Annotated in this window: 107 protein-coding genes, 1 pseudogene and 2 riboswitches (1 of these 110 cut by a window edge); of the genes and pseudogenes, 82 read left to right on the forward strand and 26 right to left on the reverse strand. The window is 37.2% G+C overall.

Annotation, left to right across the window (positions count from 1 at the left end; genetic code table 11):
• The 11 genes from hisC to MKY08_RS07270 form a co-directional block, all read left to right on the forward strand.
• On the forward strand, positions 1-554 hold the 3' portion of the coding sequence (gene hisC, locus MKY08_RS07220) for a histidinol-phosphate transaminase (RefSeq protein WP_069511768.1). The gene continues 547 nt to the left of window position 1, outside the view; 554 of the gene's 1,101 nt are visible here — the last part of the coding sequence; its start codon lies beyond the left edge, outside the window; it ends in the stop codon at positions 552-554.
• On the forward strand, positions 551-1,648 hold the full coding sequence (locus MKY08_RS07225) for a prephenate dehydrogenase (RefSeq protein ID WP_069511766.1): 1,098 nt from the start codon (positions 551-553) through the stop codon (positions 1,646-1,648). Before hisC ends, MKY08_RS07225 begins: the two co-directional genes overlap by 4 nt.
• Before the next feature lie 99 nt (positions 1,649-1,747).
• Positions 1,748-3,037 (forward strand): 3-phosphoshikimate 1-carboxyvinyltransferase, encoded by a 1,290-nt coding sequence (gene aroA, locus MKY08_RS07230; protein ID WP_069511764.1) that lies wholly within the window; start codon positions 1,748-1,750, stop codon positions 3,035-3,037.
• Positions 3,038-3,323: 286 nt separating this feature from the next.
• Entirely contained in the window at positions 3,324-4,592 is a 1,269-nt protein-coding gene (locus MKY08_RS07235) for a tetratricopeptide repeat protein (RefSeq protein ID WP_081327941.1), read from the forward strand.
• Positions 4,593-4,606: 14 nt separating this feature from the next.
• Positions 4,607-5,164: a ReoY family proteolytic degradation factor gene (locus tag MKY08_RS07240; protein WP_024364265.1), complete on the forward strand. Its 558-nt coding sequence runs from the start codon at positions 4,607-4,609 to the stop codon at positions 5,162-5,164.
• Positions 5,165-5,315: 151 nt separating this feature from the next.
• The gene (locus tag MKY08_RS07245; protein WP_024364264.1) at positions 5,316-5,765 is read left to right on the forward strand and encodes a DUF2487 family protein; all 450 of its coding nucleotides are present in this window, start codon (positions 5,316-5,318) and stop codon (positions 5,763-5,765) included.
• Positions 5,766-5,920: 155 nt separating this feature from the next.
• Positions 5,921-6,424 (forward strand): ubiquinol-cytochrome c reductase iron-sulfur subunit, encoded by a 504-nt coding sequence (locus tag MKY08_RS07250; RefSeq protein ID WP_069511762.1) that lies wholly within the window; start codon positions 5,921-5,923, stop codon positions 6,422-6,424.
• Positions 6,425-6,446: 22 nt separating this feature from the next.
• A complete protein-coding gene (locus MKY08_RS07255) occupies positions 6,447-7,121 on the forward strand; it encodes a cytochrome b6 (protein ID WP_024364262.1) in 675 nt (224 codons plus the stop codon).
• A 42-nt stretch (positions 7,122-7,163) separates the two neighbouring features.
• The gene (locus MKY08_RS07260; protein ID WP_025219080.1) at positions 7,164-7,937 is read left to right on the forward strand and encodes a menaquinol-cytochrome c reductase cytochrome b/c subunit; all 774 of its coding nucleotides are present in this window, start codon (positions 7,164-7,166) and stop codon (positions 7,935-7,937) included.
• A gap of 204 nt (positions 7,938-8,141) precedes the next feature.
• Positions 8,142-8,738, forward strand: coding sequence for a DUF1405 domain-containing protein (locus MKY08_RS07265; RefSeq protein WP_069511760.1), 597 nt, complete (start codon positions 8,142-8,144; stop codon positions 8,736-8,738).
• A gap of 60 nt (positions 8,739-8,798) precedes the next feature.
• Positions 8,799-9,473 carry a zinc metallopeptidase gene (locus tag MKY08_RS07270; RefSeq protein ID WP_024364259.1) on the forward strand — a complete coding sequence of 225 codons (675 nt, stop codon included), beginning with the start codon at positions 8,799-8,801 and terminating at the stop codon, positions 9,471-9,473.
• 110 nt (positions 9,474-9,583) lie between these two features.
• Here MKY08_RS07270 and MKY08_RS07275 read toward each other — a convergent pair whose 3' ends face one another.
• The gene (locus tag MKY08_RS07275; RefSeq protein ID WP_069511758.1) at positions 9,584-10,453 is read right to left on the reverse strand and encodes a YitT family protein; all 870 of its coding nucleotides are present in this window, start codon (positions 10,451-10,453) and stop codon (positions 9,584-9,586) included.
• A gap of 115 nt (positions 10,454-10,568) precedes the next feature.
• On the opposite strand from MKY08_RS07275, the gene MKY08_RS07280 reads away from it, so the two are divergent.
• The 6 genes from MKY08_RS07280 (at position 10,569) to MKY08_RS07305 (ending at position 16,045) form a co-directional block, all read left to right on the forward strand.
• Positions 10,569-10,904: a nucleotide pyrophosphohydrolase gene (locus MKY08_RS07280; protein WP_024364257.1), complete on the forward strand. Its 336-nt coding sequence runs from the start codon at positions 10,569-10,571 to the stop codon at positions 10,902-10,904.
• Complete coding sequence (gene dapB / locus MKY08_RS07285; RefSeq protein ID WP_069511756.1) at positions 10,904-11,701, forward strand: 4-hydroxy-tetrahydrodipicolinate reductase; 798 nt, start codon at positions 10,904-10,906, stop codon at positions 11,699-11,701. Before MKY08_RS07280 ends, dapB begins: the two co-directional genes overlap by 1 nt.
• An 18-nt stretch (positions 11,702-11,719) precedes the next feature.
• Positions 11,720-12,124 carry a methylglyoxal synthase gene (gene mgsA / locus MKY08_RS07290; RefSeq protein ID WP_069511754.1) on the forward strand — a complete coding sequence of 135 codons (405 nt, stop codon included), beginning with the start codon at positions 11,720-11,722 and terminating at the stop codon, positions 12,122-12,124.
• Positions 12,125-12,155: 31 nt separating this feature from the next.
• Entirely contained in the window at positions 12,156-13,301 is a 1,146-nt protein-coding gene (gene bshA / locus MKY08_RS07295) for an N-acetyl-alpha-D-glucosaminyl L-malate synthase BshA (protein ID WP_024364254.1), read from the forward strand.
• On the forward strand, positions 13,288-14,463 hold the full coding sequence (locus MKY08_RS07300) for a CCA tRNA nucleotidyltransferase (protein ID WP_069511752.1): 1,176 nt from the start codon (positions 13,288-13,290) through the stop codon (positions 14,461-14,463). Before bshA ends, MKY08_RS07300 begins: the two co-directional genes overlap by 14 nt.
• 598 nt (positions 14,464-15,061) lie before the next feature.
• The gene (locus tag MKY08_RS07305; protein WP_069511748.1) at positions 15,062-16,045 is read left to right on the forward strand and encodes a biotin--[acetyl-CoA-carboxylase] ligase; all 984 of its coding nucleotides are present in this window, start codon (positions 15,062-15,064) and stop codon (positions 16,043-16,045) included.
• A gap of 374 nt (positions 16,046-16,419) precedes the next feature.
• Here MKY08_RS07305 and MKY08_RS07310 read toward each other — a convergent pair whose 3' ends face one another.
• The 3 genes from MKY08_RS07310 to MKY08_RS07320 are packed head-to-tail and all read right to left on the reverse strand — an operon-like array spanning position 16,420 to position 18,166.
• A complete protein-coding gene (locus tag MKY08_RS07310) occupies positions 16,420-17,253 on the reverse strand; it encodes a DUF4097 family beta strand repeat-containing protein (protein WP_069511746.1) in 834 nt (277 codons plus the stop codon).
• Positions 17,254-17,853: a DUF1700 domain-containing protein gene (locus tag MKY08_RS07315; RefSeq protein WP_069511745.1), complete on the reverse strand. Its 600-nt coding sequence runs from the start codon at positions 17,851-17,853 to the stop codon at positions 17,254-17,256. It abuts the gene before it with no gap.
• Positions 17,846-18,166 (reverse strand): PadR family transcriptional regulator, encoded by a 321-nt coding sequence (locus MKY08_RS07320; RefSeq protein ID WP_024364248.1) that lies wholly within the window; start codon positions 18,164-18,166, stop codon positions 17,846-17,848. The genes MKY08_RS07315 and MKY08_RS07320 overlap by 8 nt, the downstream gene beginning before the upstream one ends.
• A 556-nt stretch (positions 18,167-18,722) precedes the next feature.
• Between MKY08_RS07320 and panB the strand changes: the two genes are divergently transcribed.
• The 4 genes from panB (at position 18,723) to dinG (ending at position 23,796) form a co-directional block, all read left to right on the forward strand.
• Positions 18,723-19,559 carry a 3-methyl-2-oxobutanoate hydroxymethyltransferase gene (panB, locus tag MKY08_RS07325; RefSeq protein WP_069511743.1) on the forward strand — a complete coding sequence of 279 codons (837 nt, stop codon included), beginning with the start codon at positions 18,723-18,725 and terminating at the stop codon, positions 19,557-19,559.
• Positions 19,560-20,414, forward strand: coding sequence for a pantoate--beta-alanine ligase (gene panC / locus MKY08_RS07330; RefSeq protein ID WP_069511741.1), 855 nt, complete (start codon positions 19,560-19,562; stop codon positions 20,412-20,414).
• Between the two features lies 1 nt (position 20,415).
• Positions 20,416-20,799 (forward strand): aspartate 1-decarboxylase, encoded by a 384-nt coding sequence (panD, locus tag MKY08_RS07335; RefSeq protein ID WP_069511740.1) that lies wholly within the window; start codon positions 20,416-20,418, stop codon positions 20,797-20,799.
• Positions 20,800-21,024: 225 nt separating this feature from the next.
• Positions 21,025-23,796, forward strand: coding sequence for an ATP-dependent DNA helicase DinG (dinG, locus tag MKY08_RS07340; RefSeq protein ID WP_069511738.1), 2,772 nt, complete (start codon positions 21,025-21,027; stop codon positions 23,794-23,796).
• 71 nt (positions 23,797-23,867) lie between these two features.
• Here the strand turns inward: dinG and MKY08_RS07345 are convergent, their stop codons facing one another.
• Complete coding sequence (locus MKY08_RS07345) at positions 23,868-25,676, reverse strand: diguanylate cyclase (RefSeq protein ID WP_256093167.1); 1,809 nt, start codon at positions 25,674-25,676, stop codon at positions 23,868-23,870.
• A gap of 761 nt (positions 25,677-26,437) precedes the next feature.
• On the opposite strand from MKY08_RS07345, the gene MKY08_RS07350 reads away from it, so the two are divergent.
• Positions 26,438-26,764 (forward strand): DUF378 domain-containing protein, encoded by a 327-nt coding sequence (locus MKY08_RS07350; RefSeq protein ID WP_069511736.1) that lies wholly within the window; start codon positions 26,438-26,440, stop codon positions 26,762-26,764.
• Positions 26,765-26,848: 84 nt separating this feature from the next.
• Here the strand turns inward: MKY08_RS07350 and MKY08_RS07355 are convergent, their stop codons facing one another.
• Together MKY08_RS07355 and MKY08_RS07360 are read right to left on the reverse strand one after the other, a co-directional pair.
• A complete protein-coding gene (locus tag MKY08_RS07355; RefSeq protein WP_069511734.1) occupies positions 26,849-28,369 on the reverse strand; it encodes a CoA-acylating methylmalonate-semialdehyde dehydrogenase in 1,521 nt (506 codons plus the stop codon).
• A 288-nt stretch (positions 28,370-28,657) separates the two neighbouring features.
• A complete protein-coding gene (locus tag MKY08_RS07360; RefSeq protein ID WP_069511732.1) occupies positions 28,658-29,827 on the reverse strand; it encodes a PucR family transcriptional regulator in 1,170 nt (389 codons plus the stop codon).
• Positions 29,828-29,966: 139 nt separating this feature from the next.
• On the opposite strand from MKY08_RS07360, the gene MKY08_RS07365 reads away from it, so the two are divergent.
• The 6 genes from MKY08_RS07365 to MKY08_RS07390 all read left to right on the forward strand — a co-directional run bounded on the left by MKY08_RS07365 (position 29,967) and on the right by MKY08_RS07390 (position 37,626).
• Positions 29,967-31,211, forward strand: a complete 1,245-nt coding sequence (locus tag MKY08_RS07365; RefSeq protein WP_069511730.1) for a Zn-dependent hydrolase — start codon at positions 29,967-29,969, stop codon at positions 31,209-31,211.
• Between the two features lie 135 nt (positions 31,212-31,346).
• Complete coding sequence (gene hydA / locus MKY08_RS07370; protein ID WP_069511728.1) at positions 31,347-32,747, forward strand: dihydropyrimidinase; 1,401 nt, start codon at positions 31,347-31,349, stop codon at positions 32,745-32,747.
• Between the two features lie 197 nt (positions 32,748-32,944).
• A complete protein-coding gene (locus tag MKY08_RS07375; RefSeq protein ID WP_081327940.1) occupies positions 32,945-34,312 on the forward strand; it encodes an NAD(P)-dependent oxidoreductase in 1,368 nt (455 codons plus the stop codon).
• Between the two features lie 13 nt (positions 34,313-34,325).
• On the forward strand, positions 34,326-35,588 hold the full coding sequence (gene preA, locus MKY08_RS07380; RefSeq protein ID WP_069511725.1) for an NAD-dependent dihydropyrimidine dehydrogenase subunit PreA: 1,263 nt from the start codon (positions 34,326-34,328) through the stop codon (positions 35,586-35,588).
• A gap of 287 nt (positions 35,589-35,875) precedes the next feature.
• Positions 35,876-37,396 carry an NCS1 family transporter gene (locus MKY08_RS07385; RefSeq protein ID WP_069511723.1) on the forward strand — a complete coding sequence of 507 codons (1,521 nt, stop codon included), beginning with the start codon at positions 35,876-35,878 and terminating at the stop codon, positions 37,394-37,396.
• Between the two features lie 20 nt (positions 37,397-37,416).
• On the forward strand, positions 37,417-37,626 hold the full coding sequence (locus tag MKY08_RS07390) for a hypothetical protein (protein WP_069511721.1): 210 nt from the start codon (positions 37,417-37,419) through the stop codon (positions 37,624-37,626).
• A 122-nt stretch (positions 37,627-37,748) separates the two neighbouring features.
• On the opposite strand, the gene MKY08_RS07395 is transcribed toward MKY08_RS07390, so the two are convergent.
• The gene (locus MKY08_RS07395; RefSeq protein WP_069511720.1) at positions 37,749-39,134 is read right to left on the reverse strand and encodes an amino acid permease; all 1,386 of its coding nucleotides are present in this window, start codon (positions 39,132-39,134) and stop codon (positions 37,749-37,751) included.
• A 519-nt stretch (positions 39,135-39,653) separates the two neighbouring features.
• Here MKY08_RS07395 and MKY08_RS07400 point away from each other — a divergent pair.
• The 4 genes from MKY08_RS07400 (at position 39,654) to MKY08_RS07415 (ending at position 44,828) form a co-directional block, all read left to right on the forward strand.
• The gene (locus tag MKY08_RS07400; protein ID WP_069511718.1) at positions 39,654-41,027 is read left to right on the forward strand and encodes an amino acid permease; all 1,374 of its coding nucleotides are present in this window, start codon (positions 39,654-39,656) and stop codon (positions 41,025-41,027) included.
• Positions 41,028-41,202: 175 nt separating this feature from the next.
• The gene (locus MKY08_RS07405) at positions 41,203-42,597 is read left to right on the forward strand and encodes a spore germination protein (RefSeq protein ID WP_069511716.1); all 1,395 of its coding nucleotides are present in this window, start codon (positions 41,203-41,205) and stop codon (positions 42,595-42,597) included.
• 30 nt (positions 42,598-42,627) lie between these two features.
• A complete protein-coding gene (locus MKY08_RS07410) occupies positions 42,628-43,719 on the forward strand; it encodes a GerAB/ArcD/ProY family transporter (RefSeq protein WP_069511713.1) in 1,092 nt (363 codons plus the stop codon).
• Positions 43,716-44,828, forward strand: a complete 1,113-nt coding sequence (locus MKY08_RS07415; protein ID WP_069511712.1) for a Ger(x)C family spore germination protein — start codon at positions 43,716-43,718, stop codon at positions 44,826-44,828. Before MKY08_RS07410 ends, MKY08_RS07415 begins: the two co-directional genes overlap by 4 nt.
• A 121-nt stretch (positions 44,829-44,949) precedes the next feature.
• On the opposite strand, the gene pgeF is transcribed toward MKY08_RS07415, so the two are convergent.
• Positions 44,950-45,714: a peptidoglycan editing factor PgeF gene (gene pgeF, locus MKY08_RS07420; RefSeq protein ID WP_069511710.1), complete on the reverse strand. Its 765-nt coding sequence runs from the start codon at positions 45,712-45,714 to the stop codon at positions 44,950-44,952.
• A gap of 206 nt (positions 45,715-45,920) precedes the next feature.
• Here pgeF and MKY08_RS07425 point away from each other — a divergent pair, with 206 nt between their 5' ends.
• Together MKY08_RS07425 and MKY08_RS07430 are read left to right on the forward strand one after the other, a co-directional pair.
• The gene (locus MKY08_RS07425) at positions 45,921-46,541 is read left to right on the forward strand and encodes a hypothetical protein (RefSeq protein ID WP_069511707.1); all 621 of its coding nucleotides are present in this window, start codon (positions 45,921-45,923) and stop codon (positions 46,539-46,541) included.
• 258 nt (positions 46,542-46,799) lie between these two features.
• Positions 46,800-47,408 (forward strand): CAP domain-containing protein, encoded by a 609-nt coding sequence (locus tag MKY08_RS07430; protein ID WP_069511704.1) that lies wholly within the window; start codon positions 46,800-46,802, stop codon positions 47,406-47,408.
• A gap of 156 nt (positions 47,409-47,564) precedes the next feature.
• Here the strand turns inward: MKY08_RS07430 and MKY08_RS07435 are convergent, their stop codons facing one another.
• The 3 genes from MKY08_RS07435 to MKY08_RS07445 form a co-directional block, all read right to left on the reverse strand.
• A complete protein-coding gene (locus MKY08_RS07435; RefSeq protein WP_069511701.1) occupies positions 47,565-50,060 on the reverse strand; it encodes a LuxR C-terminal-related transcriptional regulator in 2,496 nt (831 codons plus the stop codon).
• Between the two features lie 869 nt (positions 50,061-50,929).
• Positions 50,930-51,727, reverse strand: a complete 798-nt coding sequence (locus tag MKY08_RS07440) for a dihydrodipicolinate synthase family protein (RefSeq protein WP_069511699.1) — start codon at positions 51,725-51,727, stop codon at positions 50,930-50,932.
• A 204-nt stretch (positions 51,728-51,931) separates the two neighbouring features.
• The gene (locus MKY08_RS07445) at positions 51,932-52,480 is read right to left on the reverse strand and encodes a cupin domain-containing protein (RefSeq protein WP_069511697.1); all 549 of its coding nucleotides are present in this window, start codon (positions 52,478-52,480) and stop codon (positions 51,932-51,934) included.
• Between the two features lie 284 nt (positions 52,481-52,764).
• Between MKY08_RS07445 and MKY08_RS07450 the strand changes: the two genes are divergently transcribed.
• A complete protein-coding gene (locus MKY08_RS07450) occupies positions 52,765-53,679 on the forward strand; it encodes a LysR substrate-binding domain-containing protein (RefSeq protein ID WP_069511695.1) in 915 nt (304 codons plus the stop codon).
• Between the two features lie 593 nt (positions 53,680-54,272).
• On the opposite strand, the gene MKY08_RS07455 is transcribed toward MKY08_RS07450, so the two are convergent.
• Positions 54,273-55,511: an MFS transporter gene (locus MKY08_RS07455; protein ID WP_069511693.1), complete on the reverse strand. Its 1,239-nt coding sequence runs from the start codon at positions 55,509-55,511 to the stop codon at positions 54,273-54,275.
• Between the two features lie 71 nt (positions 55,512-55,582).
• Positions 55,583-56,212, reverse strand: coding sequence for a LysE family transporter (locus MKY08_RS07460; RefSeq protein WP_069511691.1), 630 nt, complete (start codon positions 56,210-56,212; stop codon positions 55,583-55,585).
• An 819-nt stretch (positions 56,213-57,031) separates the two neighbouring features.
• Between MKY08_RS07460 and MKY08_RS07465 the strand changes: the two genes are divergently transcribed.
• From MKY08_RS07465 to MKY08_RS07475, 3 genes are all read left to right on the forward strand, one after another.
• A complete protein-coding gene (locus tag MKY08_RS07465; RefSeq protein WP_069511689.1) occupies positions 57,032-58,480 on the forward strand; it encodes a PLP-dependent aminotransferase family protein in 1,449 nt (482 codons plus the stop codon).
• Between the two features lie 4 nt (positions 58,481-58,484).
• Entirely contained in the window at positions 58,485-59,396 is a 912-nt protein-coding gene (locus MKY08_RS07470; RefSeq protein WP_069511687.1) for a D-alanine--D-alanine ligase, read from the forward strand.
• A gap of 99 nt (positions 59,397-59,495) precedes the next feature.
• A complete protein-coding gene (locus MKY08_RS07475; RefSeq protein ID WP_069511685.1) occupies positions 59,496-60,683 on the forward strand; it encodes an aminotransferase in 1,188 nt (395 codons plus the stop codon).
• Between the two features lie 300 nt (positions 60,684-60,983).
• Here MKY08_RS07475 and MKY08_RS07480 read toward each other — a convergent pair whose 3' ends face one another.
• Positions 60,984-61,862, reverse strand: a complete 879-nt coding sequence (locus MKY08_RS07480; protein WP_069511683.1) for an AraC family transcriptional regulator — start codon at positions 61,860-61,862, stop codon at positions 60,984-60,986.
• A gap of 218 nt (positions 61,863-62,080) precedes the next feature.
• On the opposite strand from MKY08_RS07480, the gene MKY08_RS07485 reads away from it, so the two are divergent.
• The 7 genes from MKY08_RS07485 (at position 62,081) to MKY08_RS07515 (ending at position 70,009) form a co-directional block, all read left to right on the forward strand.
• Positions 62,081-62,863 carry an ABC transporter ATP-binding protein gene (locus MKY08_RS07485; RefSeq protein WP_069511681.1) on the forward strand — a complete coding sequence of 261 codons (783 nt, stop codon included), beginning with the start codon at positions 62,081-62,083 and terminating at the stop codon, positions 62,861-62,863.
• The gene (locus tag MKY08_RS07490; protein WP_069511679.1) at positions 62,853-64,907 is read left to right on the forward strand and encodes an ABC transporter permease; all 2,055 of its coding nucleotides are present in this window, start codon (positions 62,853-62,855) and stop codon (positions 64,905-64,907) included. The genes MKY08_RS07485 and MKY08_RS07490 overlap by 11 nt, the downstream gene beginning before the upstream one ends.
• Positions 64,908-64,917: 10 nt before the next feature.
• Positions 64,918-65,595: a response regulator transcription factor gene (locus tag MKY08_RS07495; RefSeq protein ID WP_069511677.1), complete on the forward strand. Its 678-nt coding sequence runs from the start codon at positions 64,918-64,920 to the stop codon at positions 65,593-65,595.
• Entirely contained in the window at positions 65,592-66,614 is a 1,023-nt protein-coding gene (locus MKY08_RS07500) for a HAMP domain-containing sensor histidine kinase (protein WP_069511675.1), read from the forward strand. Before MKY08_RS07495 ends, MKY08_RS07500 begins: the two co-directional genes overlap by 4 nt.
• A gap of 864 nt (positions 66,615-67,478) precedes the next feature.
• On the forward strand, positions 67,479-68,363 hold the full coding sequence (locus tag MKY08_RS07505; RefSeq protein ID WP_069511671.1) for an ABC transporter ATP-binding protein: 885 nt from the start codon (positions 67,479-67,481) through the stop codon (positions 68,361-68,363).
• Positions 68,364-68,368: 5 nt separating this feature from the next.
• Positions 68,369-69,166 (forward strand): ABC transporter permease subunit, encoded by a 798-nt coding sequence (locus tag MKY08_RS07510; protein WP_069511669.1) that lies wholly within the window; start codon positions 68,369-68,371, stop codon positions 69,164-69,166.
• Between the two features lie 45 nt (positions 69,167-69,211).
• On the forward strand, positions 69,212-70,009 hold the full coding sequence (locus tag MKY08_RS07515) for an ABC transporter permease subunit (protein ID WP_069511667.1): 798 nt from the start codon (positions 69,212-69,214) through the stop codon (positions 70,007-70,009).
• A gap of 333 nt (positions 70,010-70,342) precedes the next feature.
• Here the strand turns inward: MKY08_RS07515 and MKY08_RS07520 are convergent, their stop codons facing one another.
• The 4 genes from MKY08_RS07520 to MKY08_RS07535 form a co-directional block, all read right to left on the reverse strand.
• Complete coding sequence (locus MKY08_RS07520; protein ID WP_052599563.1) at positions 70,343-70,585, reverse strand: hypothetical protein; 243 nt, start codon at positions 70,583-70,585, stop codon at positions 70,343-70,345.
• A 427-nt stretch (positions 70,586-71,012) separates the two neighbouring features.
• Positions 71,013-71,912, reverse strand: a complete 900-nt coding sequence (locus tag MKY08_RS07525; protein ID WP_069511665.1) for a hypothetical protein — start codon at positions 71,910-71,912, stop codon at positions 71,013-71,015.
• A 162-nt stretch (positions 71,913-72,074) separates the two neighbouring features.
• Positions 72,075-72,269, reverse strand: coding sequence for a hypothetical protein (locus tag MKY08_RS07530; protein ID WP_069511663.1), 195 nt, complete (start codon positions 72,267-72,269; stop codon positions 72,075-72,077).
• 83 nt (positions 72,270-72,352) lie between these two features.
• Positions 72,353-72,550: a hypothetical protein gene (locus tag MKY08_RS07535; protein WP_069511661.1), complete on the reverse strand. Its 198-nt coding sequence runs from the start codon at positions 72,548-72,550 to the stop codon at positions 72,353-72,355.
• Between the two features lie 334 nt (positions 72,551-72,884).
• Here MKY08_RS07535 and MKY08_RS07540 point away from each other — a divergent pair, with 334 nt between their 5' ends.
• The 4 genes from MKY08_RS07540 to MKY08_RS07555 all read left to right on the forward strand — a co-directional run bounded on the left by MKY08_RS07540 (position 72,885) and on the right by MKY08_RS07555 (position 77,887).
• Complete coding sequence (locus tag MKY08_RS07540) at positions 72,885-73,571, forward strand: response regulator transcription factor (RefSeq protein WP_069511659.1); 687 nt, start codon at positions 72,885-72,887, stop codon at positions 73,569-73,571.
• Complete coding sequence (locus MKY08_RS07545; protein ID WP_069511657.1) at positions 73,558-74,547, forward strand: HAMP domain-containing sensor histidine kinase; 990 nt, start codon at positions 73,558-73,560, stop codon at positions 74,545-74,547. The genes MKY08_RS07540 and MKY08_RS07545 overlap by 14 nt, the downstream gene beginning before the upstream one ends.
• Positions 74,548-74,627: 80 nt before the next feature.
• A complete protein-coding gene (locus MKY08_RS07550) occupies positions 74,628-75,314 on the forward strand; it encodes an ABC transporter ATP-binding protein (protein WP_069511655.1) in 687 nt (228 codons plus the stop codon).
• A complete protein-coding gene (locus MKY08_RS07555; RefSeq protein WP_069511653.1) occupies positions 75,314-77,887 on the forward strand; it encodes an ABC transporter permease in 2,574 nt (857 codons plus the stop codon). The genes MKY08_RS07550 and MKY08_RS07555 overlap by 1 nt, the downstream gene beginning before the upstream one ends.
• Positions 77,888-78,068: 181 nt before the next feature.
• Here the strand turns inward: MKY08_RS07555 and MKY08_RS07560 are convergent, their stop codons facing one another.
• The gene (locus MKY08_RS07560) at positions 78,069-79,244 is read right to left on the reverse strand and encodes a crosslink repair DNA glycosylase YcaQ family protein (RefSeq protein WP_069511651.1); all 1,176 of its coding nucleotides are present in this window, start codon (positions 79,242-79,244) and stop codon (positions 78,069-78,071) included.
• Between the two features lie 436 nt (positions 79,245-79,680).
• On the opposite strand from MKY08_RS07560, the gene MKY08_RS07565 reads away from it, so the two are divergent.
• Positions 79,681-80,061 (forward strand): DUF3997 domain-containing protein, encoded by a 381-nt coding sequence (locus MKY08_RS07565; RefSeq protein ID WP_069511649.1) that lies wholly within the window; start codon positions 79,681-79,683, stop codon positions 80,059-80,061.
• A gap of 411 nt (positions 80,062-80,472) precedes the next feature.
• A complete protein-coding gene (locus tag MKY08_RS07570) occupies positions 80,473-81,438 on the forward strand; it encodes a VanW family protein (protein WP_069511647.1) in 966 nt (321 codons plus the stop codon).
• 102 nt (positions 81,439-81,540) lie between these two features.
• Here the strand turns inward: MKY08_RS07570 and MKY08_RS07575 are convergent, their stop codons facing one another.
• Positions 81,541-82,167, reverse strand: coding sequence for an HAD-IA family hydrolase (locus tag MKY08_RS07575; protein ID WP_069511645.1), 627 nt, complete (start codon positions 82,165-82,167; stop codon positions 81,541-81,543).
• A 177-nt stretch (positions 82,168-82,344) separates the two neighbouring features.
• Positions 82,345-82,725: a GntR family transcriptional regulator gene (locus tag MKY08_RS07580; protein WP_069511643.1), complete on the reverse strand. Its 381-nt coding sequence runs from the start codon at positions 82,723-82,725 to the stop codon at positions 82,345-82,347.
• Positions 82,726-83,013: 288 nt separating this feature from the next.
• On the opposite strand from MKY08_RS07580, the gene MKY08_RS07585 reads away from it, so the two are divergent.
• From MKY08_RS07585 to MKY08_RS07665, 17 genes and pseudogenes are all read left to right on the forward strand, one after another.
• Positions 83,014-83,265, forward strand: a complete 252-nt coding sequence (locus MKY08_RS07585; RefSeq protein WP_069511641.1) for a PLD nuclease N-terminal domain-containing protein — start codon at positions 83,014-83,016, stop codon at positions 83,263-83,265.
• The gene (locus MKY08_RS07590; RefSeq protein ID WP_069511639.1) at positions 83,249-84,154 is read left to right on the forward strand and encodes an ABC transporter ATP-binding protein; all 906 of its coding nucleotides are present in this window, start codon (positions 83,249-83,251) and stop codon (positions 84,152-84,154) included. Before MKY08_RS07585 ends, MKY08_RS07590 begins: the two co-directional genes overlap by 17 nt.
• On the forward strand, positions 84,151-84,939 hold the full coding sequence (locus MKY08_RS07595) for a hypothetical protein (RefSeq protein WP_069511637.1): 789 nt from the start codon (positions 84,151-84,153) through the stop codon (positions 84,937-84,939). Before MKY08_RS07590 ends, MKY08_RS07595 begins: the two co-directional genes overlap by 4 nt.
• Before the next feature lie 108 nt (positions 84,940-85,047).
• Positions 85,048-85,173, forward strand: a riboswitch (FMN riboswitch).
• A 121-nt stretch (positions 85,174-85,294) separates the two neighbouring features.
• Positions 85,295-85,420, forward strand: a riboswitch (FMN riboswitch).
• A gap of 187 nt (positions 85,421-85,607) precedes the next feature.
• Positions 85,608-86,246 carry a riboflavin synthase gene (gene ribE / locus MKY08_RS07600; protein ID WP_069511636.1) on the forward strand — a complete coding sequence of 213 codons (639 nt, stop codon included), beginning with the start codon at positions 85,608-85,610 and terminating at the stop codon, positions 86,244-86,246.
• Between the two features lie 56 nt (positions 86,247-86,302).
• A complete protein-coding gene (gene ribB / locus MKY08_RS07605; RefSeq protein WP_305143792.1) occupies positions 86,303-86,935 on the forward strand; it encodes a 3,4-dihydroxy-2-butanone-4-phosphate synthase in 633 nt (210 codons plus the stop codon).
• Between the two features lie 17 nt (positions 86,936-86,952).
• Positions 86,953-87,420, forward strand: coding sequence for a 6,7-dimethyl-8-ribityllumazine synthase (gene ribE / locus MKY08_RS07610; RefSeq protein ID WP_069511635.1), 468 nt, complete (start codon positions 86,953-86,955; stop codon positions 87,418-87,420).
• A 134-nt stretch (positions 87,421-87,554) separates the two neighbouring features.
• A complete protein-coding gene (locus MKY08_RS07615) occupies positions 87,555-89,015 on the forward strand; it encodes a spore germination protein (protein ID WP_069511632.1) in 1,461 nt (486 codons plus the stop codon).
• A 174-nt stretch (positions 89,016-89,189) separates the two neighbouring features.
• On the forward strand, positions 89,190-89,423 hold the full coding sequence (locus MKY08_RS07620) for a DUF1540 domain-containing protein (protein WP_069511630.1): 234 nt from the start codon (positions 89,190-89,192) through the stop codon (positions 89,421-89,423).
• Positions 89,424-89,642: 219 nt separating this feature from the next.
• Positions 89,643-89,996 carry a hypothetical protein gene (locus tag MKY08_RS07625; RefSeq protein WP_081327938.1) on the forward strand — a complete coding sequence of 118 codons (354 nt, stop codon included), beginning with the start codon at positions 89,643-89,645 and terminating at the stop codon, positions 89,994-89,996.
• A 21-nt stretch (positions 89,997-90,017) separates the two neighbouring features.
• Positions 90,018-90,674, forward strand: a pseudogene (locus MKY08_RS07630) (C45 family peptidase); the annotation flags it as partial.
• Between the two features lie 320 nt (positions 90,675-90,994).
• Complete coding sequence (locus MKY08_RS07635; RefSeq protein WP_069512130.1) at positions 90,995-92,302, forward strand: Spo0B domain-containing protein; 1,308 nt, start codon at positions 90,995-90,997, stop codon at positions 92,300-92,302.
• A gap of 213 nt (positions 92,303-92,515) precedes the next feature.
• Positions 92,516-93,070 carry a histidine phosphatase family protein gene (locus MKY08_RS07640; RefSeq protein WP_069511628.1) on the forward strand — a complete coding sequence of 185 codons (555 nt, stop codon included), beginning with the start codon at positions 92,516-92,518 and terminating at the stop codon, positions 93,068-93,070.
• A gap of 15 nt (positions 93,071-93,085) precedes the next feature.
• Positions 93,086-93,331, forward strand: a complete 246-nt coding sequence (locus MKY08_RS07645; protein ID WP_069511626.1) for a cold shock domain-containing protein — start codon at positions 93,086-93,088, stop codon at positions 93,329-93,331.
• Positions 93,332-94,474: 1,143 nt separating this feature from the next.
• A complete protein-coding gene (locus MKY08_RS07650; RefSeq protein ID WP_069511624.1) occupies positions 94,475-95,962 on the forward strand; it encodes a malate:quinone oxidoreductase in 1,488 nt (495 codons plus the stop codon).
• 277 nt (positions 95,963-96,239) lie between these two features.
• Positions 96,240-96,461, forward strand: coding sequence for a DUF2829 domain-containing protein (locus MKY08_RS07655; protein WP_069511622.1), 222 nt, complete (start codon positions 96,240-96,242; stop codon positions 96,459-96,461).
• A 203-nt stretch (positions 96,462-96,664) separates the two neighbouring features.
• Positions 96,665-97,420, forward strand: a complete 756-nt coding sequence (locus MKY08_RS07660) for a 3-oxoacyl-ACP reductase (RefSeq protein ID WP_069511620.1) — start codon at positions 96,665-96,667, stop codon at positions 97,418-97,420.
• A gap of 152 nt (positions 97,421-97,572) precedes the next feature.
• Positions 97,573-98,082, forward strand: a complete 510-nt coding sequence (locus MKY08_RS07665; RefSeq protein WP_069511618.1) for a QueT transporter family protein — start codon at positions 97,573-97,575, stop codon at positions 98,080-98,082.
• Between the two features lie 117 nt (positions 98,083-98,199).
• Here MKY08_RS07665 and MKY08_RS07670 read toward each other — a convergent pair whose 3' ends face one another.
• A complete protein-coding gene (locus MKY08_RS07670) occupies positions 98,200-98,736 on the reverse strand; it encodes an ECF transporter S component (RefSeq protein ID WP_069511616.1) in 537 nt (178 codons plus the stop codon).
• 400 nt (positions 98,737-99,136) lie between these two features.
• On the opposite strand from MKY08_RS07670, the gene MKY08_RS07675 reads away from it, so the two are divergent.
• From MKY08_RS07675 to MKY08_RS07690, 4 genes are all read left to right on the forward strand, one after another.
• Positions 99,137-99,364 carry a transcriptional regulator SplA domain-containing protein gene (locus MKY08_RS07675; RefSeq protein ID WP_069511614.1) on the forward strand — a complete coding sequence of 76 codons (228 nt, stop codon included), beginning with the start codon at positions 99,137-99,139 and terminating at the stop codon, positions 99,362-99,364.
• A 12-nt stretch (positions 99,365-99,376) separates the two neighbouring features.
• Positions 99,377-100,405, forward strand: a complete 1,029-nt coding sequence (gene splB / locus MKY08_RS07680; protein ID WP_069511612.1) for a spore photoproduct lyase — start codon at positions 99,377-99,379, stop codon at positions 100,403-100,405.
• 338 nt (positions 100,406-100,743) lie between these two features.
• The gene (locus tag MKY08_RS07685; RefSeq protein ID WP_069511610.1) at positions 100,744-101,679 is read left to right on the forward strand and encodes an arginine deiminase family protein; all 936 of its coding nucleotides are present in this window, start codon (positions 100,744-100,746) and stop codon (positions 101,677-101,679) included.
• A 17-nt stretch (positions 101,680-101,696) separates the two neighbouring features.
• The gene (locus MKY08_RS07690; RefSeq protein ID WP_069511608.1) at positions 101,697-103,022 is read left to right on the forward strand and encodes an amino acid permease; all 1,326 of its coding nucleotides are present in this window, start codon (positions 101,697-101,699) and stop codon (positions 103,020-103,022) included.
• Here MKY08_RS07690 and MKY08_RS07695 read toward each other — a convergent pair.
• Positions 103,019-103,789 carry a YqcI/YcgG family protein gene (locus tag MKY08_RS07695; protein WP_069511606.1) on the reverse strand — a complete coding sequence of 257 codons (771 nt, stop codon included), beginning with the start codon at positions 103,787-103,789 and terminating at the stop codon, positions 103,019-103,021. The genes MKY08_RS07690 and MKY08_RS07695 overlap by 4 nt on opposite strands.
• A gap of 268 nt (positions 103,790-104,057) precedes the next feature.
• Between MKY08_RS07695 and MKY08_RS07700 the strand changes: the two genes are divergently transcribed.
• On the forward strand, positions 104,058-104,594 hold the full coding sequence (locus MKY08_RS07700) for a hypothetical protein (protein ID WP_141705579.1): 537 nt from the start codon (positions 104,058-104,060) through the stop codon (positions 104,592-104,594).
• Positions 104,595-104,907: 313 nt separating this feature from the next.
• Positions 104,908-105,036: a hypothetical protein gene (locus tag MKY08_RS07705; RefSeq protein WP_256093166.1), complete on the forward strand. Its 129-nt coding sequence runs from the start codon at positions 104,908-104,910 to the stop codon at positions 105,034-105,036.
• A gap of 35 nt (positions 105,037-105,071) precedes the next feature.
• Here MKY08_RS07705 and MKY08_RS07710 read toward each other — a convergent pair whose 3' ends face one another.
• A complete protein-coding gene (locus MKY08_RS07710; protein WP_069511602.1) occupies positions 105,072-105,515 on the reverse strand; it encodes a MarR family transcriptional regulator in 444 nt (147 codons plus the stop codon).
• 118 nt (positions 105,516-105,633) lie between these two features.
• On the opposite strand from MKY08_RS07710, the gene MKY08_RS07715 reads away from it, so the two are divergent.
• Positions 105,634-106,233 carry an NAD(P)H-dependent oxidoreductase gene (locus tag MKY08_RS07715; protein ID WP_069511600.1) on the forward strand — a complete coding sequence of 200 codons (600 nt, stop codon included), beginning with the start codon at positions 105,634-105,636 and terminating at the stop codon, positions 106,231-106,233.
• Between the two features lie 97 nt (positions 106,234-106,330).
• Here the strand turns inward: MKY08_RS07715 and MKY08_RS07720 are convergent, their stop codons facing one another.
• Entirely contained in the window at positions 106,331-108,196 is a 1,866-nt protein-coding gene (locus MKY08_RS07720; protein WP_069511598.1) for a multicopper oxidase, read from the reverse strand.
• Between the two features lie 443 nt (positions 108,197-108,639).
• Between MKY08_RS07720 and MKY08_RS07725 the strand changes: the two genes are divergently transcribed.
• From MKY08_RS07725 to MKY08_RS07755, 7 genes are all read left to right on the forward strand, one after another.
• Positions 108,640-110,061, forward strand: a complete 1,422-nt coding sequence (locus MKY08_RS07725; protein ID WP_069511596.1) for a tetratricopeptide repeat-containing diguanylate cyclase — start codon at positions 108,640-108,642, stop codon at positions 110,059-110,061.
• Between the two features lie 445 nt (positions 110,062-110,506).
• Complete coding sequence (locus MKY08_RS07730; protein ID WP_069511594.1) at positions 110,507-110,989, forward strand: DUF5590 domain-containing protein; 483 nt, start codon at positions 110,507-110,509, stop codon at positions 110,987-110,989.
• A gap of 16 nt (positions 110,990-111,005) precedes the next feature.
• Entirely contained in the window at positions 111,006-112,199 is a 1,194-nt protein-coding gene (locus MKY08_RS07735; RefSeq protein ID WP_069511592.1) for a pyridoxal phosphate-dependent aminotransferase, read from the forward strand.
• Between the two features lie 28 nt (positions 112,200-112,227).
• A complete protein-coding gene (gene asnS, locus MKY08_RS07740) occupies positions 112,228-113,523 on the forward strand; it encodes an asparagine--tRNA ligase (RefSeq protein ID WP_024363361.1) in 1,296 nt (431 codons plus the stop codon).
• Positions 113,524-113,616: 93 nt separating this feature from the next.
• Positions 113,617-114,348: a DnaD domain-containing protein gene (locus tag MKY08_RS07745; protein WP_069511590.1), complete on the forward strand. Its 732-nt coding sequence runs from the start codon at positions 113,617-113,619 to the stop codon at positions 114,346-114,348.
• Positions 114,349-114,362: 14 nt separating this feature from the next.
• On the forward strand, positions 114,363-115,025 hold the full coding sequence (nth, locus tag MKY08_RS07750; protein WP_069511588.1) for an endonuclease III: 663 nt from the start codon (positions 114,363-114,365) through the stop codon (positions 115,023-115,025).
• A complete protein-coding gene (locus MKY08_RS07755; protein WP_069511586.1) occupies positions 115,022-115,336 on the forward strand; it encodes a YpoC family protein in 315 nt (104 codons plus the stop codon). The genes nth and MKY08_RS07755 overlap by 4 nt, the downstream gene beginning before the upstream one ends.
• Positions 115,337-115,343: the final 7 nt, after the last annotated feature.

Genomic DNA, 115,343 nt, shown 5'->3' on the forward strand with positions numbered 1-115,343 from the left:
ATGTACTGGTCGTGTTAGATGAAGCGTATATCGAATATGTGACACACCCTGGTCATAAAGAAACACTACCATTAATTAACGAGTATCCCAATGTACTATTAATGCGCACATTCTCAAAAGCATACGGTCTTGCTTCCTTCCGAGTAGGGTACGCAATTGGTCAACCAGAAGTCATTGCTAAACTGGATCCAGTGCGTGCACCGTTTAACAATACGATTTTAAGTCAAGCAGTCGCGGCAATTGCAATAAGTGACCAAGACTATATTAAAAATTGCTGTAAAGCAAATGAAATTGGTAAAAAGCAATATGTTGATTTTTGTGAAAAGCATAATTTGAAATACTACCCATCTGATACGAACTTTATTTTATTTGACACGAAAGCTAATAGTGATGTTGTTTTTCAGGAACTTATGAAGCGCGGGTTTATTATTCGCAGTGGGAATGCTTTAGGTGCCCCTGGTTTTATTCGTGTAACAATTGGAACTGAAGCGCAAAATGCGGCATTGTTACAGCATCTAGAAGCGGTGTTAAAAGAACAAGGAGTTTTTGCATGACACGCAAAGTACTCGTAATTGGTTTAGGCTTAATTGGGGGCTCGATTGCTCTTGCTTTACAAAAAGCACCTGACACAAAAATTATAGGCTATGATATGGACGAAACAACACGTGAACATGCTAAAACCTTAAATATTGTTCATGATATTGTGACAAATCCACAAGATGTTGCAGCAGAGGTTGATATCATTATTTTTGGGACACCTGTTAACGCTACACTTGAGTGGATGGAACAATTAAAAACATGGCCGTTAAAAAATAAAGTGATTGTAACAGATACAGGTAGCACGAAAAAAATGATTATGCAAAAAGCTGGAGAGTTACGTGAATTAGGCATTACCTTTATCGGTGGACACCCGATGGCAGGGTCTCATAAAAGTGGTGTTTTAGCGGCAAAGGCTCATCTTTTTGAAAATGCGTACTATATGTTAACACCACTAGCGGGTGAAGAAATTATTAATATGGCCCAACTTGAAAGTCTATTGAAATTCACACATGCCAAAGTTGTTAGTGTATCTGCACGTGAGCACGATCATATGACAGCCGTAGTTAGCCATTTCCCGCATGTTATTGCAGCATCTCTTGTGCATCAATTAGGCGGAGAAAATGGTGAATATCCGATGACACGCTCACTGGCAGCAGGGGGCTTCCGTGATGTCACGCGTATTGCATCATCTAATCCGATACTATGGCGTGATATTACACTACAAAATCGTGATGAATTAGTAGCCCAGCTTGAGGGGTGGCAATCCGAAATGAATCGTGTGAAGGAGCTTCTACTAAATGGAAGCTCTGCTGATATTGAAAACTATTTTGCAATTGCTAAGGAGCTCCGTGATGAATTACCAATAAGTGCTGGAGCAATGTTCACGTCGTTTGATTTGTATGTCGATGTTCCTGACTACCCAGGGGTAATTTCTGAAGTAACAGGCTTACTAGCGGATGAAAAAATTAGTATTACTAATTTACGTATCGTAGAATCTCGCGAGGATGTCTTCGGTATACTTGTCATTAGCCTGCAAAGTGAAAGTGATCGTGAGCGCGCAGCTGCATGTATTCAACAGCGTGCCAAATTTGAAACATATATTTCATAGGAAAGTGCATTCGCGTTAAGAGAGACGTTGAATTACTAATTAAAAGAAAGCGTCGATATATCGGCGCTTTCTATCTTCATATGGAGGCGGGAGATAACGATGAGTGAAAAAGTATTACAGTATCATAAACCATCATTACAAGGGCACTTAACAATCCCAGGTGATAAATCAGTGTCACATCGTTCAGTTATGTTTGGCGCTATCGCAACAGGGAAAACAACGGTGGACGGCTTTTTACTTGGAGAGGATTGTTTAAGCACAATAGATTGCTTCCGCAAGCTTGGTGTCAAGATTGATGTGGACGGTACAAATGTAACAATTGAAAGCGCAGGAATGGAAGCATGGCAAGAGCCTAGCGAAGTGCTATATACAGGGAACTCCGGTACAACGACTCGCTTAATGCTTGGCATTTTAGCAGGCTCCAACGTACATTCTGTAATGACAGGGGATGCATCAATTGGGAAGCGTCCGATGCGACGTGTCATCGATCCACTACGTCAAATGGGTGCTCATATTACGGGACGTGCAGATGGACAATATACACCGCTTGCCATACAGGGTACAACGCTACAAGCAATAGACTACCAAATGCCTGTGGCGAGTGCACAAGTGAAATCTGCTATTTTACTAGCAGGTTTACGTGCGCAAGGTACAACAGTAGTGCGTGAAACGGAAATTTCTCGCGATCATACAGAGCGCATGTTACGTCAATTTGGGGCACAAATAAATGTGGAGGAAGGCGTTATCTCATTTGAAGGTGGACAAAAACTATTAGGAACACATGTGTCAGTGCCAGGAGATATTTCATCCGCAGCATTTTTCTTAGTGGCGGGTGCTATTTGCCAAAATAGTAAAGTTGTTTTAGAAAATGTGGGCATTAACCCAACGCGTGATGGGGTTATTGAAGTGCTTCGAAATATGGGGGCGTCAATGACGGTAGTGCCAAATGAAGACGATCAATCTGAGCCAACAGCAACTATTACAATTGAAACGTCTACGTTAAAAGGCACAATTATTGAAGGCGATATAATTCCACGACTAATCGATGAAATTCCGATTCTTGCACTTTTAGCAACACAAGCACATGGTACAACCATTATTAAAGATGCTGAGGAGCTTAAAGTGAAGGAGACAGATCGGATTACAGCTGTGGTCGATGAATTACAAAAACTTGGTGCACGTATTGAAGCAACTGAGGATGGCATGGTGATTGAAGGACCAACGCCATTACAAGGGGCTAGCTTAAAAACATACGGAGACCACCGTATCGGTATGATGGGCGCTGTGGCAGCGTTAATTACGAATGGTGCAGTGACATTAGATGATGCGGAATGCATCGCTGTATCCTACCCATCGTTTTTCGAGCATGTTGAGGCTGTAAAGAAATAGTCTGCAAATGAATGATTTCATCTATTGTCATTCTTTATTATCTAGATTTCTTACATGACAGTTTAGTTGATGTAGCAGTTGGCTGTAATTCCACCAGTTTGTAGTGGGTTGTCGAATAATACAGGCAGTAATATGTACAAGTATTTTTAATCAAACAAGACAATAGACAAATGCGTCATTCTTTGGGTTGTCTAAAGTCTGGACTCCCCAATCCTTTTGGGGAGTTTTTTCTTGTTTCGAAAGAAAATATTTTGTAGCATAAAGATATACAAGAAAGAATAGGTGAATGACTGTGAATAATGCGATGACTGAAATGATGCAAGCACTTGAGCAAGGGGATTTAGCTTTAATAGACCAGCTACTCGAATCTTTTTTAATGAAGGAGTTACCTGAGGAAATTTACGCACTGGCGGAAGTTTTTATGCAATATGGGTATATGAAAGAAGCGGACCGTGTACTGGAGCATTTGCAATTTTTATTCCCTGAAGAGGCACAATTAAAAATTGATCGTGCCAATGTCTTAATGGAGCTTGGTGATGAGGACGAGGCGTTAGACATGTTGTTAGCAGTCGAAGATACAGCTCCAGAGTACCCGCAAGCATTACTAGTGCTAGCTGATTATTATCAAATGCAAGGGTTATTTGAGGTAGCAGAAAAGCGCATTAATGAAGCGCTAGCCATCTTACCTGATGAACCACTACTACAATTTGCTAAAGCCGAGCTTTTATTTGAGACAGGGCGTTTTCTAGAGGCCGCACGCCTTTATGAAGAATTACATGAACAACAGGAAGACTTTGCAGGTATCAGTCTCGTTGAACGATTAGCTGAAGTATATCGTGCAGGCGCTGCCTATGAAACAGCTTTAGACTATTATTTAGCAGCACTTGAGGACGAAGTGAAGCCAGATATTTTATTTGGCGCAGCATACGCTGCATTCCAATCACAAAAATATGAAATGGCGATTAAACAATTAGAGGACTTAAAGGAATTGGATCCGGATTATTTTTCTGCTTATTTATTGCTTGCGGAAAGCTATGCTATGACGGAAGACAATAAAAAAGCATATGCTGCCATTAAAGAAGGTTTAAAGCGTGATGAGTACGATAAATCATTATTCTTATTCGCGGGTAAAATGGCATTAAAAAATGCCTTGCCAAATGAAGCTGAAAGTTATTTACGTGAAGCGATTGCTTTAGATCCTGAATATATGGAGGCAGTATTAACACTCATCTCTATATTGACACAGCAAGAACGTTTTGAAGATGTTGTTGAATTATTTGAGACATTGCAAAAAAATGATTTTGAGTGGAACACTTTATACCCTTACGCTGCCGACGCATATGCAAATTTAGAATTGTACGACCGTGCATACGAATTTTACCGTTTGGCATATACTGATTTTAAGGAAGACGCAGCATTTTTAGAAAAATATGTTTATTTCTTATTAGAAGAAGGCAAGCGTTCAGAGGTTAAAGAGGTAATCGGTTATTTAATCAAGCTTCAGCCAGGTGAACCACAATGGCAAGAGATGTTAGAAGGCTTAGAATTAGAGTAAAGGAGGGAGTGGGTATGACTGCTTCTGTATCAGTTGTCGATAAAAAAGCATTTGTTCGCTGGTTTTTGAAAAATTACCAATTAAAACGTCGTGAGTGTGTATGGATTTTAAATTACTTATTAAGTAATGATGAGTTGTTAAAACGAATACGGTTTGTAGAAGAAGCACACTATTGTCCTAGAGCAATGGTGATGTCTACAGTAGACTCAACAGGTGTACCATTTCGTTTTTATAAAGGCAATGTGATGACAGCCGATGCCGAGAAATCTTTCCATGACTTACGTTTACATGAGCAAGAAGATATGTATATACAATTGAACTTCCCAAATATACCGCCAAGTGCCCAATACTTAGCAGTTCTTGAAGAAAACCCTTATATGCCAGAAACATTGATTGTTAGTGAAAAAGATCGTTTACTGGCTGAAGAGTTACTTTCCAATAGTTTACTCGTATTCCAAGAAGAAAAATTACTTGCACAAATTGATGAAGCTCTAGATAAGGGCGATGAAGAACGATTTTATGAATTGTCTAATTTGTTACAAGTTTTAAAGGAAACTGCTAATTTACAATAATCTCAAGCCGAATAGGTAAAAATTGAATGCCCTTTCTCCACCTCTATATGGTAACATGACTAGTGAATGATTGTTTTCACTTTTTATTGGTTATCCTATTAAAGAGTGGAAAAGGGCATTTTTATTTTGTAATCGTAAGGAGGGTTGTTGGATGTATTTTAATGCAAACGATGTAACATCTTTTTTAGCGCAGAAGGATTTTATCGATACAGCGATTGTACCACTCGTAGGGATCGATTTTGCTGCTGAAAAGTTGAAGCAAAGTGGCGCAGAAGCAGATTACTTATTATCGTTAACGGCTTTTATTGAACAACAGTTTAAAGGACGTTTACTAGTGATGCCACCATTTTCATATAGTACGACCTTGAAAAACGAAGAATTGCCAGCGCAATTAGAAGCACAATTACATACTGCTGGTTTTAAGCATGTGTTCTTCATTACTTGTGACCATTTTTGGACAAATATTGGAGATGTAGTAAATATAATTTGGTTGCCAGCTATTCCGTTAGAATCCATGGATAAAGGCGTGAAAAACACCATTCTCGAAGATCAGTTACGGCAAGTAATCCCTGTATTTTCGACTAAATGGTCACAAATTTAGCAATTTGTTTCAATAAATGTTCACATTCTCCAGGTTTCCACAGAATGCTATATTGACCAAGCTATGGACTTGATATATCATAGATATGTCCTAGTATTACTATTTGTAAAAGTATGTCCGTTGGACTGACCTTTAAAGTTAGAGGGGGGAAAAGGATGAGTAACAATCGAGTTTCACGTCGTCAATTTCTAAGCTACACACTTACTGGTGTTGGCGGATTTATGGCGGCAGGTATGTTGATGCCAATGGTTCGTTTTGCAATTGACCCAGTCTTACAAAAGCATGAAGGTGGGGATTTTATCAAAACCGAACATAAAGTCGCCGACATCACAGAAGAGCCAATTAAAGTTGACTTTACTTTTGAACAAGTTGACGCATGGTACAAATCTAACGTTACAAACGTAGCTTGGGTTTACAAAAGTGGCGACCAAATAATTGCTCTATCACCAGTTTGTAAGCATTTAGGTTGTATGGTGGACTGGGGTGGCGATAAAGCACACCCAGATCAATTCTTCTGTCCTTGTCATGCAGGGCGTTACGAGAAAAACGGGGCAAACATTGCAGGTACACCACCTCTAGGTCCGTTGGATGAATTTGAAGTACAAGAAAAAGATGGTTATTTAATGATTGGTCCAGCAAGAGCAAATACTCTAGTTTAATTTGTAAGGGGGTACGAATTCAGTGCTAAATAAAATTTATGATTGGGTCGATGAACGATTAGATATTACACCAATTTGGCGTGATATTGCCGACCACGAAGTGCCAGAGCACGTGAACCCTGCACACCATTTTTCAGCATTCGTTTACTGCTTTGGTGGATTAACATTTTTCATCACAGTAATTCAAATTCTTTCTGGTATGTTCTTAACAATGTACTACGTACCAGACGTCGTGAATGCCTGGAAGTCAGTTTATTATTTACAAAACGAAGTAGCATTTGGTGAAATCGTACGCGGTATGCACCACTGGGGAGCTTCATTAGTAATCGTAATGATGTTCTTACATACGCTTCGTGTATTCTTCACAGGGTCTTATAAGAAACCTCGTGAGTTAAACTGGATGGTTGGTGTAGGTATTTTTGGAGTAATGATGGGTCTTGGTTTTACAGGATACCTATTACCATGGGATATGAAAGCATTATTCGCTACTAAAGTAGGTATCGAAATTGCAGCATCTGTACCGTTTATCGGTTCGATGATTAAAGTATTATTAGCGGGTGACAGTACTATTCTTGGTGCTCAAACGTTAACACGATTCTTTGCGATTCATGTATTCTTCTTGCCTGCAGTATTGTTTGGGTTACTTGCAGCACACTTTATCATGATTCGTCGTCAAGGAATTTCAGGGCCGTTGTAATACTTCTTGACGGTTCGATGATTTTTTAAAGGAGGGGACACTATGCATCGCGGAAAAGGAATGAAATTTGTCGGCGATTCTCGTATCAAAGCGAATCACAGAATGCCGAACGTTCCAAAGGATTATTCCGAATATCCAGGTAAAACTGAAGCTTTCTGGCCGAACTTCTTACTAAAAGAATGGATGGTAGGTGCTGTTTTCTTAATCGGTTATTTACTGTTAACAGTCGCTCACCCATCTCCACTTGAAGGGCCAGCTGATCCAACAAGAGCATACACGCCATTACCGGACTGGTACTTCTTATTCATGTACCAACTCTTAAAATACTCATTTGCTTCTGGTCCATATAATGTTATCGGAGCAATTGTCATTCCAGGTCTAGCATTTGGAGCGCTATTATTAATGCCATTTTTAGATAAGAGTCCAGAACGCCGTCCGTCTAAACGTCCGTTACCAACTGCGTTTATGTTATTAACATTGGCTGCTATGTTCTATTTAACTTGGGAGTCAGTTGTTAATCATGACTGGGAAGCTCAAAAAATTCAAGGTGCTATCGTGGAAACTGTAGAGTTCGATAAAGGCTCAGAAGGTTACCAAATCTATGCCGGCTCTGCATGTATTACATGTCACGGTGAAGGCTTAGAAGGTGGTGCTGGTGCGCCAACACTTATGAACACTGGCTTAACAGCTGATGAAATTAAGGATATCGCACACAATGGTACGCCTAGCGGTAAAATGCCAGCAGGTCTATGGACAGGATCTGATGAAGATCTTCAAAAGCTTGCTGAGTTTATCGAAAGCTTAAAAGCTGAATAATTTCAAAAAGAGTCAGGAAACTGACTCTTTTTTTCTAGTTTTTATCAAAATTATATGGATGTTTACGATATACTTATTAAGGCAAAGCTTTGAAAGGAAACTACGATAGGAATAGTGGACTAAGAAGCGCAGCCGTCACATCATACATAAAAATCGAGGAAAAAAGACATCTTAGAATAGACGGATAGTAAAGGAGTTTTAATCATGCAAATAACGCGTGCAAATATTTGGTATCTCCTTACGCATAAAACATTTTTAATCATTTTACTGCTTATTAACTTGTTAGGAACCATTTACGGCTATTACTGGTATGGTTGGCAACTTGCGATAACGAAGCCGATTTTTTATATTTTTGTACCAGATAGTCCCACTGCTAGTTTATTTTTTTGTTTTGTGTTGCTGGCATGGATTCTAGGAAAAAGATGGCCATTGATGGAAGTATTAGCGCTTGTAACATTGGTTAAATATGGTATTTGGGCGGATGTGATGAATCTTTGGACGCTAGTTGAAACGGGCTATATAGGCTGGCAAGGTTGGATGCTGATTGCTTCACATTTTGCGATGGCTGTCCAAGGTGTTCTTTATATCGGTAAATATGTATTTTCATATTGGCATGTTGCTTTTGCTGCAGTATGGACTTTGCATAATGATGTCATTGACTATGTATTTGGACAAATGCCAATGTACCGTGATTTAGCAGACTATACAAGTGTCATTGGCTATTTTACATTTTGGTTATCAATTGCTTGTATTTTTATCGCCATTTTCTCAATTAGGTGGCGCAAATATTTGCCCAATTAGGGAAATCTCTATAGAATTATAGTATCGAGATAGAAAGGGGTTAGAAAATTGTCAACAAGCATGTATATTGTTTATTTTGCGATTATTATGCTGCTGCCATTGTACGCACAGATGAAGGTAAAAGGTACGTATAAAAAGTTTGCAAAGGAACGTACCATGAAGGGACAAACTGGTGCTGAGGTAGCTAGGGCGATCTTAGATGCGAACGGCTTGTACGATGTGCGAGTTGTGCCAACCCAAGGTGTGTTATCTGATCACTACAATCCTGCGACAAAAACAGTCGCATTATCAGAAAGCAATTTCTATGAAGCAAGTGTTGCTGGCGCAGCAGTTGCTGCCCATGAAGTAGGCCATGCTATTCAGCATAAAGAGGCATATTCAATGCTTACTTTACGCAGTAAGCTTGTACCAGTTGCAAATATTTCATCGAACGCATCTTGGATATTCGTTATGATTGGTATTTTTTCTGGGTTATCAAACATGTTATTACTAGGTATTGTCCTATTAGCAGCAGGCGTAGTGTTCCAATTAGTTACGCTACCAGTTGAATTCGATGCATCGAAACGTGCATTAGTGCAAATGAATTCGCTTGGTATTATTACGAATGAAGAGGAACGCCCAGCACGTAAAGTGTTAAGTGCCGCTGCGTTAACTTATGTGGCAGCTGCAGCAGTAGCTGTATTAGAATTATTACGTTTAATATTAATATTTACAAATATGCGTAGTGACGACTAAAAAACTTGTTATAGTGGGTTAACCACTATAACAAGTTTTTTTAATTGATTTACATAGCTAGTATTTTAGAATCTATTTAATCTACGCTACTGCAATAGGTGCGAACCTACTTAATGTAAAGGTTGCTTTTGATCGTCTAGCGTAAAACCTTCTCCCGCAACATCCCGAACTTCTGAAATAGAGACAAAGGCATGTGGATCGACCTCATGGATAATGGATTTTAAGCGTACAACTTCATTGCGTCCGACAACGCAGTAAATCACTTCTTTTGCTTGTTTTGTAAAGTGACCATGACCTTCTAAAATCGTGACACCTCGTTCCATGCGCAAAGCGATCATATCCGCTATCGCACTAGACTTTTCTGAAATAATGAGTGCGCCACGCCCTGAATAGGCACCATCCTGTACAAAATCAATAACACGAGCACCTACGAATACAGCGACAAGCGTGTACATCATCGAACGTGCATCTAAAAATGTTAACCAAGATAATAAAATAACAATGGCATCAAATATAAACATTGTTTTCCCCATACTCCAGCCTAGATATTTATGTCCGAGACGTGCTAATATATCCACACCACCAGTTGTACCACCGAAGCGGAACACAATGCCTAGTCCAAGTCCAACAAAGATACCTGCAAACAATGCCACAAGAAATAAATCATCCTCTAAGTGAATGGTGAATTGATATTTCTGGAATATTTTCAGGAAAATTGATACTGAAATTGTACCAATTAATGTGTAAATAAAAGATTTTTTACCTAGTAAGCGCCAACCTAAAATAAACATTGGAATATTCAATAGTAAATTAAGTAATGCGGGGTCCCAACCTAGTGTAAAATAGAGAACAAGGGTAATTCCGCTAAAACCGCCTTCACCTAAATGATTTTGCATATTAAAGTGTACAAAACCAAAGCTAAAAATGGCTGCTCCGAGCATTATTGCGATAATATTACGTATTTTAATCTGTTTAAACATAAGACCTCCTGTAGTTCTTAACAATGAAGTAGTGGATTCTATTATCTGTCATTTTATTGTTTTTGACAACAATGGTGTAAATTTTATACGATGGTAATTAGGAGTGTGATATTGGATGACAGAACAAATAACGATGCAAGCCTTGCAAAAACGTGTGGATGATTATATTGGGCAATTTAAGGAAGGCTATTTCCCACCTTTTGAACTACTCGCACGTTTAACGGAGGAGCTTGGAGAACTGTCGCGCGAAGTGCAGGACGTTTACGGTCAAAAAAAGAAAAAGAGCACAGAAGAAACGAATAGTATCGAAGAAGAATTAGGTGACTTTTTCTTTGTTTTAGTATGCTTTGCGAATGCACAAGGTATAAAATTAGATGAGGCACTGTTGCGTGTCATACATAAATTTGAGACGAGAGATAAGGATCGCTGGACAAGAAAGGAAGAGGAATAATGTCGATTCGTGTAGCCATTGCAGGGCCAAGAGGAAAAATGGGAGCAGAAGCTGTACATACAGTTATGAAACATGCCAAAATGGAGTTAGTAGCTGTACTAGATTATAAAGAGGTTGGTCATACATTAGCGGATTTAGAAATGTTCCCAGCAAGCTATACAGCACCAATATTTACAGATATGCATGAACTAGTAGAGGCAACGGCCCCTGATGTTTTAGTCGATTTAACGAATCCACATGCAGTATATCATCATACAAAAGAAGCTTTAAATTTAAATGTACGACCAGTGGTTGGTACAACAGGTTTTACAGATGCACAACTAGAAGAATTATCAGCACTTGCGAATGAAAAGGAGTTAGGTTGTATAATTGCACCAAACTTTGCGATTGGCGCGATTCTGATGATGAAATTTGCTAAAGAAGCAGCAAAATATTTACCTGATGTAGAAATCATTGAGATGCACCATGATCAGAAGTTAGATGCACCATCTGGTACAGGGGTTAAAACAGCACAAATGATCCAAGAGGTGCGTGCACAAAAAATGCAAGGTCATCCAGAGGAAAAAGAAACGATTGAAGGAGCAAGAGGAGCAGATTTTGATGGCATGCGCATTCATTCTGTTCGCTTACCTGGTTTAGTGGCACACCAGCAAGTATTATTTGGAGGAGACGGGCAACTGTTAACCATCCGTCATGACTCATTAAATCGTAATTCCTTTATGTCTGGCGTTGCTTTTTGTGTAGAAGAAGTTATGAAAATGGATCAGCTCGTTTATGGTTTAGAAAACATCATCTAAAGAACGGATGGAATACTTATGAAAATTGCATTGATTGCACATGATCGCAAAAAAGATAATCTAGTACAGTTTGCTATTGCTTACCGCAATATTTTAAATGAGCATACGCTTTATGCTACAGGTACAACAGGGCAACGTGTGATGGAAGCTACGAGCTTAGAAATTACACGTTTTCGCTCAGGTCCTCTTGGAGGAGACCAACAAATTGGCGCTATGATTGCCAATAATGATATGGACATGGTAATTTTCTTCCGTGATCCATTAACAGCACAACCACATGAGCCAGATGTTTCTGCACTTATCCGTCTTTGTGATGTTTACCAAGTGCCACTGGCAACAAATATGGGAACTGCAGAAATATTACTAAAAGGCCTACAAGAAGGCTTTGTGGATTGGAGACTGATTCAAGAAAGACGAGACTAAAAGACGTGATTTTAGAAAGGATGATCATCGAATGAGAAAGCTAAAAATCGGCATTACCTGTTATCCAACTGTTGGAGGCTCTGGTGTGATTGCAACAGAATTAGGAAAAATGCTTGCAGAGAGAGGACACGAAATACATTTCATCACCTCCAGCGTACCATTTCGATTGAATAAAATTTATCCGACCGTCTTTTTCCATGAAGTAGAAGTAAACAATTATTCAGTATTTCAGTATTCGCCGTATGATATTGCATTAGCGAGTAAAATGGCGGACGTGATTAAAGATGAAGGGCTAGACGTACTCCATGTACATTATGCCATCCCACATGCCGTATGTGCGGTGTTAGCCCGAGAAATGAGTGGGCAAAATATAGGTATTGTGACAACGCTACACGGCACAGATATTTCCGTGCTTGGACAGGATTCAACGCTTTCACAAGCTATTAAATACGGCATTGATAAATCTGATATTGTCACAGCAGTATCACAGTCACTCAAAGAACAAACTTACAAACTAATTGATACAGTAAAACCAATTGAAACAATTTATAACTTTGTAGATGAGCGTGAATATCGTCCACTTGACGCTGGTAACTTAAAAGAACAGTTTGGTATTCAAGCTGATGAAAAAGTTATCATTCATGTGTCAAATTTCCGTAAAATTAAAAACCTGCCTCATATTGTCGATGCCTTTATGAAAATCCGTGCTAATATGAAAGCGAAACTATTGTTAGTAGGAGATGGACCTGAAAAGCATCGTGTGATGGATCAAGTAAAGGAAAGTCCATATGTTAAGGATGTTTTATTTTTAGGTAAGCAAGAAAATTTAGCTGAATTATACGCTATTAGTGACTTAAAGCTATTACTGTCCCAACAGGAATCTTTTGGCCTTGTACTGCTAGAAGCAATGGCTTGTGGTGTGCCATGTATCGGTTCGAACGTTGGTGGAATACCAGAAGTCATTGATCATGGTGTCGATGGCTACTTAGTAGAATTAGGCGATACAGATGCTGTAGCTGAGTATGCTGTAGAATTATTAAATGATGAAGATAAATTACTTCGTTTCCGTGAAGCAGCAATGCGCGCAGTCAATGAAAAATTCCATTCATCTAAAATTGTCGAGCAGTATGAACAACTGTATGAAAAGGTAGCGGAAATAAACCATGCAAAACACTAAAGAATGGCAAGCAGCCTTCACAGTTATTGAGCAATTGGAGGAGGCTGGCTTTGAGGCAGTTGTCGTAGGTGGCGCTGTGCGAGATGCAATTTTACATCGTCCTGCACATGATGTTGACGTAGCGACAAATGCATTGCCGCAAGAAGTTAAAACTGTTTTTAATCGTACTGTAGATATCGGTATTCAACATGGTACTGTACTTGTCATTGTGCCAGAAGGGCCTGTCGAAGTAACGACTTATCGCACAGATGGAGAGTATACAGATCATCGAAGACCAGAGGAAGTTCATTTTGTACGTTCCTTAAAAGAAGATTTACAGCGCCGTGATTTTACGATGAATGCTATAGCCATGCGTAGAGATGGCTCGTTTGTTGATTTTTATGGTGGACAACGTGATATTAAGGCTGGCGTAATTCGAGCTGTAGGCGAGGCGAAGGTTCGCTTTGCCGAGGATGCCTTACGAATGCTAAGAGCTGTGCGATTTTCAGCACAGCTTGGCTTTTCGATTGAAGCGGCTACCCTCCAGGCAATGCAGGAGAAGGCTCCCGATATTGCATGGGTTGCCAAAGAGCGCATGAAGGCTGAACTTGATAAGTTATGGATAGGGAAAGATGTATATAATGGCATTAAAAAGCTTGAAGAAAGTGGACTGGTGTCTTATTTACAAGGGGATTTCCAAGTAGACCATTGGCGTGGCTTTACTGCAGAAAATACAACTTGTGGTTGGGCGTATTTTGCTCTTGGACAAAAAGAAAATTGGCAGGAAGTGTTGCGTACCTATCGTTTATCGAATAAGGAAATGGCATTTGTGAAGGCTGTTTTAAGTGCATTCCATGCCTTACAGAATGGCTGGACGAGTATGGACTATTTTACGTATTCGCTAGAGGAGCTCGAAACAGCACAATACTTTGCACAATTGAAAGATCTAGTTACCATTTCGCAGCACAGTATACGTGAGGTGCAGGCAAGATTACCAATACGAAATCGCCAAGAGCTTGTAGTGAATGGAATGGATTTACTACAATGGTCTGAACAAAAACGTGGTCCATGGCTAAAAGAAGCGTTGCAAATGATTTTAACGGCTGTTGTTAACGGGGAGATAATGAATGAGCGAAACCACATAAAGGATTGGTTTGAGCGTGCGTATGTCCATAAAGGATGAATCATTGATTATATAAAAAGTAAATCAAGCAAGTGACAATAAGTGACCATTGAAAATACGTCATTAAAAGGTCACTTGCTTTATCTTTTTTGAGACATGGACACACTTGATACATAAACAACGTGTAGTAACTTTCAACCAAGGGGTGTTTTGGTGATGAGTGACATGAACCATTTAAAAGCGAGAGGGTTATACTGAGAGAACTGGAACAAGAAGATTGGAGCCCTGTGCATGCATATGTATCACAACCAATTGTTTGCCGATATCAACCTTTGGGTCCGGATTTCGAGAAAGAGTCACAAGGTTTTGTAACACAAGTGGTTTTGGTGGTGGCTAACGTTCCGAGAAGTCGCTTCGTTTTTGCTGTTATGGAAAAGAATCGAGTCATTCTAAGCGCGGCAAAAGTGTTGGAAAAAAGTGGCGTGACGTACGCAGATAGAATACGGCAAGATTTGCTATAAAAAGATGGCTGGCGAGATTCTTTTTTATTCAGTATTTTAAAGCATGAATGCTAAATCTTATACGCATTTCGTGCTAATGAGATAGGTTATGGGTTAAGGTTTGCAATGAAGAAAAATACTAAAGGAATGGTTTGAGTATGAGTATGTCCATGAAAGATGAAATTTTAAAAAGATTATTAGCATCTAGCGGTGAGGCGGTTTCAGGACAGGAGCTGGCAGATTCACTAGGAGTATCACGTACTGCTATTTGGAAGCATATGCAGACGTTGCAGGAGGAAGGCTACACTTTTGAAACCGTTAAGAAAAAAGGTTATGTGTTGACTGGTGTACCGAATAGCTTAAGTCCAACACAAATAGAATTATTTTTAAATACAGAACGTTTAGGGCGAAAAATTCACTATTTTGATGTAGTCGATTCCACACAAACCATTGCCCATAAACTTGCACAGGAAGGAGCTCCAGATGGCACAATTGTGATTAGTGAAGAACAAACAGCGGGGCGTGGACGTATGGCAAGACCATGGGAATCAGCAAATGGCACGGGCATTTGGATGACTATCATTTTACGACCAGACGTCTCACCACAGCAAGCATCTTCGTTCACACTTGTCGTAGCGGTTGCAGTTACAATGGCGATTAAAACATTGTATAAACAGGTAGAGCCTGCTATTAAATGGCCAAATGATTTACTGATAAACGGAAAGAAATGCACAGGTATTTTAACAGAGATGCAGGCAGAGGCAGACCTTGTACAAGCATTGCTTGTAGGAATCGGCATCAATGCCAACCAGCTAGAGAGTGACTTCTCACCAGACATCGCAGATATTGCGACATCGTTACGTATTGCGGCAGGGGAGGAAATTAACCGTGCTGCACTTGTCGCAACAATTTTGCAATATTTGGAGCAGTTTACTGCATTATACGTAAAAGAGGGCTTCTCTAGTATTAAAGCGCTTTGGGAGCAGATGTCGTGCACGATTGGTCAACGCATCGAAGTGACGACTTTAAGAGAACGCTTTGAAGGAATTGCCAGCGGTATTACAGATGAAGGCGTGCTTCAGCTAACGCAAAACGATGGGACAATACGAACGATTTATTCGGGCGATGTTAAAATTTTATAAAAAATAAAGAGGCTGGGACATAAGAGAAAAAGTGTTAGATTGAACCCAATCAATCTAACACTTTTTTGCTATGCCGTTGTTGTCCGCTACTGCGGTGCTTTCCGCTCAGCACAGTAAGCCGCAACCCTCGCTACGCGCGGAATGCCCGCGTCTTACATTATGTGCTGTTCCCGCTGGAGTCACCACCTCCGCTACCAACAACTAGTGAACACTTCTAATTTTTTAATTGCAAAAGCAAGAATAGCTAAGGTCCCCATAAAGCAAAAATTTATGAACAGCTTTCCTCTGTTCCTTAAATTTTTTTAGTTTTGTCCTAGCCTCTTTGTTTTTAAGTAAGATAACGTTTCATTATTAGCGCTTAGGCTATGTGACGTTTAGTTTAAAGATAAATCTAAATCCCCATGTGACAGAGACACATTGAGCTGATTGTTTCCTTCAAGAAGTTGTGAAGCCTTACCATTGTGCTCACGATCATTCACTGTAATCTCCCCAAAACTTGTGTTTAACTCAAAGCCTAGTTCACTTTTTTTATTTTGCAAGTCTAACGTTGTGTCCCCAAAGTTAGAGGTGATTTGTGATTGACCGTTAAGTGTTCCTTCTATATCAATTTCTCCATGCTCGCTTTCAACAACAACGCCATTACTGATAAATTGTTCGAGTGTCAAATCCCCAAACGCCTGTGTAATCTCCGTTTTCTCACCAGTAATATTTTGGAGTAGGATATCCCCATAATCCCCTTTGATAGTTAGCTGTTGGTAATGTAGCCCTGTAAGCATCGTATCGCCAAAATCACTGTCTACTATAAGCGAATTTAACTTTGCATCTTTTGGCACAGTAATGATGATCGAAGGTGTTTGAAAATTTCCAATGCCAAATGTGACGCCAGTTTTTCCTTTACTTTTTGTTTCAACTGTTAATGTACCATTGTCCATGCTATAAGATACATCCGTGTTTTTAACGACATTTGTTTCTAATGTGTAGGCATCACCCTGAAGAATTTCGACATCTCCATAGTTATTTACTACATGAATATCTGAAAATGCTTTAAGTGAATGGGCATTTTTTTCGAGCCCATTATTACTTGGTACTGTGAAGCCGTTATCCCCTTTTACAATAACCCATTTACCACCAGAGGTAAAACCAATGACGGCAAGTAAAATCCCTAAAGTAATCATACTAAAAGCGATGAGCTTATGTCGTGAAGTCATCTATAGTCCCCCCTTGTGCTTTTTCGTCATTTTATGGAACAAGTTTGCCAGTACTTCCACGCAAACCATACCAATTTTCTTCAGTAAGCGGGCCACAATCGGGAAAAGCAGGACGCCTAAACCTGTTACCACTAATCCTATCCCTATAAAGAGTAATGCGGTTGGCCAGTGTTCGGTTAATACGAGCACTCCTGAAATAAGTGCTATAATACCGCCAAAGAAAATACTTAATACCATTGCCACGATTGCAATAACAAAACTAAAAATAACTGCTCCAACCGAAATAATAAGTGCTACCGCTACAGCAAGTAATGGTAAAGATAGTGGTGCCGATAAAATTGCAAGAATAATAAGCCAAATAGCCGTCATATTTTTCTTTGTAGAAGCGGGTGTTGCATCTAAATCCTTTAAGGCAAAGTCAGCCATTATTTGTGAGGCCACAACAGAAGGAGAGCCTAGTTGTTGTATCACTTGCTGCTCATTTTCTACGCCTGCTTCATCAAAATACTCTTCATAATAGACAAGCGCTGCATTTAGTTCATGCGCGGGAAGACGACGTAATTTCCCTCGTAGCTTTTTTAAATAGCTTTCTCTATCCATCTAATTTCCCTCCTAAAAGTACACAATCAACTTTTTGTTTATACATTTGCCATTCCTGTAAAAGCTCTAGCAATCGTTTACGCCCTTGCTCGGTAATCTGATAATACCGTCTATTTCGTCCTTGATAGGGTTGGTCATACGTTGTTAGATAGTTAGCTTTTTGTAAACGACGTAATACCGGATACAGCGTTGATTCGGATATATCCATCACAGATTGTACTTGCTGTGTTAACGAGTAACCGTATGCATCCTCTTTATCGACAATCGCAAGTACACAAGCGTCAAGTAATGCGGAGCCAAGCTGAAATGTCATCTTTCCACCTCACATTCTATTACCTATACAAGGTTTTATATTATATGTTGTATAGTATGTGGATAGTATATGACGTATAGTATATATTTGTCAATTTTTTTTACCATTATCTTTACAAATAAATGCTCCTTGTAGTGAATTGCTAGAAAAAACTATTTGAAGATTAGCTAGTGAATCTGTTATAGTAATGGCTGAAGGGCAGTATCCTTGTGAACGGCACCTTCAATAGCGTTTGACAATTTACAACAAATATCTGCCTTGATCTTTTATAGACAGGGACGGAAGAAAACGATACGTTCAAAATTTAACTTAATTGAGTGGGAAACCTAATCGCAAATGATAAGTCGCGACTAGTTTTTATCTGCCTAATTAACGTTAAAACCTCTTCATGCATCACTTCAATACGATTTTGTTTTATCCAGATAACAAAATTCAGATGATGTGTTGGCAAAAGTGAGGAAAAAACGATACTGAACGAACTCATGACCTTTCTGTCCAAATTTAGGAATAGAAAGGTCTTTTTTGTTTTCTTTCCTTAAAAAAGGAGGACTACACAATGAAGACAACATCAGATTTTTTAAAGATGAAAGCAAATGGGGAGAAAATTGTGATGCTAACAGCCTACGATTATCCTTCCGCAACATTTGCCGAGCAAGCCGGCGTTGATATGATTCTAGTGGGAGATTCACTTGGAATGGTTGTACTCGGTTATTCTTCTACGATGCCAGTGACAGTAGCTGATATGGTTCATCATGCAAAAGCTGTCCGTCGTGGGGCAAAAAATACGTTTGTTGTCGTGGACATGCCATTTGGTTCTTATCACGGGGATGTCAATGACACGTTAAAAACTGCGGTATCTATGATGCAAGAAACTGGTGCAGATGCCCTTAAGGTTGAAGGTGCAGGAGATGTGCTGCCAGTGATTAGTAAATTAACATCAGCAGGTATTCCAGTCGTTGCACATTTAGGTTTGCAACCGCAATTAGCAGGCGTACTTGGAGGCTATAAGGTACAAGGAAAAACAGCCGAACAGGCAGCACAACTTATTGAAAATGCCAAACAATGTGAAGCAGCAGGCGCATGTGCAGTTGTATTAGAATGTATTCCACATCAACTAACGGATTTAGTATCCGCAGCACTTATGATTCCGACGATTGGTATTGGGGCGGGTATTGAGGCTGATGGACAAGTGTTAGTGTTCCATGACATGCTGAGTTATGGTTCGCATCACGTGCCAAAATTTGTAGAACAATTTGCTGATATGGGAAGTGAAGCAAGCAGCGGCATTACCAATTATGTCAATGCTGTGAAGATGGGGACATTTCCAACAATAAACCACTCTTTTACGATGAAAGAAGAAGCATTGGATCAGCTATACGGAGGCGTAAAGTAAATGAAAGTCATTACTACAATTAAAGCACTGACATCAGAAATTCAAGCAGCTAAACGAGCGCAAAAAACAATTGGACTAGTGCCAACAATGGGTTTTTTACATGAAGGTCACTTAACATTAGCATCAAAAGCTCGTGCAGAAAATGACCTTGTTGTGATGAGCATTTTTGTTAACCCAACACAATTTGGTCCAAATGAGGATTTTGAAAGTTACCCTCGTGATTTGGCAAGGGACACTGCTTTAGCACAATCTGTCGGTGTAGACATAATCTTTGCACCAAGTGTGGAAGAAATATATCCGCATGATGGTGGTATTCGTATCCGCGCAGGTGAGCAGGCAACGCTGCTATGCGGGGCAAGCCGTCCGGGGCATTTTGATGGTGTTTTACAGGTGGTATCAATATTATTTCATTTAACACAGCCAACACGTGCTTATTTCGGACAAAAGGATGCCCAACAAGTGGCACTTATCTCTACGATGGTGCGAGATTACCATTTTCCTTTAGAGATTCGTGTCGTACCAATTGTCCGAGAGGAGGATGGTTTAGCGAAGTCATCACGCAATGTATATTTAAACGAGGTAGATCGCAAAGAAGCACCAGCTATATATGAGGCTTTGCAACTGGCTCAACATAGCTTTTTAGCGAATGGTGATGTAACAGCAGCCCTTGCAAAGGCAAAAGCTCATATCGCAGCACGCACACATGGCAAAATTGACTATATTGAATTATTGGCTTATCCGGACCTACTGCCTGTAACAGCCCAAACGGCACAAGTTCTTTTGGCGGCAGCCGTCTACATCGGCCAAACGCGTTTAATTGATAATTGTATCTTTAATGTGAAAGAAGGAAAATAACATGTTACGAATGATGATGAATAGTAAAATCCACCGTGCTACTGTCACGGAAGCGGATTTAAATTATGTAGGCTCAATTACAATTGATGAGGATATTTTAGACGCGGTTGGAATGTTGCCAAATGAAAAAGTGCATATTGTGAATAATAATAATGGGGCGCGCTTTGAAACGTATATTATTGCAGGTGAGCGCGGATCAGGCGTGATTTGTGTTAATGGGGCAGCAGCGCGTCTCGTTCAACGTGGAGATATTGTGATTATTATTGCTTATGTTTATGTGGATAATGCTGAGGCCAAGGATCATAAACCGACAGTAGCCATTATGGGAGAAGGCAATACCATTAAAGAAATGATTGCCTACGAACCAGAAGCAACTATATTGTAGTGCCAGTCACCCACACAATTCTTTTAGTAAAATCCACTTCGCTTACGGTATGTCCGCAGAAAGCGAAGTGGAATTTTTTTGGTGCCAGTCACCAGAACAATTCGTAAAATTCACATAATTCATACGATTCTCGCGCTTTTTTTTATTGAAATGGCGCAAGGATGACCTGCGAGATGTATTTATGATAAAATTCATCTATCTAATGTGAACTGTGAGTTGAGATGTATGATGGAAAGTCAAAAGTATGCAATAGTTGATTTGGAGACGACGGGTCATTCTCCAGCAAATGGTGACCGAATGATTCAAATTGCCATTGTCATTATGAAGGATTGGAAAATTGAACGCACCTATACGAAATTTATTCATCCAGGTAAATCAATTCCGTCCTTTATTCAAGATTTAACGCATATAACGGACGAGGATGTGAAAGATGCCTTGCCGTTCGAGGCACATGCCGACTACATATACGAATTAATTTCCGATTGTGTTTTTGTCGCGCATAATACGGATTTTGACTTATCCTTTTTACAAGCAGAATTTAAACGAGCGGGATTACCAAAATGGCATGGTAAGAAAATGGATACAGTTGAATTAGCGAAAATATTATTTCCAATGTCACTTAGCTTTAAGCTAGGTGATTTAGCCGCAGATTTAAATATTGAACTTGAAAATGCACATAGAGCGGATGATGATGCGCTTGCAACAGCTGAGCTTTTTAAACGTAGTTGGAAAGAGCTTCTAAACCTTCCACAACTAACGCTCGAACAAATGCATAAACGCTCATTCCGTTTAAAATCTAATTTGTCTCAGCTTTTCTTTGAAGCATTACAAATTAAACGTCATCATAGAACAACGGATGAAAATATTACGTACAATCGAAATTTTGCAATTTGTGATGGGCGGCAAAAACAGGTGCTAAAATCCGAGCTAGCACCTTATCCAAAAACAACACATGCTAAAGAAGCATTGATGACAAAGGCTATGCCAAATTTCGAGCAACGACCTGCCCAATTTACGATGATGGATACGATTTGGCAAGCATTAAATGACAAAGAAGAATGTGTGATTGAGGCTTCCACGGGGATCGGTAAAACAGTTGGCTATCTTTTACCTAGTATTTTATATGCACGGGCGAACAATAAAAAAATTGCGATTAGTACGTATACAGCACATTTACAGGAGCAACTTGTAGAAGAAGAACTACCAAAAATCGAAAAAATTCTTAATACAAAAGTAAACGTTGCTGTACTGAAAGGCATGCAACATTATATCGACCTTGCTCGTTTTGAACAGTGTATGGCATATGCGGATGAATCATATGATGATACTTTTACCATTTTACAGTTGCTTGTGTGGCTGACAAAAACGCAGACAGGCGTATTAAGTGAACTTAATGTTTCTGGTGGAGGACAGCTTTTTTTAGAAAAAATTCGCAAATTACCCGAGGAGAAACCGACAAAGGGCTTTGATTTTTATGAGCAAGCATTAAAAAATAGTACGACAGCAGATTGCATCGTGACAAATCATTCGATGGTCATTAGTGATTTAGTTCGTCAAACACCAATTTTTACACAAATTGATGGGTGGATTATTGATGAAGCGCATCAGGTTATTCAAGCAGCTATGCAACAAGATGAAACCATCTTTTCCTACACACAATGGAAGTATATTTTTGGTCAAATTGGTACATTGGAAGATACAGCGCTCTTTCAACAATTCAGTAAGGCTGCCAAAAAGAAACAGCGCATAGCGATGCAAAGTTTACAGCAACTTGACAAACAATTTATCCGCTTACAGCGCGTTTTCGATGAAACTATTGGGCATGCTGTACAAAAAATGCAACAGCAAGTTCGAGGCAAACAGGCTAGTAGCAAATGTACCCTGTTCTTAGAGGATATATCACTAGCAAAAGAGCCGCTCTTACAAGTCAGTAAACTATTACAGCATTGGCTTGATCTCGCGGTGGAAGCCGGTAAAGCTTTTGAAAATAACATTGAACAGTTAGATAAAAATGAGGTTTTTATTTTATCTGAGTGGCACTATTGGATTCGAGAGATGAAGCTAAGAATTGCAGAATGGGAGGAAATCTTCCTTTTACATCAGGACGATCATTCTGTTTGGTTTGAATTTGATTTACGCAGTGTCCCTGGCAGTCTACACGTTTATAAAAAGCCAGTGAATGTTACGCCAATTATTGAAAAAGTAATGGCGCCACTTCGTAAACAAGCCAGTATCGTTTGGACTTCTGGCACTTTAACCGTACCAGGCAATGAACGCTTTATTACGCGTCAGCTTGGCATTTCAGATTGTGTGCAAGTTATGCAGTTACAAGCACCAGCATCATATTATTCCGGTGCAAAGGCGTTTATTGTCACAGATATGCCAGATATTCAACAAGTGACGCAGGCAGAGTATATTGAAGCTGTGGCGCATGCGATTACACGCACGGTTCGCATGACGGAAGGACGTTGCTTTGTATTATTCACTGCCCAAGATATGTTAAGAAAAACGGTCGAGCTGATACAAGATAGTGAGCTTCTCGATGACTATATGCTCTTTGCACAAGGTGTCACAGGCGGTAGTCGCATGCGCATTCTTAAATCATTTCAGAAGTTCAACCAAGCAGTGCTATTTGGCACAAACAGCTTCTGGGAAGGGGTAGACGTTCCTGGTGATGCACTTTCTTCTGTTATTGTTGTACGACTACCGTTTTCTTCACCAGAGGAGCCAGTGTTCAAGGCACGAGCCAAACATTTAACATTACAAGGGCGCAACTCCTTTACAGAGCTATCATTGCCGGAAGCGATTATGCGCTTTAAGCAAGGATTTGGCCGTTTAATTCGATCATCCCAAGACAAGGGCGCATTTATTGTGCTAGATCGCCGTATTAGCACAAAATCTTATGGGAAAGAATTTATTCATGCATTACCACCTATAGATGTCAAGAAGCTACAATTGCCGGAATTGCTGAAGGAATTAAGTAATTGGCAGAAATAAAAAGAATCCCTTTTAGCTTGATGCTAGAAGGGATTTTAATTTTAAATGGCCATTCGGTTTTAGCGTTGATACTAATTACTAAAAAGAAGAGAGGTGGCGTCTTCCTTATTTAAATACGCGACACAGTTACGTCCTTTATTTTTAGCTTGATACAATGCTTGATCGCACCTTGTTAATAATGTTGTAAGCGTATCGCCTTGTACATATGTGGTTACACCAAAACTACTCGTTTTTTGATTAACAATTGGAAACTGATAATTTTCTAGTTGAAGTCGGAGCTCCTCAGCAAGTTGAAGTGCTTCATTTAATGTGGTTTGAGGACAAATAACTAAAAATTCCTCACCACCCCATCGACCGATTGTATCCTGTTCCCTAATGGATTTTTTAAATAACTCTGCTGCATTGATCAATACAATATCTCCAACTTGATGACCGAATGTATCATTTACTGCTTTAAAATAATCGATATCAAGCAAAATAATGGAAAGAGGCATTGCCTGATTTTGTGCCTGTTTTAATGCCTCATCCAATACATAATCCAAGCGAACTCGATTCGGTATTTGCGTTAATTTATCAGTATTAGCGATATTTTCAAGTTCCTGCCTTGCCTTCTCCAATTCTTGCGTCCGTTCCTGTACTTTATATTCAAGCGTTTCATTTATCATTTGCTGCATTTTTTGATGCTCTTTTTTTATAAGATTAATTTTATCCCCGAGTGCTAGTGATAAAAAGATTGCTTCAAAAGTAGCTCCAATTGCTGGTATATCCTCGAATATTCTTGGATGAAATGGGATGATGCTTAAAAAAGCTAACGCTTGAACAATGACAGACCCTAGTAATACTGACCAACCAATCAAATAAAAACGAGCCATTTTTTGTCCTTTAAGCCAAACAAGTAGTCCAGATAACCAAAGAAAGGAGAGTACCACAACTGCAAAAATGGTTGTGAAATTATTGACAATAGAAATATCTGGAATAATAAATACGGCGATTAGTGATGAAATAGAAAGCCATAATAAGACAGTTGCAAGTAAGTGAAACTTCGGTAAATATGTTTTTAGCTCCAGAAACTCTTTGGAAAATAAAATCATGAAAATAAGTAATAAATTCCCACTAATCACTAACGAGCGCATAAAAAACCATTCAGGTAAGAAATGGCCTGCTATTTCTAAGTCTAAGGAGTTCATCGTCGCTTGATAAAAAATAAAACTTAGCATATACAAGACATAATAAAAATACGCTTTTTCTTTTAAAGAAAAAAACAAAAATAAATTATATATTAATAAGGCAAACATAAAGCCATAAAACATACCCGAGAAAAATTTATATGAAATGATTTTTTCTAAAAAACCCTCTGTTGTATACAAATAGGACATAAAACTTTTTGGAAGAACGCCATCTAACTTTACATAAATTGCTGTAGTAGATGGGTCTGTTATAGTAAAGACATTCGAACGGTAGTCAATCTTTTGCTCGTTTATATGGGAAATGCCGCTTTTTTGTTGTTCATAAGAACCATTTTCTTTTATTAAAAACAATTCAACATTGTCTAGTTTATCAATAGATTCTAACCAATAGGGCCCTTGTTTATTATCCATGATTTCTGCGGTATGGAGCCTTAGCCAAATCGTATCGTTTGTATGCCAAAAAAACAAATAATTTTGGTTACTTGTCTCAAAGGATTGATCATAATCACCAGATAAGATGTCCTCAATTGTAATGGATTTTGAAGGATCACGAAAAATATCAAAGTATTGCCCTAATACAATAGGCTCTGAAAGTTCTGTGGCATTACTTTTTAAAGGAAAGAACATTACCGTACTTAATGTCACGAGCATTGCAATCATAACCATAACATTTATTACAATTTTCTTTTTCATATTTTTCTTTCACCTACGTTTCATAAATAAGTCATTTAATTAATCGTATCTAGAATTATACGTAATACATAGCAACTTAGGGAATTAGCTCCTTAAGAAGAATTACCTTAAGTAATATACCATATTTTCTTTGCTATTTTCTGAATTTACCAATAAAATACATGGTTTTTATATTATCGAATGTTACCTTAGACCATATGAGAAGCATGAGGGAAATTAATTTGGAAAACAAGATGATATTTAAGATGAGCGTTTAGCGTTTTAGCATTGGGAATGCATTATCCGATACAACCATGGCCTATAAAGAAAGCAAGACGATTTGTAGAGACAGAGGATACGTATCTTTTATAGTTGAAAAAATGAAGGTATTTTATGGTCAGTAACGTAAATTTTTCGTTTGATAAAATGTGGGAGATAATCATCGTAATTAACACCATTCTAGATGGAATTGGGGCACTAATGCATGCTTATATGTAGTATTTATTCGTGCATTTTTTGTATTTCAAAATTCCTTATGAAAACAATTTCTTCTTCACGAGCTGAAGTGGCTCATTGTATAAAAAAACGGTTATTGCAAAAAATAAGACCGTCATCATGAGTGTTGTAAAAAATTTACATGACACATTCATCTAAATGGCACGTATTTTTTTGGCTTTATCGCCAAGACAGTTATAACAGCGTTGCCTTTGAGAATGGTAAAGGTTTGTCTTTGCCATACAATGAGTGCTTCGCCCAACAATAGAAGGAAGGAGGTGCTACAAATGGGTGTAGTCTATAGGATTGCCTTAGTTCTTGTAATTATCGGTGCAATTAACTGGGGACTAATAGGATTTTTTAGATTTGATTTAGTCGCATATTTATTTGGTGGTCAAACAGCGGTATTGTCGAGATGGATTTATGCACTTGTCGGAATTGCTGGGCTTATTTCAATCCCAATCCTTATGAAGCGTTTAGATGAGGAAGAGGACTTCGATGCACATACTCGTATTCACAACAATCCGAGTTATGGTATGGAAGCTGGGGAAGAAGCAGATTTCACAGACGTTCCAAAAACGAAGAAAAAGGATTCAGGTAATAAAAAAATGTAAGCTTTTTAAAACTGATGGCCCTTTGGGTGCGTCAGTTTTTTAATAACAAGAAGCCGCCTCAAAAAAATGAAACGGCTCCTCCTATTAGTCGTTGTTACTTGGGAAGGCAAAGGAGGATGCTGACTCGTTCGTATCCTCAAACCATTTTTCGGAAATGGTTTTAGCCTTTGTAAAGAAGCGTACTTGGTCTGGCCCAAACATATGACCTTCGCCAAACTTTGAACGTTTCCAGCCGCCAAAATTATGATAGCCAACGGGAATTGGAATAGGTACGTTAACGCCTACCATCCCAACTTCTATTTCAGAAGTGAATTTACGCGCAGCCGCGCCATTATTTGTAAAGATCGTGACGCCGTTCCCTAACTCATGGTTATTAATTAAGCTTATCGCCTCTTCCAATGTTTGTACACGTACGACATTTCGTGCAGGTCCAAATACTTCCTGTTCGTAAATTTCCATCCCTGGCTTGACGTTATCCAATAAAGTTGGCCCTAAGTAAAATCCTTTAGAGTTTTTTGAGATGTCTGGTTGACGACCATCGCACACAATTGTAGCGCCTTCTTGAAGACTGCGGTCGATAAAGCCGATGATGGAGTCCTTCGATTGTTGTGTAATAACAGGGCCAAAATCTACTTCTGGATCCGTGTAAGGCCCTACTTTTAAATTAGCAATTTTATCGGCTAATATTTTAACAAGCTTGTTAGCGGTTGTATCACCGACTGGAATAATTGTCGAAATCGCCATACAACGTTGAGAAGCCGCCCCATATGCCGCCCCTAAAAAGGCATTTGCAGCTTGTTCCAAATCGGCATCAGGCATAACCACCATATTGTTTTTACCACCACCTAATGCTGTTACTCGTTTTCCATATTTTGAGCCTGTTGCGTAAATATATTCAGCAACTGGTGTTGATCCGACAAAAGAAATCGCTTCAACAGAAGGATTTTCTAATAATTCGTTTACCGTCTCTTTATCACCATTGATGACCGTCCAAATCCCATCAGGCAAGCCAGCTTCCTTCCACAGCTCTGAAAGCAAGAGGGCAGAGCAAGGAACACGTTCAGACGGTTTTAAAATAACGGCATTTCCTACTGCAACTGCCATGCTTGTAATGGCAAGTGGCACCATCACTGGGAAGTTAAAAGGAGAAATTGCCGCCACAACGCCAAGTGGTGCTTTTGTAGAATAGGCATTAATATTTCCGCCTACATTGACCGAATATTCCCCTTTAACTAAATGAGGAGCATTAATTGCCAAATCGACTGACTCTAACCCCCGTGTAATTTCACCTTTTGCATCCTCAATCGTTTTGCCACTTTCAGTACAAATCATGTCGATTAATTCATCCATGCGTGATGTTAATAACTGTCGAAACTTTAGTACAATCTCTGCACGTTTGCCAACAGAAAGTGCGCGCCAAGCTGGAAAGGCATTTTGAGCAGTAGCGATTGCCTGTTGTACCTCTTCCTTTGTAGCAAGTGGGACGTGGGCAATGACAGCTCCTGTACTCGGGTTGTAGACATTAGAAAAGCGCCCACTTTGCCCCGCCACAATGGTGCCATTAATAAAATGTCCTAATTCTTTTACGTCCGTATTCGTTACCATCTTAATTATTCCTCCTTCGATTACATGCAATAAAAACATTACACAAGATATTCTTACTCTATTCATTGTGAAAATAATGCGACGAATAAGTAGTTTTAATAAGCTTTATTTAATTAACTTTGCAAGCTACCAATGTCGCAATTTCCTTATACCAACAGGTGGGCAATCTATGACGTTTAAAGATTACGCCATTAATACTTTATATGAATAGGAAAAATATTTTAGAAGGGTTATCTATTGATTGAAAATTCTGATATATAAAACGAGGTGCATGGACGTAGTATCCCATTATTGATGTGTTAAGACATCTTCAATTAAAAATGCTAGGTAGAGATTGGTTTTAGTAAATGGATTTGTTAAATCCATATCTAACAGTGATTCTATTTTTTTGATTTTATATAGAACAGTATTACGATGAATATATTGCCGTTCGCTAATTTTACTTGTACTCCCATTTTCTTCGAGAAATATGCGTAAAAATGCTACATAATCCGTATTGTGCAGTTCATCATATCGTTGTAATTGACCGAGAATATCATGGCTAAAGGATTGCATTAATGGCTGGTTTTGTACGGCCATAATAATTTGATAGGCACCGATATCTTTATATTTGTACAAAAAACGATTGTTATGAAGCTGTGCTAATTGGATAACGGTTAACGATTCTTCATAGCTTTTACGTATATTTTCATATTCTTTTTGATAGTTGCCTTTGCCAATAATGATATCGAGAAAGCCATTTTTTTGTTTGATTTTTTCATAGATTTCTTCAACTACTTTTGAGAAGGGGATGTTCGGTGTATTAATTTGCGCTCGGTCAATTAAAAAAATGAGGTGATTTTTATGTTTTAGTTTTAAAAAGCGTTTATACCGATGTTGAAAGGCAAATTGGATCATCACTTCATAGCGATCAATGCTAGAGTGTGCACCTATTGTTGTGCAAGTGATAATAGCAAGTTCTCTACCTTGTGGGAAACCAAGTTGTGCCAGTTGTACTTTCTGCGTATCCATCTGTTTTTTGGAGTGAAAAAGTAAATTGTAAAGCACCTTTTCTTCAATGGAATGTTCTTGATGATGGTTGGCTATAAATTGAAAAGTTGTTTTTAATAAATCAGCTACGCGGCAATGCCAAGGCATTTGAAAAATAGGGAAATCATGCTCGTTAGCAAAAGCGATGATAGATTCAGGAATGGCAGGAATATAAGGGCCGATATTGATAATAAATCCTGCTACTTTTTTGCTATAAGCTAACTTAATGAGTTGTTCTAAGAAATCTTCCTGCTGTGATAAGTTAATACCTGTCGTGACGACCAATTCATTTGGCCGACAAAACATAATTAAATCAATGCTCTCTACTACGTTAATACCTGTAACTCTTCGATGTACACCACTATGTCCAGCTACTAATGTAAGCATAGGGAATTGAACTCCCTCCACAATTTTGCGAATCGTTCCCATCTTTTCCCCCCTTATTATGAACATAACTTACCATATATCATGTGCAGATGCACATATTTTTTTAGTCTGATATCCATATCTCGTAAAAATTATCTATTTTAGAATGTTTAGTAACTACTGTGAAAGAGAGGACTTGCATATGTATAAATGTAATAGTAGACGATTGCAAGATTCGATTGAACAATTTAGTCAGTTTGGAGCTACTTTAAACGGTGGTGTCACGCGTTTATCTCTTTCGAAAGAAGATGTGTTAGCTAGAAATTATTTTTGTAAGTGCTGTGAAGAATTAGGGATGGAAATCAAAGTAGATGATATGGCCAATATCTATGCAATGCTACCAGGCAAAAAAGAAGTTCCGCCAATTGTTATGGGCTCTCATTTGGATTCAGTTGAAAAGGGTGGAAAGTTTGATGGTGTTTTAGGTGTGTTAACAGCCTTGGAAGCGATTCGAACATTAAAGGACAATGAAGTGGAGTTAGATGTGCCATTAATGATTGCGAATTTTACGAATGAAGAAGGGGCTCGCTTTGATCCGGCGATGATGAGCTCAGGCGTCATTGCTGCAAAATTTGAAAAAGCCCAAATGCTACAGTCCGTCGATAATAATGGCATGACTTTTCAAGCAGCACTTCAAGCAAGTGGTTATGAGGGAGAGCAACAACATCGCTTAAAGGAAGCCCTTGCTTATATTGAACTCCATATCGAACAAGGGCCCGTTTTAGAGGCAAAGCAAATGGAAATAGGTGTTGTTGAAGGGGTACTAGGAATGGTTTGTTATGAAATTACCTTTACTGGCCAATCCAATCATGCAGGAACAACACCCATGGCGATGCGCCAAGACCCGATGATTGTTGCCGCAAAAACAATGGTATTTTTACATGAACAGCTTGGCAAAATCGACGAGCAACTAGTATATACATTTGGGCGGATGCATGTTTTACCTAATATCCATACCGTTATACCAAATAAAGTGACGTTTACAATTGATTCACGGCATCAAAATCCTGCCATTATGCAAAAGGTCGAGGAAGTATTGAAAAACTTGCCTACAGAAGATAAAGGGTGTCGAATAGAACCGGTGAAACTATGGGGAAGAGATACAGTATTATTTGATCGACAAATTTGTGATGAAATCGAAACAGCTTGCCAACGATTTGGCTATACCTCTCATCGAATGTTTAGTGGAGCAGGGCATGATGCGCAATATATAGCAACGATGATACCTTCAGCAATGATTTTCGTACCAAGTATTAATGGAAAGAGTCATTGCGAGGAGGAAGACACATCATTTGAAGATTGCGCAAAGGGAGCAGATATTCTCCTCGAAACAGTATTAACGATGCAAACAAAATACAGTATGGGGCAAACGTACAGCTTACATTAAAATTTGAAATTTATCATGATTGTTACGTCTCTATTACTAACTAAAAAGCTGCCAAGGTGATGCTGCAAAGAATCAAATGAAATGGATACAGTCAAAATAGTTTACTTGAATATGGAACACGAAAGGTAGGATAGTATGAAAAAAATCATTCAAGGTGGACGAGTCGCAACTGCTTCAGATGTCTACGAAGCAGATATTCTTATTGAGAACGGAATCATTGTACAGATAGGTAAAAATTTATCTGTTGCAGGTGCGGAAATCATTGATGCGACTGGTAAATACGTAATGCCAGGAGGAATTGATCCACATACCCATTTAGATATGCCTTTTAATAATACAGTAACAGACGATGATTGGAAATCAGGCACGATAGCGGCTGCGTTTGGCGGCACCACAACGATTTTAGACTTTTGTTTAACAGCAGGTGAAGAGAAACTTTCTACGGCTGTTGAAAAATGGCATGAAAAAGCAAAAGGGAAATCTGCGATTGATTATGGATTCCATTTAATGATTGGAGATTTAACACCACAGACAGAAGCGGAATTACCCGTGTTACTAGAGCAAGAGGGAATTACCTCTGTAAAGGTTTTTATGGCCTATGCAAAAGAATTCCAAGCGACAGATCGCACGCTTTTTAAAGCGTTTAAGATTGCAAAAGATGTTGGGGCGATTGTTATGGTGCACTGTGAAAATGGTTCGGTTATCGATGAGCTTGTCGAAGAGGCAAGACGTGCGGGACATAAAGAACCAATTTATCATGCACTTACACGTCCAGCACAATTAGAAGGGGAAGCCACAAAACGCGCGATTGAACTAGCGCATATAGCAGGTGCTACGCTGTATGTAGTACATGTAACTTGTAAAGAAGCGGTAGACGAAATTATCGCAGCGCGTGAAAAAGGATATGACGTCTATGGCGAAACATGTCCACCTTATTTAACATTAGACCAGTCTGCTTTAGCACAACCAGGCTTTGAAGGGGCGAAATATGTATGGTCACCACCACTTCGTCCGAAATACCATCAGGAACATCTATGGCATGCCTTAAAAGCGAAGCAATTACAAACAATTGGTTCCGATCAATGCTCGTTTAGTTTTAACGGCAAAAAGCAATTAGGCTTAAATGATTTTTCTAAAATTCCGAATGGTGGACCGTTTATTGAAGATCGCTTTAGTATTTTATATTCAGAAGGGGTTGCCAAAGGGAAAATAACAGTCAATGAATTTGTGGATATGATTGCTACAAATGCTGCAAAAGTTTTTGGTCTGTTTCCACAAAAAGGGACAATTGCTATTGGTTCTGACGCAGATATCGTGATTTTCGATCCTAATGTAAAACGCGAAATTTCAGCAAAAACCCATCATATGAATGTGGACTACAATCCATATGAAGGTTGGGAAGTGACGGGTGAACCGGTTACTGTGCTTGTCCGTGGTGACTATGTTATTAAAGAGAAAGAATTTGTTGGTGTACTAGGCAGTGGTCGCTATATCAAACGCCAATTGAAAACGGCTGCGGAAACGATAAAAATCTAACTTGTTTTTGCAAATATTCCGTGTGGCTTCAACACTGTTGTCATACATTCAATGTAGCACCTTTCAAGCAGGATTTAAACAATCATACAAAGGTGTAATTGAGAAATAGGCATGGCCGATTGTTTTTACTGGAGAACAAAACAATCGGCTATTAAACAATGGCAAGTTCAACAAGAACACATGAGGGGGATGTAGAAATGGTTCCGATGCAAGAGCATGCAATGACCAAGCTACTTCAACGTAATTTTGTTGAGTTAACAAGTCGAATGACCAAAAATGAAGCAATGGAAGAAGCAAATCGTTGCCTTTATTGTTATGATGCACCCTGTATTAAAGCTTGTCCAACAAGCATTCAAATCCCGAATTTCATAAAAAAAATTGCATCAGGGAATATGAAGGGTTCTGCCACTACTATATTAGAAGCAAACCCAATTGGTGCAAGTTGTGCAAGAGTTTGTCCAACAGAAGAGCTCTGTGAAGGAGCCTGTGTGTTAAATTCCTCAACAAAGCCAATAAAAATCGGAGAACTACAGCGTTATGCGACAGATTGGGCGATGGAGACAGGTGCACAGCTATTTAAGAAAGGCGAAAGTAATGGACTGAAAGTAGCCATTATTGGAGCGGGTCCAGCTGGTCTTTCGGCGGCGCGTGAGCTTAGTCGGTTTGGCTATAGTGTCACAATCTATGAGGCTGAATCAAAGGCAGGTGGTTTAGGAAGCTATGGTATCGTGTCGTTCCGCTTACCAAATGAGGTAGCTGATTGGGAAGTTGAGCAAATTGTCAAACTAGGTGTGAACATTCAAACAAACACGACAGTAGGTATCGACATCTCTGCTGAGGATATATTAGCACAATATGACAGTGTTATTTTAGCAGTCGGTATGGGGGCTGTGCCACATCTCGGCATCAAAGGAGAAGATCTGTTAGGCGTACATGATGCCATTGAATTTGTAAAACAAACAAAAGTGGGAGCGCTTCCAACTGATTTAGTAGGGAAACGTGTAGCTGTTATTGGCGCTGGGAATACCGCAATTGATGGTGCTACTTGTGCCGTACGGTTAGGTGCGGATAATGTGAAAATACTTTATAGAAGAACGCAAAAAGAAATGACCGCATACAAATTTGAATTTGAATTTGCCAAGCAAGATGGCGTGGAGTTTCAATGGTTAACAGCGCCGAAAAAAATCATCGGCAATGATGCAGGTGAAGTGATTGGCATTGAATGCGTTCACATGAAACTCACTGAAGCAGGAGCGGATGGTCGTCAAAGACCAGAAGAGATTGCAGGATCTAATTTTATTTTAAGGGTTGATGCAGTTATTAAAGCAATTGGTCAAACGCGTTTTGTGTCATTGATTGAAGCGTTTGGCTTACAGCATACAAATGGTGTTGTCGATATTGATGAAATGACGATGCAAACATCGAATGAAAAAGTGTTTGCATGTGGGGATGTTGTTTTTGGCAACGGACAAGGAGAGGCAATGGTTGTAACAGCGGTTCAGCAAGGAAAAGATGCCGCTTATAAGATTCATGAACGTTTAAGAAAACCAAGCGAGATTGCATAAGGGGGGAAGTGACATGGCAGATTTACGAATTGATTTAGCGGGAATCAAATCACCCAATCCATTTTGGCTTGCATCGGCACCACCTACGAACTCAGGCTATCAAGTGCAGCGTGCATTTGAAGCAGGGTGGGGTGGTGCAGTGTGGAAAACATTGGGGGAACCGATTTTAAATGTTTCTTCACGATTTGCAGCGGTTAGTTATAACGGACAACGTGTGGCTGGTTTTAATAATATTGAATTAATAACCGATCGCCCGTTGGAGGTAAATTTAAAAGAGATTTATGAAACGAAAAAAAGGTTTCCTCATCACGCCATTATTGCTTCCCTTATGGTAGAACCTAAGCAAGAAAAGTGGCATGAAATTGTGAAACGCGTAGAAGATGTGGGGGTAGATGGTCTTGAGCTTAACTTTGGTTGTCCACATGGCATGGCAGAACGAGGAATGGGCTCCGCCTCTGGTCAAGTACCTGAATTGGTGGAAAAGCAAACGTACTGGGTGAAGGAAGTGGCACGTACGCCGGTTATTGTGAAGCTAACACCTAATATTACAGATATAACCGTAACGGCTGAAGCAGCAACAAGGGGTGGCGCAGATGCCATTAGTATGATTAATACCATTAATAGCTTAGCGGGTGTTGATTTAGATACTTGGTATACAGTCCCTCATGTTGCGGGTAAGGGTGCGCATGGTGGCTATTGTGGTCCAGCTGTTAAACCGATTGCCCTTAATATGGTAGCAGAGTGTGCTCGTAATCCTCACATTCAGGTTCCAATATCGGGTATAGGTGGTATTTCCAATTGGCAAGATGCAGCCGAGTTTATATTAATGGGTGCAACGGGTGTGCAAGTTTGTACAGCAGCCATGCATCACGGATTTAGTATTGTTGAAGATATGATTGATGGACTAAATAATTATTTAGATGATAAGGGAATTTCATCGGTAAAGGAATTAGTTGGTCGCTCGGTGCCTCGTTATTCAGACTGGGGCAATCTAGATTTAAACTATAAAATCGTTGCAGAAATTAATAATGATGTATGTATTAACTGTAATAAGTGCCATATTGCATGCGAAGATACATCTCATCAATGTATCGATTTATATACGGAAAACGGGCAGCCCATGCTAAAAGTTCGCGAAGAAGATTGCGTTGGTTGTAATTTATGTTCGATTGTGTGTCCGGTTGATGGAGCAATATCCATGGTCGAAAAACAATCCGCCATTGCACCAATGACTTGGAATGAGCGTCAAATGTTAATGAATAGTCTATCTAAATAAAAGGTTCAACTGTGTAAGGATTAACTGTGTTTCCACCTTCCTTGTAAATGATTTCGGAAAGGAAGGAAAGCCTCATGGAGTTGTCACGGAAATCTCTTTTATTCAGTAGAGCATTCTCCCATGTAAAAGCTAGCTGGAACAAAGTGCTATATTTCAGGGGATAATGATTCAATGTCTGAATAAATGCATGCTGTCGGTGCATGGAACGAATAATGCGCGATAATTGTTGTTTCCTTATTCGGATTCCTTATGCCGATGCATAATCTATTCAAAAAGGAGCGAAATGTATGGAACATGACGGGAATTATTTGAAATCCCCTGATTTACTTCCAGTGACACATCAACAAAGAAATATTGGAACATTCGGTTTTGCAGTCATTTGGATAGGAATGGCTATTGTATTAGCTGCATTTGCAATTGGTGGTTCTGCAATTATGAGTTTACCTTTGCCGATGGTTATTTTAGCTACATTGATTGGTTCTTGTTTAATCGGTGTATTTATGACATTGATTGGTGATATCGGGATTGAGCATGGCTTATCCTTCCCTGTATATATGCGTGCTCCATTCGGGACTTTTGGAACTCATATTCCATCGTTAGTGCGGGGCGTGACAGCAGCCTGTTGGTTTGGTATAAACACCTATTTCGGGGCTATGGCTATCAATGGTATTCTCAATTTACTGTTTGATTTTAATAACTGGTTTCTATGTTTTCTAGTCTTTGCTGCCTTACAATTATTTAATACTTCCTTAGGTATTAAATCAATTGAGCGATTTGCAGATTTAGCAGCTCCGATTATTATTTTAATTTCCTGCTGGATGTATATAACATTAGCAGATGCGGCAACAACACAAGGCAAAGATGTGTGGACTTGGGTTGAGACGCCAACTACGGGTATGGCGGCATTTACAGCATTTATGATTGTTATCATGGCAAATATGGGATTCTGGGCTACGTTAGCCGCTGATATGCCCTCATTGTCTCGCTTCTTTAAAGCACCTAAAAATGAGCGCAATTGGTTTAAACGGAACAAAACTCAGTTAGTCGGTTCTTTAATTGTAATGCCCATCACGAATACATTTATCGTTACAATAGGCGCCGTTTGTTATATGGCTGTAGCATCGGCAGATCCAATCAATGCATTACAGCAAAGTGCAAGTGGCTTTATCCTGGGAATTTTGTTATTAATGATTGTCTTAGCGCAATGGTCAACGAATACGTCTGCTAATGTGATTCCAGCAGCTACTATTTTCTCTAATATTGGCGGTCCAAAAGTACCGTTTTGGGTTGGCGTTGTAATTGCGGGTGTAATAGGAATTCTTGCACAACCATGGAGCTTATTTGATGTTTTAGTCAACGCACTCTTAATTATAGGTGGTATTTTAACAGCCATTGTTGGTATTTTATACGCAGATTATTATTTAATTCGAAAAAGACGCATCAATGTCAAAGACTTGTATGAGCTAAACGGTCAATTCAAATATATGAATGGCTTTAATTTAGCTGGCTTAATCGCTTGGGTTATCGGCGGTGTCATTGCAAATATTTTCTCTGCTTATTCGTCACTAGTTGGTTTTATTGTTGGAGCGCTTGTTTACTATGTGTTAGCGAAGTACTGGTGGTTTAAAAAGTATCCTCAAGCTGAATTAGAAGATCCAAGTGATGCGAAGTATTTAGGGATTACAGCTGGTCATAACTTGGATGAACTATTTGGGCAAGATTTGGTGCCACAGCCCGCAGTTGGCTCAGATGACGCTAAGACAGTAGATCAAACGGAACCACTTTTAGAAGTAAAAGGTGCTGATTAGTAGAGAGAAGGGGTGAGCGTATGTCTGATTTCTTACAAAGTACGGAAGAAATCAAGAAAGTGGATGATTTTTTAGACAGCGGCTTTAAAATACAATATGTCTATGAAAACTTAAGTGGCATGTTTGTAGAATTTGCACGGCAGGAAGAAGTTGTACATTTGCAAATTCTTACAGCGGATGCCCGCAAATATTTTGCCGCAAAACTTCAGGAACAAACCTTATTGCAATAGATATAGCGTAAGCCGCAACCTCTGCTACCACGCAGATTGTTGCGGCTTACGTTTTATGCGTTGCCACAAGGAGCAACACAGCTTTTAAATTGTTTGTAAATTGTTTGAGTGACTGGCACGATTTAATTCATCGTGCTATGCTTTCGTCCATATACAAAGTACACAATTAAACCGAATACAAACCAAAGTCCACAAGCAATCCATGTATGAATAGATAGCTGGGAAATTAAAAATAAGCACATCAAGAATGACAGAATCGGTAGTACAGGGAAGAACGGTACTTTAAAACCACCTGATGGAATATTTACGTTTTTACGTAAATAAATGACGCCTATCGAAACGATTGTGAAAGCTACTAACGTACCCATATTGACAAGTTCAGTAAGCTTCGATAACGGGACAAAGCCGGCGCAGAAGGCTACAAGTATAGCGAATACCCAAGTGTTCTTGACAGGGGTTTTAAACTTAGGACTCAGTTCAGCCATACTTTTTGGTAGTAAACCATCACGACCTAACGCATATAGCAAGCGTGTCCCCCCATAGGACATAACAAGGATAACCGTCATCATACCTACAACGGCACCAAGGGAAATAATACCCGCAATCCAGTCTTGATGAACGAGTTGCATAACATAGCTGACAGGATCACTAACGTTAAGATCTGTGTAAGGCACCATACCTGTTAATACAAGTGAAACGACAACATAAAGAACTGTACATATTAATAAGGAGCCAATAATACCAATTGGCATATTACGTTGAGGATTTTTTACTTCTTCAGCTGCTGATGAAACAGCATCAAACCCAAGATAAGCGAAAAATACAAGAGCAGCGCCACTTAATACACCACTTACGCCAAACGGAAGAAACGGTTGCCAATTTGTTGGTTCAACGTAAAATACACCAACGCCAATAAATAGTAAAATGACGCCCACCTTCAAAAAGACCATAATGGAATTTAATCGAGTGGATTCTTTTATGCCAAGCATTAAGAAAAAGGCTGTGGCAAAAATAATAACGATGGCTGGTAAATTGATATACGTACCAGCGGAAGGGTTAAATGACCCTGAGATTGCTGTTGGTAGCGAAATATTAAAGCCAGCAAGTAGCGCACTTAAATACGATGACCATCCAGTTGCAACGGCTGCAACAGCTAATCCATACTCTAATAACAGTGCCCAGCCAACTAGCCAAGCAACGATTTCACCAAATACAATATAACCATACGTATAGGCACTCCCTGTGACAGGTACACTTGATGAAAACTCAGAATAACACATACCCGCTAACGCACAGACGATGGCTGCTATGATAAATGAAAAAACAATTCCAGGACCTGCATGGGTAGCAGACACCGTTCCAGGCAAGATAAATATCCCTGTGCCAACAATTGCGCCCACACCAAGCAATATCAGGTCAAAAGCCCCTAGCGATTGTTTAAGCTGAATGGTTCCTTCTTTTTTTAATAAATCCGCTATATTTTTTCTTCTAAATAATAAATTTCTCACATGAAAGCCTCTTTTTCTTAGAAATATGTAAAAATCTTATACTTTTTTGACATTCAGGTCAATTATTTATACGAATTCGAAGTGAAATTGGTCGAATTTTAAGAAATATTAAAATCTAAAGAAAAGAAAGAAGTTTTTTGGTATAGGAATGATAATTATGAATATTCTGAAATAATAATACCATTAAAAAGAGCATTGAGTTTAAATATAATATTACGCTATTAATATAGTAATTGAGAGGGCACTATACATGGGAAAAGAAGGCAGTAATTTTAAGGATGTCTGTTTTTGTAGACAATTTATTATTTACTTATAACTTGATTTATATGGATTATTGGCTTCTGTAGTGGGGTGTAGATAAAGCCCTTTCAAAGAGAATATTAAACGATGTATTTATTATATTAAAATTAAAAAAATATTGTTTTTCCTAAAAATACATTTGTATTTTTGAGAAGAATTTATTATTATTTATAAAGTAATTTATCGTTCTTATATTAAGATAGAAAGAGGCGTATTCAAGTGGCAAAAAAAGAATTAAAGAGAGGGTTGGAAGCGCGACATATTCAAATGATCGCTCTAGGTGGTACGATTGGTGTAGGCCTATTTATGGGATCAGCTAGCGCTATCCAGTGGACTGGACCATCCGTGCTCCTTGCATATGCTATCTCGGGCATTTTTATATTTTTCATCATGCGAGCTATGGGTGAGATGCTCTATGTAGAGCCAAGTACTGGATCTTTTGCAACATTCGGTTATAAATATATTCATCCATTGGCGGGTTATTTAACTGCCTGGAGTAACTGGTTTCAGTGGGTTATCGTCGGGATGTCTGAAATTATAGCAGTCGGAACATATATGCAATATTGGTATCCTGATTTACCTGCATGGATTCCTGGGTTAATTGCTATGGTTATACTAGGTGTAGCAAACTTTATTTCTGTTAAATCATTCGGCGAATTTGAATTTTGGTTTGCGATGATTAAGATCGTTACAATTGTGCTTATGATTGTGGCAGGTATTGGTCTTATTTTCTTTGGGTTTGGAAATGACGGTATGCCAATCGGTTTATCCAATCTGTGGTCACATGGTGGCTTCTTCACAGGTGGTTGGACAGGTTTCTTCTTTGCATTATCTTTAGTCGTGGCGGCTTACCAAGGGGTAGAGCTTATCGGAATTACGGCTGGAGAAGCAAAAAATCCGCAAAAAACAATTACCAATGCTATCCAAAGTATTATTTGGCGCATTTTAATTTTCTATATCGGTGCGATTTTTGTTATTGTAACGGTTTACCCTTGGGATGAGTTAGGAACGATTGGTAGTCCGTTTGTTGCTACTTTTGCTAAGGTAGGGATTACGGCAGCGGCTGGTATTATTAACTTTGTTGTAATTACAGCAGCTATGAGTGGTTGTAATAGTGGCATTTACAGTGCGGGACGTATGCTTTATACACTGGCTATGAATGGTCAGGCACCTAAGTTTTTTGCAAAGGTTTCAAATAACGGTGTTCCGATTTTAGGTACTGCTGGCGTATTAGTTGGGTTAGTCATTGGTGTTATTTTAAGTTATATTGCACCAGAAAACCTATTCGTCTATGTTTATAGTGCAAGTGTACTTCCTGGGATGATTCCTTGGTTTATTATTTTAATTAGTCAAATTCGGTTTAGAAAAGTAAAAGCAGCGCAAATGGAAAATCACCCATTTAAAACGCCTTTAGCTCCTTTGACAAACTATGCAACCATCGCGTTTTTAGTTATGGTGCTTATCGGTATGTGGTTTAATGAGGATACGCGTGTTTCGTTAATTGTAGGGATCGCTTTCCTTATACTTGTAACATTTAGTTATTATGTGTTTGGTATTGGAAAAGAAAGACCTGCTGACAAGCGTACAAAATAATAGAAAAAGGATGTATCTCTTTAATTGAGATACATCCTTTTTTCTATAGTAGAATCAAGATTTTTTAGAGATGTTCCATAATTCCATACATAGTTATTCAAAAAAGGGATAAGCTACATAAAGAAATATGTTGTGTCCATGATACATAAAGGCGTTTAACGGGGGTTGAAATGGCATGGAAGAAAGAGAACAGCAAGTAATTGACCAGATAAAGGACAAGGTTCAAGAAATTGATGATGTCGTTATAAAAGAGATGGTTACTGATGCAGGGGATGCGACAATTATCTATTTCTCTTCTCTTATCGAGAAAATGACATTACAATCGATGGTTTTCATACCGTTAGCGAACCATGTTAATCAAATTTTTCAAGTATCTGATGCAGTAGAATTAGACGATGTGGATTTGATTTTGCAAAAATTAGATGCAGGCCAAACCTTATTGTTTTTCCATAAAACAGCTCAACTACGTGTCATTGACACCTATAGTGCCCCTACACGTTCGATAACAAATACGGAAACAGAGTCAACAGTTATTGGACCACAAGATGCTTTTACCGAATCATTAGAGACCAATATTTCATTAGTAAAAAGACGGATTCAAAATCCAATGTTAAAAAATGAAACACGCACTGTAGGAACGGAAACCAATATTAAAATTTCAATTTTATATATAGACAATATCGTAAATAAAGAAAATTTAGACACGCTACGAGAGCGAATCAATCAAATACAATATCCTTTTTTTACAGATATATCAGAGCTCAAGCAACTGATTGAAGATAATCCGTTATCTCCTTTTCCACAGCATTATATGAGCGTACGACCAGATAGTGTTAGTCAGTATCTGATTGATGGAAGAATCGTGATTTTTATGGACAATAGTCAGGCAGCGATTGTTTGTCCTACATCATTTTTTGAAATGTTTGTTTCGGTCGAAGATTATTATAACCGTTGGACCACAGCATCATTACTCAGAATGCTTCGCTTTTTTGGTTTTTTCCTAACCATCATGATTACGCCGATGTATATATCTGCTTTAACATTTCATCCTGAAGTGTTACCATATGAGCTTTTGTTAAATCTTCAGGAATCGAGAAGTAAAGTTCCATTTCCACCGCTAATAGAAGTTTTGTTTATTGAATTAATTATTGAAGTGCTGCGCGAAGCGGGTTCGCGAATGCCTGCTAAAGTTGGTCAAACGATTGGTATCGTAGGAGGTATCGTTATCGGTACAGCTGCTGTTGAAGCGGGATTGCTTAGTAATATTCTAATTGTATTGGTTGCGACATCTGCCTTACTGTCATTTCTACCACCAATTTTTTTATTGAGTAATACAAGTAGATTTATTCGTTATATTTTTATTTTATCTGCAGGTCTATTTGGGTTATACGGATTAATGCTAGCATTTGCATGGCTATTTGCTCATTTACTGCGATTAAATTCATTAGGAACACCCTATATGTCACCCGTTGTTCCTCGTAATGCCAGTGATTTATTCGATAGTATTATTCGATTTCCAACAAAATATTTAAAAGCCAAGAAAGGTATTTCTAGAGCACAAAAAAAATAAAAGCTTTTGTAGCATTTGAGGTGGATTCAGTTGAGTACAGGTAAGAGTAAGAAAAAGCTATTAAATGCATATCATGTTGTTTTTTTAGCACAAAGCGTCATGATTGGTACTGGTATTCTCTCCCTGCCTCAGCAACTTAGTTCTTTAGGATATAGCCAAGCATTGATGCCATTGCTTTTTGGTGTGATTGCGAGTGTTACACTTTACCCAATGATTTGGATTATGTCAAAATATCCAAATGACAACCTATTTCGTATCAATGAAATCCTACTAGGTAAATGGTTAGGGAAATGTATCAATCTTTTTTTCGTTATTCAATTTCTCGTTTTTATTGCAGGCATTATTAGTAATTATATGCATCTAATTCAAAGTACGGCTCTTCAAGAGCAAACCATTACGGGACCTGTTTTTTGTTTTTTATTATTGCTTATTTATATTGTCAGTGGAGGCATTAAATCAATTGCCCGTTTTTGTATCATGACCTTTTTTCTGACGATAGGCATTCTATATTTTACACATTGGGCATTTGAAAAGGGCGATATGAGTCACTTTTTACCTCTATTTAATTTTTTTAGTGTGAATGATTTTTATGAGGCATTAAAAAGAGGGTATTTATCGGTTCTAGGTTATGAATTAGTCATGTTTTATTATCCCTACATTGTCGATCAAAAAAAAGCATTTCGGCATTCATTATTGGGCATTTGGATTAGTATCTTACTTTGTTTTATTACGACAGCGATTAGTGTCATGTATTATTCCGAATGGCAGCTAGAGTATGTGGAGTTTTCCGTACTAAACTTATTTAAAGCTGGGGAGTTTTCGTTTATTGAGAGAATTGATATTTTCGGCATTACATTATGGGTATTTTTAATTTTATCGACCGTGGCTGTCTATTTATGGTGTGCAAAAAAAGGGGTAGAGACTTTAATATCTAAAAAAAGTAATGTTTATTTGTATATCTTAGTCGCGATTATTTTCTTTGTTGTAAAAATGCCATCTTCAAGAGAATTTCAAGATAAATTATTTACAAGTGCCAATTATGTTGGCTATATGTTAATTCTTTGGCCAGTATTATTAATGATGGTTTATGTACTTCGAAAAAAGAAGCAGGTGCAAGTATGAGCAGAAAACTTCTTTATGTAACTCTGTGTATCCAACTATTCATTTTAGCCGCCTGTACGGAAAAAGAAGTAAAAGTTCCGCTTGAAGATGTCGGAATGGTGGGCATTATCGCATTTGATTATATTGATAAGGATAGTATGAAATTAACCGTCGCCATTCCTCAATATTCACCTGAAGCGCAACGTAGCACACAGACTTTTACTGTCACTACGGAACTTGTATCAAATGGCATTGTGAAAATAGAAAAGCTTTCGGACAAAAAAATTGTTTTTAATCAGTTACGCGTTGTGTTGTTTAATGAAGAGTTCGCACGTCAAGGCAATATTCGGAAAGTTCTTCAGCATTTATACCGAAATGCGGAAGTTGGGAATAAAGTACTTATTGCGATTGTGAAGGAAAAAGGAGAGGAAATGCTGAAATATAATTATCCCGATAAACCGAATATTAATTTCTATTTAAACGATTTATTGCAACCTAGCATTAACACCGCGTTTAATCCTAATACGAACATCCATGATTTTATGTATACCATTTCAAATCCGGTGTTTGATCCGATTATTCCGTTTATTGATAAAAATAGTGACAAAATCGAAATAAAAGGAATTGCTGTATTTAAAGGTAACCAAATGATTGAATTGATTACGCCCAATGAGGCACTCATTATTCAGGCAATTCAAGGAAGAAAAAATCTTGCGCCATTAGATATTAAAATGGAACAAGGGCATGGCAAAGAAAAATTATTGATTGACTTAGTGGAAAATGATGTGCAGATTGAGAGCAATAAAAATATGCATTCACCTAAACTCACGATAGCATTAACAATCAAAGGAACATTAAGTGAATACAAAGGTGAACGAGAAAATGATTTATTCACCATAGAAAGTTTAGCGGAATTAGAAAAAGATGTGAATAAAGAGTTGGAGCAAGATATTAAAAAGTTTTTAGATAAACTCAATGAATGGCAAGTAGATCCAAGTGGTCTTAGTGAATACTTCCGAATGTACCATCGCGGAAAATGGACAACAGAAAAGAAGCGGGAGATTATTAGTAAAGTAGCAATCGATGTACAGGTGAAAACATCCATCATTAGTACAGGAACTTTAAAATAAACTGCTTTAGTGAAGAAAATATCACTATTGAGATATATGTTGACAACTATCACCAACACAGCTGAACTTGAAACTATAAAAAGGCAATTTATCATTTGAAAAAGTGATAAATTGCCTTTTTTTAGAATGATTTTCGCATAATAAAGCTTAAATGTCGGCCACATGTTTTGTCTTGACGGTAGGAGAAGCCTTCTTCACTAAGATACGTACATGTTTGATCAATCGTAATTTGGTGTGACGGAATGCCTGCAATTTCACATTGCTTTTTCACAGATTGCTGATTATCGATGTGATACTTGTTTGTGTCAGCATTGAAATACATAAAATTATCGGCATAGCCTAGACGATTAAATTGTTCATAGACATCACCATCAACTTCAAATTTTTGCTGGCTAAGTGCCATGCCAATTTGAACATGGAAATCTTGTGGACTACAGTGCTCTTGTTCTATTAAATGACGGAAAAGCTTCAATGTCACTTCCTTAACTGTTCCTTGCCAGCCAGAATGAATGACACCAATGACACCACTACGATCATTATAAAAAATAACAGGTACGCAATCAGCAGTAAAAGTACAAAGCATTACATCTTGGTCAAATGTATAGAGCGCATCGGTATTGGCAATGGCTGTATCTTGCCTCAGCGCGCCTAAGCCTTTATCGGCTACGGTTGCTCGATAAAAATTCGCACTGTGTGTTTGTTGAGTACAAATAAAATCATTGATATCACATTGCAAAGAACTTGCTAATTTTTTTCGATTGCTTAATACATCCTCTGGACTTGTGCAGACATGTAGTGCCATATTATTTTGTTCAAGTTCCAAATGGTCTTTTAAGGTCGTTCCTGCTATGAATTGCTCATTGTTGTAATAAATTTTAGTTTTCATATTATCACCCCGTTTAACTATATCGGATTGGATTGCCAATGTATAGCTTATGCAATACGTATCTTATGTTACAGGCTATTTGACCTCCTATTTTTACTTATAAAAAAACGGACTTTCTTTTAACAGACATAATAGATTCATACTTTATCATACAGTAGCAAAGTAGAGGTTGCATTACTAACGTTCAAGTAAAAAGGAGTGTGTTTATGAATCAAGACTACTTGCTCTTAATTTGTCAATTAGGTATGGGTCTGTTTTGGATAGTGACATACATATTTATTATAAAACGTGGCTTTCAGGATGAACATTATGGTATGCCAATGGTTGCAATATGTGCCAATATTTCATGGGAGTTTATCTTTACGTTTATCTATCCTCACAATGATTTGCAAAGGATTATTACGTTTAGTTGGTTTGTCCTTGACCTTGTGATTATGTGGCAGTATTTAATATATGGGCGCAAGGAATATAAAAATACAATGTCTACAACACTTTTCTATACATCTTTCCTTTTTACATTTGGAACAAGCTTTTTAGTAATTTTGGCGCTCTCGCATGAACTTCATGATATGCAAGGGATCTATGCGGCGTTTATACAAAATTTAATGATGTCAGGGTTATTTATCGGCTTGTTTTTTGCAAGGGGTAGTTTGGCAGGTCAATCTATGACTATTGCAGTTTGTAAAATGATTGGGACATTATTTGCAGCCGTCGCTTTCTATTTCTATAGTAGCATCCCACTTATTACAATTATCTCTATGGCAACCTTTATGTATGACTGTTTATATATTGCTTTAATAAAGTGCCAGTCACCCAAACAATTCTGAATATAGTGCAAGACGCACCAAAAAAGAAAGAAATGGTGCCCTTGCTTTGTTAAATCTTGTAGTAATATATTCCTGTTACAACTATATTTCAATTGTATTACTGTCAAGTTGAGAGTAAACACCGATAATCTCGTAATCTATTCGTCAATTATTTCAAATGTCATACAACTGTAAAAATCCTTCCAAATATTTAGTGATGCATTATTTCGCTAATCTATTTACCATAAATATAGAGCTAAACAGGAAGGAATGATTTACATGTTTAAAAAAGTAAAAAAAGTAGCGATGGCATCCGTATTATCACTATCCTTATTAGTACCAATTAGCGCAATGGCCGCTGATTCATATACAGTAGTAGCAGGTGATTCTCTTTGGAAAATTGCTGTAAAAACACAAACAGGTGTACAAGAATTAATAGATGCAAACCCTCAACTAGCAAACCCAGATCAAATAAATATAGGTCAAAAAATTAATATACCAACGAATGAACAAGCATCTGTAGAGCAAGAGGTAGTGAAACTTGTCAATGCTGAACGTACGAAAGCAGGTCTTCCAGCATTAAAAGAAGATTGGGAGCTATCACGAGTAGCAAAATATAAATCTCAAGATATGCATGATAAAAATTACTTTGACCACACTAGCCCAACGTATGGTTCACCATTTGCAATGATGAAGAAATTTGGCATTACGTATAAAGCAGCTGGAGAAAATATCGCCAAAGGTCAAAAATCAGCTTCTGAAGTCGTAAATGCATGGATGAATAGTGAAGGACACCGCGCTAATATTTTAAACAAAACCTATACACATATCGGGATTGGTTTTGTGAAAGACGGCAACTATTGGTCACAAATGTTTATTCAAAAATAATTGATTCAAAAACTGTTATGCAAAGTAGGACAATTCTTTTTACGACAAAATATAGCATGTGAACACATGAATTACACGTAGCTTTTGCATGTCGTCTATAAGGTGACAACAAAAAAGAGCAACTATCAGCTTTCAAGAGCTGTTAGTTGCTTTTTATTACTTTTTGGCAAGGAGGATAGCTTGTGAACGGGATTTTACACCTAGTTTTTGATAAATAGTAGACAAATAAACGCGAATGGTGCCAGTCGATAGATTTAGCATGTCAGCAATTTCACGATTGGTTACACCATTGGCTAACAGATCAAATACCTCTTTTTCACGTGGTGTCAAGACTTCGTGACGAACTTCATTGGTTGTACAGCTTTGTAAATAATTTAAATAATTGTCTGGGTAGGGATTCCACTTGGCTGCCAACGACTCTAATTGAAAATATTGCTCTAGAAGGGGGAGTAGCTCTTTTTCATCTGCCAATGTCCGAACATAGTAGTATTTAGCCGCCAATTGCAATACTTTATGTAAAATATCTAATGCAACAGCAGTGTTTCCTAAACGATGCTGACAAATGACTTCTAGTACTGTCGCTTCTATAATCGTTGCAACCTGATTGTCATGCTGTGCCTTTGTTTTAACTTGAATGATTACAGGTAGTGCATCCTTTGGTGTGTCCTTTAGTAACAATAAACGAGCATAAACGAGCTGCCAAAATGGTTGCTTTGTTTTCGTTGCCATTAAGAGCATCTCTGCGTTTTGGCTATCTCCATCGACTATAAAACAATAGGCTTGCATAACTTGAAGCGGCGTTTGCCAATGTTTTTCCGAAACATCTTCTAATACTTGAGACAACATGATACGGGCTGTATTTGATTGTTGCTGATGAGCGTATATTTTCGCTTTAAGTAAATACATAGGGATATATAAACCTGGATCTTGATGTTGATGACCTAATTCAATGGCGATTTCCAACTCTTTTTGGGCAGCTTCTATGAAACTTCGCTCATATAAAGATTCAGCAGCAACCGCATAACTAAATGCTGTCACATTCGCAGTTTGTAAAGATGTTTCACGAAACAGCTTGTTAACAGCTTCGCCTTCTTCAAACAGTTGCAGTTTTCCTTTAGAACCAATACTTGTACGCGAAAACTTATATTCAAAAATATTATAGGGAATCGGAACGTTATCCCAGCGCGATGGAGCAGGACCATTCGCAAGCAGGTTACGCATAATCTCTTCTACCAATTGTAAATTTCCACCAGAAGCGACAATGGCATATGCCTTTGCACTTTCATAAATATAGGCCATAGCAGTATGCTCTTCTTGCGCCATCCATTGTTCTACATGCTGTCGCATTTCGAGCTCCTCCATTAGGGAAGTAGCTATTTTTGTGTCCATTGTTGTAATGGAAGTTAAAAAGCCAATAACAAGCATTTCATACGAAACGGTATAATGAGCACTTCGAAGTTGATGCAACCAGCGCATGAATGTTGTCGTTTGCCCTGAAGCGTATAGCTGGACAAGATGTTCTGTAATCCATAAAGTAGCTTGGTTATATTGTTCATATTTAAGTGCTAGCTCAATGGCAGCAAGATAATTTCCTTGATAGTAAATAGCGTGTGAGACTTCTTGGACAATAGACTGTACTTGCTGAACGGAATATTGTTTATTTAGTTCTACTTGTAAAGCTTCGGCAAATAAATGATGGTAGCGAAAAACAGGCTTTTTTGTTTGGAGACGAATAATAAATAGACCTTTTGCTTCTAAACTTTCCAACAGTTCAAGGCTATTTGACTGCTTTGTTAGCTGGTCACATATCGCTGGTTCGAGCTCGTGTAGTAGGGAGGTCTTTATAAGAAATTTTTGCGTTGATGTCGGAAGGTTTTGAATGATTTCCTGCCATAGAAACTCGGAAATAAACGGTTGTGCGATATGATCGAATAGGTCTACTTGTTGTTCATTTGCTAAGCGTGTTAATAATAGACCGGCTACCCAACCTTCCGTTTTGTCCAACACATGTTGTAAAAATTGTTGATTGAGTGGTGCTACCTGTTTGCAGGAAAAAAATTGCTTCGTTTCTTGGAACGTAAAGCGTAAATGATCCGCATCGAATTCTTGTAGCCATTGTTTCATTCGCCACTTAGCGATAGGTAGGGCTAAGGTCGTTCGAGTCGTTAAATAGACGTGTATCTCTAAAGGTAAGCACTCTATAAACTGTGTCACAAGTTGATGAATTACTGGATTATCGATTACATGATAATCCTCTAACACAATTTGAATCGGTTTTGCTAAAGCTTGTAGTTCCTCTAAAAATGAATCAATAAAAAATTCAAGTGTTGCTAGGTCTTGAGTGTGTAAAAGTGGTGCAAGTACTTGATTGATAGGGCATTGATAGGCTTTCGCCACGGCATGCACAGCGTAAGTCCAAAAACGAATCGGATCATTATCAGCAGCATCAAGTGAAAGCCAAGCGACCGTTGCCTTCTTATATTTGAACCAACTGCTTAGAACAGTCGTTTTTCCATAACCTGCTGGTGCACGGAGAACTGTCACTTTTTTAAAAGTTTGGTTCTGTAAAAGATCAAACAATTGCTTGCGCTCAATTAAATCGGGTGTATTGAGAGGAATGGTTAATTTAGAAGATACTAGTGTAGTAGCCATCTTTTTTTCTACCTCATTTTTTAAAATTTAGGATAATGATGTAATTTATTGTACTACAAGCATTAACATAATTTCGAATGTTAATAGTCCTAGCATTAGATAATTGATAAAAGCATTGATTTATCAACCACCGATTTCTAAACTTGTGCTGAATACTTCCATTGACTACTCTTCCAACTTTTTTTAATAAAAACGTATAATTGATCATTAAAGTTTTATCATTGTTCAACAGCCTTGTTTACACCACATTTGATATTTTTTTAATTGATTGATTACGAGACTATCCACTAGAATTTTTCGATAACTATTTTTTTTAGGTGTACGTGTACCTATTTGCTCAATTGTAATCGTGATTTTTAAAAAGTCTATGTTGCGCCACTGTAAGCCGCAAACTTCGCTTTTCGTATACTAGTAAGAGTCGTTTTGACATTATTGAAGAGAATGCTTGGCCACCAGAGCCAAAAAAGCCAGATGTGCTGCCCAAGAAAAGCTCATCGTCAGCTCTAACAAAGATGCTCAGTCGGATGTACCAGAGCAGTTTACCTTTTCTGAAAAAAGTATTCAGAGGCAATTTACGCCTTATTATAAGCGTTATTTTGCACTATAAGTAAAGATAAAAAAGCCCAATTTCTCGCATTAAAATTGAGAAATTGGGCTTTTATCATTAATCCAGAAAAGCGCCTGATTGTTATTCAACTAAAGTTCTTGTTTGTGTTGAAGTACCGATTAAATTCTGATTTACAGCATAAATTGTCTATATTTGCATGTTTCTATTCTTATAGCATAGCTTTAAAATGTTTTGACATTTATTGAAAAGTCTTATTGTGGCTATGTTTCTATAACTTTGTATAGTAGCTGGACACTTGTTATTAATTAATGGGTGATCGACAAGGACCTACTTTTATACCAAGGGAATTGTAATGTTCTTTTATGTTTATAACGGCTTGATAATGTGTCACTTCGTCAATTAGTTGATTTATTTTATAAACGTCAACTGGTTTTTTCATTAGTAGGTCATTTAAAATTTGCTTGATTTCTTTAGGGTAAACATTTCCTACCATACTGGAAAGTCCATTGCAGCCACCGAGTATTTTTTCTATGAGGTCAACATCTCCACCAGCAAACATAATGAAATCATCTGGTAACTGTGTATTTTTATGACGCTTCACATTGTACTCTTCTTTAAGCCCGATAAGGTTCGAGTGTTGTTGAGAGACAAGTTCATTAAGGGATTCAACACTTAGGTTAAATCCAGTTCGGGCAGGATTATTATATAGCACAACTTTCTTGGTTGTATGGCTTAGCAATTCATTAACATAAGCAATGGCTTGTTTTTGTGATGGTTGAATGTAAAGTGGAAACTGGACAAGAATTGCATCAAAAACAGATTTCTCAAGTGCTTGCATAAGTTTTATCGCATCTCTCGTTCTTGCACCTGAAACACCAAACATAAGTTCAATATTTTGAAAGTTTTGCTTATTAAAGTAATCAATGATTTGCAATCGTTCATCAATACTCATTGAATTTTGCTCACCAGTAGAACCAGATACAAGTAGTGACTCAATTCCGTTATTCTTTAAATGTTCAACAATGGAGTTGAAACCTTCTAAATATAAGCTTTCATCATCATGAAAGGGAGTTGGAATAGCAACATTTAGATTTTTCATCAATTATATCCTCCAATTATTTACCCAAATATTAATATTGAACCAACGTAATACCGCAATTTGAATACAATTTAATACTTGTCGAGTGTATTCATTTTGTACGGATAAGAGGGGGAACTATCTCTCCACGCGTGCACACGAATCCGTACAAACTTATTGTCCGAAGTATGAGTAAATATTCATTGCTGGCAGAAGCTTTTAATTTTACTTTTGGGGTAAAATATCGTTCTTATTAGTTATATTTTCTTTAACAACATGTTTTGCTCCTGACCCAACAGGTTCTTCCAAAAACCATGTCCCCATACCGGAGACAGTAGGTACATCCTGGATAGTGTAAAGAACTGCATTTTCATGATCAGACGTATTGCAATGTTCGTGTGAAAGCCAAGCAGGAGATACAAAGACATCGCCTTTTTCCCACTCAATTTTCTCACCATTAATAATACTATAGCCTTCTCCTTCAAATACAATGAAGATAGCTAAATTACTGTGTTTATGTGGATTATTATGTTCACCTGGCGCCAATACTTGTACCACTGCATTTATAGTAGGAGTCACTCCGTATTTATCACCAGTATCTTTATTTACCAGCGATACTGCACCTCTGCCATCACCCATAAAATCGCTAGACAATGAATCATCTAATTGTGCCTTTATATCTGTTCCTTTCCAAATACAAGGACGAACAGTCGGCTTGGTACTTTTTTGTAAAAAATCTTTGTAACTAATAATAGCAGTTCTTTGATCGCTCATTCTAATAACCTCCTAAATTTTTTGAGAACTTTTTTAACCTTCCTGTGCTTCCATCGCCCTATCAAATCTTAAAGGCACCACCTTTCAGGACTAAGTGATTTTAAAGCAAAACAGCGTTGGAAAGGTAAACCCAATTTATTAAATACTGTTATAAACTGGGCTTGTAATTACAGTTTAGGGGACATCAAACCATAGTTCAATTCAATTATTTATATAGTAATAATAGGTTAAACCTATGATACAATATATATTGCCATAAATTGATTTATGAGGGGGACCTTAGAATGGAATTAAGACAACTTGAATATTTTCGTTCAGTATGCCAGGAACTTCACTTCACAAGAGCTGCAGAAAAGATTGGAATTTCCCAACCATCTTTAAGCCAACAAATTCGTCTATTGGAGCATGAGATTGGAGCACCTTTATTTGATCGAATTGGTAAAAAGACGGCACTTACAGAATCAGGAAGACTACTTCTGAAGTATACCCAGAATATTTTCCATGAAATAGAACAAGCACAAACTGCTATAAAGGAATTAAACGGACTCCAAAGAGGAAATATTTCTATCGGAACATTGTTAACAGTTGAAAACTACCTAATTCCACCGACATTACTTAATTTTCATCGTTTATACCCTGCTATTAAAATTTCTGTGTTTGGACTACGCACGGAAGATATAAGGATAAGCTTGTTAGAAAATAAATTGGATATAGGGATTGTTTTTTTACCTATGAAAGATAGAGAATTAGAATCGATTTCTTTGTACAAGGAGGAACTGGCTCTTGCGGTACCCAACGGGCATCCATTAGAGGAACAGGAAATGGTCCATTTGGATGTATTGCGGACAACATCTTCCGTTTTATTTCCTGAAAACTACTTTTTAAGACAACTTATCAATAAATCTTGTAATGACTTGGGATTCCTCCCTCAGCCGACTTTTGAAATAACAACGATGGAATCTTTAATTGACATGGTTGAAAAAGGAGTAGGAGTGACTATATTGCCTAAACCTTATTTAGAGTGCCTTAACAATAATAAAATAAGAGTCATTCCAATTCTAAATAATAATCTTTCACGAGAAGTAGGAATCGTTTATAGGAAAGATAAATATATGGGTGCGGCTACACGTATGTTTATTGATCAGCTAAAGGCCACCACGATTAATTTGAATTATAGAACCAATATAGATACTGATTAAAGCTCATTATATTAGTAGCTGCTCCTAACGAGTCGGTGTTGTAATGGATAAACCCATAATGAATACTTTATACAAACCTAGTTAACATAGGGCCAATTTTTTTGGAAGTTCAGAAATCAAAAACCCCTTGGTGTTCAAGGGGGCAGTAAGAAAGTAGGAGAATTGAAGAATTGCTTAAAGAAAAGAAAAAATTAAGGCTACTATAGAAGCTGGGAGAAAGGCTTAACGTGAAACTGTATTCAAAAGACGACAACAGGAAAATGAAGCGTATAGAAAAATTGGCAAGAGAAAAGGGTTAGAGACGACAAACTAATTGAATCAGTAAAAGTGGTCCAAGTAATCTAGATGGTAGTTGTGCTTTGGGCAACGCCTACGATATATGTTTACCGTTGAACATCAAACAACTCTGACAAAAATCGACTATGGCAAGGATTATTTAAGTGTATTTTTCAGCGCAGCTTTTCATTAAATTGACACGAAACGGCTCATTTGATCAAAAAGATTCGTGGGATTTTACTTAATATTTTTTTGTATAAATCTGGATAAATCAAGTGCATTCAAAAGGACCTTCAGCCTTAATAGCTGTCAGGTCCTTATATTTGTGTCATTTTATTGGTTTTTTCAATATCTTCTACTTTAATAAATTTCAAAACAACAAACAGGAGCATGAAACCCAATACACCAGCCGTAATATAGCTGGCATTGAGATAGTTTTTCATGACAAGCGACATAATAGGAGGGCCAGCTGCAACGCCTATAAAACGTGCTGAGCTGTAAAAAGAAGATACTGTTCCTCTTAATTCTTTTCTAATATTGTCCGTAATAATTGTGTCAAGTGCAGGCAATAGTGCACCGATAGCAATCCCCACTATACTCGTTATGACTAATAAAAAAATCAGGTTTTTGCTTGTAAACCCAACGAAGACAATACTAGCAGACATGGCAATCAAGGAGACGATGATTATTTTTTTAATTCTCCCCAGGTTTCCTTTAATTTTTCGACCGGATATAAATGAAGCTATACAAAGTAATAAAAGCGGGATGGCAAGGACAAAACCTTTTTTAATCCCTTTTATATCATGAACTTTTTCGAGGTTTTCTGACAAGAAAAATAGCATACTAAATAATATGAGCATCACAAGGACCCCGTTAAGGAATACGGTATACAACCATTTTCCTTCCTCCTTGAAAACTTTTTTTGTATTGCGTAAAAATTTTTTGAACTTCAATGGTTCATCATTATCTTTAGGAGCTTTAACAAAGAAAAAAATAAGTACAATCGAAATCAAACTAAGCGCTGAAATGGAAAAGAAGGGTAGGAACCATAAAAAAGCAGCAAATACTGAACCTAAAATGGGACTTAACACTTTTCCAAACGTGTTAGACGTTTCAATTATCCCTAATGTAGAGCTTATTTTTTCGTCATCATCCTGATATAGGTCACCTACAAGAGGCAATACGATTGGCATGGCACCAGCCGCTCCTATTCCCTGAATAATTCTGCCTGCAATAATCATAGCGTACGGATCATTCATTTTCCAAGACGCAAATCCAGCAATGAGACCTCCTATTAAAGCTAAAATTAAGCTCGGTAATATTACAATTTTTCTGCCGAAGCGGTCCGATAAATAGCCAGCTACTGGAATAAGAAAAATCGCTGCGACTGAATAGCTGGTTATGATCATGCTCGACTGAAATGATGTTATCCCGACCTTATCTTCCAGTATCGGGAGCACGGGAATAAGCATTGAATTTCCGAGTGTCATGATGAGTGGAATTGAAGTCAAACTTACAATACACCTGACACTTACAGTATCCTTCTCTTTGTCCATTACCACACCTCGATTAATATTCTTAAAGTTAAAGTTTCCTTTCGTGTTTATTTTATGCGCTGTTGTAAAGTTTATTGGAATAACACTTGGTAAGCTTGCTTGCCAAAGTGAATCCCAAAACCAATCATTAATAAGGCTGAGATGAAAGAGACCGTTTTCAGAAGTTTTGTGGATAATAGTTTACGAGCGACACTGGATAAAAAGGCATAAATAAAATCTATAAAGATAATACCAATTAAAATAGCGGTACTTACTAATATAATTTCATACCCTGTAGAGATATCAGCTGTTTTTGCAAGAATGGAGCCGTATATTCCCAGCCAAAAAAGGATTGTTAGTGGATTTAAAAAAGACATGAAAAAACCAGCCATGAGCGACTGTCTGAGTCTTGTTCTTTTAGCAGTTTTTGAATCCATCTCTATTTTATGTAACGACAGTAAACTTTCTATACCAGTGTACAAAAGAACAAAACAGCCGAAAGACCAAAGTATTGCTTTCAGCCAGATGGAATTGATAAATTGTCCAATTCCAAAATATACGATAAACATATAGATAATGTCGGTTGCTATGGCACCTAGACTAAAAAACCATGCATGAAAAAAGCCATTTTTTAAACCTGTATTTAATAGGAAAGTTTTAACAGGTCCAATGGTTGCGGCCATTGATATGCCTAAAAAGATATAGGTAAATATAGAATTCATAAAAAATAGCCTCCAATTATCAGATGTATTTGCATTTTATTCGAAGGCAATGACTTTTAGGACAATTTAAAAGAGCAATTCTAATAGGATTTTTGGATTTTTATTCTCTGTTTTGGTGGTGTTTAGTAACATAATTATTAAACGAAAAATAGAGAATATGTCCTTAATGCCCACGTTAACTGGATTATAAGGGATGAGGAAATGTTCAATCTTTTAAGACTATCCCATTTGCGAGAAGATGTTTTGGCTCACTTTATGGGATGTAAGTTTGTTTAAGTAAAGTATAAAAAATAAATTGTTCAGCATTTAAATGGAGCAATTTGGTTTACCCTATAATGGAAACTGTACACGATAAAGTAGATACTATAATGATGGAAGGTCTGCCACAGAACTGAAAACCCATTTTTCTTAGGAGCTGTAGTTTAGGTTGAGTCAGCAAGTTAGTTGAAGCAATTATTTGGGCAGTTCTAAAAAGCTTCTAGCACAAGAAAAAAACGCCGTACAATGGATTGTAAGTCTCACATCGTTTGCGTTTAAATAGGAGAAGACAAATTATTGATGGACGAATCAAGCAAATGATAGATGATTCTTCGATAGTGATATGGAGAAAAAGGAGTAGAAAATATAGCAGCACAGATTATCCTAATCGTCTTCCCATGTTGTGAGTATACTCCCAAAATAAAGGGTTTCCTCGTTTTTAGGTTCTTTGAAAGAAAAGAATAGTTCCACACCCTACCACCAGACGATAAAAATCCATGTTGAGTGGACCTTTTGGAATCGGTGCAGAAATGTAAAAATGTAAATAAGGAGATGAAATCAGTGTTTAAGGATTTTAAGATAACGGAAGGCAGGCCTTTGTATATTCAGCTTAAGGAATATTTAATAAGAATGATGACGAACGGGCATTTACTTGAACATCAAAAGCTTCCATCTACTCGTGAACTGAGCTCCTTATTAGCTATTAGTCGAAATACCGTTCTCACGGCTTATGCAGATTTAGAGCAAGAAGGCATGATTTATGCAGTAAAAGGAAAAGGGCATTTTGTAAGTCATGTAGAGACCTTTCAATCTCCAACTATTGAGTTAAATTGGACTGAAAAAATCAATGAGCAAACCTTTTTATCGGAAAAATTAGATCTCATAAAACATGGAGTGCGTTGGAATAAGGAAATGATTTCATTTACTAGTATCGCGCCCGATGAAAAGCTATTTGATGTAGAAAATTTTAAAAAGGCATTTTTAAATCGTATGTCCATTGAAGGAGACATTGTTCTTAACTATGGCTATGCAAAGGGCTATAAACCGCTTATCGATTACCTCCTTAACTACATGGAGCTTAAGGGAGTAGACATTCGAAACAAAGATATTTTAATTACCAATGGCTTCACAGAAGGACTGGATATTCTTCTATCCACTTTAAATAAAAAGTACGGCCGTGTTATTTGTGAAAATCCAACCCATCATGCTGCCCTCAAGCTCTTTCGATTACATGGTTATGATATTGATGGCATTGAAATGGAGGATGACGGTGTCAATATTAGAGAGTTGGAAAAATGCTTATCAAAACAGGAATATGATTTTGCCTACTTCATCCCGTCGTATCATAATCCAACTGGAATCGTAACATCCTCTGAAAAAAGAAAGAAAATCATGGACCTGTTTTCGGCCTATCAGCTTCCTATTATAGAAGATGGATTTAATGAAGAATTACGTTACTCAGGATCACATCAGGCTCCATTGGCTGCCTTTGCTGGAAACGGCAATAATGTTATTTATATCGGTAGCTTCTCTAAGATTCTTTTTCCTGGCTTGCGAGTTGGATGGATTTTAGCAGACAAAGAGTTGATTTATTATTTGGAGAGTATGAAAAGAGCCCGAACGGTGCATACGTCAACTTTAGATCAAGCCGTGCTATATCAATATTTAAATGATGGCTACTTTGAGAAGTATATAAAAAAAGCAAAAGCAGTCTATAAGAAAAAATATGAACTAGCTGTCCAGTATTGTAAGCAATATATTCCATGTAAACGAATCACCAGTGACGGTGGGCTCCACCTTTTTATAGAACTAGATCACAACATTGACTCACAAAAACTTTTAGAAAAGTGTTACCAAAAGGGAGTTGTTTTTTCGACCGGGAATGTATTTTACACAGACAGTAGTGGACAACATACGTTACGGTTAGGATTTTCTAGGTTAAATGAGAAAGAAATTATTCAGGGCATTAAAATCATAGGGGACACTGTAAAACATAATTATGGAGGTTAAAAAAATGAAAGTTGGCGTCATTATGGGAGGAGTTTCCTCCGAGAAGCAAGTTTCGGTTATGACAGGTGAAGAAATGATAGCTAATTTAGATAAAAATAAGTATACAATTGTACCAATCCATGTAGAGAAAAAAGAAGATTTAGTAGAACATGCAAGGAATCTTGACGTTGCGTTACTGGCGCTACATGGCAAGTACGGTGAGGATGGCACCGTACAAGGTACACTTGAAACTATGGGAGTTCCCTATACAGGAAGCAGTGTCCTGTCCAGTAGCTTATGTATGGATAAGAATATCTCGAAAAAAATCATGAAGTATGAAGGTGTGCAAACACCAGATTGGATTCATCTTATGAACATGGAAGAACTGAATATGGATGAATTAGATAAAATGGGGTACCCAGTAGTGGTGAAACCCAATTCAGGTGGCTCGAGTGTAGGAGTGAAAATTGTTTACGACAAAGAAACAGTAACATCTACAATTGCGGAAGTATCCAAATGGGATTCCGAAGTAATCATCGAAAAGCTTGTAACGGGTGAGGAAATCACTTGTTCCATATTGGATGGCAAGGTTTTGCCGGTAATTTCCATTCGTCATCAGAGCGAATTTTTTGACTATACCTCCAAATATAATGATGTAGCTACAATTGAAGAGGTGATTCAGCTCCCGCCCGAAACATATAAGCGTGTTGTTTCTTCAGCGATTTCTTGCTATAAATCATTGAAATGTAGCGTTTACGCGCGGGTTGATATGATAATGAATAATGGAATTCCATATGTATTGGAGGTTAATACATTACCTGGAATGACGAAAAACAGTTTGTTGCCTAAAAGTGCACAATCAGCAGGTATTCCTTATCATCAGCTACTTGACTTGATCATTGATAATTCACTTAAAGTACGGAGAAATGATGGATAGAGCAATAATAAACAGCAATTAACCTCGGCAATATTTTACATATTATTGAAATAATATACGAACAAAAAGATAAAGATAAAAGAATCGTGGTGTCCCATAATGATCGAAACAAAATCTTATTTAGCAAACGCTGTAGAACAATTAAAGCCTTCTGGTATACGCCACTTTTTTGACTTGGCTACAAAAATGGAAGGTGTTATTTCTCTTGGCGTAGGAGAACCAGACTTTGTCACTCCTATGCATGTCAGAGAAGCGGCAATTTCATCGTTAGAACAAGGCTATACTTCTTATACAGCAAATGCTGGACTACTTGAACTAAGAGAAGAAATCGCTTTATATATGAAAAAATACTTTTCGGTTACCTATGCTCCTCAATCAGAAATTATTGTGACTGTGGGTGCTAGTCAAGCAATTGATATTGCTTTAAGAGCAATACTAGATCCAGGTGACGAAGTTATTGTTGTTGAGCCCTGCTTTGTCTCATACGCACCGCTCGTAACAATGGCTGGAGGCGTACCTGTTACTGTGCAAGCATTAAAAGAAAATGAATTTAAAATTCTTCCACATCAATTAGAAGCTGCTATTACAAAAAAGACCAAAGCGATTATGATTTGTTCTCCTAATAATCCTACAGGTTCTTTGCTTAATAAAACAGAATTAGAGAAGATTGCTGAACTTTGTGAACAACATGATTTGCTTGTACTTTCCGATGAAATTTACGCAGAACTTGTTTATGATGAAGACTATACGAGCATTGCCTCTATAAAAGGAATGCACAAGCGAACGATCTTATTTAACGGTTTTTCAAAGGCATTTGCGATGACAGGATGGCGCTTAGGGTTTGTTTGTGCTCCTGAAGAAATATCCCAGGGCATGTTGAAAATTCATCAATACACCATTATGTGTGCTCCAACGATGGCACAATATGCAGCGCTAGAAGGACTTAAACATGGTAGATCCAATGTAGAGGAAATGAGAAACATTTATCGCCAACGTCGTAATTTTATCGTTAAATCTTTTAATGATATGGGGTTAAGCTGTCATTATCCGGGCGGAGCATTCTATGCATTTCCATCCATTGCGTCAACAGGACTAAGTTCTCAAGCATTCGCAGAGCAGTTGTTATTAACTGAAAAAGTTGCTGTTGTTCCAGGAGATGTTTTCGGTGAAAGCGGTGAAGGAAATATTCGTTGCTCCTACGCTGCCTCTATGGAACAACTACAAGAAGCAATGAAACGTATTCAGCGATTTGTTGATAATCTTGAAAATCACAATCCCCAGATTTAATCTTAATAAAATAAATGATGCTACACACTTCCATTGACCGCTCCTCTAACGCTTTCATTACAAGTCCGTAAAATTCAAACATCATTGCAGAGCTATTACCTAATCGTTCAGCAATGATGTTTACGTTTTGCCCATTATTTATTAGAATCATTGCAAAAGTGTGATGACATCCATTAATGGATGTAAATCTCTTTGACGGTGTTGTTGACAACAGTTATTTTTTTACATTTAGTTCCTCTGTTCCATAGCCTAACGACGTATAGCTGTTGATAACAATATCCAATAGTAAATTGAGTAACATCATAAATCATCAAATCCTAAATTCACGGGCTCTAACGGCAATTCACCATTAGCACCTACTATATTAGTAGATGGTACTGAATCGTCTACTTCTTCAAAGGTGATGCCATCAATCCATACTTCACCTGAACCAACAAGTAAAACTCCAAAATGAATAGCGGCGCTTTCTTCGGGCACATCTAACACAATGGCGTAATAATTCCAGTTTGTCATGCCATGGATAGAACGATTGTCCATATTATCAAACTGCAATAAATCACCATTTCTTGTATCAATTCGACACCAAGCCCCACATTTCATTGCATCTTTTGTTTTGATGAAGCATGACATTTTCATGCGCTTACCAATCCAATTTTTAGCGGAAAATACCTGCATCATCGTACCAAATTGTCCTTCCTTTGCAGGACGTGTAGAGCCAAGATAACCAGCTTTTGAGCCTGTGTGGAATACTTCATGGTCTGCTTTCATTGTATAAGCAGATGGGTCTGTCCCTGTTAATAACCAACCTTTTATCTCGTTTGTTGTTGTCATTTCCTGTTCCTCCTTTGGGTATAAAGAACGCATCATATGGCGATATTTACCGGGTGGCATGCTGTATAGCTCTTTAAATGCGCGTGAAAACGCTTCTTGTGATTGAAATTGACATTCGAATGAAATATCAAGGATTGTGTAATCAGTATGGAGTAATAGAAAAGCAGATACGGCAAGACGTCTTTTTCGAATATACTCGCCAATTGTTAAACCAGTTTCTTTTTTAAATTGACGCGTCAAATAGAATTTCGAGTAGCCAATTTTTTCTGCGTAATGCTCCAACTGCCACGTTGTTAATAAGTTCTCCTCTAATGTATCCACGATTTTCTGAACGATTTCACTATACATAACTGCTCACCTCAAGATTAATTATATAGGGGAAATAAGAAATGTTTTTGATAATTATTGCACTGTTGTAAGTATAAGGTTTAACAAGGGAGATTGAAATACGGCTAGGTATTGTAAATTAACCCACCTCTATTCCAAACCTTACGTCAACTGTAAGAGTAATTTTCCGATTTTTTGTAGTAAGGTATTGCTAGGAATAAAAATGGGAGGCTAGACAGATGAATGCTTCGAATAAATTACTGGAAGTGAAGGAAGTACGTAAAGTTTTTGGAGAGGGACAAAATGAAACAATGGCATTAAAAGGTGTAACATTCAATGTGTTACCAGGGGAGTTTCTTGGCATTATGGGTGCGAGTGGTTCAGGCAAGACGACGCTATTAAATGTAATTGCTACAATGTTGAAGCCGACATCAGGTCAAATATTGCTAGACGGGCAAAATATTTCGTCGTTCAAAGGATCACAACTCGCGGCATATAGAGGCGATCAAATTGGGTATTTATTTCAGCAATTTGAACTGATTGATAATTTAACGGCGAAGGAAAATATCATGCTGCCGTTAGCGATACATGGGGTTAATTTAAAGGAGCAGGAACAAGCGTTGCTGCAATTAGCGAAACGATTTGATATTGAAGAACTGTTGAATAAATTTCCATCACAATTGTCTGGCGGGCAAAAACAACGGGTTGCAGCGGCGAGAGCGCTTATTTCAAATCCTAGCATTGTGTTAGCGGATGAGCCGACTGGTGCGTTAGATACGAAAAACGCCAAGATTTTAATGGAGAAGCTGTCTGAACATAACCAAAAACTGGAATCTACTATTTTAATGGTGACCCATGATGCGAATGCAGCTAGCTATTGTTCAAGAATTTTGTTTATTCAGGACGGTGTCATTTTCCATGAACTGCGTAGAAATATACCGGGCGAATCACAGGAGGCATTTTATGAGCGAATCGTTATGGTGATGGCGCAACTTGCTGGAGGTAGTAGTAATGTTCTTTGACTTTGTGAAACAAAATAGTCACAAAACACGGAAGGAAAACGGTGTGTATTTTGCATCGCTCATCATATCAATTGTGGCGTTTTATGTAATCTTGTCGTTAGGTGAGCAAGATGTGATGCTATATTTGAAGACGATTGAAAGTGATGCGGTAGAGCGATTGTTGTTATTAATTCCAGTGCTTTATGCAGTTTCATTAGTGTTCGTGTTCTTCCTCGTGTATTTTGCGAATCACTACCAGCTACAGCAACGCAGTCATGAGTTGGGCTTGTATTTAATGATGGGAATGAAGCAAAGTAAGCTGTTTCTCATGATTATGGGCGAAACAATTTGGAATGGTATTGTGGCCCTGTGTATTGGCCTGCCAATTTCATTGTTTTTAACCGAGCTTATTAATTTAACGACATCACGTTTAGTTGGCATGGGGATTATAGGCCATACATTCCGTATTTCATGGACAGGCATTAGCTTGACGATTTGTGGCTTCTTCCTTGTGCAACTGCTAGCCATGCTTATTTTAAGCTTTACGATGAGTCGCAAAGAGCCGATAGAATTACTTCATGAGGAAAAGGAAAAATCGCAAAGTACAATGACACCTAAATGGGGCGCCGTGAGCTTACTGTCTGGAGCGGCTTTATTACTCGGAACAATTTTGTTAAGCATCGCTTACAGCATGGCGATTTTATATTTACGAAATTTTGATTATCGCGTATTTGCGCTGATTTTGTTTGTTGGTGTGTGTGGGACATTTATTTTATTCCGTGGCTTAGGGAGTGTGATTGGTGTTTATGTGAAGCGAAAAGGCCGTTCTTCAACAGGTTTGTCAATGTTTACGGCGAGACAGCTACAGGAAAATGTATTGTATCAATGGCGTTCACTAGCAATATCAACATTACTAATTTTAATGGCGATGGTTTGCTTCGCGTTTGGTACATCGACAGCGTTAACGAATAGCGCTGTAGCTAATCGAACGGTTGATTATACGTTTAATGGTAATAATGAAGATGACATTAAGCCTTTGATTAAATCCGATGAGCTAGCACCTTATGTTGATAGTTATTATAGGATGGCGTTACATAATTTCTACCCACCTGATGAGACTGTATTAAATTATCATTTTGCATGGACCGGCTTAATAGAAACAGTATCGAGTCAAGACGATTCAGAGCCAAAAGAGATTTTATTAAACAACTTATCGATGCAGGATACGCCATATTTTATTGCATTATCGAGCTATAATGCGATGCTTGAGGCAGCTGAAAAGAAGCCGATTCAGTTAGCTAGTAATGAGGTGGCTATGTATACAAGTGACGATACAGGTGCTAGTTATGATATATTAAAAGATATATTAAAAAAGAGTCCGACTGTTGAAATAGCTGAAAATGAATACACATTATTGCCGAAGCTTTATTCGAATCAGATTGTGGCGGATAGAGCCATTACGTTAATGTATTCATTAATTGTGCCGGATGCATTATTCGAGCAATATTTTGACGCTGATGATACTTGGCTTTGGAATATGACGTTAAAAGACGAGTTCATTGAAGAAAAAGGGCTTATGCAGGCGATGCTTGAAGTCGATCAAGTGCTTAATTCAACAGGCTTGCAATATGAGAGCTATCTTGCGAGCATGGGCAGACAGCTATTTTATACGGTAGCAGGGAGTTATACAACGTTTTATTTAGGTGTGATGTTTTTAATTATCGCCAATACGGTGCTAGGCTTAAACTTTTTAATGCAGCAAAGAAGCACGCGTAATCGCTATCAAACGTTAGCGATGCTCGGTGCAAATGTGGAAACAATTTGTACATCAGCACGTAAGCAAATTTGGCTATACTTCTTCTTAGCTATTTCGGTTGCATTTGTTAGTGGAATTTTTGGCATTTGGTCTTTATTAACGGCTATGCCGGCAACTGTTTTCAGTCTTAAAAATGGTATTGTTATTGGTTTAGTGGTGCTATTATTTATTGTAATGGAAGTTGGCTATATTCGGATGATTCAACGAAAAAGTGATGTAGAAATTCGAAAGTTAAAAGAAATTGACTAGAGGTGAGGGCATGGTGAATATTGTCATTGTAGAGGATGACATTTTCCTACGCGAAGAATTACAAAATATTTTACAAAAGGAGGGGTACTCTGTAGTGAGTATCTCTTCTTTTGATACACCTGTTGAAGAAATAATCGCTGCTAAGCCCGGATTAGTCTTGTTAGATTTAAATTTACCTAACTTATCGGGTTTTCAAATTTGTCGTACTTTAAAAATGAAAGGAATTGGTCCTATTCTAATTTTAACTGCTCGTAATCAGATGCGAGATGAGTTGCATGCATTAGAGTTAGGAGCCGATGACTTTTTAACAAAGCCCTGTCATCCGAAAAGACTTATTGCAAGAGTACAAAAGCTACAACAGCTATATGCCAAAATGCCGATGTTTTTAAATTGGGGAAATTTTCAACTAGATTTGAAGAGAAATGAATTATATATTGCTCACAATTCACTTTCATTATCTGAAAATGAAGGCGCCATTATGAAGCTTTTAATACAACATGCACCGGCAGTTGTGGAAAAGGAGCAGCTTTTCCATGAATTGTGGGGAAGTAGTGAATTTGTGGACGAAAATATATTACAAGTAAACATGACTAGACTTCGTAAAACATTAGATAAAGTAGGGATGTCACATCATATTAAAACGGTCAGAGGCAGTGGCTATCAATTAATAGGGAGTGAATCCCCATGAGGCCATTAGATTTCATTGATATTTTACAGCAATCGCGTCAGTGGATGTTACTTCTATGTGTAAATAGCGGTTTTTTTATTTTTTTAGCGTGGGTCGCGTATCCAGAGACATTTAAACTATTAGTTTTGACGATGCTCATGTTTACTTTTGTAACCATTTTGATCGGTGTGCTTTTTACATGGAAAAAACAACGAAAGCTAAGAGACACGTTCTATCAATTTTTAAGAGAGCCCTCCGCTGAGCATGAGGCTAAGTTGCTACAAGTTTTAGGGGACGCACATACGGAACCACTGCATGATTTGGCAAATCAATTACGTCATCTATATGATGAATTGCAAGAGGCAAAGTACCAGTCATTAGAATATGAAACCTTTATCGAAAGCTGGGTGCATGAAATTAAAACACCACTTTCGTTACTTCAGTTTGTAATACAAAATAGGAAAGGCGAAATGTCCCCGTTGGTTTATCAACGGCTAAATTATGCAAACATCACGATTCATAATCACGTAGAAAGCATATTATTTTATGCAAAGCTACAAGCTGTACATGTTGACTATAGCTTGAAAAAGGTCTCTATTGAGGAATGCTTTGAAGATGTATTAATAGAGCTACAATCGTTATTGGAAGAGCAGCATGTAAGTGTCTATACGGAGATAAAGGATGTACCCATTGTATCTGATGAAAGAGCGCTACATTTTATTTTGATACAGCTACTTGTAAATGCAATTAAATATCGAAACGTAGATAGTGAGAGTTTGATTTGGCTAGAAACAGGCATTGAACATGCTAAAGACAGCTATTACGTTAAAGTAGCTGATAATGGAGTAGGCGTCTTGCAATCAGATTTGCCATTTATATTTGATAAAGGATTTACAGGAGATACGAGCAAGCAAAAGCAATCTACAGGGATGGGATTGTTTTTAGTGAAAAAATTATGTGACGATTTGCAAGTTGAAATTGAGGTTGAGTCAAAATATAAGCGTGGTTTTACCATTCAATTGCTGTTTCCAAAGGTTTAAATTGTGCCTCTGAAAAGGTAATAATAACATATCTTAAAAAAATATTATTCAACACTATGGCCGAATTGCGGAACAAGAACAATTTTGTATAGCAACCTCTGTTCCAAGCTTTGTTGTATTATGAACAACACGAAACAGCTTTATTGATATCTTTTTCACTTACATACACGGAACCTTCAGTATCTATTATATATTCTATATCATTTTCTTTTAATTGTTCTAATAACGATTTTCGTAACGCGTCTGATAAATTTTCTTTTTTAGCAAAAGAAACGTATGTCCCCTTAGAACGATTCTCATTACTACATCCACTCAATATACTCAAACATAAGACGATAGATAGCAAACACTTGCATTTCAATTTCACGAATTTACCCCCTAAAGTGGAAAATCAGTATATACCTTTAAGTAATAAAAGTAGAAGGTGAACCTTACTAATAAAGTTCATTTCACAAAAAACCTAGGATAGTCACTGTGATCTGACTTTTTTTATGATTTTAGAGAACAAGCTTCTAGGCTAAACAGTAAGCTTACTTCAACAGCACCCCTATATAAAGAGCTATCTCGTGATCTCTACCTAACTAAATACTTAAAATTAGTAGTTGTAATTTTTATTTTACCTCAACCTCGAAAACAAAAGTCTTTTTTTCATTTTAACACCCCTTTTTATATAGATTCCATTTAGAATGTTCCAAATTGTAATTTACAAAAATACTAATGTATGTATATATAAAGTAAAAAGAAGAATATAGGGAGTTGAGAAATAGCGTTGTTGCCTGTGAGCTGACTGACGAATAAGACAGTAATCCAATCCTATTAGTCATTTTGCGAAGCTGTTTAAGGAGAAAAAGGGAGGTATTATCAATGAACGTAATAGAAATTAAAAATCTAACGAAGACTTACGGCAAAGCAAGGGGCATATCTGATGTTAGTTTTAACGTTGAACAGGGTGAAATTTTTGGGTTTATTGGGCCTAATGGTGCTGGGAAGTCGACAACAATTCGCACATTATTATCACTCATTTACCCAACGAGCGGCAGTGCCACGATTTTTGGGAAGGACTGCATTCAATTTGCTCCCGAAATAAAAAAGGAAATCGGTTATTTACCATCTGAAATCTTTTACTATGACAATATGAAAGTAAAGGACCTATTAAAATACTCAGCTAGCTTTTATAAAAAAGATTGCAGCAAGAGAATTAAAGAGTTAGCAAAAATGATGGACTTGGATCTGAATAAAAAAATTGATGACTTATCTTTGGGAAATAAGAAGAAGGTCGGGATTGTTCAAGGGCTGCTCCATGAGCCAAAACTCATTATTTTGGATGAACCGACAAGCGGGCTAGACCCATTAATGCAACAAAAATTCTTTGAACTATTAGAGGAAGAGAATAAAAAAGGTGCTACGATCTTATTTTCGTCGCACATCCTTAGTGAGGTCCAAAGATTATGTAATCGTGTTGCCATCATTAAAGAAGGTAAAATCGTAACCGTAGAAAAGATTAGTACGTTACAAGAGAATAACTATAAAAAATTTAAAATTGAGACGAATTCACCCCTAGACAAAGATTACTTCCAAATCGAGGGGGTCAATAAATTAAATGTTCACAATAACGTAACTAGTTTTTTATTCAAAGGTAATATTAATACGGTGATGAAAAAAATCGCTGAAATTGAAATTGCAAATTTGTGGATTGAAGAACCAGACCTTGAGGAGATCTTTATACATTATTACGAGAAGGAGGTCTAAAAACTATGAATATCTTTATGCATGAATTGAAGGTTTATCGAAAGTCTACCATCATATGGTCGCTATCGTTAATAGCCATCATTATTATTTTTATGTCAATGTATTCTTCATTTGCTGAAGATGCAAAGGGCTTTATGAAAATAGTAGAAAACTATCCAGAGGCAATCAGAAATGCAATCGGGTTTAATCAAGAAAATTTCTTTACTATTTTAGGATTCTATAGCTTCCCATTATCGTTTATTACTCTGTGCGCAGCAATCCAGGCGATGAATCTCGGCACTTCTATTGTCAGTAAGGAAGTCCGTGATAAAACAGCGGACTTTTTACTAACAAAGCCTGTTACCCGTACAAAAATCTTGACAGCTAAATTATTCGCAGCGCTAGTTTCGATTGTCATCACGAATATCTTTTATTTCGCTGCAGCTAGCTTTGTGGCATTACAAGTCAAGACAGATGATTTTAGCTTAAAAATTTTCTTTCTGCTTTCACTTACAATATTCTTTATTCAGCTGATATTTCTATCCTTAGGAATAATCATTTCCGTTATTGTCCAAAAGATTAAATCCATGCTGACCGTCTCGCTAGCTACCGTCTTTGCTTTCTACTTTGTCGGAATGTTCAGTGATACGACTGGTGATGAAGTGAAACGTTATTTTTCGCCGTTTAAATACTTCGACACCGCCTATATCATGAAACACTCCAGCTATGAAACAACATTTTTAATTGCTGGTGCAGTTATTATTATTCTTGCAATTGCAGCTAGTTATGTTGTCTATAGTAAGAAGGATATCCATGCGGTTTAAGAATGTTAGCTTTGCTTGTAGGAAGCGAAATGGAGGGGTTCGGTAATGAATATATTTTTAAAAGAATTGAAGTCTCATCGAAAATCACTCATATTTTGGAGCATCGGTGTTTTCCTTATGGTGGCATCAGGAATGACTAAATATGAAGCGTATTCGTCATCGGGCCAATCGATAAATAAATTGATGGCAGATATGCCAAAATCGTTACGGGCTGTATTTGGTTTCAATGATTTGGATTTAACGAAAGCTAGCGGCTACTATGGTATGCTTTTTCTCTATTTAGTATTAATGGCAACCATTCATGCAGTCATGCTCGGAGCGACCATTATTGCCAAAGAAGAGCGGGATAAAACATCTGAGTTTTTATTCGTTAAACCAGTATCTAGAAGTAAAGTAATTACAGCAAAGCTATTAGCTGCTTTTATAAATATTGTAATATTCAATCTCGCAACATTCGTTTCGTCCATTATTCTTTTAGGGAAATACAGCGATGGTGAAGCGGTTAATGGTGAAATTGCAATCTTAATGGTAGCAATGTTCATTTTGCAGGTTTTGTTTATGGTTATTGGCAGTGCAATTGCTGCTGTAAAGAAGAAACCAAAAACGGCTGTATCAGTAGCTACTGGAATCCTCTTACTTATGTATATGTTATCAATCATTATTGATTTAAATGAGAATATAAACGGCATAAAATATTTTACACCATTTAAATATTTTGAAGCGAAAAATGTAATGTATGGCGGTGGTTTAGACGTAAGCTTTGTCGTAATTTCCCTAATATTGATTCTATCATTTTTGGTCGTAACCTATGTTTATTATAAAAAAAGAGATTTGAATGTTTAGTAAAAAGACCGTTGCAAAACTAAACCTATACTATCTATGCCTTAGTTCAATAAGACTTATTTAATTCATACGTTAGTTAGAAAAATTAACGCCATTTTGATTCAGCCATTTTCAAAATGGCGTTTTTGCATTCGCCCCATAAAGGATGAAGGAATTTAGTAAACCAATCTTTATTGTAAAGCTGCAATTAATGGATACTTGTAGGCAATTTAAACTTGAAGCACGCCGTATAAGTGCCATAACCTCATAAATCTCTGTAGAATTTAAGTTACAAGTTAGTTGAATTAGAAAAGTGGATCTACCACAATCACAACATTTTCATGAATATTATTTTTATGGTTCACTAATTCCTACTGCAAGCAACAGAAAATAAACAAATACTAACACGGCACCATTTAACAAGATTCCTGTAATAATAAACCACAGTTTTTTAGATAAGATAGCAAAGATAATGCCTAGTACAGAAAGCACTGTAAACACATTTATACCCAAAGTTAAGTTAGCGTTAGGTCCTCTGATGATAAAGAAAAAAATGATGCTTATTGCTACTGTCAAAACTGATAAAACGCCTAATATATTTTTGTTCAAAAATGTAACCCCCCTTTAAATCAATAAGCTTATTAACCAAGCTGGCTCGTGTGCGGAGCAACTTAATGCATAGTATTCAAATTACTTTATGAATTAAACGACTTTATTGTCACGAAACACTTTAAGTGTAACAATAATTACAAATTATACTGAATATTGGTTTAGTTTGCACGTATCGTTGTGAATCTGCATTTTTCAGACGCTACCCCAGTATCAACTTGAAGTACAAACCACTATAATACCAGTTTGATAAGAGTACTAGATGCGAGGGAAGGAGAATTGAGGTGACCCAAGAAGGTCTCACATCTCTATTTTAAGTGGTAAGCATTGTGACAAGAAGGGTTCGCTAGAAGTTGAGAAGTAAGAGCAAGGAGATAGTAGTGAGTAAGCTTACCAGACAAGCTATCATTCTAAACTAGCGAAAATTTTCTTGTAGCAACTTACAGCACTCAAGTTCAAATATTTCTTTTTTTACTTTGTACCATTTTTTTATACTATTTTTCTTGTTTTTATATTCGCCACCACTTAATACATATACAAATTCTCCATGCTCAAATAGGATAACTTGCCAGCCTTGATCAATGTCACTAAAAGGCTTATCGATTGAAATATTTGCTCTGCTCAAAAAATAAAGAAATGAAGAAAAGCCCCAAAAATTGTTCAGTATTTCATTTCTACCGGCACTATAAAAATACAAAAAATCGAAGTTTTTCTTCCCCACTAAAATCTCAAAATCTTCTACAATTGGGAAAGATGCCAAATTCAGCTTATGTAAATTATGACTATATATTTTTTTTAACCGTTTCCCATTATTAATATGTGCTTCTTGATTGACGTTTCTAATATTCAATTCCCCACTCGTTGTTCCAATGACGATATTTTTTTGCCAGTATCGCTTCAATAGTTTTAGCCATTGTTTCAAATATGCTTTTCTCGGTGTTTTATACCATGTATGTATGTCTTTATTATGGCCCTGCAAAATATAAACGAAGTCATTTTCTTCGAATATCCTTACTTGCCAGCTTTTTTCTCGATCAATATACGGCGCTGTGCGAGTTCCTAATGGGATATCCTCTTCATCCCATTCTTCCAATACATAATATCGAGGAAAAGTCGTTAGTTGTTCCTTTCTTTTCGCACTATAAAATGAAATCAGGTTAGCATCTGTTACTAGTACTTCAAAATCTTTCACAATTGGAAACGACGTTAAATCTAACTGTTGCACATCACTTGCGTGTAATGTTTTATTAGCATTTACATGCGATTTATTCTTTTTTAATTTAAATTTACCACTTTTTGTTCCAACAACTTTCACTAGATATCCACCTTTCACACGTGACTATAAATATTCTTCCTTTTATATAAAAGTTACGCTACCATTAAGATCATTCGAAAAACAGGTATATTGATTATCCATATTTTACATTGGGAACATATTCAAATTATTTCCATCATTGTGTTCCACAATTGCACTTTTTTATTTAATCAATGTTGCGACATCGTTTTCTATTTCAAAAACTAAAAAATCATTATCTTCCTCTACAACTTCTTTTTCATATCTAAACTCTTTATCAATCAGCATTTCAAAATAATTTGTTTCAACATTAAGTTCAAAAACTGGACAGTGGTCAAATCTGACATCGCCAACAAATATTGCTCTAATTTTTTTCATTTATAACTCTCCCTCAATACAATTTCAGTATCTGATTCTACTATTCATGTATTCAATAAACACATGCAGCAAGGAACAACGAACTATAATTTAGAACCACACCATGGACAGAATTCAATTTCTATACTTGAAGAACCACCATCATGAATGATTAAACCGTATGTATTATCTTTATCCGAAAAAATGATTATTTTGTCAGGACATGCAAACGGATTGATATGCATGTCACATTTGAAATTTGCATGGTAATCCATATACTCACAACAATGTTGTTTCTCCATATTCAACCTCTTTTCCAAAAGTAAACGGACCCGATTTCGGCACACTTGGCGCCTTTATTGGATAGGTTCGTTCCAACACTTCACAGTTCCAATCATTGTCTATTTTAATCGAAACGTTGCATAAGTGCGACGTCATCCATGAAAAGTATGTGACAGGTACCACAGCTTATTTTAATGCAAAAACTTTATAGTCTGTACGGATTCATTGAGATACATGGTATGATTTCTCTTGAAATCAATTTCAGAGGTGTTGAAGTATGGATTATGGTCAATTTAAACAGAAAATCAGTATAGTAAAAATACAAAATATGCTAAAAAAGGTTGGTGAAAATAAATGAAACATATTTTATTAGTTGAAGATGATTTGGAAATTGCGAAAAACCTCGCTCTTCTACTCCGCTCTGAAGGGTTTACCATCACCCATGCTGCGACGCAAAAAGAAGCCATACTCATGCTTGCTGCGCAGAAATATGACTTGGCATTGCTTGATATTTCCCTTCCTGATGGCAACGGCTTTGCAGTTTGCACGGATATCAAGCAAACTCAGAACATTCCAGTAATCTTTCTGACAGCTTCTGGCGATGAAGGTAGTGTTGTAACGGGGCTGAATATAGGGGCTGATGACTATGTTACTAAACCTTTTCGCCCACGCGAATTGATTGCTCGAATTGGAACAGCTTTACGAAAAAACGGACATTCTCCAATTGTCTTTGAAATGGGGGATGTTCATGTTGACCCATCGAGTGGGGTTGTCAAAAAAAACGGGCAAGAAGTTTTTCTTTCTGCTCTGGAATACCGATTATTATTAGTGTTTATAAATAACTCTAAAAGTATTATCACGCGCGACAGGCTATTGGACGAATTATGGGATGCATCGGGCGAGTTTGTAACGAACAATACCCTAACCGTCTATATAAAACGCCTAAGAGAAAAAATTGAGACAAATCCTGGCAACCCGCGATATATTTTAACTGTTCGTGGTACAGGATACCGACTAGGAGCTAGCTATGTTGCGGAATAGGGAGATTCGGCAATTTACACTTTTATTTACCGGCATCACAATCATTACCGCCATTTTAGGTTTTACTATTCAGCCCGTAGCTGGCCTATTAATACTTTCTACTTGTGTTGCGTTTGGTACCTTATTTTTCTTATTTACAAAAGCGCATTATAAAAGGATTACACAAATTTCAGAGCAAATTAATTTAGTGCTGCATAATACCGATCATTTGTTTATTAGTAATGCAGAAGAAGGCGAACTGTCTATTTTGCAAAATGAAATCACTAAAATGACGCTTCGCATACGAGAACAAAATGAAGCACTGAAAAAAGAGAAGATATATCTAGCTGATTCACTAGCCGATATTGCACACCAACTACGTACACCGCTAACTTCAGCGAATTTGATTGTATCTTTACTGAAAAACAACCCAGCTGAACATGAGCGTAAAACGTTGCTATGGGATATACAAAAATTATTTGTACAAATGGATTGGCTATTAACCTCTCTGTTGAAATTATCACGTTTAGATGCAGATATTGTAAATTTCAAAATGGAACCATTAGATGTCGCAACCTTAATAAAGGATTCGTTTCATCCATTTCTTATGTCGATGGATTTACATAATATTACGCCTCAAGTTAATATAGCGGACAGACTAGTTATTCATGGAGATTTCGGTTGGCTTTCAGAGGCCATTCAAAATATTTTAAAAAATTGCATTGAAAGTACAGGCGATAACGGGACGATTCAAATTGCTTGTGAGGAAAATATGCTGTTTACAGAAATTACCTTGCATGATAGTGGACCAGGTTTTAAAAAAGAAGATGTACCCTACTTATTTGAACGATTTTACCGTGGGAAAAATACGAGCACAACAGGATATGGCATTGGCCTCGCGCTTTGCAAAACCATTATTACCCGCCAAGGAGGGACGATTAGTGCCAAAAATCATCCGCAAGGAGGGGCAATTTTTTCTATTCGTTTCCCAAAGTGACGAATCTCTCACTTTAAAGTCACGAAGATGTAAGTTAAAAATTCTATTATAAGGGTACAGCACAAAAGGAGGCTCACATAATGGAGTTTTTAAAAATTGAAAACTTATGTAAAACATATGGGCAAGGTGAAAATCAAGTAACAGCATTGGACAATGTTTCACTTACGATAGAAAAAGGGGAATTTACTGCCATTATCGGTTCATCTGGTTCAGGTAAATCGACATTACTACATGCAATTGCTGGCGTAGATGTACCGACAAGCGGAAAAATTTACTTGAACGGACAAGATGTGTATGCTCAAAATCATGAAAAACTTGCAATTTTCCGACGTCGAGAAGTTGGTCTGATTTATCAATTTCATAACCTTATTCCTACGTTGAATGTCGTAGAAAATATCACATTACCGATTTTGATGGATCGACGCAATGTGAATGAAGAACGATTAATGGACTTATTAGACCTACTTGGCCTCAAAGAGCGAAAAAACCATTTACCAAATCAACTATCAGGTGGTCAGCAGCAACGTGTTGCGATTGGACGTGCACTGATGAACGCACCTGCCGTGATGTTAGCTGACGAACCTACGGGTAGTTTAGATAGCAAAAATGGGCATGAAATTATGCGTTTGTTAAAATCCAGCCACGAAAAATATCAGCAAACGCTGATTGTAGTTACGCATGATGAAAATATCGCTCTACAAGCGGATCGGATTATTTCCATGTCTGATGGCAAAGTCATTCGAGATGAGAAACGGGTGGCAAGATAATGAATATTTTCAATAAAGTCGCCTTGCAAAGCTTACTAAAAAACCGCACGCGAACGATTGTGACCATTATTGGCGTTATTTTATCTGCCGCAATGATTACAGGCGTTACGACTTTTGCGACCACCCTGCAAAACTACATGATTAATGGCTCAATTATAAAATATGGTGATTGGCACGTTGGATTTTCTGATGTTGACGCTACATTTATCGAACAACAAAATGAAGATAATCGAATAGCCAACACCATTACCTTTGAAAACATTGGTTATGCCAAACTGGAGGAAGGTAAAAACGTCAACAAGCCGTATTTATTTATTGCTGGCTTCGACCAAGACACTTATGCCCATTTACCAATAACACTTACTTCTGGTCGATACCCTAAAAATGACACAGAAATTCTCATTCCTTCGCACCTTAAGGAAAATGGGGGCGTGACGATTTCTGTTGGTAATACCCTTGCACTGAATGTTGGAAGACGTATAAGCAATGATAAACAGCTCTCACAATATGACCCTTATCTTTCAACTAATCCAGAAAGCTTTGTAGCTGAGCGTCAGAAAAACTACACAGTCGTTGGGACATTTAAACGACCTGGATTCGAAGAGGTAAAGGCACCTGGTTATACGTTAATTACAACAACTGATGCTATGAAAAAAGCGAGTAGCTTTAGTACCTTTATTAAAATGAAAAGTCCTCGTAAAGCACATGATTATGCAGATGAATTCGCAACTGACCATCAATTTGTTACAAATGACAACGTGTTACGATTTATGGGTCTGTCAAATGATAAAACATTTAATCGTCTACTCTACTCGATTGGTGGCATTTTAGTTGCCTTAATTATGCTCGGTTCAGTTTTCCTTATATACAATGCGTTTTCCATTTCGTTAAACGAACGTATGCGACAATATGGGATTTTGATGTCAGTAGGTGCAACGGCAAAACAGTTACGAAATTCCGTATTATTTGAAGGGCTTTGTATTGGCGCTGTTGGTATACCAATCGGTGTGTTAGTTGGCATCCCAAGTATCAAGGGTGTCCTATCTCTTGTGTCGGAAAATTTTGGAAATATCGCCTATGATAATGTACCTTTAACTTTGACAGTTTCGATGCCTATAATCATTGCCGCAGTAGTCATTAGTTTGGTGACCATTTTAATTTCAGCTTATATCCCAGCACGCAAAGCTGCCAACACTCCTGTTATGGCTTGTATTCGTCAAACAAATGAAATTAAAGTGGAATCAAAAGCAATTAATACGTCTAAATGGATGGAGCGGATTTACGGCTTAGAGCGTACACTTGCGCTTAAAAACTTTAAGCGAAACAGAAGACGCTATCGCAGTATCGTCCTATCACTTACATTAAGTGTTGTTATGTTTGTATCGTCTAGCGCATTCAAAACAACGCTTCAACAGGCTGCAGAGTCATCTGTTGTCAATACGGATTACGATATTATGTTTTTTAGTGAGAACATGAAAGAAAACGATTCATTTCAGCTATTTGACAAACTACAAAACGTAGATGGCGTTTATAAAGGCTCTTATCAATCTATGATGGAATATAAAAGTGAAATTAACTTAAATGATTTCTCAGCAGACTACCGTCAAGCAGCAGGTTATGTCGAGCATGATAAGACGATTGATGTACCGCTAGACATGCAGTTTTTAGAGGATAGTGTTTACCTAGATTTTATTAAAAGCCAAGGTTTAGATATAGCGGAATATACAGGGGAGAATGCAAAAGTCATTGCCGTTGCTAAAATGAAAAATAAAACGGCTACTGCCTCGGAAAAAGATAACATACTAGATATGTTTACAAAACAGTCGATGAATTTAGTTATTACACCAAACGCAAATACTGGCACAATCTTAAACGAAGGACGAAATGTAGCGATTACATTTGTCGATACGTATCCTGTCGATCCATTACCAAAGCTACCGTCTGAAGTAAGACCGTACACGTTTATGATTGTTGCACCATATCAATTAATGGATACATGGGCACTAGCTGATGTTCCGATGGATTGGGGCTTAACGTTCCTATCAAAGGATGCGTCGCAGTCAGTTGATGAAATGAAAAAAATAATCGAATTGGAAGAAACCTCATACGAATATTCGATATACAATGCCAATGAAATATTTGACCAAAACCGCAATATCATCTTTATCATTGATTTGTTCACCATTGTTTTCGTCATAATGATGTCACTTATTGCAATCGCCAATGTGTTCAACACAATTTCTACGAATATTCGATTACGTCGACGAGAACTTGCGATGCTTCGCTCAGTTGGTATGTCCAATCGTGATTTCAATAAGATGATGCGCTTTGAATGTGTACTTTATGGGTTCCAAACATTACTAATTGGTCTCCCTATTTCAGGTATCTTGGCTTGGCTTATCTATAAAGGGATGTTTATCGGTGGAGCGGAAGTCGCATTCACATTCCCTTGGAGCAGTATGGGCATTAGCGTACTGGGGGTATTCCTTGTTATATTTATTACAACAATGTACGCACTTCGCATGATCAAAAAGGAAAATATCGTCGATGCACTTCGTGATGATATGAATTAATTTTAAAATGTAGCGAATAGCTATAGACCTAAACGGCAGTTTTGAATCATTTCAGAACTGCCGATTTTACTTTGGGCATCCAACTCTGTAACAATTATATGATGTCATACTAGTGGAGAGATTAAGTATGTTATATCGCCTATATGGTAAAAAATTATGGCTATTCGTTCAAAGACTCTACCTAAATAGTCTCACACCCGTTAAAGGTAGCAAATTTTTTGAGACAGCTGTTTAAAGCTGTACGCAATTGAGTTGTTTGCTTCACACTGTTCTCGTACCAGATGTTTTTAACAATGAGTGTGCTAGTTTTTCGCTCTGCGATAATCTCGGCTCGTCCAATGAAGTGTTCTCCATATACGAGGGGGAGCACATAGTAGCCGAATTTTCGTTTGCTTGCAGGTGTGTAAATCTCCCACGTATAATCAAAGTTAAACAATGCAGTAATCAGTTTTCTATCCCAAAGGAAATTATCGAGCGGCGCAATCAGCTCGCAACGCCATTTTGGTTCCGGATTTTGCAAAACCGCTTCAATAAGCGGTAAATCCTCCGCAAGGCAATACAGCATATCCTTCATTTCCTCCACGGCAACGGCAACAATGTGATTTTCTTGTAATAGCTGGCTAAAAACCTCTTTGCGTTGTGCTGCTTTCAACCCCCAAATATTCAACCATGCATCTGACGAACGATTCCATAAGAGACCGACCGAGCCGATTCGACGTAGTACCCGCCACTTATAATGCGCAAGTTCATCAACTAGGGGCTCTGATGCAGTCAGCAGAGTTGGCTGTATGTACTTCTTAGCTAAATCGTAATATTTACGGCTTCCCTTTTTATGATGGATAATCAACTCACCCGTTGAATACATCTGTTCCAGTACTGAGCGAGATGAATTGTTTCCGCTACTCCAGTGAATGGCTGATTGCCAAGAGAAATCTCCATCCAATTTTAAATCATCTGAACTTAGTGCACCGTGATTTTGGATATGAGCCCGTACTAGCGTTGTCAACGCTTCCATTTCGGGATAGCGTTTAGCATGTTGTCGGGCGGCTTCCCTATAGCGTTCAAAATACGGCCAGTCCTCAATAGGGATAATAGCGAGGTTCTTGTCGGGATAATCGACAAGGCTTCTTTCTTCATACAGCAAATCGGCGAGCATTTCTTTAGTAAATTCTTTGATTCGAGACTGTAACACCAATTCGGCATTTTTTCCGCAAACATCGATAGGGTCGTACTGAATACAGCCAACCTGTCGAGTAAAGTCCAATACACCCCGTTTCCCGCTAAATTTATAGTCGTCCAAAAGTCCATGTTTCAACAACAGAAATTGTCGTGCCTGGCGGTTTGTTAAGTGAATCATCTATGCACCTACCTCTAGTTTTAGTGTAATTCAGGGGAGTGGAGAACAAAAAACGAAACCGTGAAGGGAATTTTTTTATGGATAGTAAGTGTAGCATGCTCCTATAAAATATCTTATTCTAATTTGGCATACTGGCAATGTTCCTTCCCGCCACTGCAAATGTCATTAAAACATCATCCCCGATACATCCAAATTTCTCCTCTTAGCACCATTTCTGTTTTATTATACAGAATACAGTGAAAATAAACAAACGTATGTTCCGTTTTAGGGATGGGTGAGAAAAGACCAAATAATGTACTATCCTATATGCAAAATTTATTTTTACAATGAATTATTTTCAAGAAATTATTGATTTTTTAATAGAAAAAAATTATGTTTTTACATAAAAAAGGAATATTTATAAGTATTCATAATATTATTAGAGATGGAGGTTATTATGAAAAGATGGATAGTAATTCTGATTTGTTTATTCATAAGTGGTTGTGCCGGTTTAGGAGATTATAGTATTGACTTATCTGGGAATTATTCACTTTTGCGAACTTCAAGTCATAATATTACGATTGCACCTAAAAGTAAGAATGGTGAAGGAATGTGGGATGAGAATGTTATTCCTGCAAAAGTTGTAGAAGTTGGTTGGAATAAAGATTACATAATTGCAAAACAGCAGGCTTACCCTAATGAAGAGTATTTTTACTGGATTTTAAATGTTAAAGATGAATATGTAGAAGGACCTTTTATTCTTAATGACTTTCAAAAAAAAATAAAAGAGTATGGTATTACTAACTTAGAATTGAAATTGGTAGAAGATATACAATAAGTAGATATAAAATACACGTATATTATTTTGTAGTAATATAGTAGAAAGGTGGTTTTTATATTGCAAAAGATATGTAAATATACTGTGTTATTTTTTAATTGTTCCGTATACAATTACTAATTTATTTTATCAAAATTATCGCCCTTAAGTTAAAGAATTACTAACGGTTAGATCGTCCATAAAATTACATAAGTACTATGTGATAATGACAACTTATTTTCAAAAAAGCACTCCACAAAAGTAAGTATCTAAACTTTTGGGAGTGTTTTTTCCTTAAGCTGTGCAAAAAAACATTTTTCAATTGGATATACACCAATAAAAATCTAAGAAAAGAAACACACTATCCTAACGAGTCGAATAAGATGTTGCTGTAAGTATGTTGGAGGTAGGTGTTTAAACTTGAAAAAATGGATGGTTGTATTTTGTTTAGGCAGTGTAATGGCTTTAGCAGGTTGTCAGGATAAAATAAAGCATGAACAAATTGAAAAAGACGACGTGCAACAACCCGTTATGTACACGCAGGACAAGGAGCAGGAAGTAGGTCCTGTAGTGGTTGAAATTGTTAATCCACAATCTAAAGAAATCATCCACATCGTATCGCCCATAGAATTAGGCTTTGAAACAGACCCAGTCTTGTATAAAAAGAACATTGAACAATTAGCACAACAATTAGCGAGAGGCACAGAAACAAAAGTTGGTTTTGATAAGCGAATGATGCTTGATAAAGTCGATGACAATGGTCGTATTATAAAAGGTAGTCCATTGGTTATTTTAAAAGAAAGTGAATTAGTAGAAAAAATTATGGCAGCATCAGTAACGGGTGGTACAGTAGAAATGCCATTGTATATTACTGAAAGTGGCTATTATTTTGAAGACATACCGTATTTAGAGGATGTAGTAGTGGCTTCTTATACAACATATTTCACTGCTTCGGATATCGGAAGAAATAAAAATATTGAACTTTCAGCAAAAGCCATTCACAATGTGATAGTTGGTAGCGGAGATACTTTTTCGTTTAATACTGTTGTAGGCCCTAGAGATGAAGCGAATGGCTATCAGCCCGCACCTGAAATTATTAATAAAAAACTTGTTATGGGCATTGGTGGGGGGATTTGCCAAACATCTTCAACATTGTTTAATGCAGTCGATCAACTCCCGATTAAATTTGTGGAGCGACATCATCATTCTTTAGATGTAGGATACGTTCCAAAGGGCAGAGATGCAACGGTGTCCTATGGTGGTTTAGATTTTAGATTTCAAAACACGAGTGATGTACCATTTTTAATAAAGGCAACCTATGGACAAGATTTTCTGACAGTGGAAATAAGGACAGCAAAAAAATATCAAGAAATTTTAACAAAGCTTCCCTCACAATAAGGAAGAAGTTGATGTAAGACTAAACAAAAATCAACTTCTCTTGTATTTTAAGGCACTTATAAAGAGTGTCTTTTTTAGTGCCTAAGCAATGGTGAAAGTAGTTTATAAATCTTCCATAATAGTTAGTATTTCGGCAGGAGTAAATACTTTATATTCGGGTTCTGCTGATTGAACAATCTCAATAGCATCATACCCCCAACCAACCCATATAATTGGAATACCTACTTTTTTGCATGCGACAATATCACGTTGCTCATCCCCAATATATAAAACATCTGATGTTTTTAAATTGGCTTGTTTTAAATATTTTTTTATCACTTTATCTTTACCAAAAATTCGGCTCGAACATAGTACTTCGGAGACATGGTCGATACCATTAGTTTGTAAAAACGCCAAAATATTATCTTTTGAGTTGGAGGAAATAATGGCGATTGTATATCCTTTCTTATCGAGTTCTTTTATGACATCTTTCATACCGTGAAATAGATGAACATCTTGTAATGATTGCTGATATAAGCGATAAAATTGCGGGAGTATAGTAGGTAGCTTGTGTAACGGGAAGTTAAATAATTTACTTCGTTCAGCAATCGATAATTTTTTTAGTGCATCAATATCTTCTAACTGTACTTCTTTGAATTCATGTTTTTTAGCAATCGTATTCCATACAGATGCAAACACTGCCGTGGAATCCGCAAGTGTGCCATCAAAATCAAATATAATATGTTTCATTGTATTTTTCTCCTTAAAGGGTATTTGGCTTTACCATTAATAATACTTAAATCAATATAGTCATTCGTTCATGATGACATGAATGCGGAAAAAAAGAAATGAATTAGTATACACTATCTGATTTTACATTATGAGAGGAAAGAATTATTTACCATTGCTTCTTCAGTATGAGGTAAATTACTGCACTTGGTCTAATACTTTTGTGATATATTGTTTGATTTGTTTCTTGCTATAACCCATTACATAAGCTTCCATTATCATGTTTTTTATAGAAAGTTCGAGATGATGTAATTGGGTTTCGTCTAACCGTCGATTTGAACGAGCGATAACAGTTGCTTTCAAGCGATTTTCCATCTTGATAATCGCTTTTTTCTCAAGTTCACGATAGCTTTTTGAAACGGTATGTATATTGATTCCTATATCTTGCGCCATATTTCTAATGGAAGGAAGCATTTCATTGTCTTGAATATGTCCTTTTGCAATCTGTTCAATTAGTTGATTGCCGACCTGCATATATAATAGCAATGGGCTATTGGTATCTATTTGAATAGGTAGCATAGTATTCCCCCTAAAATAAACAAATTTGGAATAGGCATAGTAGCAGTTTCTTTTTGCGTTTGACTAGTTTGAATTCTTATCGGGTGCATTTTCACGCGATTTTCTCCTTTTAACAATTTTGGCAGTAAAATTAATGTAAAATTTATTATCTATAACGATAATATTATCATTATAGATAATATTGACTGTAGCATAGCATTTAATAAAATAACAAGTGCAATTCCAAAAAATGTGTGTTAATGTTATCATTATTAGTAATGATAATGAATGTTGAGAGGAGCGTTTTTATTGAAACTTCACTATGGGTTAGATGAATTGAATGACATTGATTGGTTGGCTGTATTACAGGTTATATGGCCGTTTATGATGGTTGGCTTCATCCTTATCCTTGTTGCATTAATTGATTTGTATCGTCATCGAAAAGCAAGAACAAATGTTATGTTATGGACAATCCTTATTTTATTTTTTAATACTATTGGTCCAATTTTATATTTCACTATTGGGCGAAAAGGAGCGAAACATCATGAAGTTAGAAATTAAAGAGGTGACTAAAACATTTAAAGCAAAGACAGCAGTCAATAATTTCTCGATGGTGGTTGAAACTGGACAATGTGTAGGGCTAATTGGACCTAATGGTGCTGGAAAGTCTACGTTAATCAAAATTATTGCAGATATTTTAAATGCGGAAAAAGGAGAAGTCCTTCTAGATGGGAAAAAAATTAAAACCATGAAAAAAGAAATTGGTTACCTTCCACAATATCCTGATTTCTTTCATTGGATGACAGCTACAGAAACACTCTTTTTTATGGGACAGTTATCTGGCATAACAAAACAAGAGTTGGTGAAGGAAGTACCAGCTATTTTAACAAAAGTTGGGCTTATAAATGAACAACATGAGAAAGTTCAAACATTTTCTGGGGGAATGAAGCAAAGGCTTGGCATTGCCCAAACACTGTTACATAAGCCATCTTTTATTGTCATGGATGAGCCTGTATCGGCATTAGATCCAATAGGCAGAAGAGAGGTCTTAAATTTAATACAAGAAATTAAACATGAAACGACTATTCTATTATCTACTCATATTTTAGGGGATGCAGAAGAAATATGTGAACGCTTTGTCATTATGAAACAAGGTAAGAAAATTGAGGATACGACATTAGATAAATTAACTAACAATCACGAAGCGGTTGTGCATCTTGAATTGGCATCACATAATATGCTTTGGGTGCAAATCATTGAAAAGCTCCCATATGTTAAGAATGTTGAAGTATTAGGCAAGAAGGCGAAGATTACCCTCGATAATATTCAGCAAAATAAAGATAGGTTGATTCGTGATGCAATGGACAACAACATGGATATCGTTAAATTTGAAGTTGGAAGCAGTGAGACGTTAGAAGATATCTTTTTAAAAATGGTGGTGAGTGTATGACACCTTTATATATTTTAACGAAAAAAGAGTATGTACAAATGTTTCGAGAGTTTAAGATCCTTTGGTTACCTCTTGTTTTTATGTTTTTAGGCGCAACACAACCAGTGGTTACATACTATTTACCTTCAATTTTAGCAGCGCTCGGCGGAAATCAAGGCATTACGATTGATCCTGCAATCATGCAACAGGATGGAGCACAAGTAATGGCGGCAACTCTAGGCTCCCAATTTGATCAGTTGGGCATTATGGTAATTGTTATTGCCATAATGGGTATAATTCAATCAGATAAAGCGAATGGGATGCTTGATTTTATATTAACAAGACCTGTAAAGGTAGGATCCTATATCGGTGGAAAGCTTTTTTCTAATTTCTCATTTGTAGCGCTTAGTGTGACATTTGGCTATTTTGTATCTTACGTTTATGTAAATTTCTTGTTTAGTAATATTCCATTTTTTACGCTGATATTAGCGCTTGGATTTTACTTAGTATGGGTACTTTTTATGATTTCTTTTACTTCGATGATCAGTACTATTTTTAATGGGCAGGGCGTTATAGCTTTAATTAGTATCGTTTGCTTGCTATTGTTGAAAATCATTAGTGGTTTACATCCAATAATTGATTTAGTGAATCCTGCTGGCATGAGTCAACAGGCAATGATGGTATTAATAACAGGTTCAATAGATTCACAACTATATGGAAATATGGTGATAACGTTCATATGGATTACTTTAACTGTAACAATTTCGCACTATTGGATTTCAAGGAAGAAATACCATAAAAATTAATAGAGTATAGCTTTTTTTGGCAAAAATAAGTAATCAGCATGCGTGCATTAAAAAATTTTAGGTGGATAATCTATTAAAATAATGTTATCGTATGAAGTAACTAAATAATATATCCTTCAGGGTAGGGTGAAATTCCCAATCGGCGGTGATGAAGTAATTCAAAGTCCGTGAGCGCAAGCTGATTTGGTGCAAATCCAAAACCGACAGTTACAGTCTGGATGGGAGAAGGATGAAAGTATAAGCTTTTTAAATTCGTATGACTTTAAAAGGTCTATTTGGCTACGCTTATATGAAATATAACTTCCCATCGCTTCTGTTGGGAAGTTTTTTATTTAGGGAAAAAATTGAATAGGTATCTGTTCTTCGGGGTAGGGTGAAATTCCCAATCGGCGGTGATGAAGCAATTCAAAGTCCGTGAGCGCAAGCTGATTTGGTGCAAATCCAAAACCGACAGTGATAGTCTGGATGGGAGAAGAACAATAAGATGGTAGCCTGTGGAAAATTTTTGTATCCACTAGGTTTATTTCGTGACGTCTTATGTATAAGTACTCCCAAACCCCTTTTATGCTAAAGGGGTTTTTTCTTTGTTTTGGTCATAAAAAATGGAGGGGGGATTAACATAACTATCAAAAGGTTTACGACATAGGGTTGAGAAAGTAGGTGGAAAAATGTTTACAGGTATTATTGAGGATATTGGCACAGTAAAAACCTTGCAAAGCGATAGGCAAAGTATGGAAATAACAGTGATTTCGCCCAAAATAGTGGCGGATGTGAAGCTCGGGGATAGTATAGCCGTTAATGGGGTTTGTTTGACAGTAACTCATTACAATGACCAAGAGCTGACAATGGATGTAATGCCTGAAACAGTGAAAGCGACGAATTTACAGCAATTAACTGTTGGTCATGCAGTCAATTTAGAGCGTGCAATGCCAGCCAATGGACGATTTGGTGGCCATTTTGTTTCAGGTCATGTAGATGGTGTAGGGAAAATTATACGCAAACGCCCAATGGCAAATGCGGTCTATATTGATATCGAACTTTCAGAGGACTTAACTAGCTATTGTATTCCTAAAGGTTCAATCACAATTGATGGAACGAGTTTAACGCTCTTTCATGTTGAAAAAAACAGTGTCACAGTATCGCTTATTCCACACACATACAAAGAAACCGTACTAGGTGTTAAAAATGTTGGGGCACTGGTCAATATTGAAACCGATTTAGTAGGCAAATACATTATTCACCAGTTAAAGGGTGGTCTGCAATCGTCAACCATTACAAAAGATTACTTAGCGAAGCATGGTTTTTAACCTGCTATAGAAAGAAAAAAACATACATTGAAAGTCAAATCTATTAGGAGGTGGCAATGTTGCTACATTCAATTGAAGAAGCAATTGCCGATTTAAAACAGGGCAATATGATTGTTGTTGTGGATGATGAAGACCGTGAAAATGAAGGAGATCTACTGGCCCTTGCAGAGTTTATGTCACCAGAAACGATTAATTTCATGGCAACATATGGAAGAGGTCTTATTTGTACACCTATTTCACAGCAGCTCGCACAAAAATTAGCGTTACAGCCAATGGTCATAAATAACACCGATAATCACCAAACAGCGTTTACTGTCAGTATTGACTATAAAGAGACAACAACAGGCATTAGTGCTTTTGAACGTGCTTTGACGATTCAAAAAATGCTAGTGTCACATGCACAAGCATCGGATTTCCGTCGACCTGGACATGTTTTTCCGCTAATTGCGAAAGAAAATGGGGTATTAGAGCGCCGAGGACATACGGAGGCTACTATCGATTTAGCAAAACTTTGCAACAGTGTACAAGCTGGCGTGATATGTGAAATTATGGGCGATAATGGAGAAATGCTGCGCTTTGATGAGTTAGTCAAATATGCACAAAAACATAAATTAAAAATGATTTCGATTGACGCATTAGCAACATATCGTCGTCAACATATGCAAATAGAAAATTCACTTACTATGTAAAAGAGGAGAATGAAATGATGGGAAAAACATTTGAAGCACAATTAATTGGCAATGATTTAAAAATAGCGGTGGTTGTTGGTCGTTTTAATGAATTTATAACAAGTAAATTATTAAGTGGTGCATTAGATGGGCTAAAGCGTCATGGTGTAGACGATGATTTAATAGATGTTGCGTGGGTGCCAGGTGCATTTGAAGTACCGTTTATCGCAAAGCAACTAGCTGAAACGAAAAAATATGATGCCATTATAGGTTTGGGTACAGTTATTCGTGGCTCTACAACACATTATGATTATGTGTGTAACGAATCAGCTAAAGGCATTGCAAACGTATCGCTTTCGACAAATGTACCAGTTATTTTTGGGATTGTCACAACGGAAAATATTGAGCAAGCGATTGAACGTGCTGGAACAAAATCTGGCAATAAAGGTTATGACGCAGCGATGTCCGCAATTGAAATGGCTAATTTACAAAAAATGATTGGCTAAAAGGATATCTATATTTAGAATTAATGAATTATCTCACTAGTGTAAGATTTATTGCATAATTTTTTGGACATTGGGAAATATATGTTTATAAGTATTTTAGTAAAATAATTTGTTTGAATTTGGTTCAGTAGGAGATGAGGAATATTCAATCAATAGAACAAGAAATCGAATTGAAAATGTTGAAAGAATTATTTCAACGCTCTGCTGACGTAATTTTTCAATCCTTTACCTTTCAACAACATCATGTTTATTTTATTACATGTGAGTCGATGGTCGATCCGTTTTTATTGAATAAGGTCATTATCGATCGAGTTCAATCTTTGTTTGAAGACAGCTCTGTAAAATTATTAGAGGAAAAAATAAAAAACGATTTACACATTCCTAATCTTCAAAAAGTAACAAATTTAGATGATGCTATTACGCGTGTCTATTCAGGGTTTGTTTTGCTTTACTTTGAAGGGGAAAAAATTTTATTTTCAAGTAAAATTACTAAAAAACCAAATCGAAATCCTGAAGAAACAAAGCAAGAACTAGTGGTAAAAGGGCCGAGAGATGATTTTATAGAAGATGTCTTTATTAATGTGGCCTTAATTCGTAAGCGCTTGCCTACAAATTCCCTATGCGTGGAAACGGTGGAAGTCGGAAAGCGCTCTAAAACGACAGTAGCTGTTCTGTACATGGGTGATATAACCGACAAAGCAATGGTTACTGAAATAAAAAAACAATTAAATAAAATTAATACAGACGTTGTCTTTAGTGGCGATATAATGATGGAAAGTGTGGAAAAAACCGCAAAAATTTTGCCGCGACATGATTATACAGGTCGGCCAGATTTTGCAATACAAGCGCTAAGCAGAGGACGGATTCTTCTTTTTGTCGATGGTGTATCTTACGCAATCATTACGCCACCTAATAATTTTTTACTTTTTAAATCAGGTGAGGATAACGATTATCCAACTATAGTCGGTGCATTAGAGCGACTGTTACGAATCGTAGGTATATTAATAAGTATGCTTTTACCCGGTTTTTGGCTAGCCTTATCGACTTATCATCAAGAGCAGATGCCTATACTACTGTTAGCGACGGTTGTCCAATCACGTACTGGTTTGCCTTTTCCTACGATATTGGAAATATTACTAATGTTATTTATGTTTGAAATATTTCGCGAAGCAAATCTACGCTTACCGTCTATTTTAAGCGGAACCATGAGTGTTGTAGGGGGACTAATCATCGGAGATGCGGCAATCAAGGCAGGGATAACGAGCCCTTCCATGATCGTCGTAATTGCTATCTCAAGTATTGCAGCCTATACTCTTGTCAATCAATCCTTTGTAACTGCAATGAGTATTTTCCGTTTATTTGTTATCTTAATGGCCGCTTTCTTTGGTTTATTTGGTTTCTTTTTGTCCCTGTTTTTCATTCTTATTTACTTTGCGAATATCCGTGTATTAGGCGTTCCGTACTTAAATATTGGTGCCAATTTAAACTGGTCCGATACCAAGAAAACTTTAATACGTCTATCGCCAAAAGGATATAGTAAACGACCAAAATTTTTACATCCTCAAGATGAGACAAGAACATCGAGCAAAAATTAGAACATTACATCTATCGCTTGTGCTGTGCTTAAAATCGTCTTCACAGATTATGTCGAAGTTATTTTTAAGCTTTACTTGTAAAAACCTTTTGATTGGACAAAATACAAAGTGAAGAGTATAGATTAGATTTTCCATTCTATACTTTTCAAGACCAATCACAAGGGGTGGATAGTTATGCCGAATGTCCAAGTTAGCTGTGCAGTATCAAATTGTGTGTTCCATGCCAAAGGTAATTATTGCGGAGCTGAAAAAATTGCAATTGACATGGATAAACGTAATACGAACAAACGTGATGCGGAATTTGCTTCTGACTTTGAGTTGCATACAATGTCAGAAGAAGCAGCAGCCATTCAATCATCCGATACGTGTTGTAAAACATTCAGATCGAAAGAAAAAAACTTTAGATAATGAGTATCGTTTATTTTGGACAATGTAAATAAAGACAATATCTTTATTTCACCAAAATAATTTATCTTTACCTTTTCTACTGATTTGGTCACGTTAAAGGTTGTCTTCCTATTAGGAAGACAACTTTTTTTATTCCTTTTATAATTCTCTTGACCTTCCAGTTACTTGAAGGATTACGATGATACAGAAGTCACAATAGGCAGTATGGGAGGTATTTCAATGAATAAATATCAAGAGTTAATCGTATCCGTAGTAGCTTTAAGGGGCGATGCCTATGAAATAGGTTTCCAACAAAGTAACGAAGTAACAACATATGCGCATTTAGCGCAAAAGGAACAGCTGCTAGCTTTATCTACTGCTTGTAATGTACAGCAGGTAAAAGAGCTATTGCTAGATTGTTCGCCCAATCTTTTGCAAGAGATAAAGGGTTTGGCGTTTGGCTTAGAACAGTCATGTGAAACCATTATTAAAATGTATAGCGGTTATAATATGACATTTCCAAATATGGGATGTACCTCGTTTGTACACAATGGGAAGTATGTAAGAAATTACGATTTCAGTCCAGCTATGTAAGATGCAAGACTCGTTTTTTCTAAACCGTCTGAAGGGTATGCTAGTGTAGGTTTTAGCCAGCAAATTATTGGTAGGTTAGATGGAATGAATGAAAAAGGGCTTGTAGTAGGGCTGCATTTTGTCAATAATGAATGGGCAGGCGATGGCTTTTTGGCGACTACTATTGTTAGAATATTACTTGAACAGTGTGGAAATATTGAAGAAGCTACTGCACTAATAAACAAACTTCCACATCGCTATTGCTACAATTACTCGATGACAGATCAAAGTGGAAAAGCAATTGTGGTGGAGGCTACGCCAATGAAGCGGGTGAATTATGTGGAACATCCACTTATTTGCACAAATCATTTTGAATCACAACAATTTGCAGGAAGAAATAAAGCTTGTATTAAAGGTTCAAAACAACGAAAAAACTATATAAATCGCTATGTAGCAGATCCGCGTACGACAATATCTGTATATCATCATTTCAATAACGGAGATTCTCCGTTATTTGTTAAACAATATCAAGAATACTTTGGTACGCTCCATACAGTTATATACTCACCAAAGCAATTAGAGATAGTTGTTGGAATAGGTGAAAATTGTGAGCCACAATCATTTTCACTCCAACAATTTATCGAAGGTAAACGTATTCTTCCGAAAACCATAAAAGGAAACATAATTCAGGCTATCTAATTTGTTAGGCTTGGTTTATAATTTAATAGAATAAATAGGGGAATGGCGTAACATTTGTTGGGCTATTCTCCTTTCGTTTTGTAGCTATTTCGCTTTTCGAAAGAATAAAAAAATATTCCGTTTTTTGTATAAAAATACTAAATTAAAAAAATAAACTTGGATAAAAGTATTGTTTTCAACATACTTTAAAAAATACACATGAAAAAACGAAAATTACTATAGTATAATATTATTGTTATTTATATAAATACTAATTTGTTCTAGGAGTAATTACACATCGTTAAATAATGAATACAATAGATGAGGAAGTACCAGTTTGTATGAAAAATCGTAAAATTAAACTAATATTAGTATTAGCGACTGTCTTATTGTCATTGTTCACAAGTTTAAATGTGCTCACTTCATATGTGAAAATGAAAAAGACGGTGGAAGAATCCATCGCTAACCAGAGCCTAGAAGCGGCTATTTCCATCGCATCATCAATTGATGTTAAGTTGTATCAACAATTTGCAAATAATCCTGTGAAAAATGCAACTTATTGGGAAATAAGAAGATACTTAAATGATGCAAGAGAAAAATTAGGGGCCTTAAATGTCTATACTTTAGAAATTGATAATCCTAAAGTATCAAAAACGATGATTGCTGGTGTTCCCAATCATCTCACAGTAGGCTTTGATATTGGGCAAGTTTGTACTGTTCCAGAAAAGCAAATCAAACTAGCTTATCAAGGGTTGACATATGTTACGAATGTCATTAATGACCCTCAACACGGAGACTATCTTTCTGTAGGCGCTCCAATTAAGAATGACAAAGGTCAAATTATTGGCTATCTAGGGATTGATATAAGCGCAGACAAACTTAATGGTATAAAAGGCAAAGTATTAGAAAATAATTTATTCTTGTTTATTTATAATGGAATATTTATATTGATCGTTATTGCATCGTTTTTCTTTTTACAGAGATGGTATCAAAAAGAAGTGACAAAAGAAGTAGAGGTAACAGAAGATACCTACCAAACTGAAATAAAAGCGTTAATTACCTCTGTATCGTCCTTAAGACATGACTTTACCAATCATATTCAAGTGTTGCATGGGCTTTTACAATTGGGAGAGCCAGATCAAGCGAAACAGTATTTATCATCATTATCTAAAGAGGTACAGGAAATAAAGTCATTGAAATTAAATATTAACCATCCGGGGCTATCGATTTTATTGCAAACTAAAAAGTTAGCTGCTCAAAATCATAATATTGAGATGGATATATCAGTTTCGCAGGATACTTTCGATAAAATAAAAACGACTGATATCATTAAATTATTATCAAATTTAATTGATAATGCGATTGATGCGACAATTGAATTGCCTGAAAGTGACCGCAAAATGAAAATTTGTTGTCATGCGGATGAAATGAAGTATGTATTTGAAATTGTTAATACAGGACCAACCATTACGGACCCAGATCAAATCTTTAAGCAAGGGTTTACAACGAAAAAAGCTGAACTAGGAAAAATTAGAGGTCAAGGCTTGTTTATTGTGAAAGAAGTTGTGAAAAAATACAACGGCAACATTTCTATCCAATCAACAGGGGAATTTGAGACAACGGCGATTGTAATCATTCCTTTAAAGTAAATGGGCAGTTGTTATCTCTTTCACGGCTAATCTTCGCGTGAAGCAAAGCCACTTTTTAACTGGATAGTATAATAACTTAAGCTTCCTACTTATTAGCGTAGGAGGCTTTTGTTGATAAGTAAATGCGTTTGTATTTGAATAGCATGTATTAGCTAATATAAGTCATACATTAACAGTAAATCTAAGCGGGCAGGTTAGGAGGATAAAAACCATTTGGAAAAACCAATCCTTGATTTACTAAGAGCAGGTGGACTGATTTTATATGTTAGACATGGAGAAGCAACTGTTGGTGAAGATCAGCCATATGTTAATTTTCAAAACTGTTATACACAAAGAAATTTATCTGATTACGGACGGCAAGAAGCCGTTTACTATGGACAGATGCTACGTTATTGGCAAATTCCAATTAGTTCACCTATAATAACAAGTCCGTTTTGTCGAACAATTGAAACGGCACAGCTTGCCTTCCCAACAATGTATCTACAAATTGACCCGTTTTGGTTTACAATTACTAAATTAGCAGAAACCTTTTCCACAACTGAACAACAACAAATTTTAAAGGATGCCCAACAACATTTAGAAGTAAAACCACCACTTGGAACTAATCAAGTAATTATTGCGCACAGTTTTCCGAAAGGGACTTCCATAGGTGAAATTTCAAGCATGGGAACCGTTATTATTAAGCCTAAAGGTGTGGGCAATGGCTATGAAATTGTAAAACAGCTAACATTAGCCGATTTAGCAACCTTAGGGACGTCACAAAAATAATATTGGAGGATAGAGATGAAACAAGAAGGAATTGTCAAATGGTATAAAGACGAAAAAGGCTATGGACGTATTATGCTTAATGGTGAGAAAGACAATCATGTTTTTGTTCATTTTAGTTCGATTTTACCCGATAAGGAGAGATTTTCAACTGCATTTCGCTTTTTGAAACAAGGTCAAAAAGTCTCCTTTGATTTACATGAAATACCCAATTCTACTGACCAAAAGCAGGTTGCAGAAAATGTCATTGTGCTGTCAGACTAATATGCACTCTTATAATTGTTTGTGGCAATCTATTCTAGCGATGAAAAATTGCGATGCCCATTTATAGAAAACGTTAATCCGTGGATTGGCGTTTTTTCTTGCGCTCTAGAGAGGAAGGTACCTGTAGTATTTTAGATGGCTTACGATATATATAAATTGAATGAATATACATTTAAATTTATAATCATTTATATTTTGAATGCCAAAAGGGCAGGTCACTTACAATTGAGTGACCTGCCCTTTTGGTTGGAACTGTTTCTAGCAATAAATATATGAGGGAAATAAATTACTTGATGTATATATTATTTAAAAAATAAAATATTCTAATAATTTTTGTCGTTGTATGGTAAACTTGATTGTGTTATATAACAATATAAAGAAAAATATTTGTAAGTCGTTTAGGATTTCCTTAAACAAGAGGAAATGAATAAAACCAAGGTTTATGTCTTGATAGATTTAATGGAAGCGTATACAGTAACTATTGAGACAGGTGAACATCATTCGATTTGTAAACATAGCTAAATGAGAAAAAAGTCGTTGAGCTTATATTATTGAAGATGATTGGAAGTGAATTGTTTCGTTTGTTGAAAGAAGTGTGTCTTTTGGCCTTTTATATTATTGGAGTAAAAATGCTGTAATATCCCGTCGAAAAAGCGAAAATTAGTTTGAAGGTACCTTGTGAATGTTAGCAAATCATGTAAAATAGAGTCGATTACGAGCTTTTAGACTAAAAGTTCTAGTGCTTTTAGTATGAGTGAAGTTAAAAAATATCTTTCATTAAAAAATGATGGATAAATTATTTTAGTAGTAGCATACTAAAATTCAATCAGTTGACTTTATACAACATAAACATCTTTCAGGCGATGCATTTATCCGATTTGATATGTAACGGCAGACCAATGCACCATACTCTTGAAAACAGGGGGAAGGTCTTTGTTTTAATGTGTACAAAGGACATTATGAGCGGACTTCGCACTTTTTACTACTTTTTGATTAGTTTATTACTATAATATTGTAGTAGATATTTTATTCTTTAAATAGTTGTGATAGACTATTGTAAGTTTATAGTTGATACAGAAAAGGTGTGTGACTAGTTTACACCTACATCATTTCTGCAAATCTTAAAATATAAGGATGGTAAAAATGAGTAACAGAGTAACTAAATCAGACGTCATCTTAATTGGTGCCGGAATTATGAGTGCGACTTTGGGGACAATGCTCAAAGAATTAGCACCGGACTGGAATATTACTGTGTTTGAAAAACTTTCAAACGCCGGTGAGGAAAGCTCTAATGAATGGAATAATGCAGGAACAGGGCATGCAGCACTATGCGAGCTTAACTACACTTCTGAAAAACCAGACGGTACTATTGATATTAGCAAAGCAATTAATGTCAATGAACAGTTCCAGGTTTCGATGCAGTTTTGGTCATATCTTGTAAAGAACAAGCTGATCCAAAATCCGCAAGATTTTATTATGCCATTACCACATATGAGTATGGTAAGAGGTGAAAAAAACGTTGAGTATTTAAGAAAACGTTATGAAACAATGTCAAATAATCCTCTTTTCAAAGGGATGGAATTCTCTGATAATCCAGAAAAACTGAAAGAATGGATTCCACTTATTATGGAAGACCGCCCAGCAAATGAGGCCATTGCTGCAACAAAAATTGACACTGGTACAGACGTTAACTTCGGTGCTTTAACACGTATTTTATTTGACCACCTAAAAGCGAAAGATGTAGATATCAACTACAACCATAGTGTCGAAAGCATTAAACGTACGAAAGACGGTTTATGGGAATTAAAAGTTCATGATAAAGATGGCTGTAAAATGGAATACCATACAGCAAAATTCGTCTTCCTTGGCGCTGGCGGAGGAAGTCTTGAATTATTACAAAAATCAGGCATTCCTGAAGGAAAACACATTGGTGGATTCCCAATTAGTGGATTGTTTATGGTATGTAAAAACCAAGAAGTGGTTGAACAACATCATGCAAAAGTATACGGTAAAGCTGCAGTTGGTGCACCACCAATGTCTGTTCCACATTTAGACACTCGCTTTATCGATAACAAAAAATCATTACTATTTGGACCATTTGCTGGTTTCTCACCAAAATTCTTAAAAACAGGTTCAAATATGGACTTATTTGCTTCTGTAAAACCGCATAATATTACAACATTATTAGCGGCAGGGGTTAAAGAAATGTCCTTAACAAAATATTTAATCCAACAACTGTTATTATCAAAAGATCAACGTATGGAAGAGTTACGTGAGTTTATCCCAACTGCTAAAAGTGAGGACTGGGATATTGTCGTTGCAGGTCAACGTGTACAAGTTATCAAAGATACTGAAGCTGGCGGTAAAGGAACATTACAATTTGGTACCGAAGTAGTAAGTGCTGCTGACGGATCAATCGCTGCATTATTAGGTGCTTCACCAGGTGCATCTACTGCCGTTCACGTTATGTTGCAAGTCATTCAAAAATGTTTCCCTCAACAAGCTAAAGAGTGGGAGCCAAAACTAAAAGAAATGATTCCATCTTACGGTATCTCTTTATTACAAAATCCAGCGCTGCTTGAAGAAGTTCATACTTCAACAGCAGAGGCTCTAGGTCTAAACAAAAACTAATCAATTTATGAACCTTCAATCCATTTTGGATTGAAGGTTCTTTTTACATTGGCTAGGGAATGAGTTGTTATGTTGAGCAAAAGTAGTGAAGCTCTTCCTATTTAATATTGCTGTTGCTTCCAAATTTCCAATATATTCTTAAAGAAGGAACTAATCTAACAAAAAAGTAGTTAGAATGAAAATTATAAATGAACTGGCTTCTGTTGTAAACAAAATAAATATCCAGTATACTTTTTCGTATGGCATAGTAGAAATGAAAAATAAAGGATGAGTATAGATGACGTTTGAAGAAGTATTACCGCGTTTAAAGGCGGGCGAGAAAGTGATTCGTGAAGGATGGAGCGGTGCTGAATTATATGTCAAGCTTGTAGGTCAAAGCGAGCACGACGGAGAGAATTTGAACCCCTATTTTTTAATTAATGTGCGTGGCGAGGGTTACACGATGTTTACACCGACAGTATGTGATTTATTAGCAGAAGATTGGAAAATCGTAAACTAAATTCAGTGTCGTTTCAAAGGTTATAATAGTATGCTAAGTAATTCTTAGTATGCTATTTTTTTGATATAAAGGTTAAGCTATTAGGCTGTATAGTTTATAAGAGCTGACGCATTGCATGCAGGTTGCGACTTGAAGGACTTTAAAAAATGTCTCTTCTTTCAGTATTTTTAGTAGTAGATTACTTTTTTAAAAGGAGAGATTATATGAAGTTTGAAGAATATCATGGTAAAACAGTGTTTATTACGGGTGCTGCGTCAGGTATTGGCCAAGCACAAGCTATTGCTTTTTTAGAAAACGGTGCTCATGTTTTTGGTTTGGACGTAGAAGAGCGGGGGTTAGAGCAATTACACCAGCTATACCCAGAGCGCTTTGCATATACTCTAGGAAGTGTCTACAAGAAAAGTGATGTAGAGCACGCTTTTCAAGCAGTAATGGCAAGCTTTAGCAGCGTAGATATCTTACTGAATACAGCTGGCGTTTTAGATGGTTTTGCCAAAACACTAGATACCGATGAGGTGCTTTGGGACAAAATTATGAATACAAATGTAAAGGGTACTTTTTTTGTAACGAATACAATTTTACCTCATATGTTACAACGGAAATCGGGCATCATCGTTAATATGGCATCTATTGCAGGGCTGATTGCAGGAGGTGGGGGTGCGGCTTATACAGCATCCAAGCATGCCATTGTGGGCTATACGAAACAGTTAGATTTAGATTATTGTCGCGAGGGGATACGTGCGAATGCTATTGCACCAGGAGCTATTCAAACAGCTATGACCAAAGCTGATTTTGAAGGCGATGGTGAAATGGCAAAATGGGTTGCCAACGAGACACCTGCTGGTCGCTGGGCACAACCAAGCGAAGTGGCGAATTTAACGCTTTTTTTGGCGAGTCATGCCGCGGATTATATACATGGAGCTGTGGTACCAATTGATGGTGGATGGATAGCGAAATAGTATTGGTCAATGAATCATTCTTCTGCTATAATACGCAAGTAAGCAAAAATAAGCTTACACTACGGCACTTCAGTTAGGGCATCATGCTCTCTTCCTTTGGTCGTAGTTATTACTAAAATAGCAGCATGCTATTTTACAAAGGAGAATGTAAATTGAATACATCTATTGTAAAAGATTCACCGCGTACTTCTGTAAGGGAACTTACAAAAGTAGCACTTGTTGCAGCCTTGTATGTGGCTGTAACTGTATTGTTATCAGTGATTAGCTTTGGAGCAGTGCAGCTACGTTTGTCGGAGATGTTCAATTATTTGGCGCTGTACAATAAGCGGTATGTAGTTGCAGTAACCCTAGGTGTTGTACTAGCAAATTTTATGTCACCGACTTGGATTCTTGATGTGCCTATCGGCGGAATTGCAACATTTCTAGTATTAATTCTTTGCCGAATGGTAACTAAAAATATGAAGCAGGATAGTTGGAAAATGGTCATCACAGCAGTGATTTTTGCACTATCGATGTTTACTGTTGCAGGCCAGTTAACGATACTGTATGATCTACCATTTTGGGCGACATGGTTTACGGTTGGCGTCGGAGAATTATTATCGATGACTGTTGGTGGCGTGACCATTTACTTATTAAATAAAAAAATAGATTTATCCAAATAGAAAAAACACATTCGCGCAAGCGAGTGTGTTTTTATTTGTAAAGGGAACAGGCGTGTATCGCAAATAAAAAATTCTCGCTGATTTAACAGCGAGAACAACTCAAAGAACTACGAATATTTATTTGTTGAAAATCGGTGTTTTTCTTAAGAGAATACAAACCGGTATTGCCACGATCATTCCTAAAACATTTTGAACTAAGTCTCCAGGAATAGAAGTCAATGGTGCAACCCAATTGGCATATAAAATACCTTCCCCAACGTAATAAACGGCTACCATAAATGGAACAGAAATAATCATAGCTAGAACATTAAAGGCAATGCTGTTTCCTTTGCGACCGTTCGACCAAGCGATTTTCCCTACGATATAGCCTTGTAAGCCACGAGCGACGATTGTAATAGGTGCCCACAATGTCCAACCAGATACAACGTCAAATAAACCCATGCCTATTGCACCTGCAATGGCACCTTTTTTAGGGCCAAAAAGAATAGATGCGATAAAGAGCATACCTGTACCAAGATGAACCAATCCACCATTTGCTTTAATAGGTAGTTTAATATTCAATGTGAGTGTTGCTACAAACACAAGTGCAATTAACATGGCTGATAGAATGAGGTCAAAAGTGCGTGAATGTGAATAGCTTATTGATTTTTGCATAGTTGTAAACCTTCCTTATTTGCTTTTTCAATATCAAAGAATAGTTGCGCAAAACCTTACTTCGTAAATCAATGCTGCATGCTAGGATAACATTAGCAAAGGCTTGGCCTATTTAAAAGTATCAATTTTGCAAAAAAAATAGTGGTCAGTTTTACATCTTGCACTAACTGGTACTTAGAGATATGAAGTAAACGCTGCTTGTTAAAGGAAATTGATAAAAAGAATAGAGTAGAAAAAGGAAATAATTACTTATCTAATTATAAGAAGATCTGCCTTGGAATTTGCTATTTTGAAATAATTTCATCAAGTAAATAGCTAGGTGAAAATACGATTTCAATACACAACATAATTTCACTTTCTTTAGCCAAACTAATAGAAATGACTAAAGGAGGATGAAGAAATGCAACAGCAATCATATAATGCAGGGGATATTGTTTATATCTTTTACCGCAATCCACATATTCAAGATGTCGCAAATATACAGGAAGCGGCAGTTGTTAACAATCCAGAAAATCCAAATGAATTGGCGTTATTTCTTTTTGAAACTTACTATCCGTTAACGAATGACTTTGTTATTTTTTCAAGTGAGATGGATGCGGAGCAAGCGTATCATCAATATTTTCATTGATGGAGGTAGAGGATGCGAAAACCATTTACACCTCAGCTCGTTTATTTTGAACCTGATGCGCTCGACTATCCGCTTGGACAAGAACTAAAAGAGAAGTTTGAACAAATGGGCGTAGAAATTCGTTATACTACATCTCATAATCAGGTGCGCAATCTTCCTGGAGACAATGATTTGCAAAAGTATCGGATTGCCAAGTCAACGCTCGTCGTGGGTATTCGAAAAACATTAAAATTTGATACATCTAAACCGTCAGCAGAATATGCTATTCCTTTTGCCACTGGATGTATGGGGCATTGTCATTATTGTTATTTGCAAACAACGATGGGCAGCAAGCCTTATATTCGCACATATGTCAATGTTGAGGAAATACTTGAAGCTGCAGACAACTATATGGCAGAACGAGCACCTGAAATTACGCGCTTTGAAGCATCGTGTACATCAGATATTGTTGGAATTGATCACTTAACACATACGTTAAAAAGAGCGATTGAGCATTTTGGACAAAGTGAGTTTGGTTTACTGCGATTTGTAACGAAATTCCATTATGTGGACCATTTATTAGATGCCAAACATAATGGCAAGACAAGATTTCGTTTTAGTGTGAATGCGGACTATGTGATTAAAAACTTTGAGCCAGGCACATCACCTTTAGATAAGCGCATTGAAGCGGCTGGAAAAGTAGCGAGAGCAGGCTATCCACTAGGCTTTATTGTCGCGCCCATTTACCTGCACGAAGGTTGGGAGGAAGGCTATTATCATATGTTTGAGCGTCTAGATGCGGAATTGCCCCATGATGTAAGGGACGATATTACCTTTGAATTTATTCAACATCGCTTTACAAAGCCTGCGAAAAAAGTAATAGAAAAAAACTATCCGATGACAAAATTAGAATTGGATGAAACTGCGAGAAGATACAAGTGGGGGAAATATGGGATTGGTAAATATATTTATCAAAAAGAAGAAGAGGAAGACATAAAAGAACATCTTTATAGTTATATGAAAAAATTTTTCCCCAATGCGAAACTAGAGTATTTTACGTAATAACATATCGTTGAATTCCGTTCTGAGCACTCCCTATCCACAGGCACGGCTTCAACTAATATTTGCGACAATGCCGTAAATATGGATTTTCAGTTCCTGCAGGAGTGTTGCGCCTTCCAGTCCAATCAACTCGTAAAGCTTCTAGCATGCCAAATGTTTTTGAGGTAACAATAAATCTAACGTAGTGGAAATCCAGAAACAGTTTCATTCTATGAGTTTCTTTACGCTTTCAGACACACCGTTATTTATGGTGTGTTTTCTTGTAGGGCTGCATCGTATAATCTTTAAGTTGCTGGTAAGGCTAACAATAATCGCGACAAAGAGGGGGAATTACCATCATGATGTCATTTCAACCAAGCTGTTGGTCGGAGCACGGAGAGCTTACTGCGGTTATGCTTTGTGCGCCTTCCAAATTTGATGTACCCGATTTAAAAATGGCAGAAAATGTACAATGGAGTGCGGCTGTTTCACATACTCAAGCAATGGAAAATTTTATGGAGTTGACAGATACTTTACAACAGGCAGGCGTGCACGTAATAGATTACGCAACACATCTATTAGCAGATGCTCAGCACCTTAGCGAACAACTTCTAAATCGTTATTTTGTGCGTGACCTGGCATGTGTATTTGGTAACCGAATGTTACCAGGTGCAGCGGGTAGCTCGATTAGACGACCTGAATATGGACATGCACACACATTACTTCAGAAATGGTTTCCGCAACACTTTATGCCCGCTAAGGAAAGTAGCTATGTATTAGAGTTTGGAGATGTGATGGTGTTAAATCGTGATGCTGTACTTATTAATATAGGTGTAAGAACGACAAGGCAAGGTGTAGAGCAGATAAAAGATAGTATTTTTGAAGCAGGTTTCTCTGAAATAGGCATTATTGATTTGCCTCGAAGCTCGGATACACTGCATTTGGATATGAATTGTAATATTGCCAACAACGATGTCGTAATAGCGAAAAGTTTTATGCGTTATTTTCCTATCCAAGTAATTACACCAAGTGCGACTCGTTTTGATATGACCGAACAATTTTTCAATCGTCATGGGTTTGAGTTGTATTGGTTAGAAACATATAACACCATTCCTGATATCAATTTTTTAAATCTCAATCCCGAAACATTGTTAGTCAGTAAAAAAGCGACGAAACAGCATTTTAAAAAGCATCCAAAATTACAAAAGAAAAATATTGTGGAAATTGACGTGACAGAGCTTGAAAAAGGCGGTGGTGGTATTCGCTGTATGACATTACCATTGGTGCGAAAATAGGTATAGAGGTGATTTCTATGGAGTCAAAAACAAGCAAAGGCCAAATGTCTTGGTGGCAGTTGTCCCTGTTAGGTGTAGGGTGTACGTTAGGGACAGGTTTTTTTCTCGGAACAAGCATGGCCATTGCAAAGAGTGGACCTGCTGTTTTAATTCCATTTATTTTAGCAGCCATTGGTACGTACATTGTCTATGATGCGCTCGTGCATATGTCTGTTGCCAATCCTGACAAAGGATCATTTCGTACGTATGCAAAACAAGCTTTTGGCAATTGGGCAGGTTTTAGTAATGGTTGGGTCTATTTAATTTCTGAACTATTAATTATGGGGAGCCAATTAATGGCATTAGGTATTTTCACGCGTTTTTGGTTTCCTAGCATACCACTATGGATCACCGCAGCAGGTTTTGGTGCACTTGGCTTGCTCATTATACTGACGGGCATGAAGGGCTTTGAAAAATTTCAAAATGTATTTGGGGCAATGAAAGCCGCTGCTGTTGTAATGTTTATTGTAGTTGCCGCTATCCTAATGATAAAGGGGATGAATAGTGAGCCAAAACAAGTAGATGGTATTATAGCAAACTTTCAAGGCTTCTTTTCGGAAGGAGTAAAGGGCGTTTGGCTTGGTTTACTCTATGCATTTTTTGCTTTTGGTGGCATAGAGGTGATGGGGCTTCTCGTAATCGATTTAAAAGATCCCCAGCAGGCACCAAAAGCCGGAAAAGTAATGATTATCATCCTTACTACGATTTACGTAATTGCACTAGTCTGTGCCCTTGCATTAGTATATTGGGCATCATTCACAATAGACGAAAGCCCGTTTATTACTGCCCTTGCAAATTTTAATATCCCATTTTTTGCGGATATAATAACCGGTATTTTAATTATCGCGGGATTTTCTACAATGGTTGCATCCTTGTATGCTGTTGTCACTATTTTAACGGCTTTAGCTGAAGATCATGATGCACCAGCGTTATTAGCGAAAAAAGGAAAAATGAAAGTACCGTTACCAGCCTTTCTGTTCCTTACGGGTGGTTTAATTATCACCATTACAATCGGCTTCCTAACTCCAGAAAAGATTTTTGAATACTTAATAACGGCAGCGGGATTAATGTTAATTTATAATTGGCTTTTTATTTTAGTAACCTATGCAAAACTTATGACATTAACGAAGTGGCAACATGTAAAAAATATGGTTGGGATGCTGCTAATTGCGGTAACTGTTTCTGGCACGTTAGGTGAAAAAACAAGCAGACTCGGTTTTTACATAAGCTTACTGTTCCTAGTCATCATTGCACTGGCAACTTTATTTGTTATGAAAAAACGGAGCCACCATCGCTCCGTTTAATTTTTTCGTTGTTGTGGCAAAGTGAATGATAAATTTCCTCTTACAAACGGACATTGGGCAGGGCTATGTTCATCATCACTTAAAAAGTATTGCTTCCATTCATAATTATCTTTTTGCCCATACCATTTTAAGTCAGGGTGTTCTGGAATAGCATCATATTGTTCGATACGCTTTCGTATTAACTTTTTTAGTTTTTGGCCTAGCATGGTCGTGTCATTTATATCTTCAAAGACCCAGCGTGGCTGAAAGGCCATCAGTAAAGTTGAAAACTGGCGGCTTTTACGCAATTGATGGGCAGGTGTTGCGCAAAAGACAAAATAAGGCTCCCCATTAAAACAAAATTCCCATGTATGATTAGACGGATTTACGGGGATTTCACTAGGCCATTCTTTTTCGTCAAAGGCAGTTACATGATTTAGCACGCTCCAAAATAAAGCTCTGTAATCTTCTACATCATAATTTTCAAGCATATCTTTTGGCGTCTCAAAGAAAATGGCGTGCGAAGTATATTTCCCAGCAGATCGAGCACAGTCACCATACTCCTTTAAGCAATTTGCCAAATCTTTAGCTGATTGTAACTCTCGGGGATCGCCAACGAAACTATAGCGGAGTTGATTTGAAATAAACCCTGTGCGCGCAGGAATACAAGGGAATGCATTTGCATCATCTGCAACCATTGAAGCAAAATCTTGAAATGCCGTCTGTTGCCATAAGGGAAGGGAAGCCAAATGCTGTTCAAGCCAAATTTTATCAAAAACTGCTCCCACATGAGTCACCTCCTTTATACATCTTTAGACTATTAAGGAAAGTGTCATTGGGTGACGAATATTAGGGATTATTTATAACTAGTCTACATAGCGCGCTTATTTTGCCGTTCCAATGGTGTGTAAAAAATTATGTCAAACCGAATTTTTTAAATTATTATTCCTTTTTAACTTTTGTATATTTTCATGATTTGATAAGATAAAAGTATTGTATAACATATAAATACACGGGAGGTTTGTACTATGAAATTTCGTTCAAACTGCAAACCAATTGATCGAAAAGTATAAAAAAGGAGAACTAGCTGATGCAGATTTAATGAGTTTTAAGGATGCTGTAAACTCAAATACTACCGTTGAAGGTGACACTACTACAACAACTTATGAATTTCCCGATGGCTCTAGAGCCCAAATGCAAATTACTGAATTAAAGCTACTAGGAAGAATAACTCCATTTGCTAGTATTAGCGGTGGTCGTTGTCAAACAACAACAGTTGGAACAGAGTGTAAGTCAGTAAAGGTTAGTAATAATACACCTTTTTATGGGATGTCCTATTATGTTAACTACTACCTAAATCGTTTTGGATATGATTCAATTACTTGGGTTGGAAACTTCAATGTTTGGACAGTAACCGGTAGTTATGCCAATCCATCTCTTCGAATACTTAAACCAGTAAATACTACTTGGCACGATGAAGCTCGATTATCAGCACAATTTAACATGATTTTTGAAATAGGTTCCTTTAATAGAAGTCTATCTTTCTATGTGGGTAAAAATAGAACTGGCTGGGGATGGAATTCGTATTATTAATGAGAGTAGGGATTTGAAAAATAAAGTCTGTTTTAAATGAAAGAGTTGGTGTACTCTTTTTCGTAAATAAAAGGAAGGCTGTCCTCCTCTAGTAAAAACGTAGTTTACCGAATTATAAATCATGTGGAAGGGGCTACCTTCCTACATTAAAATAAAGAATTATTTATCGATGTCAGTGTGATGAGGTTATGTAGATAAAAAATTTAACATATTGAAGACCAGTAATCGCATCATTAAAATCATTAATGTAGAACAAAGTCAAAATTTTTTATTCTTTGACATTACAAAAATTTAAAAGAGGAGAATTTTAATAATGCCAAAAATACTTGTTGGAGATATATTTGCAGTTATCGCTACATTAGTTGCACTTTCGATACCACTAACAATTATTGGGTTATTAATTTATATCGCTAAACTAATTAAAAATCTTGAAAAAAAGTGACCTCAAATCAGTTTGCATTTGGGGTCACACGTATATTAAAGCCTATCTTCTTGTTTAAAAACCTTCTGTTGCAAAATATCCAAAGCGTGTTTGATTTCCTCTAAATCTTCTTCTGGAACATGTTGAATGAGCTGTTGAAAGCGTTCTTCGATTCGGGCAAACGCTTCATGCATCATTTGTTCACCATCTGCTGATAGACGTACAAAAAATTTACGACGATCCGCTATATCACTTATTTTTTCAATTAAATTTTTTTCTTGAAGTTTCTTAAGCTCGCGACTTGTATTGGGTAACGACATATGATGACAATCACTAATTTCGGTAATCGTAACAGGTTGGCTTACTTTTAAATACTCTAAAATTTTGTATTGAACAGGCGTAATAGCATCCGTATTAATGTTTTGTGTTAAGTCACTTGTTACTTGGTGGACGGCTGCGGTAAACGTAACAAATTGATTGAATAATGCATTCTTGTCCAAATATCTCACCTCTTACTGACAAGATATCAAAGAACTTATCTTAAAACAATTATCATTTGACAACTAAAAAAATGTCCGCTATTATTTACTTATCAAATGATAAGTAATGGAGGATGTTATGAACACGTTAGTCATTTATACGTATCCAAATCATCAAAGTTTGAATTATGCTTTTTTACAGCAAGTCCTTAAAGGCTGTAATGAAAATCCGTACATAACCGAATTACAAGTGTTAGATTTATATGAGGAAAAATTTGATCCAATTTTACATTTTCACGAACATAAACGAAGACGTGATATGTATCGCGAGCCTAACTTAGAGAAATATAGAGAACAACTTAAATGGGCAGATCAGATTGTTTTTATCTATCCAATTTGGTGGGGAAGACCGCCCGCAATGCTTTTAGGGTATATCGATCAACTATTTGCCTCTAATTTTGCTTATAGAGATAAAAAAGGCTTGTTTCCAGAAGGACTGTTAAAAGGGAAGTCTGTTGTCTGTGTGTCCACAATGAAAGGTCCGACAAATTATCCGCTCTTTTGGTTGAATAATGCGCATAAAGTGTTAATGCGAAAAGCATTGTTTAATTTTGTAGGAATTAAAAAGGTGAAGTTTTTTGAATTTGGCAATATGGAAAGTAAAAAGGGAGGGCAACAAAAAAAGTTAGAAAAAGTCTATCAGTATTTTAGGCAGTGCCAGTCACCCAAACAATTCTGAAAATTTTCTTGATATCTATTTTACCAATTGAGGTATTTGACAAGTTTATGTCAAATACCTCGTTTTTATTTGGCATTATATGGGCTGGAGTAGGGTACTATGACCGTCTTCTACGCCATCTATTTGCAGTATGGGGTTGTGTTTGGCTTGTTTTTGACGGATAAATAGGTTGCGGTACAAACTGTGAGACATTTTGTGTATGAGTTGCAACATGAGTCGCTGTTTCCTTCGTAACGGACAATTGCTTATTAGCCATTATAGATGCTTGCTGTGTTGGCTCAGTCGTTGCTGTAATACTTTGAGCATTATTCAACAATGGGGTAGTGGTGTCAGAATGATTTGAAATGGTTGTTGCTGTGGTGCTATGGCTTTCTGTAACATGCGCTATTTCAACATGGGGCTCCGATACGGGATGCACATCTTTCATTACGAGAATAGGTCGCATCATATCATGATCCTCATGTTCAAGGAAATGGCAATGCCACATGTAATTTCCGATATGGTCTTTCCAGTGCATAATAATTTTTGTGACCTTCCCTGCATCAGCTTTGACGGTATCTTTCCAACCTCGTTCGTAGTCACGCGGTTCTTCGGCAGGACCAGTAAATGCTAGCCTTCCTTCATTTTGATAGAGTTCCACGTCAAATGGTCGTCGTTCAAGAATTTTAAATTGAATTAAATGAAGATGAATAGGATGTATAAACGGCGTAGCATTAATAAAATTCCAAACTTCTATACTATCAAGCGCAGGCTTTTCGGTAGCAGGGTCATGGTACATACGGTCATTTAATAACAACATAGGTCTTCCGAAGTCATCCGTAGTAGCACTTAACGGTAAGTTGCGTTCGATGTGTGCATGATGAGGATGTAAATCCATTGACATTGCAAGTCTTACAGGCACTTCACTCGTATCCGCACATCGAAGTGGGCAATTTACGTTAAACTTCATAATGACGCTAGTATGCTCATCAAAAAAATCGGTATCACCGTTCATTAAAGTGATTTCTTGACCTTCACATGTTGAAAAGTCAATGATGACATCTGTTCGCTCAGCTGGCAATAATTCAACCGAGTAAATTTTATTTGGGGCAGTTAAAAAGCCACCATCTGTGCCAAGCTGAATCATTGGCTGCTCGTTGGATAGGCTTATAACGTAGCCTCTTCGATTTGAACCGTTTAACAAACGAAAACGATATTTGCGAGGTTCCACATTCAAATAAGGCCATACTTTACCATTAACAACGATTGTATTCCCAACAAATCCAGGTGTAATGGATGGATTCACCGGCACTGGGAATGGAGGACCTTCAGGATAGAACAGTGAGCCATCTTCATTAAAGGATTTATCAGCAATTAATAACGGATATTCATAATCGCCACATGGTAAGTTTGAACGTTCTTCTATAGAGTCTCGAAGCAGGTAAAAACCTGCAAGTCCAGCGTAAACATTTAGGCGCGTTAAAGCCATTGCGTGATCATGATACCACAAAGTTGTACCTGCTTGATGGTTCGTATATTCATGTATTTCTTTATTAAATTTAGGACCTGTATACGTATAGTCCCTTGTATACCAAGCTTCAGGATGTCCATCGCTTTCCCAATCTACATTGGCACCGTGAAGGTGGGTTACTGTTCGTACCTCTTGGGAGTCATTAGCTGCATGAAGAGTGAAATCGACTGGCAAAAAATGCTTGGTCGGCAATTGATTTTTATATTTGACATAGATTGTTTTATCCTTTGAAGCCTCAATGGTCGGTCCTGGATAAAGCCCGTTATATCCCCAAATCGTGGATTTTGGAAAGTTTTTATGAAAACTATGCTCCGCTTCCATCATCTGCAACTCATAATAATCTTTCTTCGGATGTCTGCTACTGAATTTTGGTTTTGCGGTAATCGGTTTCGGTAAAGCATCTACAAATTTAGGAATTGTTGTTGGGTCAGCAGGATTGATTTTTTTATTCAAAACATCACGTCCCTTACATTTTTACAAACTTAACTTCATCATATGGGTAAAAACAATAAGAAACGAGGACAATAATGGAAGTATTTGTGCTAATATATAAAAAATATTAAATTTCAAAAATTCATGCAATCTGCTAATGAGTAGCCAATAAGTCATCTATTTACTAGACATAAAACGAAAGCAGCGTTTTTAGTTGATAGCGTAAGGGTTGCTGATGAACGAGCAATCCTTTGCTTATTATGGCTTACTAGCATAAAGGACGAGCAAGTACTATACGCTCTTTGACAAAACATTCATCATTCGATATGTTTAGTAATTTATGGGATATGATAGAAATGACGGACGAGTGTATAGGACTTCGCTTATAATTAATGAATAGGCTAACTGCTACATTAAGGTGTGATGGATAAGGGAAAATCCGAGCATAGAGAAGTGGTGATGAATTGGAGTTAACATTAGAACAATTAAACAAAACAATCCTGGAAATGCGGACGAAAGGGCGTTTGACAGAAGCTTTAACGCTTGCTGAACAGGGACTTTTAGTAGCAGTAGAAAATGATAATCATAGGCATGGACTAGATTTATTTTTCCAAAAGATATTAATTCACCATGCTTTAGGTGATACATTAAGCATGGTACGTCATATCCAAGAATATGGGGAGTGCTGCCAAAAGTACGGCACGAAAAAGGACTTTATGAATTACAATCTGGTCATGTCCTTAATCTATGATTTGGTTGGTTTCAGAGAAAAAACGGTGGAAATGACAAAAAAGTCTATTGAATATGCTACACAGCTAAAAGATATTAAAATGCTTGTACGTTGCTATAGCAATCTATGCTATTTAGAAGTTGAAAATGGCTGTTATATGGAGGCTCTTGAAGCGGCTTTTATTGCAAGAAATTATAATGAGGAGCTTGCGAAGACACTTCCTGAATTAGCGAAATTACAAGAGATTCGCATTCATAATAATATGGCGGATGTGTATATTTTAGAGGGCGATTTTGTTACTGCTCAAGCATTGTTGAATCAGACATTGAATTCTGAAATTATTCAAAATCATAAACGAGAAAAGGTAGCCGCATTGTTTGGCTTTGGTTTTTTATACGAGCATCAACATCGACTTGAAGAAGCGGTAGACTATTACAAGCAAGCGATAGAATTAGCGCAATCCTATGGTGATAACCCCGTTACGAAGAAAGTGATGCGCATGCTGTTAAACGTACTTTATCAATTGGATTATCGTAATGAAATCTTTGATGTGCAACGCGCCTATATAGAGCTATCAGAAAAAATGAGTGCAGATAATCTGCTTCAACAGGTGATGAATCTAGAATTTAATCGACAAAAAGAGTCACTGGAAAAAAGGGCGCTATTTGATCCGTTAACAGGTGTCCTAAATCGCCATTTTCTTGATATAGAACTGAATGATTGGTTAAATGAGGCACAGGCATGCCAGCAATATGTCGGTGTAATTGTACTCGATATTGATTATTTTAAAGCATACAATGATCAATATGGCCACTTATTTGGCGATATGGTGTTGCAACTACTTGCTACGGGGTTAAAAGATTTTTTGCATAATCAAGAAGCGGTGATTATACGTTATGGTGGAGATGAATTTATTATTTGTCTTCGACATGAGAGTATGTTGTTTTTAAATGATAGTATAAAAGAATTGCATGCCTTCATGTTAACTTTAAAATTAGAACATGAATATGATAGCTATCCACTAAAAGTTAGTTTAGGTGCCTGTTTGAATGACCAAAAAAATTATGAATATATAAAGCTTTTTAAGCAAGCAGATCGCAACTTGTACAAAGCCAAAAATAACGGGCGCGCCAACTATGTTATTAGTGCGCAATAAAAAAATTCGCAGATTTAGTAGCATTGTCAATTTTAGTAAAAATCTATTTTCATCATTCCCACTGTCAATACGAGGCAGTGGGATAAATTTATTTTCAATAATGGTCCTTTTTAATATAGAAAAAAGAGATTTCCCTCAAAAAGAATCTTCCTCTTTGTGAAAAAGAATAGGAACTTTTGACGGGAAAAGGCTGTCTATTTTCATGAAAGAGAAAAAAATGAAAATAGATGCTCTAATCATTTGAAAACGTTGGTTTATCAACGTACAATAAATGAAATTAGCAAACACGACAACGGGATTTTGGTGTATAATGTTGTGGTATGAGGAAAGAAAGCAGGTTGGCAAAAATGGTAAGCAAAATGAAAGTGTGCGCAGTGATCGACACGCAAAAATATCAGGCATTCTTAGCAAACAAAAAGCTAGGTGTGAAACATAAGGTGAATATATGAAAAACTGGTTGATTTTCATTTCAGTCTTTATGGTTTCCTTATCACTTGTCATTAGTATTTTAGTACTCTGGAAAGCCGAGGCTCCGTTTAGTTCAATTGAAGAAAAGGCTGAACAGTTGGCGCTTGATGCCAAAGCCCTAGCAATTGTCACGGAGTCCTACACATATAATGGCAAAAATTCGTATGTTACTGTATTCGGGGTAGACGAATACGGTGACAAAAAGGCTGTCTTTGTTCCAACGAATCTAGAAGAGGATTCCATTCAGGAAGTATTTTTGAAAGATGGTATTACGGAAAAGCAAGCATTATCGGTTTTTAAAAAAGAAGGAAATGTACAAAAGGTTCTTCATATGAAATTAGGCTATGAGGAGGCTGGAGCTGTTTGGGAAATTACATACCTGAACGATCAAGATAAACTCAACTATGTCTATATTTTGTTTAAGGACGGCGACTGGTGGAAGCGCATTAAGAATTTATAAGAGGAGTAGATCCCGTATGAAAAAATTATTAGCAAACCGAGTGAAAACTTTAACACCATCTTCAACATTAGCAATTACTGCAAAAGCAAAAGAATTAAAAGAGCAAGGTATTGATGTAATTGGTCTAGGTGCTGGTGAGCCAGACTTTAACACACCACGCAATATTCTAGATGCGGCTATTAACTCTATGGAAAAAGGTTTAACAAAATATACACCTGCCGGCGGTCTTCCAGTTTTAAAGAAAGCCATTATCGACAAACTTCAACGCGACAACAATCTTACATATAAACCGAACGAGGTTATCGTAGGTGTTGGGGCAAAGCATATTCTTTACACGTTATTCCAAGTTATTTTAAACGAAGGCGATGAAGTAATCATCCCTATTCCTTATTGGGTATCGTATCCAGAGCAAGTGAAACTAGCGGGTGGCGTGCCTGTATATGTTGAAGGAACACGTGAACAAGGTTATAAAATTACTGCTGATCAATTACGCGCAGCTGTTACAGATAAAACGAAAGCAGTCATCATTAACTCGCCAAGCAATCCATCTGGTATGATTTATTCTCGTGATGAGCTAGCAGAACTTGCGGCTGTTGCAGAAGAAAAAGATATTTTAATCGTGTCAGATGAAATTTATGAGAAGCTTGTATACAATGGTATTGAGCATTATTCAATTGCACAACTTTCAGATGCATTGAAAGCACGTACAATTGTAGTTAATGGTGTAGCTAAATCTCACTCTATGACAGGCTGGCGTATCGGGTATGCAGCAGGTGATGCAGACATTATTAAACCAATGACTGACCTTGCTTCACACTCTACTTCAAACGCGACAACAACTGCACAGTATGCAACAGTGGAAGCATATAATGGATCACAAGACACTGTAGAAGAAATGCGCCAAGCATTTGAATCTCGTCTTGAAAAAATTTATCCACAAATTAGTGCAATTCCTGGCTTCAATGTATTAAAACCGCAAGGCGCATTTTACTTATTACCAGATGTAGCAGAAGCGATGGCTCATACTGGTTATGATTCAGTAGATGCATTTGCTGCGGATATTTTAACTGAAGCAAACGTAGCAGTGATTCCGGGCTCTGGCTTTGGTGCACCAACTACAATGCGATTATCTTATGCTACATCTTTAGAATTATTAGAAGAGGCAGTCCGTCGTATTGATGCATTCGTAAAATCAAAATGGCAAGACTAATCCTTCTAACCAACTTTGGAGGATTTCTATGAAAAAAATTATGATTCAAGATATGCCACAGCATATCGGTGAAACAGTCAAGCTAGGTGCTTGGTTAGCTAACAAACGTTCAAGTGGTAAAATTGCTTTCTTACAACTGCGCGATGGTTCAGGTTTTGTGCAAGGTGTTGTTGTGAAAGAAGAAGTAGGCGAAGAAATTTTTGCGATTGCAAAAGGTATGACGCAAGAAACGTCGATGTATGTGATTGGCGAGGTGAAAGCCGACGAGCGTTCAAGTTTTGGCTGTGAACTAGCAGTTACAGGCATTGAAGTGTTACATGCAGCGACTGATTTCCCAATTACGCCTAAAGAGCATGGCCCTGAATTTTTAATGGATAACCGCCACCTATGGTTACGTTCTCGTAAGCAACATGCGGTGATGAAAATTCGTAATGAAATTATTCGTGCCACTTACGAGTTTTTCAACAATAATGGTTTTACGAAAATGGATCCACCAATTTTAACGGGTTCAGCGCCTGAAGGGACTTCAGAGCTATTCCATACTAAATATTTTGATGAAGATGCGTATTTATCTCAATCTGGTCAGCTTTATATGGAAGCAGCTGCAATGGCGTTAGGGAAAGTTTTCTCTTTCGGTCCGACGTTCCGTGCTGAGAAATCTAAAACACGTCGTCACCTTATCGAATTTTGGATGATTGAACCGGAAATGGCTTTTGTGGAATTTGAAGAAAATTTAGAAGTACAAGAACAATATGTGGAGCATATTGTACAGTCTGTTCTGGCAAACTGTACGCTAGAATTAGAGCGACTTGGCCGTGATACCTCTACACTTCAAAATATCAAAGCGCCATTCCCTCGTATTTCATACGACGATGCCATTAAACTATTACATGAACAAGGTTTTGATGATATTGAATGGGGAGATGACTTCGGTGCACCACATGAAACTGCTATTGCCAATTCATTTGACAAACCAGTATTCATTACGTGTTATCCAACAGGCATCAAACCATTCTACATGCAACCACATCCTGATCGTGATGATGTTGTGTTATGTGCTGACCTAATTGCACCTGAAGGTTACGGTGAAATTATCGGTGGTTCAGAGCGTATTCATGACTACGAATTATTAAAATCTCGTCTTGAAGAACATAACTTATCATTAGATGCTTATGCATGGTATTTAGAACTTCGTAAGCAAGGATCCGTACCGCATTCTGGATTCGGTCTAGGGTTAGAACGAACAGTTGCTTGGATTTCTGGGACAGAGCATATTCGTGAAACGATTCCATTCCCACGTTTATTAAACCGCTTATATCCATAATCGGTTAGTAATAAACAAAAACAATTGCAAAGTCGCGTAGTGAAATTTCTACGCGGCTTTTCTACTTACTTAGAAAAAAGGAGTCATGTCTACATGAATACAAAAAATAATCGACTCCGTACATGGACCGAGCAGAGAACGATACACATTCCTCAGCTCTTTTTTCAGTTTTATAAGGAGTTAAATATTGAGGATGATGAGGCGCTTATCGTCTTGCATTTACTTGCCTTTCATGTTGAAGGAAATGATTTTCCTACACCAACAGACTTAATGAATCGTCTCACAATGCCTAGTAATGAAATTACATCGCGTTTACAAAGACTAATGCAAAAAGGCTTCCTTGAGATTACTCGTGACGTTGATAAAACAACTGGCAAGCTGTACGAAAAATATTCGGTGTATCCTCTTTGGGAACGTATCTTGCAGATTATAGAATTGAAAGAGCAACAAAAATCAGCAGTTACGCTTCAGCAAGAAGAGGGCGAGATATTCCGTTTATTTGAAGAAGAAATGGGGCGTCTTTTATCTCCTTTAGAGCTAGAAAAAATTGGTTCTTGGTTGGATGAGGATAGGCACAGTCCTTCACTTATTAAAGAAGCGTTAAAAGAGGCTGTGTTTGCTGGAAAACTAAGCATTCGCTATATCGATCGGATTTTGTTGGAGTGGAAAAAGAAAAATATAACCACACCACAGGCTGCACATAAGCAAGGCGAACAGTTCCGTGAAAAGCAAAACTTGAATAGACCGCAATCCCGCACGTTACAGCAAGAAACGCAGTCGACAAATAAAGTACCATTTTATAACTGGTTAGAAGAAAGAGAATAGGGGGATTTTAGGGAATGTTAACAAAAAAGCAGTGGGAGCATTGTCTAGCTGAAATGGACCGCATGTTTCCTAATGCACATTGTGAACTTGTGCATGACAACCCGTTCGAGCTGACAATCGCCACGTTATTATCTGCACAATGTACGGATGTACTTGTTAATAAAGTAACGAAAACGTTGTTTCAAAAATATAAAACACCCGAAGATTATTTAGCGGTGTCCTTAGAGGAGCTACAACAGGATATTCGTTCTATTGGTCTTTATCGAAATAAAGCAAAAAATATTCAACTTTTATGTGAGCGACTTTTGACTGAGTACGCGGGGCAAATTCCTGCAAGTCGTGAGGAACTTGTTACCTTGCCAGGTGTAGGTCGTAAAACAGCGAATGTTGTACTATCCGTAGCCTTTGATATACCAGCGCTTGCAGTCGATACACATGTAGAGCGCGTATCTAAACGATTAGGCTTATGTCGTTGGAAAGACTCTGTTCTTGAGGTGGAAGAAACGATTATGAAAAAAACACCGATGGACAAGTGGTCGAAAACCCATCATCAGCTAATTTTCTTCGGCCGCTATCATTGCAAGGCACAAAATCCAGGATGCTCAACATGTCCGTTATTAGGTGATTGTCGTGAAGGACAAAAGCGTTTAAAAAAAGGACTGGTAACCAAAGCATGAATATTGATGCAATCACAAAAGAAAAAATTGATGAATGGTTTGCAGAGTGGACATTGCTAGAAGCGCAAATACATGCAGCCCATCAGGCACGTAATGGGGAAGCAAAAGGACTTATGGAAGAGGCTATACGATTGTTTGAACGTTTAGTTTACGAAGCAGGTGAAGAAGTTATGCCCATAAATGGAGTGGAACGTTTAACTTTTATTAAAACGAAACCAGGTCAATATGCGTGTTATCGTCAAATAGATGAATTATTTAAAGAAACGAAAAAACGAACAGCACGTTTGCGCTTACAGGCGACCAAACGCTAAAGAATAC

Origin of the sequence: Lysinibacillus sp. FSL M8-0337 (assembly GCF_038593855.1) — a bacterium.
Lineage (GTDB): Bacteria > Bacillota > Bacilli > Bacillales_A > Planococcaceae > Lysinibacillus > Lysinibacillus sphaericus_D.

Coding starts and splice junctions, on each gene's coding strand:
- MKY08_RS07745 (WP_069511590.1), top strand. CDS start 113,617: ATGAATACAAAAAATAATCGACTCCGTACATGGACCGAGCAGAGAACG.
- MKY08_RS07305 (WP_069511748.1), top strand. CDS start 15,062: ATGAGTATGTCCATGAAAGATGAAATTTTAAAAAGATTATTAGCATCT.
- ribE (WP_069511636.1), top strand. CDS start 85,608: ATGTTTACAGGTATTATTGAGGATATTGGCACAGTAAAAACCTTGCAA.
- MKY08_RS07615 (WP_069511632.1), top strand. CDS start 87,555: ATGAGGAATATTCAATCAATAGAACAAGAAATCGAATTGAAAATGTTG.
- MKY08_RS07565 (WP_069511649.1), top strand. CDS start 79,681: ATGAAAAGATGGATAGTAATTCTGATTTGTTTATTCATAAGTGGTTGT.
- MKY08_RS07455 (WP_069511693.1), bottom strand. CDS start 55,511: ATGGACAAAGAGAAGGATACTGTAAGTGTCAGGTGTATTGTAAGTTTG.
- MKY08_RS07355 (WP_069511734.1), bottom strand. CDS start 28,369: ATGGTAACGAATACGGACGTAAAAGAATTAGGACATTTTATTAATGGC.
- MKY08_RS07250 (WP_069511762.1), top strand. CDS start 5,921: ATGAGTAACAATCGAGTTTCACGTCGTCAATTTCTAAGCTACACACTT.
- MKY08_RS07690 (WP_069511608.1), top strand. CDS start 101,697: ATGGAGTCAAAAACAAGCAAAGGCCAAATGTCTTGGTGGCAGTTGTCC.
- hydA (WP_069511728.1), top strand. CDS start 31,347: ATGAAAAAAATCATTCAAGGTGGACGAGTCGCAACTGCTTCAGATGTC.
- MKY08_RS07415 (WP_069511712.1), top strand. CDS start 43,716: ATGAGCAGAAAACTTCTTTATGTAACTCTGTGTATCCAACTATTCATT.
- MKY08_RS07475 (WP_069511685.1), top strand. CDS start 59,496: ATGATCGAAACAAAATCTTATTTAGCAAACGCTGTAGAACAATTAAAG.
- MKY08_RS07705 (WP_256093166.1), top strand. CDS start 104,908: ATGCCAAAAATACTTGTTGGAGATATATTTGCAGTTATCGCTACATTA.
- MKY08_RS07755 (WP_069511586.1), top strand. CDS start 115,022: ATGAATATTGATGCAATCACAAAAGAAAAAATTGATGAATGGTTTGCA.
- MKY08_RS07450 (WP_069511695.1), top strand. CDS start 52,765: ATGGAATTAAGACAACTTGAATATTTTCGTTCAGTATGCCAGGAACTT.
- MKY08_RS07660 (WP_069511620.1), top strand. CDS start 96,665: ATGAAGTTTGAAGAATATCATGGTAAAACAGTGTTTATTACGGGTGCT.
- MKY08_RS07645 (WP_069511626.1), top strand. CDS start 93,086: ATGAAACAAGAAGGAATTGTCAAATGGTATAAAGACGAAAAAGGCTAT.
- MKY08_RS07505 (WP_069511671.1), top strand. CDS start 67,479: ATGAACGTAATAGAAATTAAAAATCTAACGAAGACTTACGGCAAAGCA.
- MKY08_RS07670 (WP_069511616.1), bottom strand. CDS start 98,736: ATGCAAAAATCAATAAGCTATTCACATTCACGCACTTTTGACCTCATT.
- MKY08_RS07490 (WP_069511679.1), top strand. CDS start 62,853: ATGTTCTTTGACTTTGTGAAACAAAATAGTCACAAAACACGGAAGGAA.
- MKY08_RS07625 (WP_081327938.1), top strand. CDS start 89,643: ATGAATAAATATCAAGAGTTAATCGTATCCGTAGTAGCTTTAAGGGGC.
- MKY08_RS07270 (WP_024364259.1), top strand. CDS start 8,799: ATGTATATTGTTTATTTTGCGATTATTATGCTGCTGCCATTGTACGCA.
- MKY08_RS07360 (WP_069511732.1), bottom strand. CDS start 29,827: ATGGGAACGATTCGCAAAATTGTGGAGGGAGTTCAATTCCCTATGCTT.
- MKY08_RS07655 (WP_069511622.1), top strand. CDS start 96,240: ATGACGTTTGAAGAAGTATTACCGCGTTTAAAGGCGGGCGAGAAAGTG.
- bshA (WP_024364254.1), top strand. CDS start 12,156: ATGAGAAAGCTAAAAATCGGCATTACCTGTTATCCAACTGTTGGAGGC.
- MKY08_RS07310 (WP_069511746.1), bottom strand. CDS start 17,253: ATGACTTCACGACATAAGCTCATCGCTTTTAGTATGATTACTTTAGGG.
- MKY08_RS07580 (WP_069511643.1), bottom strand. CDS start 82,725: ATGCTACCTATTCAAATAGATACCAATAGCCCATTGCTATTATATATG.
- aroA (WP_069511764.1), top strand. CDS start 1,748: ATGAGTGAAAAAGTATTACAGTATCATAAACCATCATTACAAGGGCAC.
- MKY08_RS07540 (WP_069511659.1), top strand. CDS start 72,885: ATGAAACATATTTTATTAGTTGAAGATGATTTGGAAATTGCGAAAAAC.
- MKY08_RS07280 (WP_024364257.1), top strand. CDS start 10,569: ATGACAGAACAAATAACGATGCAAGCCTTGCAAAAACGTGTGGATGAT.
- MKY08_RS07675 (WP_069511614.1), top strand. CDS start 99,137: ATGCAACAGCAATCATATAATGCAGGGGATATTGTTTATATCTTTTAC.
- MKY08_RS07595 (WP_069511637.1), top strand. CDS start 84,151: ATGACACCTTTATATATTTTAACGAAAAAAGAGTATGTACAAATGTTT.
- MKY08_RS07425 (WP_069511707.1), top strand. CDS start 45,921: ATGAATCAAGACTACTTGCTCTTAATTTGTCAATTAGGTATGGGTCTG.
- MKY08_RS07385 (WP_069511723.1), top strand. CDS start 35,876: ATGGAACATGACGGGAATTATTTGAAATCCCCTGATTTACTTCCAGTG.
- MKY08_RS07545 (WP_069511657.1), top strand. CDS start 73,558: ATGTTGCGGAATAGGGAGATTCGGCAATTTACACTTTTATTTACCGGC.
- preA (WP_069511725.1), top strand. CDS start 34,326: ATGGCAGATTTACGAATTGATTTAGCGGGAATCAAATCACCCAATCCA.
- MKY08_RS07375 (WP_081327940.1), top strand. CDS start 32,945: ATGGTTCCGATGCAAGAGCATGCAATGACCAAGCTACTTCAACGTAAT.
- MKY08_RS07350 (WP_069511736.1), top strand. CDS start 26,438: ATGGGTGTAGTCTATAGGATTGCCTTAGTTCTTGTAATTATCGGTGCA.
- MKY08_RS07275 (WP_069511758.1), bottom strand. CDS start 10,453: ATGTTTAAACAGATTAAAATACGTAATATTATCGCAATAATGCTCGGA.
- ribE (WP_069511635.1), top strand. CDS start 86,953: ATGGGAAAAACATTTGAAGCACAATTAATTGGCAATGATTTAAAAATA.
- MKY08_RS07650 (WP_069511624.1), top strand. CDS start 94,475: ATGAGTAACAGAGTAACTAAATCAGACGTCATCTTAATTGGTGCCGGA.
- panD (WP_069511740.1), top strand. CDS start 20,416: ATGTTACGAATGATGATGAATAGTAAAATCCACCGTGCTACTGTCACG.
- MKY08_RS07300 (WP_069511752.1), top strand. CDS start 13,288: ATGCAAAACACTAAAGAATGGCAAGCAGCCTTCACAGTTATTGAGCAA.
- MKY08_RS07485 (WP_069511681.1), top strand. CDS start 62,081: ATGAATGCTTCGAATAAATTACTGGAAGTGAAGGAAGTACGTAAAGTT.
- MKY08_RS07535 (WP_069511661.1), bottom strand. CDS start 72,550: ATGGAGAAACAACATTGTTGTGAGTATATGGATTACCATGCAAATTTC.
- MKY08_RS07390 (WP_069511721.1), top strand. CDS start 37,417: ATGTCTGATTTCTTACAAAGTACGGAAGAAATCAAGAAAGTGGATGAT.
- MKY08_RS07515 (WP_069511667.1), top strand. CDS start 69,212: ATGAATATATTTTTAAAAGAATTGAAGTCTCATCGAAAATCACTCATA.
- MKY08_RS07530 (WP_069511663.1), bottom strand. CDS start 72,269: ATGAAAAAAATTAGAGCAATATTTGTTGGCGATGTCAGATTTGACCAC.
- MKY08_RS07620 (WP_069511630.1), top strand. CDS start 89,190: ATGCCGAATGTCCAAGTTAGCTGTGCAGTATCAAATTGTGTGTTCCAT.
- MKY08_RS07430 (WP_069511704.1), top strand. CDS start 46,800: ATGTTTAAAAAAGTAAAAAAAGTAGCGATGGCATCCGTATTATCACTA.
- MKY08_RS07635 (WP_069512130.1), top strand. CDS start 90,995: ATGAAAAATCGTAAAATTAAACTAATATTAGTATTAGCGACTGTCTTA.
- MKY08_RS07470 (WP_069511687.1), top strand. CDS start 58,485: ATGAAAGTTGGCGTCATTATGGGAGGAGTTTCCTCCGAGAAGCAAGTT.
- MKY08_RS07685 (WP_069511610.1), top strand. CDS start 100,744: ATGATGTCATTTCAACCAAGCTGTTGGTCGGAGCACGGAGAGCTTACT.
- MKY08_RS07590 (WP_069511639.1), top strand. CDS start 83,249: ATGAAGTTAGAAATTAAAGAGGTGACTAAAACATTTAAAGCAAAGACA.
- nth (WP_069511588.1), top strand. CDS start 114,363: ATGTTAACAAAAAAGCAGTGGGAGCATTGTCTAGCTGAAATGGACCGC.
- MKY08_RS07460 (WP_069511691.1), bottom strand. CDS start 56,212: ATGAATTCTATATTTACCTATATCTTTTTAGGCATATCAATGGCCGCA.
- MKY08_RS07495 (WP_069511677.1), top strand. CDS start 64,918: ATGGTGAATATTGTCATTGTAGAGGATGACATTTTCCTACGCGAAGAA.
- MKY08_RS07245 (WP_024364264.1), top strand. CDS start 5,316: ATGTATTTTAATGCAAACGATGTAACATCTTTTTTAGCGCAGAAGGAT.
- MKY08_RS07405 (WP_069511716.1), top strand. CDS start 41,203: ATGGAAGAAAGAGAACAGCAAGTAATTGACCAGATAAAGGACAAGGTT.
- MKY08_RS07575 (WP_069511645.1), bottom strand. CDS start 82,167: ATGAAACATATTATATTTGATTTTGATGGCACACTTGCGGATTCCACG.
- panB (WP_069511743.1), top strand. CDS start 18,723: ATGAAGACAACATCAGATTTTTTAAAGATGAAAGCAAATGGGGAGAAA.
- MKY08_RS07315 (WP_069511745.1), bottom strand. CDS start 17,853: ATGGATAGAGAAAGCTATTTAAAAAAGCTACGAGGGAAATTACGTCGT.
- MKY08_RS07365 (WP_069511730.1), top strand. CDS start 29,967: ATGTATAAATGTAATAGTAGACGATTGCAAGATTCGATTGAACAATTT.
- dapB (WP_069511756.1), top strand. CDS start 10,904: ATGTCGATTCGTGTAGCCATTGCAGGGCCAAGAGGAAAAATGGGAGCA.
- MKY08_RS07560 (WP_069511651.1), bottom strand. CDS start 79,244: ATGATTCACTTAACAAACCGCCAGGCACGACAATTTCTGTTGTTGAAA.
- MKY08_RS07235 (WP_081327941.1), top strand. CDS start 3,324: ATGACTGTGAATAATGCGATGACTGAAATGATGCAAGCACTTGAGCAA.
- MKY08_RS07240 (WP_024364265.1), top strand. CDS start 4,607: ATGACTGCTTCTGTATCAGTTGTCGATAAAAAAGCATTTGTTCGCTGG.
- MKY08_RS07265 (WP_069511760.1), top strand. CDS start 8,142: ATGCAAATAACGCGTGCAAATATTTGGTATCTCCTTACGCATAAAACA.
- MKY08_RS07550 (WP_069511655.1), top strand. CDS start 74,628: ATGGAGTTTTTAAAAATTGAAAACTTATGTAAAACATATGGGCAAGGT.
- MKY08_RS07345 (WP_256093167.1), bottom strand. CDS start 25,676: ATGAAAAAGAAAATTGTAATAAATGTTATGGTTATGATTGCAATGCTC.
- MKY08_RS07715 (WP_069511600.1), top strand. CDS start 105,634: ATGAACACGTTAGTCATTTATACGTATCCAAATCATCAAAGTTTGAAT.
- MKY08_RS07320 (WP_024364248.1), bottom strand. CDS start 18,166: ATGACATTTCAGCTTGGCTCCGCATTACTTGACGCTTGTGTACTTGCG.
- MKY08_RS07445 (WP_069511697.1), bottom strand. CDS start 52,480: ATGAGCGATCAAAGAACTGCTATTATTAGTTACAAAGATTTTTTACAA.
- MKY08_RS07480 (WP_069511683.1), bottom strand. CDS start 61,862: ATGTATAGTGAAATCGTTCAGAAAATCGTGGATACATTAGAGGAGAAC.
- panC (WP_069511741.1), top strand. CDS start 19,560: ATGAAAGTCATTACTACAATTAAAGCACTGACATCAGAAATTCAAGCA.
- ribB (WP_305143792.1), top strand. CDS start 86,303: ATGTTGCTACATTCAATTGAAGAAGCAATTGCCGATTTAAAACAGGGC.
- MKY08_RS07555 (WP_069511653.1), top strand. CDS start 75,314: ATGAATATTTTCAATAAAGTCGCCTTGCAAAGCTTACTAAAAAACCGC.
- MKY08_RS07730 (WP_069511594.1), top strand. CDS start 110,507: ATGAAAAACTGGTTGATTTTCATTTCAGTCTTTATGGTTTCCTTATCA.
- mgsA (WP_069511754.1), top strand. CDS start 11,720: ATGAAAATTGCATTGATTGCACATGATCGCAAAAAAGATAATCTAGTA.
- MKY08_RS07735 (WP_069511592.1), top strand. CDS start 111,006: ATGAAAAAATTATTAGCAAACCGAGTGAAAACTTTAACACCATCTTCA.
- asnS (WP_024363361.1), top strand. CDS start 112,228: ATGAAAAAAATTATGATTCAAGATATGCCACAGCATATCGGTGAAACA.
- dinG (WP_069511738.1), top strand. CDS start 21,025: ATGATGGAAAGTCAAAAGTATGCAATAGTTGATTTGGAGACGACGGGT.
- pgeF (WP_069511710.1), bottom strand. CDS start 45,714: ATGAAAACTAAAATTTATTACAACAATGAGCAATTCATAGCAGGAACG.
- splB (WP_069511612.1), top strand. CDS start 99,377: ATGCGAAAACCATTTACACCTCAGCTCGTTTATTTTGAACCTGATGCG.
- MKY08_RS07440 (WP_069511699.1), bottom strand. CDS start 51,727: ATGAAAAATCTAAATGTTGCTATTCCAACTCCCTTTCATGATGATGAA.
- MKY08_RS07510 (WP_069511669.1), top strand. CDS start 68,369: ATGAATATCTTTATGCATGAATTGAAGGTTTATCGAAAGTCTACCATC.
- MKY08_RS07260 (WP_025219080.1), top strand. CDS start 7,164: ATGCATCGCGGAAAAGGAATGAAATTTGTCGGCGATTCTCGTATCAAA.
- MKY08_RS07570 (WP_069511647.1), top strand. CDS start 80,473: ATGGTTGTATTTTGTTTAGGCAGTGTAATGGCTTTAGCAGGTTGTCAG.
- MKY08_RS07435 (WP_069511701.1), bottom strand. CDS start 50,060: ATGGCTACTACACTAGTATCTTCTAAATTAACCATTCCTCTCAATACA.
- MKY08_RS07225 (WP_069511766.1), top strand. CDS start 551: ATGACACGCAAAGTACTCGTAATTGGTTTAGGCTTAATTGGGGGCTCG.
- MKY08_RS07500 (WP_069511675.1), top strand. CDS start 65,592: ATGAGGCCATTAGATTTCATTGATATTTTACAGCAATCGCGTCAGTGG.